Source organism: Microterricola gilva (assembly GCF_004217495.1).
GTDB classification, from domain to species: Bacteria; Actinomycetota; Actinomycetes; order Actinomycetales; family Microbacteriaceae; genus Microterricola; species Microterricola gilva.
Genome location: NZ_SHLC01000001.1, coordinates 2050322 through 2165664, shown reverse-complemented (window position 1 = coordinate 2165664; position 115343 = coordinate 2050322). Strand labels below are relative to the sequence as shown.

Annotated in this window: 99 protein-coding genes, 1 tRNA gene, 3 rRNA genes and 1 pseudogene (2 of these 104 running past the window's edge); 73 read left to right on the top strand and 31 right to left on the bottom strand. The window is 66.9% G+C overall.

The window, feature by feature from the left end:
* From rplT to EV379_RS10005, 15 genes are all read left to right on the top strand, one after another.
* A protein-coding gene (rplT, locus tag EV379_RS10075; protein WP_055842301.1) for a 50S ribosomal protein L20 crosses the window boundary here: on the top strand, nucleotides 1-21 show its end. 372 nt of this gene lie to the left of the window's left edge; 21 of the gene's 393 nt are visible here — the last part of the coding sequence; its start codon lies off the left edge, out of view; its stop codon occupies nucleotides 19-21.
* A gap of 110 nt (nucleotides 22-131) precedes the next feature.
* Nucleotides 132-941, top strand: a complete 810-nt coding sequence (locus tag EV379_RS10070) for a TrmH family RNA methyltransferase (RefSeq protein ID WP_130506022.1) — start codon at nucleotides 132-134, stop codon at nucleotides 939-941.
* 79 nt (nucleotides 942-1020) lie between these two features.
* Nucleotides 1021-1821: an amino acid ABC transporter ATP-binding protein gene (locus EV379_RS10065; RefSeq protein WP_130506021.1), complete on the top strand. Its 801-nt coding sequence runs from the start codon at nucleotides 1021-1023 to the stop codon at nucleotides 1819-1821.
* Nucleotides 1822-1889: 68 nt separating this feature from the next.
* On the top strand, nucleotides 1890-2756 hold the full coding sequence (locus tag EV379_RS10060) for a glutamate ABC transporter substrate-binding protein (protein ID WP_207226228.1): 867 nt from the start codon (nucleotides 1890-1892) through the stop codon (nucleotides 2754-2756).
* Between the two features lie 93 nt (nucleotides 2757-2849).
* A complete protein-coding gene (locus EV379_RS10055) occupies nucleotides 2850-3497 on the top strand; it encodes an amino acid ABC transporter permease (protein ID WP_130506019.1) in 648 nt (215 codons plus the stop codon).
* Complete coding sequence (locus tag EV379_RS10050) at nucleotides 3494-4432, top strand: amino acid ABC transporter permease (protein ID WP_130506018.1); 939 nt, start codon at nucleotides 3494-3496, stop codon at nucleotides 4430-4432. The genes EV379_RS10055 and EV379_RS10050 overlap by 4 nt, the downstream gene beginning before the upstream one ends.
* Nucleotides 4433-4501: 69 nt before the next feature.
* Nucleotides 4502-5557: a phenylalanine--tRNA ligase subunit alpha gene (gene pheS / locus EV379_RS10045; RefSeq protein WP_130506017.1), complete on the top strand. Its 1056-nt coding sequence runs from the start codon at nucleotides 4502-4504 to the stop codon at nucleotides 5555-5557.
* Nucleotides 5558-5559: 2 nt separating this feature from the next.
* Nucleotides 5560-8085, top strand: coding sequence for a phenylalanine--tRNA ligase subunit beta (gene pheT / locus EV379_RS10040; protein ID WP_130506016.1), 2526 nt, complete (start codon nucleotides 5560-5562; stop codon nucleotides 8083-8085).
* 430 nt (nucleotides 8086-8515) lie between these two features.
* Entirely contained in the window at nucleotides 8516-9571 is a 1056-nt protein-coding gene (gene argC / locus EV379_RS10035; protein ID WP_130506015.1) for an N-acetyl-gamma-glutamyl-phosphate reductase, read from the top strand.
* The gene (gene argJ, locus EV379_RS10030; protein ID WP_130506014.1) at nucleotides 9568-10731 is read left to right on the top strand and encodes a bifunctional glutamate N-acetyltransferase/amino-acid acetyltransferase ArgJ; all 1164 of its coding nucleotides are present in this window, start codon (nucleotides 9568-9570) and stop codon (nucleotides 10729-10731) included. The genes argC and argJ overlap by 4 nt, the downstream gene beginning before the upstream one ends.
* 5 nt (nucleotides 10732-10736) lie before the next feature.
* On the top strand, nucleotides 10737-11711 hold the full coding sequence (gene argB, locus EV379_RS10025; RefSeq protein ID WP_130507399.1) for an acetylglutamate kinase: 975 nt from the start codon (nucleotides 10737-10739) through the stop codon (nucleotides 11709-11711).
* A complete protein-coding gene (locus EV379_RS10020) occupies nucleotides 11708-12913 on the top strand; it encodes an acetylornithine transaminase (protein WP_130506013.1) in 1206 nt (401 codons plus the stop codon). Before argB ends, EV379_RS10020 begins: the two co-directional genes overlap by 4 nt.
* Nucleotides 12910-13839, top strand: coding sequence for an ornithine carbamoyltransferase (argF, locus tag EV379_RS10015; RefSeq protein WP_130506012.1), 930 nt, complete (start codon nucleotides 12910-12912; stop codon nucleotides 13837-13839). Before EV379_RS10020 ends, argF begins: the two co-directional genes overlap by 4 nt.
* A 31-nt stretch (nucleotides 13840-13870) precedes the next feature.
* On the top strand, nucleotides 13871-15349 hold the full coding sequence (gene argH, locus EV379_RS10010; RefSeq protein ID WP_130506011.1) for an argininosuccinate lyase: 1479 nt from the start codon (nucleotides 13871-13873) through the stop codon (nucleotides 15347-15349).
* Between the two features lie 9 nt (nucleotides 15350-15358).
* Nucleotides 15359-16000 (top strand): DNA-3-methyladenine glycosylase, encoded by a 642-nt coding sequence (locus tag EV379_RS10005; protein ID WP_423203245.1) that lies wholly within the window; start codon nucleotides 15359-15361, stop codon nucleotides 15998-16000.
* A 57-nt stretch (nucleotides 16001-16057) separates the two neighbouring features.
* Here the strand turns inward: EV379_RS10005 and EV379_RS10000 are convergent, their stop codons facing one another.
* Both EV379_RS10000 and EV379_RS09995 read right to left on the bottom strand, forming a co-directional pair.
* Nucleotides 16058-16789, bottom strand: a complete 732-nt coding sequence (locus EV379_RS10000; RefSeq protein WP_423203261.1) for a hypothetical protein — start codon at nucleotides 16787-16789, stop codon at nucleotides 16058-16060.
* On the bottom strand, nucleotides 16789-17403 hold the full coding sequence (locus tag EV379_RS09995; protein ID WP_130506008.1) for an RNA polymerase sigma factor: 615 nt from the start codon (nucleotides 17401-17403) through the stop codon (nucleotides 16789-16791). The genes EV379_RS10000 and EV379_RS09995 overlap by 1 nt, the downstream gene beginning before the upstream one ends.
* Nucleotides 17404-17534: 131 nt before the next feature.
* Between EV379_RS09995 and tyrS the strand changes: the two genes are divergently transcribed.
* From tyrS to der, 20 genes are all read left to right on the top strand, one after another.
* Entirely contained in the window at nucleotides 17535-18836 is a 1302-nt protein-coding gene (gene tyrS, locus EV379_RS09990) for a tyrosine--tRNA ligase (RefSeq protein WP_242616318.1), read from the top strand.
* Nucleotides 18837-19739: 903 nt separating this feature from the next.
* Nucleotides 19740-21267, top strand: a 16S ribosomal RNA gene (locus EV379_RS09985).
* A 450-nt stretch (nucleotides 21268-21717) separates the two neighbouring features.
* A 23S ribosomal RNA gene (locus EV379_RS09980) occupies nucleotides 21718-24832 on the top strand.
* A 158-nt stretch (nucleotides 24833-24990) separates the two neighbouring features.
* Nucleotides 24991-25107: ribosomal RNA gene (gene rrf / locus EV379_RS09975) — 5S ribosomal RNA — on the top strand.
* Together the 16S, 23S and 5S rRNA genes form the textbook arrangement of a ribosomal RNA operon.
* Before the next feature lie 110 nt (nucleotides 25108-25217).
* Nucleotides 25218-27329, top strand: coding sequence for a primosomal protein (locus EV379_RS17410; RefSeq protein ID WP_242616317.1), 2112 nt, complete (start codon nucleotides 25218-25220; stop codon nucleotides 27327-27329).
* Nucleotides 27304-28404 carry an HAD-IIA family hydrolase gene (locus EV379_RS09960; RefSeq protein ID WP_130506007.1) on the top strand — a complete coding sequence of 367 codons (1101 nt, stop codon included), beginning with the start codon at nucleotides 27304-27306 and terminating at the stop codon, nucleotides 28402-28404. The genes EV379_RS17410 and EV379_RS09960 overlap by 26 nt, the downstream gene beginning before the upstream one ends.
* A complete protein-coding gene (locus EV379_RS09955; protein ID WP_130506006.1) occupies nucleotides 28401-28616 on the top strand; it encodes a hypothetical protein in 216 nt (71 codons plus the stop codon). The genes EV379_RS09960 and EV379_RS09955 overlap by 4 nt, the downstream gene beginning before the upstream one ends.
* Nucleotides 28617-29429 (top strand): TlyA family RNA methyltransferase, encoded by an 813-nt coding sequence (locus EV379_RS09950; protein WP_130506005.1) that lies wholly within the window; start codon nucleotides 28617-28619, stop codon nucleotides 29427-29429. It abuts the gene before it with no gap.
* A 4-nt stretch (nucleotides 29430-29433) separates the two neighbouring features.
* Nucleotides 29434-30354, top strand: a complete 921-nt coding sequence (locus tag EV379_RS09945; RefSeq protein WP_130506004.1) for an NAD kinase — start codon at nucleotides 29434-29436, stop codon at nucleotides 30352-30354.
* Nucleotides 30347-32062: a DNA repair protein RecN gene (recN, locus tag EV379_RS09940; RefSeq protein WP_130506003.1), complete on the top strand. Its 1716-nt coding sequence runs from the start codon at nucleotides 30347-30349 to the stop codon at nucleotides 32060-32062. Before EV379_RS09945 ends, recN begins: the two co-directional genes overlap by 8 nt.
* Before the next feature lie 14 nt (nucleotides 32063-32076).
* Complete coding sequence (locus EV379_RS09935; protein WP_130506002.1) at nucleotides 32077-33768, top strand: CTP synthase; 1692 nt, start codon at nucleotides 32077-32079, stop codon at nucleotides 33766-33768.
* Between the two features lie 18 nt (nucleotides 33769-33786).
* Nucleotides 33787-34485, top strand: a complete 699-nt coding sequence (locus EV379_RS09930) for an NUDIX domain-containing protein (protein ID WP_130506001.1) — start codon at nucleotides 33787-33789, stop codon at nucleotides 34483-34485.
* A gap of 32 nt (nucleotides 34486-34517) precedes the next feature.
* The gene (xerD, locus tag EV379_RS09925; RefSeq protein WP_130507397.1) at nucleotides 34518-35459 is read left to right on the top strand and encodes a site-specific tyrosine recombinase XerD; all 942 of its coding nucleotides are present in this window, start codon (nucleotides 34518-34520) and stop codon (nucleotides 35457-35459) included.
* Between the two features lie 180 nt (nucleotides 35460-35639).
* A complete protein-coding gene (locus EV379_RS09920) occupies nucleotides 35640-36494 on the top strand; it encodes a ParA family protein (protein ID WP_423203244.1) in 855 nt (284 codons plus the stop codon).
* Nucleotides 36478-37317, top strand: coding sequence for a segregation and condensation protein A (locus tag EV379_RS09915; RefSeq protein ID WP_242616316.1), 840 nt, complete (start codon nucleotides 36478-36480; stop codon nucleotides 37315-37317). The genes EV379_RS09920 and EV379_RS09915 overlap by 17 nt, the downstream gene beginning before the upstream one ends.
* Nucleotides 37310-37927 (top strand): SMC-Scp complex subunit ScpB, encoded by a 618-nt coding sequence (scpB, locus tag EV379_RS09910; protein ID WP_207226227.1) that lies wholly within the window; start codon nucleotides 37310-37312, stop codon nucleotides 37925-37927. Before EV379_RS09915 ends, scpB begins: the two co-directional genes overlap by 8 nt.
* Nucleotides 37914-38759: a pseudouridine synthase gene (locus tag EV379_RS09905; protein WP_130505998.1), complete on the top strand. Its 846-nt coding sequence runs from the start codon at nucleotides 37914-37916 to the stop codon at nucleotides 38757-38759. The genes scpB and EV379_RS09905 overlap by 14 nt, the downstream gene beginning before the upstream one ends.
* Nucleotides 38759-39877: a prephenate dehydrogenase gene (locus tag EV379_RS09900; protein ID WP_130505997.1), complete on the top strand. Its 1119-nt coding sequence runs from the start codon at nucleotides 38759-38761 to the stop codon at nucleotides 39875-39877. The genes EV379_RS09905 and EV379_RS09900 overlap by 1 nt, the downstream gene beginning before the upstream one ends.
* A 3-nt stretch (nucleotides 39878-39880) precedes the next feature.
* Nucleotides 39881-40570, top strand: coding sequence for a (d)CMP kinase (cmk, locus tag EV379_RS09895; protein ID WP_130505996.1), 690 nt, complete (start codon nucleotides 39881-39883; stop codon nucleotides 40568-40570).
* Nucleotides 40571-40647: 77 nt separating this feature from the next.
* Entirely contained in the window at nucleotides 40648-42156 is a 1509-nt protein-coding gene (gene der, locus EV379_RS09890) for a ribosome biogenesis GTPase Der (protein ID WP_130505995.1), read from the top strand.
* 176 nt (nucleotides 42157-42332) lie between these two features.
* Here der and crcB read toward each other — a convergent pair whose 3' ends face one another.
* The 5 genes from crcB to EV379_RS09865 all read right to left on the bottom strand — a co-directional run bounded on the left by crcB (nucleotide 42333) and on the right by EV379_RS09865 (nucleotide 44996).
* The gene (gene crcB, locus EV379_RS09885) at nucleotides 42333-42710 is read right to left on the bottom strand and encodes a fluoride efflux transporter CrcB (RefSeq protein ID WP_130505994.1); all 378 of its coding nucleotides are present in this window, start codon (nucleotides 42708-42710) and stop codon (nucleotides 42333-42335) included.
* Entirely contained in the window at nucleotides 42707-43162 is a 456-nt protein-coding gene (locus EV379_RS09880) for a fluoride efflux transporter FluC (protein WP_207226226.1), read from the bottom strand. Before EV379_RS09880 ends, crcB begins: the two co-directional genes overlap by 4 nt.
* Nucleotides 43159-43677: a universal stress protein gene (locus EV379_RS09875; RefSeq protein WP_130505993.1), complete on the bottom strand. Its 519-nt coding sequence runs from the start codon at nucleotides 43675-43677 to the stop codon at nucleotides 43159-43161. Before EV379_RS09875 ends, EV379_RS09880 begins: the two co-directional genes overlap by 4 nt.
* Before the next feature lie 140 nt (nucleotides 43678-43817).
* A complete protein-coding gene (locus EV379_RS09870; RefSeq protein WP_130505992.1) occupies nucleotides 43818-44309 on the bottom strand; it encodes a hypothetical protein in 492 nt (163 codons plus the stop codon).
* 87 nt (nucleotides 44310-44396) lie between these two features.
* A complete protein-coding gene (locus EV379_RS09865) occupies nucleotides 44397-44996 on the bottom strand; it encodes a GNAT family N-acetyltransferase (protein ID WP_130505991.1) in 600 nt (199 codons plus the stop codon).
* A gap of 253 nt (nucleotides 44997-45249) precedes the next feature.
* Here EV379_RS09865 and EV379_RS09860 point away from each other — a divergent pair.
* Nucleotides 45250-45326: transfer RNA gene (locus tag EV379_RS09860), tRNA-Pro, on the top strand.
* Nucleotides 45327-45578: 252 nt separating this feature from the next.
* On the opposite strand, the gene EV379_RS09855 is transcribed toward EV379_RS09860, so the two are convergent.
* Complete coding sequence (locus EV379_RS09855) at nucleotides 45579-46283, bottom strand: hypothetical protein (RefSeq protein ID WP_130505990.1); 705 nt, start codon at nucleotides 46281-46283, stop codon at nucleotides 45579-45581.
* 149 nt (nucleotides 46284-46432) lie between these two features.
* Between EV379_RS09855 and EV379_RS09850 the strand changes: the two genes are divergently transcribed.
* A complete protein-coding gene (locus tag EV379_RS09850; protein WP_130505989.1) occupies nucleotides 46433-47401 on the top strand; it encodes a hypothetical protein in 969 nt (322 codons plus the stop codon).
* Between the two features lie 128 nt (nucleotides 47402-47529).
* On the opposite strand, the gene EV379_RS09845 is transcribed toward EV379_RS09850, so the two are convergent.
* Both EV379_RS09845 and EV379_RS09840 read right to left on the bottom strand, forming a co-directional pair.
* Complete coding sequence (locus tag EV379_RS09845; protein ID WP_130505988.1) at nucleotides 47530-48393, bottom strand: HIRAN domain-containing protein; 864 nt, start codon at nucleotides 48391-48393, stop codon at nucleotides 47530-47532.
* 757 nt (nucleotides 48394-49150) lie between these two features.
* On the bottom strand, nucleotides 49151-49612 hold the full coding sequence (locus EV379_RS09840) for an SRPBCC domain-containing protein (protein ID WP_165397342.1): 462 nt from the start codon (nucleotides 49610-49612) through the stop codon (nucleotides 49151-49153).
* Between the two features lie 324 nt (nucleotides 49613-49936).
* On the opposite strand from EV379_RS09840, the gene EV379_RS09835 reads away from it, so the two are divergent.
* Complete coding sequence (locus EV379_RS09835) at nucleotides 49937-50593, top strand: histidine phosphatase family protein (protein WP_130505986.1); 657 nt, start codon at nucleotides 49937-49939, stop codon at nucleotides 50591-50593.
* Nucleotides 50594-50621: 28 nt separating this feature from the next.
* Here EV379_RS09835 and pdxY read toward each other — a convergent pair whose 3' ends face one another.
* Complete coding sequence (pdxY, locus tag EV379_RS09830; protein ID WP_130505985.1) at nucleotides 50622-51473, bottom strand: pyridoxal kinase PdxY; 852 nt, start codon at nucleotides 51471-51473, stop codon at nucleotides 50622-50624.
* 252 nt (nucleotides 51474-51725) lie between these two features.
* On the opposite strand from pdxY, the gene EV379_RS09825 reads away from it, so the two are divergent.
* On the top strand, nucleotides 51726-54413 hold the full coding sequence (locus EV379_RS09825) for an Ig-like domain-containing protein (RefSeq protein WP_341273532.1): 2688 nt from the start codon (nucleotides 51726-51728) through the stop codon (nucleotides 54411-54413).
* A 182-nt stretch (nucleotides 54414-54595) separates the two neighbouring features.
* Here the strand turns inward: EV379_RS09825 and EV379_RS09820 are convergent, their stop codons facing one another.
* Nucleotides 54596-55552, bottom strand: a complete 957-nt coding sequence (locus tag EV379_RS09820) for a hypothetical protein (protein WP_130505983.1) — start codon at nucleotides 55550-55552, stop codon at nucleotides 54596-54598.
* A 365-nt stretch (nucleotides 55553-55917) separates the two neighbouring features.
* Between EV379_RS09820 and EV379_RS17645 the strand changes: the two genes are divergently transcribed.
* Nucleotides 55918-56127 carry a hypothetical protein gene (locus EV379_RS17645; RefSeq protein WP_242616315.1) on the top strand — a complete coding sequence of 70 codons (210 nt, stop codon included), beginning with the start codon at nucleotides 55918-55920 and terminating at the stop codon, nucleotides 56125-56127.
* A gap of 222 nt (nucleotides 56128-56349) precedes the next feature.
* Here the strand turns inward: EV379_RS17645 and EV379_RS17640 are convergent.
* A pseudogene (locus EV379_RS17640) lies at nucleotides 56350-56487 on the bottom strand (helix-turn-helix domain-containing protein); the annotation flags it as partial.
* Nucleotides 56488-57376: 889 nt separating this feature from the next.
* Between EV379_RS17640 and EV379_RS09810 the strand changes: the two are divergent.
* The 3 genes from EV379_RS09810 to EV379_RS09800 all read left to right on the top strand — a co-directional run bounded on the left by EV379_RS09810 (nucleotide 57377) and on the right by EV379_RS09800 (nucleotide 59743).
* The gene (locus tag EV379_RS09810; RefSeq protein WP_130505981.1) at nucleotides 57377-57850 is read left to right on the top strand and encodes a nitroreductase/quinone reductase family protein; all 474 of its coding nucleotides are present in this window, start codon (nucleotides 57377-57379) and stop codon (nucleotides 57848-57850) included.
* 226 nt (nucleotides 57851-58076) lie between these two features.
* Nucleotides 58077-59519, top strand: coding sequence for a glycosyltransferase family 2 protein (locus tag EV379_RS09805; RefSeq protein ID WP_242616314.1), 1443 nt, complete (start codon nucleotides 58077-58079; stop codon nucleotides 59517-59519).
* Nucleotides 59516-59743 carry a hypothetical protein gene (locus tag EV379_RS09800; RefSeq protein WP_242616313.1) on the top strand — a complete coding sequence of 76 codons (228 nt, stop codon included), beginning with the start codon at nucleotides 59516-59518 and terminating at the stop codon, nucleotides 59741-59743. The genes EV379_RS09805 and EV379_RS09800 overlap by 4 nt, the downstream gene beginning before the upstream one ends.
* Here EV379_RS09800 and EV379_RS09795 read toward each other — a convergent pair.
* From EV379_RS09795 to EV379_RS09785, 3 genes are read right to left on the bottom strand one after another with little or no spacing between them, the layout of a single operon-like run.
* Entirely contained in the window at nucleotides 59735-60730 is a 996-nt protein-coding gene (locus EV379_RS09795) for a WD40/YVTN/BNR-like repeat-containing protein (protein ID WP_130505980.1), read from the bottom strand. The genes EV379_RS09800 and EV379_RS09795 overlap by 9 nt on opposite strands.
* A complete protein-coding gene (locus EV379_RS09790; protein WP_130505979.1) occupies nucleotides 60727-62316 on the bottom strand; it encodes a glycerol-3-phosphate dehydrogenase/oxidase in 1590 nt (529 codons plus the stop codon). The genes EV379_RS09795 and EV379_RS09790 overlap by 4 nt, the downstream gene beginning before the upstream one ends.
* Nucleotides 62313-62945 carry a TetR/AcrR family transcriptional regulator gene (locus EV379_RS09785; RefSeq protein WP_130505978.1) on the bottom strand — a complete coding sequence of 211 codons (633 nt, stop codon included), beginning with the start codon at nucleotides 62943-62945 and terminating at the stop codon, nucleotides 62313-62315. The genes EV379_RS09790 and EV379_RS09785 overlap by 4 nt, the downstream gene beginning before the upstream one ends.
* Before the next feature lie 20 nt (nucleotides 62946-62965).
* On the opposite strand from EV379_RS09785, the gene EV379_RS09780 reads away from it, so the two are divergent.
* The 10 genes from EV379_RS09780 to EV379_RS09735 all read left to right on the top strand — a co-directional run bounded on the left by EV379_RS09780 (nucleotide 62966) and on the right by EV379_RS09735 (nucleotide 78965).
* Nucleotides 62966-64633 (top strand): FAD-binding oxidoreductase, encoded by a 1668-nt coding sequence (locus tag EV379_RS09780; protein ID WP_242616312.1) that lies wholly within the window; start codon nucleotides 62966-62968, stop codon nucleotides 64631-64633.
* Nucleotides 64608-65561, top strand: coding sequence for a YegS/Rv2252/BmrU family lipid kinase (locus EV379_RS09775; protein WP_242616311.1), 954 nt, complete (start codon nucleotides 64608-64610; stop codon nucleotides 65559-65561). The genes EV379_RS09780 and EV379_RS09775 overlap by 26 nt, the downstream gene beginning before the upstream one ends.
* Nucleotides 65558-67216, top strand: a complete 1659-nt coding sequence (locus EV379_RS09770; protein WP_130505977.1) for a GMC family oxidoreductase — start codon at nucleotides 65558-65560, stop codon at nucleotides 67214-67216. Before EV379_RS09775 ends, EV379_RS09770 begins: the two co-directional genes overlap by 4 nt.
* A gap of 166 nt (nucleotides 67217-67382) precedes the next feature.
* Complete coding sequence (locus tag EV379_RS09765) at nucleotides 67383-68393, top strand: LacI family DNA-binding transcriptional regulator (RefSeq protein WP_130505976.1); 1011 nt, start codon at nucleotides 67383-67385, stop codon at nucleotides 68391-68393.
* Between the two features lie 198 nt (nucleotides 68394-68591).
* Complete coding sequence (locus EV379_RS09760) at nucleotides 68592-73694, top strand: DUF7402 domain-containing protein (RefSeq protein WP_130505975.1); 5103 nt, start codon at nucleotides 68592-68594, stop codon at nucleotides 73692-73694.
* A gap of 270 nt (nucleotides 73695-73964) precedes the next feature.
* Nucleotides 73965-75014: an ABC transporter substrate-binding protein gene (locus EV379_RS09755; protein ID WP_242616310.1), complete on the top strand. Its 1050-nt coding sequence runs from the start codon at nucleotides 73965-73967 to the stop codon at nucleotides 75012-75014.
* Nucleotides 75011-75832: an ABC transporter ATP-binding protein gene (locus EV379_RS09750; protein ID WP_242616309.1), complete on the top strand. Its 822-nt coding sequence runs from the start codon at nucleotides 75011-75013 to the stop codon at nucleotides 75830-75832. The genes EV379_RS09755 and EV379_RS09750 overlap by 4 nt, the downstream gene beginning before the upstream one ends.
* Nucleotides 75825-76670, top strand: a complete 846-nt coding sequence (locus EV379_RS09745) for an ABC transporter permease (protein ID WP_130505973.1) — start codon at nucleotides 75825-75827, stop codon at nucleotides 76668-76670. The genes EV379_RS09750 and EV379_RS09745 overlap by 8 nt, the downstream gene beginning before the upstream one ends.
* A 58-nt stretch (nucleotides 76671-76728) precedes the next feature.
* Nucleotides 76729-78084, top strand: a complete 1356-nt coding sequence (locus EV379_RS09740; RefSeq protein ID WP_130505972.1) for an NtaA/DmoA family FMN-dependent monooxygenase — start codon at nucleotides 76729-76731, stop codon at nucleotides 78082-78084.
* On the top strand, nucleotides 78084-78965 hold the full coding sequence (locus EV379_RS09735; RefSeq protein ID WP_130505971.1) for a ribokinase: 882 nt from the start codon (nucleotides 78084-78086) through the stop codon (nucleotides 78963-78965). The genes EV379_RS09740 and EV379_RS09735 overlap by 1 nt, the downstream gene beginning before the upstream one ends.
* Here EV379_RS09735 and EV379_RS09730 read toward each other — a convergent pair.
* Entirely contained in the window at nucleotides 78955-79575 is a 621-nt protein-coding gene (locus EV379_RS09730) for a PadR family transcriptional regulator (protein WP_130505970.1), read from the bottom strand. The two genes, EV379_RS09735 and EV379_RS09730, sit on opposite strands and share 11 nt — an antisense overlap.
* A gap of 104 nt (nucleotides 79576-79679) precedes the next feature.
* On the opposite strand from EV379_RS09730, the gene EV379_RS09725 reads away from it, so the two are divergent.
* Genes EV379_RS09725 through EV379_RS09715 form a run of 3 tightly spaced genes read left to right on the top strand, consistent with a single transcriptional unit; the run spans nucleotide 79680 to nucleotide 81456 of the window.
* On the top strand, nucleotides 79680-80183 hold the full coding sequence (locus tag EV379_RS09725) for a flavin reductase family protein (protein ID WP_130505969.1): 504 nt from the start codon (nucleotides 79680-79682) through the stop codon (nucleotides 80181-80183).
* Nucleotides 80180-80629 (top strand): riboflavin kinase, encoded by a 450-nt coding sequence (locus EV379_RS09720; protein WP_130505968.1) that lies wholly within the window; start codon nucleotides 80180-80182, stop codon nucleotides 80627-80629. The genes EV379_RS09725 and EV379_RS09720 overlap by 4 nt, the downstream gene beginning before the upstream one ends.
* Nucleotides 80630-80643: 14 nt before the next feature.
* Entirely contained in the window at nucleotides 80644-81456 is an 813-nt protein-coding gene (locus EV379_RS09715; protein ID WP_130505967.1) for a Cof-type HAD-IIB family hydrolase, read from the top strand.
* Nucleotides 81457-81568: 112 nt separating this feature from the next.
* On the opposite strand, the gene EV379_RS09710 is transcribed toward EV379_RS09715, so the two are convergent.
* The gene (locus EV379_RS09710; RefSeq protein ID WP_130505966.1) at nucleotides 81569-82945 is read right to left on the bottom strand and encodes an NAD-dependent succinate-semialdehyde dehydrogenase; all 1377 of its coding nucleotides are present in this window, start codon (nucleotides 82943-82945) and stop codon (nucleotides 81569-81571) included.
* Between the two features lie 333 nt (nucleotides 82946-83278).
* Here EV379_RS09710 and EV379_RS09705 point away from each other — a divergent pair, with 333 nt between their 5' ends.
* The 5 genes from EV379_RS09705 to gadC all read left to right on the top strand — a co-directional run bounded on the left by EV379_RS09705 (nucleotide 83279) and on the right by gadC (nucleotide 89364).
* Nucleotides 83279-83908 carry a hypothetical protein gene (locus EV379_RS09705; RefSeq protein WP_130505965.1) on the top strand — a complete coding sequence of 210 codons (630 nt, stop codon included), beginning with the start codon at nucleotides 83279-83281 and terminating at the stop codon, nucleotides 83906-83908.
* Nucleotides 83905-84681, top strand: a complete 777-nt coding sequence (locus tag EV379_RS09700) for a PspA/IM30 family protein (RefSeq protein ID WP_130505964.1) — start codon at nucleotides 83905-83907, stop codon at nucleotides 84679-84681. The genes EV379_RS09705 and EV379_RS09700 overlap by 4 nt, the downstream gene beginning before the upstream one ends.
* Before the next feature lie 117 nt (nucleotides 84682-84798).
* Nucleotides 84799-86109, top strand: a complete 1311-nt coding sequence (locus EV379_RS09695; RefSeq protein ID WP_130505963.1) for an ion channel protein — start codon at nucleotides 84799-84801, stop codon at nucleotides 86107-86109.
* Between the two features lie 209 nt (nucleotides 86110-86318).
* Nucleotides 86319-87731 (top strand): glutamate decarboxylase, encoded by a 1413-nt coding sequence (gene gad / locus EV379_RS09690; RefSeq protein WP_242616472.1) that lies wholly within the window; start codon nucleotides 86319-86321, stop codon nucleotides 87729-87731.
* A 10-nt stretch (nucleotides 87732-87741) separates the two neighbouring features.
* Nucleotides 87742-89364 carry a glutamate/gamma-aminobutyrate antiporter GadC gene (gene gadC / locus EV379_RS09685; RefSeq protein WP_130505961.1) on the top strand — a complete coding sequence of 541 codons (1623 nt, stop codon included), beginning with the start codon at nucleotides 87742-87744 and terminating at the stop codon, nucleotides 89362-89364.
* A gap of 9 nt (nucleotides 89365-89373) precedes the next feature.
* On the opposite strand, the gene EV379_RS09680 is transcribed toward gadC, so the two are convergent.
* Nucleotides 89374-90054, bottom strand: a complete 681-nt coding sequence (locus EV379_RS09680; RefSeq protein WP_165397341.1) for a TetR/AcrR family transcriptional regulator — start codon at nucleotides 90052-90054, stop codon at nucleotides 89374-89376.
* A 107-nt stretch (nucleotides 90055-90161) separates the two neighbouring features.
* Here EV379_RS09680 and EV379_RS09675 point away from each other — a divergent pair, with 107 nt between their 5' ends.
* Nucleotides 90162-91796, top strand: a complete 1635-nt coding sequence (locus EV379_RS09675; RefSeq protein WP_130505959.1) for an amidohydrolase — start codon at nucleotides 90162-90164, stop codon at nucleotides 91794-91796.
* A gap of 72 nt (nucleotides 91797-91868) precedes the next feature.
* Nucleotides 91869-93326 carry a Na+/H+ antiporter NhaC family protein gene (locus EV379_RS09670; RefSeq protein ID WP_130505958.1) on the top strand — a complete coding sequence of 486 codons (1458 nt, stop codon included), beginning with the start codon at nucleotides 91869-91871 and terminating at the stop codon, nucleotides 93324-93326.
* Nucleotides 93327-93414: 88 nt separating this feature from the next.
* On the opposite strand, the gene EV379_RS09665 is transcribed toward EV379_RS09670, so the two are convergent.
* The gene (locus tag EV379_RS09665; protein ID WP_130505957.1) at nucleotides 93415-95154 is read right to left on the bottom strand and encodes an L-aspartate oxidase; all 1740 of its coding nucleotides are present in this window, start codon (nucleotides 95152-95154) and stop codon (nucleotides 93415-93417) included.
* Nucleotides 95155-95230: 76 nt separating this feature from the next.
* On the opposite strand from EV379_RS09665, the gene EV379_RS09660 reads away from it, so the two are divergent.
* Nucleotides 95231-96169: a LysR family transcriptional regulator gene (locus EV379_RS09660; protein ID WP_130505956.1), complete on the top strand. Its 939-nt coding sequence runs from the start codon at nucleotides 95231-95233 to the stop codon at nucleotides 96167-96169.
* Here the strand turns inward: EV379_RS09660 and arr are convergent.
* The 3 genes from arr to EV379_RS09645 form a co-directional block, all read right to left on the bottom strand.
* Entirely contained in the window at nucleotides 96156-96578 is a 423-nt protein-coding gene (arr, locus tag EV379_RS09655) for an NAD(+)--rifampin ADP-ribosyltransferase (protein ID WP_130505955.1), read from the bottom strand. The genes EV379_RS09660 and arr overlap by 14 nt on opposite strands.
* Nucleotides 96579-96627: 49 nt before the next feature.
* Complete coding sequence (locus tag EV379_RS09650) at nucleotides 96628-97164, bottom strand: dihydrofolate reductase family protein (RefSeq protein WP_165397340.1); 537 nt, start codon at nucleotides 97162-97164, stop codon at nucleotides 96628-96630.
* Nucleotides 97165-97296: 132 nt separating this feature from the next.
* The gene (locus tag EV379_RS09645) at nucleotides 97297-98727 is read right to left on the bottom strand and encodes an MFS transporter (protein WP_130505953.1); all 1431 of its coding nucleotides are present in this window, start codon (nucleotides 98725-98727) and stop codon (nucleotides 97297-97299) included.
* A gap of 596 nt (nucleotides 98728-99323) precedes the next feature.
* Between EV379_RS09645 and EV379_RS09640 the strand changes: the two genes are divergently transcribed.
* Together EV379_RS09640 and EV379_RS09635 are read left to right on the top strand one after the other, a co-directional pair.
* Complete coding sequence (locus EV379_RS09640; protein WP_242616308.1) at nucleotides 99324-99968, top strand: hypothetical protein; 645 nt, start codon at nucleotides 99324-99326, stop codon at nucleotides 99966-99968.
* 62 nt (nucleotides 99969-100030) lie between these two features.
* Nucleotides 100031-100267 carry a YHS domain-containing protein gene (locus EV379_RS09635; protein WP_130505951.1) on the top strand — a complete coding sequence of 79 codons (237 nt, stop codon included), beginning with the start codon at nucleotides 100031-100033 and terminating at the stop codon, nucleotides 100265-100267.
* 68 nt (nucleotides 100268-100335) lie between these two features.
* Here EV379_RS09635 and EV379_RS09630 read toward each other — a convergent pair whose 3' ends face one another.
* The 3 genes from EV379_RS09630 to EV379_RS09620 all read right to left on the bottom strand — a co-directional run bounded on the left by EV379_RS09630 (nucleotide 100336) and on the right by EV379_RS09620 (nucleotide 103669).
* Nucleotides 100336-100725 (bottom strand): hypothetical protein, encoded by a 390-nt coding sequence (locus EV379_RS09630; protein ID WP_130505950.1) that lies wholly within the window; start codon nucleotides 100723-100725, stop codon nucleotides 100336-100338.
* Nucleotides 100726-100811: 86 nt separating this feature from the next.
* Entirely contained in the window at nucleotides 100812-103022 is a 2211-nt protein-coding gene (locus EV379_RS09625) for an NADP-dependent isocitrate dehydrogenase (RefSeq protein WP_130505949.1), read from the bottom strand.
* A gap of 122 nt (nucleotides 103023-103144) precedes the next feature.
* Nucleotides 103145-103669, bottom strand: a complete 525-nt coding sequence (locus EV379_RS09620) for an SRPBCC family protein (protein WP_130505948.1) — start codon at nucleotides 103667-103669, stop codon at nucleotides 103145-103147.
* Nucleotides 103670-103771: 102 nt separating this feature from the next.
* Here EV379_RS09620 and EV379_RS09615 point away from each other — a divergent pair, with 102 nt between their 5' ends.
* A complete protein-coding gene (locus EV379_RS09615; RefSeq protein ID WP_130505947.1) occupies nucleotides 103772-104248 on the top strand; it encodes a winged helix-turn-helix transcriptional regulator in 477 nt (158 codons plus the stop codon).
* 9 nt (nucleotides 104249-104257) lie between these two features.
* On the opposite strand, the gene EV379_RS09610 is transcribed toward EV379_RS09615, so the two are convergent.
* Nucleotides 104258-104926 (bottom strand): GAP family protein, encoded by a 669-nt coding sequence (locus EV379_RS09610; protein WP_130505946.1) that lies wholly within the window; start codon nucleotides 104924-104926, stop codon nucleotides 104258-104260.
* A gap of 15 nt (nucleotides 104927-104941) precedes the next feature.
* Complete coding sequence (gene cls / locus EV379_RS09605) at nucleotides 104942-106414, bottom strand: cardiolipin synthase (RefSeq protein WP_130505945.1); 1473 nt, start codon at nucleotides 106412-106414, stop codon at nucleotides 104942-104944.
* A 222-nt stretch (nucleotides 106415-106636) separates the two neighbouring features.
* Here cls and EV379_RS09600 point away from each other — a divergent pair, with 222 nt between their 5' ends.
* The 5 genes from EV379_RS09600 (at nucleotide 106637) to EV379_RS09580 (ending at nucleotide 113000) form a co-directional block, all read left to right on the top strand.
* Nucleotides 106637-108775 carry an MMPL family transporter gene (locus EV379_RS09600; protein ID WP_130505944.1) on the top strand — a complete coding sequence of 713 codons (2139 nt, stop codon included), beginning with the start codon at nucleotides 106637-106639 and terminating at the stop codon, nucleotides 108773-108775.
* On the top strand, nucleotides 108738-110015 hold the full coding sequence (locus tag EV379_RS09595) for a sensor histidine kinase (protein ID WP_130505943.1): 1278 nt from the start codon (nucleotides 108738-108740) through the stop codon (nucleotides 110013-110015). Before EV379_RS09600 ends, EV379_RS09595 begins: the two co-directional genes overlap by 38 nt.
* Nucleotides 110016-110017: 2 nt before the next feature.
* On the top strand, nucleotides 110018-110638 hold the full coding sequence (locus tag EV379_RS09590) for a response regulator (protein WP_130505942.1): 621 nt from the start codon (nucleotides 110018-110020) through the stop codon (nucleotides 110636-110638).
* 89 nt (nucleotides 110639-110727) lie between these two features.
* The gene (locus EV379_RS09585; protein ID WP_130505941.1) at nucleotides 110728-111273 is read left to right on the top strand and encodes a PadR family transcriptional regulator; all 546 of its coding nucleotides are present in this window, start codon (nucleotides 110728-110730) and stop codon (nucleotides 111271-111273) included.
* A gap of 50 nt (nucleotides 111274-111323) precedes the next feature.
* Entirely contained in the window at nucleotides 111324-113000 is a 1677-nt protein-coding gene (locus EV379_RS09580) for an ABC1 kinase family protein (protein ID WP_242616470.1), read from the top strand.
* A gap of 31 nt (nucleotides 113001-113031) precedes the next feature.
* On the opposite strand, the gene EV379_RS09575 is transcribed toward EV379_RS09580, so the two are convergent.
* The 3 genes from EV379_RS09575 to EV379_RS09565 all read right to left on the bottom strand — a co-directional run bounded on the left by EV379_RS09575 (nucleotide 113032) and on the right by EV379_RS09565 (nucleotide 114671).
* Nucleotides 113032-113556, bottom strand: coding sequence for an RNA polymerase sigma factor (locus EV379_RS09575; RefSeq protein ID WP_207226225.1), 525 nt, complete (start codon nucleotides 113554-113556; stop codon nucleotides 113032-113034).
* Nucleotides 113557-113648: 92 nt separating this feature from the next.
* Nucleotides 113649-114296 (bottom strand): DUF2461 domain-containing protein, encoded by a 648-nt coding sequence (locus EV379_RS09570; RefSeq protein ID WP_130505938.1) that lies wholly within the window; start codon nucleotides 114294-114296, stop codon nucleotides 113649-113651.
* A 9-nt stretch (nucleotides 114297-114305) separates the two neighbouring features.
* Nucleotides 114306-114671, bottom strand: coding sequence for a TfoX/Sxy family protein (locus EV379_RS09565; RefSeq protein ID WP_130505937.1), 366 nt, complete (start codon nucleotides 114669-114671; stop codon nucleotides 114306-114308).
* Nucleotides 114672-114784: 113 nt separating this feature from the next.
* On the opposite strand from EV379_RS09565, the gene EV379_RS09560 reads away from it, so the two are divergent.
* Nucleotides 114785-115343 carry the 5' end (the start) of an MFS transporter gene (locus EV379_RS09560; RefSeq protein WP_130505936.1) on the top strand. Its footprint extends 1136 nt past the window's final position, so only the first 559 of its 1695 coding nucleotides appear in the window; the start codon lies at nucleotides 114785-114787; the stop codon falls past the right edge of the window.

Here is a 115343-nt window from a genome sequence, read left to right as displayed (position 1 = left end):
AAGGCGAAGGTCGCTGCGTAAGCATCGAGTTTTCTCGTCGACAGGCCCGACACCCACCGTGGTGTCGGGCCTTTCGCATGCCTGCCCGAGCGGCGGCCGGTGGACGCCGCGCCGATCGGTAGACTTGGGACATGCTTGAAAACCCCCGTTCCCCGCGTGTTCGCTCCGTCGCCAAACTGGCCAAGAAGGCGGCCCGCGTCGAGAGCGGGATGTTCCTGCTCGAAGGCCCGCAGGCCGTCGCCGAAGCGCTGAACTTCCGCCCGGAACTGGTGCAGGAGCTGTTCGGAACCCCGACGGCGCTCGACCGCTACCCGGACATCGCCCAGGCGGCAGAGGACGCGGACGTTCCGTTCGAGTTCGTGACCGAGCAGGTGCTCAACGCCATGGCCGACACCGTGACCCCGCAGGGGTTCATCGCCGTCTGCCGCGTCTTCCCGACGGCACTCAAAGACATCTTCGCCGGTGAGCCGAAGCTCATCGCCATTCTCGAAGAGGTGCGCGACCCCGGCAACGCCGGCACGATCATCCGGGCCGCGGATGCCGCAGGCGCCGATGCCGTGATCCTGACCGGTCGCTCCGTCGATCTCTACAACCCCAAGGTCGTGCGCTCGACCACTGGCTCGCTGTTCCACCTGCCCATCGCGATCGACGTCGAACTCGAAGACGTGCGTCTGCGCGTGCGGGAGGCCGGCATGCAGCTGATCGCCGCCGACGTCAAGGGCGAGGACATGCTCGAGGCGCGTTCCTCCGGCATGCTCGCCGAGCCGACGGCCTGGCTGTTCGGCAACGAGGCGCGCGGCCTCCCTGAGGAGAAGCTCGCGCTGGCCGAGCGTTCCGTGATGGTGCCGCTGTACGGGCAGGCCGAGTCGATGAATCTGGCGACGGCGGCATCCGTCTGCCTGTACGAATCCGCCTTCGCACAGCGCAGCGCCACCGCTTAGCGACAGCGTGCAGTAACGGTTGTATAACCACCCCTGCAAGGGGGACACATTCGACCCATAAGTCCCTATGTTGGGGGGTATGGATTCGAATCCGAAGAAAGCTCGCCTCGAGCCCGCCACGTCGAACATCGCCGTTCGCCGTGGTGAGCCGCTCGTCGTGATCGACACCGTCAACAAGCACTATGGCGAGCTGCATGTTCTGAAGAACATCAACACCGTCGTGACGCGCGGCGAGGTCGTCGTGGTGATCGGTCCGAGCGGATCAGGCAAGTCGACGCTCTGCCGGGCCATCAACCGGCTCGAGACGATCGACTCCGGGTCGATCAGCATTGACGGCCAGCAACTGCCGGAGGAGGGAACCGAGCTGGCCAGGCTGCGCGCCGACGTCGGCATGGTGTTCCAGTCGTTCAATCTGTTCTCGCACAAGACGGTGCTCGAGAACGTGACGATGGCGCCGATCAAGGTGAAGAAGATCCCCAAGGTGCAGGCGGTGAAGACCGCCATGGAGCTTCTGGAGCGCGTTGGTGTCGCCAACCAGGCGAACAAGATGCCTGCCCAGCTCTCTGGTGGCCAACAGCAGCGCGTCGCCATCGCGCGATCGCTTGCTATGAGTCCGAAGTTGATCCTGATGGACGAGCCGACCAGCGCGCTCGACCCGGAGATGATCAACGAGGTCCTCGATGTGATGATCGGTCTGGCCAAAGACGGAATGACCATGATCGTCGTCACCCACGAGATGGGATTCGCGCGCAAGGCGGCCGACCGGGTGCTCTTCATGGCCGACGGCGAGATCGTCGAGGAGGCCAAGCCGGAGGACTTCTTCTCCAACCCGCAATCGCACCGCGCCCAGGACTTCCTCTCCAAGATCCTCGAACACTGAGGTCTCGCCACTGCGCGACAGCACCACGTTTCAGGACCATCGATCGCCCACCAAGAATGAGGTTGACCATGAAGAAGAAACTCTCCATCATCGCGCTGGCGGCGGCCAGTGTGCTCGCCCTCGCGGCCTGTGCCGGCGGTGACAGCGGCACGGGCGACGGCGAGAGCGTCGCACCGGCGCCAGAATTCGAAGCAGGAACCACGATGGCCGACCTGGCGGATGCGGGCACGATCACCGTCGGCACGAAGTTCGACCAGCCGCTGTTCGGCCTGGTGAACCTCGACGGAGTGCCGGAAGGCTTCGACGTCGAGATCGCCAAGATCATCGCAGCCGGCCTCGGCATCGCCCCGGAGAACATCGAGTGGAAGGAAGCCGTCTCGGCCAACCGCGAACCGTTCATCGAGAACGGCGAGGTCGACATCGTCGTCGCCACCTACACGATCAACGACAAGCGCAAGGAAGTCATCTCCTTCGCAGGCCCCTACTACTTGGCGGGACAGTCGATCCTCGTGCTGGCAGACAACGACACGATCAAGAGCGAACAGGACCTCGTCGGGCAGCCCGTCTGTTCGGTCACCGGGTCGACGCCTGCTGCGAAGCTGGCCGAGATCGGAGCGGTGCCCGTGCTCACCGACACCTACACGAATTGCCTGGAGCCACTGCGCTCCGGTGACGTCGTCGCCGTCAGCACCGACAACGTCATCCTCGCTGGCCTGGCCGCGCAGAACGAGGGCGAGTTCAAGATCGTCGGCAAGCCATTCACCGAGGAGCCTTACGGAATCGGTCTGAAGAAGGACGACACCGCGTTCTGCACGTTCATCAACGACACCCTTGAGGCCGCCTACGAGGACGGCAGCTACGAGGAGGCCTGGAACTCGACAGCGGGAACGGTGCTTCCCTACGTCGATCCGCCGGCCGTCGAACCGTGCGCCTGATCGGCTCAGTAGCCGCCCGCTCCTAGCGTGACGCGGTGTGGGCCGGGCAGCCGTCCGGCCCACACCGTCACCGCACTGCCGAAAGGACCCCGCATGGACGCGGTGATCGAGAACCTGCCCCGCTATCTCAGCGGCTTCCTGCTGACGCTCCAGTTGCTCGTCGTCTCCGGCGTCGCTGCGTTCATCATCGGGACCCTGATCGCCGCAATGCGCATCTCGCCCGTCGCGTCGCTGCGGGGCTTCGCCACCGTGTACACCGAGCTGGTGCGCAACACCCCGTTGACCCTCGTCTTGTTCTTCTGCGCGTTCATCCTGCCGTACTTCGGCGTCGACCTGAGCTACCTCGTCTTCGCGATGATCGGGCTGAGCGTGTACACCTCCCCGTTCGTGGCTGAGGCGCTGCGCTCCGGCATCAATGGCGTGCCCATCGGGCAGGCGGAGGCGGCACGCAGCCTCGGCCTCGGCTTCGGTCAGAGCGTGAGCCTCGTCATCCTGCCTCAGGCATTCCGGATGACGATCCCGCCGCTGATCAACGTGCTCATCGCCCTCACCAAGAACACCTCCGTCGCCGGCGGCTTCTTCGTGGCCGAACTGTTCACGATCGGCAAGGAGCTGGCCAACGCGAACGGGGACGCGGTCATCGCGATCCTGTTGGGCGTCGCGACCTTCTACCTGATCATCACCATCCCGCTCGGCCTGTTGGCCGGGCGCATCGAGAAGCGAGTGGCGGTGCGGCGATGAGCGGCTCGAGTGTCCTGTTCGACGCCCAGGGCCCCAAGGGCCGGCGTCTTTCCCTGATCCTCTCGATAGTCGGGCTCCTCCTGCTCGCGGCCGGGGCGGCCTGGGTCTACTCCGTGCTGGCCGCACCCCGCGTCGCAACGAGCGGGGTTGAACTGCCGAGCATGCTCGACGCGAGCCGCTGGGACATCTTCCTCGACCCGCGCGTGTGGAACAGGATCATCTTCGTCGGTGTGGTCGGAACTCTGAAGGCCGCTGCGGTCGCCGCCGTCGGTGCCGTCCTCCTCGGCATCGTCTTCTCGCTGCTCCGCAGCGCGGAGACCGCGTGGATCCGGATTCCAACGACAGTAGTGCTCGAGTTCCTGCGCGGAATGCCGGTGCTGCTGATGATGCTGTTCATCCTCCTGGCCGGCTCGACCGGGGCGTACTGGGCCGTCGTCATCGCGTTGATCCTCTACAACGGCGCACTCATCGGCGAGGCGCTGCGAGCGGGCCTGACCGCGCTGCCGCGAGGGCAGCGCGAGGCCGGCCTCAGCCTGGGCATGCGCCCACTGCAGTCGCGCCTCTTGGTGGAGTTCCCGCAGGCGTTCCGGCAGATGCTGCCGATCATCGTCGCGCAACTCGTGGTGCTGCTCAAGGACACCTCGCTCGGCTACATCGTCGGCTACCCTGAGCTCATCCGTGTCACGATGAACAACATCGCCAGCGCCGTCGGCAATCGCTACCTGTTCTCCCTCTTCTTCGTCACGCTGGTGCTCTACCTGATCATGAACCTCTCGCTGTCGTGGTTCGCCCGCTGGCTCTCGCGCCGCACCGCGAGCGGTGGCGGCAAGGTCGGTCGGGGAAGGAAGGCGCCGGCCGTTGACCCCAATGCCGAGGTGATGATCCTGCAGGGCTCCGTCGAGGCCCAGATGGATGGTCCCGACACCGAACGCTGAGCGCACCCGCGCACGCGGGGCCGCGGCCGCGGCGCGACGGCGGCGCGGGGCTGAGTAAACTTGTGCCTTGTGTCTGAGTCCACTGAGCTCCCAGAAGCTGTAATCACCGAATCCGCCGTCGCCGCGGCCGTCGACGCCGCCCTCGCGGCGATCGAATCCGCCGGCGACTCCGCTGCACTGAAGACCGTGCGCACGGAGCACACCGGCGAGGCCTCGCCGCTGGCCCAGCTGAACGCCACGCTGCGCGACGTGCCCAAAGACCAGAAGGCCGCCCTCGGCAAGCTCGTCGGCCAGGCCCGCGCCCGTGTCGCCCAGGCTTTTGCCGCGCGCGAGGAGGGCATCGTCGCCGCGGAGGCTGCCGCGCAGCTCGAGGCCGAGGCCGTCGACGTCACCGCACTGGCCAGCCGTTACCGCGCCGGCGCGCGGCATCCGCTCACCCTGCTGCAGGACCGCGTCTGCGACGTGTTCACCGGCATGGGGTGGGAGATCGCCGAGGGGCCGGAGGTCGAGAGCGAGTGGTTCAACTTCGACGCACTGAACTTCGACGCCGACCACCCCGCGCGCGCGATGCAGGACACCTTCTTCATCGACCCGCCCGAGTCGCACCTGGTGCTGCGCACCCACACCTCGCCGGTGCAGGTGCGCTCGATGCTCGACCGTGAGCTGCCCGTCTACGTGCTCGCTCCCGGCCGGGTCTACCGCACCGACGAGTTCGACGCGACGCACCTGCCCGTGTTCATGCAGTTCGAGGGCCTGGCCGTCGACAAGGGCCTGACCATGGCGCACCTCAAGGGCACGCTCGACCACTTCGTGAAGTCGATCTTCGGCGATGAGGCCAAGATCCGTCTGCGCCCCAGCTACTTCCCGTTCACCGAGCCGAGCGCCGAGCTCGACTTCTGGCACCCGACGTTCAAGCACGGCGCCCGCTGGATCGAGTGGGGCGGATGCGGCATGATCAACCCCAACGTGCTGCGCGCGGCCGGCATCGACCCCGAGGTGTACTCGGGCTTCGCCTTCGGGATGGGAATCGAGCGCGGCCTGATGCTGCGCAGCGATGTACAAGACATGCGTGAAATGGTCGAGGGCGATGTGCGCTTCTCCCAGCAGTTCGGAATGGTGGTTTAGTCATGCGGGTGCCCCTGAGTTGGCTCGCGGAATTCGTTGATCTCGCACCGGGAACGACCTCGGACGACGTGCACGCAGCACTCGTGAAGGTCGGTCTCGAAGAGGAAGAGGTGCACAGCTTCGAGCTGAGCGGCCCGATCGTCGTCGGCGAGGTGCTCGAGTTCGTCGAGGAGCCGCAGTCCAACGGCAAGACCATCCGCTGGTGCCAGGTGCGTGTCGCGCCAGACGGCCAGACGGCTGCAGACGGCGGCGACGCCGTGCACGGCATCGTCTGCGGTGCCCTCAACTTCTTCGTCGGAGACAAGGTCGTCGTGACCCTGCCCGGCGCCGTGCTGCCCGGGCCGTTCCCGATCGCACCGCGCAAGACCTACGGCCACGTCTCCGACGGCATGATCGCCTCCGTGCGTGAGCTCGGCATCGGCGACGACCACGACGGCATCCTGCGCCTGTCGACGCTCGGACTCGACCCGGAGGTCGGCACCGACGCGATCGCGCTGCTCGGTCTCGACGACGAAGCCGTCGAGATCAACGTCACGCCTGACCGCGGATACGCCTTCTCGATCCGTGGCGTCGCCCGCGAGTACTCGCACGCGACCGGCGCGACCTTCCGCGATCCTGCCGCTCACGGCGCACTGACGCCGAGCGCCAACGAGGGTTTCCCCGTCGCGTTCGCCGACGATGCACCGATCCACGGCCGCGCCGGCGTCTCGGTGTTCTCGACGCGCATCGTGCGCGGCATCGACGCCACCCGGCCGACTCCGCCGTGGATGGTTGCACGGCTGAAGCTCGCCGGGATCCGCTCGATCTCGCTGCCGGTCGACATCACCAACTACGTGATGCTCGAGCTCGGCCAGCCGACCCACGGCTACGACCTCGACAAGCTCAGCGGCGGCATCACCGTGCGCCGCGCGACCCCGGGGGAGAAGATCACCACGCTCGATGAGCAGGTGCGCGCGCTCAACACGGAAGACCTTCTCATCACCGATGAGAGCGGTGCCATCGGCCTGGCCGGCGTCATGGGTGGAGCAGACACCGAGATCAGCGACACGACGAGCAACGTTCTCATCGAGGCCGCCAACTTCGACCCGGTGAGCATCGCCCGCTCAGCCCGCAGGCACAAGCTGCCCAGCGAGGCCGCCAAACGCTTCGAGCGCGGCGTCGACCCGCAGATCGCGCAGGCCGCGACCGCGCGCGTCGCCCAGCTCCTCGTGGATCTGGCCGGTGGAACCGCGGATGCCGCTGGCTCGCTGACCGGTGAGGCCGTAGCGGCCACCGCGATCCTGCTGCCGAACGGCTACGTCTCCGGGCTCATCGGCGTCGACTACAGCGACGACGAGATCCGTGGCTCCCTCGCGGAGGTCGGTGGCACCATCGCCGACGCCGACGGCGGACTGCTCGTCACCCCGCCGAGCTGGCGCCCCGACATCACCGACAAGTCGGATCTGGCCGAAGAGGTTGCCCGCATCGTCGGTTACGAGCGCATCCCCTCCGTGCTGCCCGTCGCTCCGGCCGGGCGTGGCCTCACCCGTGAGCAGCGGATCCGCCGCACCGTGGCCGACACGCTCGCCGCCGCCGGCTCCACCGAGATCATCGCCTTCCCGTTCCTGCCGAAGGCGCAGAACGACCTCTTCGGCGCCGCCGAGGCGCTCGAGGTTCCGCAGATCAAGGTCGCCAACGCCCTCGACGCGAGCGCCCCGTACCTGCGCACGACGCTGCTGCCGGGTCTGATCGAGGCGGCCAAGCGCAACCTTTCCCGCGGTCTGACCGATGTCGCGCTCTACGAGCAGGGCCTCGTCTTCACGCCGGTCGCCGGTGCGCAGTACGGCCAGGCCGAACTGCCCTCCGGCGTGCAGCGCCCGAGCGCGGAGCAGCTGGCGGAGCTGAACGCCGGCATCCCGCCGCAGCCGCGCCACGTTGCCGCGCTCATCGTCGGCAACGTTGTGAGCAAGCAGCCAGGCCAGGGCGCAATCCCCGCCGGCATCGCCGACGCCCTCGCCATCGTGGATCAGATCGCCCTGGCCACGGGTGCCAGGATCGAGATCGCCCAGGGTCGTCACAAGGCGATGCACCCCGGCCGCACCGCCGAGCTGCGCGTCGCGGGCCAGAGCGTCGGCTTCGCCGGCGAACTGCTTCCGCAGATCGCGCTCGACGCCGACCTGCCGCGCGTCGTTGTCGTCGTCGAACTCGACCTCGACGCCGTGATCGCCCTCGCCGAGCCGCTCGTGGAGGCCGCCGTCATCGGCACCTTCCCGGCCGCGACTCAGGACCTCACGCTGCTCGTCGGCACCGAGGTGCCGGCCGCCGCGGTGCTCGCCGCCGTGCGCGACGGCGCGGGGGAGCTGCTCGAAGAGCTGCACCTCGTCGACGACTACCGCGGTGCCGGCCTCGAGCCGGGGCAGAAGAGCCTCACCTTCGCGCTGCGCTTCCGCGCCGCCGATCGTACGCTGACCGCGGCAGAGGCGAGCGAGGCCAAGCTGGCTGGCGCCGCCCGTGCGGCCGAGCTGCTGGGCGCCGCGACCCGCGAATAGCCCCGAGCCCGATTCACCGAGATCCCGGATGCCGCACCACGCGGCATCCGGGATCTCTGCGTTGTGCGCCCCACCCCGCTGGTCGAGTAGGCCGCCCGCGGCCGTATCGAGACCCTCGCACGCGCGAAACTTCGGCTCGTGAGGTCTCGATACGCTCGTTCCTCGCTACTCGACCAGCGTGGTCGGGTGCTCCGTCACCGATGCGACGTCACAGAGCGCCCGTCGGTTTGCCGCTCGCACACCGCGCGCGCTAAGCTCGCGACATGCTTTCCGTTCGGCGCACCCCCCTCGCACTGGCCATCGTTGCCGTGCCTGCGCTGCGTCGACGTCGGGGCGACCGCCGAATCTAGGCGGCGCTTGCGCGACCCTGTGTGGGGTCTGACGTGGCGTCGCCGTCGCAACCTCGTCGTCCACTCACGTAAGGCACAGCATGACATTCGCGGTCGCGGTAGCCGGGGCATCCGGTTACGCAGGCGGAGAACTCCTCCGCATCCTCTCCCAACACCCCGACTTCGAGGTGCGCACGGTCACCGCGCACTCGAACGCCGGCCAGAAACTCGTCGACGTGCAGCCGCATCTGCGCTCGCTCGCCGGCCTCACCCTCGTCGACACGACACCGGAGAACCTCGCCGGCCACGACGTCGTCTTCCTCGCCCTGCCGCACGGCAAGTCCGGTGAGATCACGGCGGCGCTCGACGAGAACACCCTCGTCGTCGACTGCGGCGCAGACCACCGCCTCGAGAGCGAGTCCGACTGGGCCGCGTTCTACGGCGGCGACTTCTACGGTGCCTGGAGCTACGGTGTTCCGGAGCTCTACGTCGGCGGCTCCGAGTCTGCACTGAAGCAGCGCGAGCACCTCGTCGGCACCCGCCGAATCGCAGCCCCCGGCTGCAACGCGAGCACCGTCGCACTCTCACTCGCCCCCGGCATCCAGGCCGGCGTGATCGAGGCAGCCGACATCGTCTCGGTGCTTGCCGTCGGGCCGTCCGGCGCGGGCAAGGCGTTGAAGACCAACCTGCTCGCCGCCGAGATCCTCGGCTCGGCCAGCCCGTACGCCGTCGGCGGCGCACACCGGCACATTCCGGAGATCCAGCAGGCGCTGCGCGGCGCCGGCGCCGTCGACCCGACCATCTCCTTCACCCCGGTGCTCGTGCCTATGTCCCGCGGCATCCTCGCCACCTCGACGGCCCGCATCGTGCCTGGCACGGATGCCGCCAGCGTCCGCGCCGCGTGGGAGAACGCCTACGCCGATGAGCCGTTCGTGCACCTCCTGCCTGCCGGCCAGATGCCGCGCACCGCGGACACCGTCGGCGCGAACACCATCCTGCTCGGCCTCGCCGTCGACGAGGCCGCCGGCCGCGTCGTGATCGTCGCCGCCATCGACAACCTCGTCAAGGGCACCGCCGGCGCCGCCGTCCAGTCCGCCAACATCGCGCTCGGCCTCGCCGAGACCACCGGCCTTTCAGTGAATGGAGTCGCCCCGTGAGCGTCACAGCCCCCCTCGGATTCGAGGCAGCAGGCATCGCAGCCGGCATCAAGAGTTCGGGCGCACCCGACCTCGCGCTCGTCGTCAACCGCGGCCCATCGCAGGCCGCTGCGGCCGTCTTCACGAGCAACCGGGCCCAGGCCAACCCCATCATCTGGTCCAAGCAGGTGATCGGAGACGGCACCGTCGCCGCGATCGTGTTGAACTCCGGCGGCGCCAACTGCTTCACCGGCAGCCAGGGCTTCCAGGTCACGCACCGCACGGCGGAGGCCGTTGCGTCCGCCCTCGAGGTCTCGGCCGGCGATGTGCTGGTGTGCTCGACCGGCCTCATCGGTGACCAGCTCGACGGCGACGTGCTCGCCGCCGGTGTGCTCACGGCGACGGCCGCGCTGAGCGCGGAGGGCGGGGACGACGCGGCGCGCGCGATCATGACCACCGACTCCGTGCCGAAGACGGCCGTGGTCCGTGGGGGAGCGGACGGTGCCGGCTGGAGCATCGGCGGTATCGCCAAGGGCGCAGGCATGCTCGCACCCGGCCTCGCCACGATGCTCGTCGTCATCACGACCGACGCCGTGCTGGAGTCCGCGGCGCTCGACACGGCCCTCCGAGCGGCCACCCGGGTCACCTTCGACCGGCTGGATTCCGACGGCTGCATGTCGACCAACGACCAGGTCACCCTGCTGGCCTCCGGCGCATCCGGCGTCGTGCCGGACACGGCCGAGTTCACCGCCGCCCTCACCGCCGTCTGCGCCGAGCTCGCCCTCAAGCTGCAGGCAGACGCCGAGGGGGCCAGCCACAACATCGCCATCGAGGTCGTCGGGGCCGCGAGCGAGGACGACGCCGTCGAGGTGGGCCGTTCGGTCGCCCGCAACAACCTCTTCAAGGCCGCCATCTTCGGCAACGACCCCAACTGGGGCCGCGTGCTGGCCGCGATCGGAACGACCACGGCCGCCTTCGACCCGTACAACGTCGACGTCTCGATGAACGGCGTGCGCGTCTGCCACGCCGGCGAGCCCGACCAGCCGCGCGACCTCGTCGACCTGAGCCCGCGCGACACGCACGTGCTGATCGACCTGCAGTCCGGGCCGGCATCCGCCACGATCTTCACAAACGACCTCACGCACGACTACGTGCACGAGAACAGCGCGTACGCGAGCTGATGACGATGGGCGAGAACGAGAAGACCCCGGAGCAGCTCGAGCTGATCCAGGCGGATGCCGCCGTCAAGGCCGCGACGCTCATCGAGGCGCTGCCGTGGCTCAAGCGCTTCCACGAACAGATCATCGTCGTGAAGTTCGGCGGCAACGCCATGGTCAGCGAGGAGCTGCAGCGCGCCTTCGCAGAGGACATGGTGTACCTGCGCTACGCGGGAATCCGCCCCGTCGTCGTGCACGGCGGCGGACCGCAGATCTCGGCGATGCTCGAGAAGCTCGGCATCCCGAGCGAGTTCCGCGGCGGCTACCGCGTGACCACGCCGGAGACGATGGAGGTCGTGCGCATGGTGCTCACCGGCCAGGTGAACCGGGAGCTCGTCAGTCACATCAACGAGCACGGCCCGCTCGCCGCCGGTCTCTCCGGTGAGGACGCCGGCCTCTTCGAGGGTCGCCGCCGTGGCGCGATCGTCGACGGCGAGGAGATCGACCTCGGCCTCGTCGGTGACGTGATCGCCGTCGACCCGGCCGCCGTGCTGGCCCAGCTCGACGCCGGCCGCATCCCCGTGATCTCGTCGATCGCTCCGGACAGCGAGGTGCCCGGCCAATCGCTCAACGTCAACGCCGACTCCGCCGCGGCGGCCCTCGCCGTCGCGCTCGGCGCGGCCAAGCTCGTCATCCTCACCGATGTGGCCGGCCTCTACCGGGACTGGCCCGATCGCGACTCGCTGGTCTCGGTCATCGAGGTGCCGGAGCTGCGCACGCTGCTGCCCTCGCTCGAGTCCGGCATGATCCCCAAGATGACCGCCTGCCTCGAGGCCGTTGACGGCGGCGTGCCCAAGGCCGCCATCATCGACGGCCGCGTTCCGCACTCGATCCTGCTCGAGATCTTCACCCAGAGCGGCATCGGCACAGAGGTCGTCGCCGCCGACGTCCAGCAGGCGGATGCCGCACAGAGCACCGCCACGACAACAGGAGAATCCGCATGACCCCCTGGCAGAACCGCTCGGCCACGAGGATGATGCGCACCTTCGGCCCGCCGCTGGCACTGCTGGTGCGCGGCGACGGCTGCCGGGTGTGGGACGCAGAGGGCAACGAGTATCTCGACTTCCTCGCCGGCATCGCCGTGAACGCGCTCGGCCACGCCCACCCGGTGTTCGTCGAGGCCCTCTCGCGCCAGGCCGCGACGATCGCGCACGTGTCGAACTACTTCGCCACGCCAGCGCAGCTCGAACTGGCCGAACGACTCATCCGGCTGAGCGGCGCCGGCGACGATGGCCGGGTGTTCTTCGGCAACTCCGGTGCGGAGGCCAACGAGGCCGCGTTCAAGCTCGCCCGCCTGAACGGCGGCACGTCACGCCCCCGCATCCTCGCGCTCACCGACGCCTTCCACGGTCGCACCCTCGGCAGCCTCGCCCTCACCGGCAAGGCCGCCATGCGTCTGCCATTCGAGCCGATGCCTGGCGGCGTCGAGCACATCGACAGCACGATCGAGGCGCTCGAGGCGGCCATCGACGACACCGTCGCCGCCCTCTTCATCGAGCCGATCAAGGGTGAGGCCGGTGTGCTGCCACTGCCGGACGGCTACCTGCAGGCGGCCCGCGAGATCACGGCCAGCCACGGTGTGCTGCTGATCATCGACGAGATCCAGACCGGCGCAGGGCGCACAGGGGAGTGGTTCGCGTTCCAGCACGCCGGCATCACCCCCGACGCCATCACCGTGGCCAAGGGCATCGGCGGCGGTGTGCCGATCGGTGCGCTGATCACCTTCGGCGCGGCATCCGCCCTCTTCGAACCCGGCCACCACGGCAGCACCTTCGGCGGCAACCCCCTCATGACGGCCACCGCCAACGCCGTGCTCGGCGAGATCGAGCGCGCCGGCCTGGTGCAGAACGCCGCGGAGCGCGGCCTGGAGCTGCAGCACGCCATCCTGGCGCTCGGTTCCCCGCACATCGAGGCGGTGCGCGGGCAGGGCCTCCTGCTCGGCATCGCGCTCCGCGAACCGCGCGCCGGCGAACTCAGCGCCGCCGCCCTCGAGGCCGGGCTCATCGTGAACGCCGCGAATCCGAGCACGATCCGCCTCGCGCCCCCGCTCACCATCGGCAGCGCCGAGATCGCCGAGTTCATCGCGCGATTCGGCCGCGCCCTCGACTCCCTCGCCACACCGACCCCTGAAAGCGACGCATCATGACCCGCCACTTCCTTCGCGACGACGACGTGACACCAGCCGAGCAGGCCGAGATCCTGAACCTCGCCCTCGAGCTCAAGCGCGATCGTTTCGCCCAGAAGCCGCTGGCCGGCCCGCAGACGGTCGCGGTCATCTTCGACAAGTCGTCGACCCGCACCCGCGTCTCCTTCGCCGTCGGCATCGCCGACCTCGGCGGCAGCCCGCTGATCATCTCCACCGCCAACAGCCAGCTCGGCGGCAAGGAGACCCCGTCGGACACCGCGCGGGTGCTCGAGCGCATGGTCTCGGCCATCGTCTGGCGCACCTACGGCCAGGCCGGCCTCGTCGAGATGGCCGCCGGCACGACGGTCCCCGTGATCAACGCCCTCTCCGACGACTTCCACCCCTGCCAGCTGCTGGCCGATCTGCTCACCATCAAAGAGAAGCGCGGCGAGCTCGCCGGCCTCACGCTCACCTTCCTCGGTGACGGTGCATGCAACATGGCCCAGTCCTACCTGCTGGCCGGCGCGACCGCCGGGATGCACGTGCGCATCGCCTCCCCTGAGGGCTACACGCCTGGCGAGCAGGTGGTGGCGGATGCCGCGGCCATCGCCGCACAGACCGGCGGCTCCGTCGCGCTCTTCACCGACCCCGTCGCCGCCGTCACCGGTTCCGACGTCGTCGTCACCGACACCTGGGTGTCGATGGGCAAGGAGGAAGAGAAGGCCGCACGCGTCGCGGAGCTCGGCGCATACCGGGTCGACAGCGCGCTGATGGCGCACGCGGCATCCGAGGCACTGTTCATGCACTGCCTGCCTGCCGACCGCGGCTACGAGGTCACCGCCGATGTGATCGACGGGCCGCAGAGCATCATCTGGGACGAGGCGGAGAACCGCCTGCACGCCCAGAAGGCGCTGATGGTCTGGCTCCTGGCCAAGAACGCCGCCTGAGCCGCGCCCGAATCCGGATAAGGAACACGACATGAGCAACGAGCAGAGCAACGAGCCGAACGGCACCGAGATCGCCGGCGTCGGCGCCACGACGGAGGGAGCCCTCTGGGGTGCCCGCTTCGCCGGTGGCCCGTCACCGGAACTGGCCAGGCTGAGCAAGTCGACGCACTTCGACTGGCAGCTGGCCGAGTACGATATCGCCGGGTCCAAGGCCCACGCCCAGGCCCTCGCGGCGGCCGGCTACCTCGATGAGGCCGAGCTGGCCGGCATGCTGGCCGCGCTGACGACCCTCGAGGAGAAGGTGCGCGACGGGCTCTTCCTCCCCGCCACGAGCGATGAGGATGTCCACGGCGCGCTGGAGCGTGGCCTCATCGAGATCGCCGGCAGCGAGCTCGGAGGCAAGCTGCGCGCCGGACGCAGCCGCAACGATCAGATCGCCACCTTCATTCGGATGCTGCTGCGCGACCACTCGGTCACGCTCTCGCACCTGCTGATTGAGTTGATCGACGCCCTGGCCGCGCAGGCGTCGGCCCACCCATCCGCGATCATGCCCGGCCGCACCCACCTGCAGCACGCCCAGCCGGTGCTGCTCGCGCACCACCTGCTCGCGCACTGCTGGCCGCTCGTGCGCGACCTCGACCGCCTCGCCGACTGGAACCGCCGCGCGGACTTCTCGCCGTACGGCTCCGGAGCACTTGCTGGCAACACGCTCGGCCTGGACGCCGGGCTCGTGGCATCTGTGCTCGGCTTCGGCGGAGTCGTTGAGAACTCGATCGACGGCACGGCCAGCCGCGACCTCGTCGCCGAGTTCAGCTACGTCCTCGCGCAGATCGGCATCGACCTCTCCCGCCTCTCCGAGGAGATCATCCTCTGGAACACGCGCGAGTTCGACTTCGTCACCCTCGACGACGCCTACTCGACGGGATCGTCGATCATGCCGCAGAAGAAGAACCCGGACATCGCCGAGCTCGCGCGCGGCAAGTCGGGCCGCCTGATCGGCAACCACGCCGGCCTGCTCGCGACCCTCAAGGCGCTCCCGCTGGCGTACAACCGCGACCTGCAGGAGGACAAGGAGCCGGTGTTCGACTCGCTCTCCACCCTCGAGGTGCTGCTTCCGGCCTTCACGGGCATGGTCGCGACGCTCCGCTTCAACACGGGGCGCATGGCCGAGCTCGCTCCGCAGGGCTTCTCGCTCGCAACGGATGTCGCGGAGTGGCTGGTCAAGCAGCACGTTCCCTTCCGTGACGCGCACGAAATCACCGGTGCGATGGTCAAGTACTGCGAGGACCACGGCCTCGAGCTCGACGAGGTCGACGACGCCGCGCTGCTCGCGATCGACCCCCGGCTCACCCCGGCCGTGCGCTCGGTGCTCACGATCGAAGGCTCCGTGAACAGTCGCGACGGCCTCGGCGGAACCGCTCCGGTGCGTGTCGCGGAGCAGCTCGCCGCGCTCACCGCACGCGTCCGGGGCCTCGTCCAGGCGTTGCCGAGCGGCAACACCACGGTCTAGGCGATTCCCGTGCAGGCGCCGGCCGGTGTGTCCAGAGAGTTCTTCGCTCGGGACGCCACCGAGCTGGCGCCGTCGCTGCTTGGCGCCGTGCTGCGGCACACCACCGCGGAGGGCACGGTGGCGCTGCGCATCACCGAGCTGGAGGCGTACCGGGGCGACGGCGAGGATCCCGGATCGCACGCCCATCGTGGCGTGACGCCGCGGACGCGCGTGATGTTCGGTCCGCCCGCGCACCTCTACGCCTACCTCAGCTACGGCATGCACGTCTGCGCGAACATCGTGTGCGGGGCGGAGGGTTCGGCCGGTGGGCTGCTGCTGCGCGGCGGCGAGATTGTGGACGGTCTCGCGTTGGCGCGGATGCGGCGGCCGGCGGCATCCGGGGATCACGACCTGGCCCGCGGCCCGGCGAAGCTGGCGATGGCGCTCGGCATCCGGCTCGAGCAGAGCGGCGCCGATCTGCTCGCCCCGCCGTTCGAGCTGGAGCTGCCTGGAGTTCCCGTCTCCGTCGCCAGCAGCCCGCGCACCGGCGTCAGCGGCGACGGTGGGGGAGACGCGTACCCCTGGCGCTTCTACATTCCGGGGGATCCGACGGTGTCGCCGTACAAGCGGCATCCGAAACTGCAGGCACCGGGCCGCTCGAGCACACCCTAGCCGAGGGCCAGTCGCACGAGCACCGCCCTAGCCGAGGGGCAGTCTCACGAGCACGCCCTAGCCGAGGGCCAGTCGCACGAGCACCGCGCAGGCGCTGGCCCAGAGCAGGCTGGCCAGCGTGCCGATGATGAATCTCTCCCGCGCCTCTGCGGCGGCGAGCTCGGTGAACCGTCCGAGCCCCTTGACCGCGACGATGATGGCGAGTGCCTCAGGGAAACCCGCGACGATTCCCAGCACAACACAGAGCCGTTCGAGCACGCCGATCGCGGCCCCGCCACGCAACACCTCGTGGGTACCCGCGGCGGCGGTTTCGGGGGCGGTGGCGTCAGCGGTGTCGGTGGTGGCGGTGATGTCGGAGGCAGCGGCGCCGGAGGCGGCCGCGTTCGCCCGCGCCGAAGCGCCTCTCAGCGGTGCGCCCTGTGCCTCGGCCGCAGCGCTGACGAGGATGCCGCCGTGCGTGCCAGGCGTCACCGAACCGCGGGTCGCGAGGTTCAGCGCGAGTTGGGCGATGGGGCCGCCGCCGAAGACGGCAAGCGCCCCACCCAACACGGCGATGATCGCAGCGGTCGGACCACCAGCCGGATCCCACGCCGCCGACCAGAACGAGGTCGTGGCGCTCAGGGTCAGCATCAGCGCCAGCACGAGAGCCCCACCCGCGACCCAGATGGCGTACGGGAGTTTGCGCCGGGAGGCCAGGAGCGCGAAGGCCACACCCGTGCCGAGCAGGGCGATGAGGAACACCCAGAACAGGATGGGCAGAACGTCGAAGGCGAGGTGGGGCCAAAACATCACTGTGTACTCCGATCGATTCCTGCCAGCAATCCTACGAGTGCAGGCACCGCATCGAACTCAATGCTGAGCTGCGCGGCCTTCGCCCGGGAACTCGCCGCAGGCGCGCTGATGCCGAGGTGCTCGGCGGCCTCCTTGTAGCTCAGGCCGTCGGCCACGAGATCGTAGAGCTCCCAGCCTGGCCCGGTCCGGCGCTGGCGCAGCGCCAACGCCAGGTCGATGAGCGCCTCCTCGGCCGTGGCGATCTCGCTGCCCGCGTCCGCGCTCGCCTGGCGGTGCACCGCGAAGCGGGTGCTGCGCTTCTTCGCGCGGTTCACCGCGTCTCGTGCGGCGTAGAACGCCGGGCCGGAGGCCTCTCGCGTCGCCGCGGGCAGCGGGCGCCCGATCGGCCCGACGCCGAGACCGACGCTCCAGGCATCGCCTCGGGTGAGTTCGAGCACGATGTCGAGCATCGTGGCGGCATCCGTGCCGAGGAGCTGTATCTCGTCGCCGGCGTTCCGGTCGGGTGGCAACGAGAGGCTCGAGCCGTGCCGGCGTTCCAGGGCCTCGAGTGTCTGCGCGGTGATGTCCGCACGCGTGCGGCTCCCGATCTGGTCGGCGGTGATGACGAACATGCTGTACCTCCGAGTTCAGGCTACACACTTAACCACCCATCAATAAAGCCTCAATCCTTATTTCGTGATGACAAAGGCCTGCAGCCTTGTGTGGGCGATCACCCCGCCCGCCCGCTGATACTCTGGACGGCGTGTCTGACCCAGTAATCCTCAATGCCCAGCGCAACGATCCGTCCTTCCCCGATGTTTGGGAGGAGATCCAGTGGCGCGGCCTCGTGCACGTTTCCACCGATGCCGGTGAGCTCAAAGAGCTTCTGGCGGGGGAGCCGATCACGTATTACTGCGGGTTCGACCCGACAGCACCCAGCTTGCATCTCGGCAACCTTGTCCAGCTTCTGCTCATGCGCCGTCTCCAGCTCGCCGGCCACCGGCCGCTCGGCCTCGTCGGCGGTTCCACCGGTCTGATCGGCGACCCGCGCCCGACCGCCGAGCGCACGCTGAACACCAAGGACACCGTGCTCGAGTGGGTCGGTTACCTCCAGGCCCAGGTCAGCCGCTTCCTCAGCCGTGATGGCGAGAACGCGATGACGCTCGTGAACAACCTGGACTGGACGGCGCCGCTGTCCGCCATCGACTTCCTGCGTGAGGTCGGCAAGCACTACCGTGTCGGCACGATGCTCAAGAAGGATGCCGTCGCCGCGCGTCTCAACTCCGACGCCGGCATCAGCTACACCGAGTTCAGCTACCAGATCCTGCAGGGACTCGACTACCTCGAGCTGTACCGCCAGTACGACTGCGTGCTGCAGACCGGCGGAAGCGACCAGTGGGGCAACCTCACCAGTGGCACCGACCTCATCCGTCGCACGGAGGGCACGAGCGTCCACGCCATCGGCACGCCGCTCATCACCAACAGCGATGGCACCAAGTTCGGCAAGAGTGAGGGCAACGCGGTGTGGCTCGACTCCACGCTGACCAGCCCCTACGCCTTCTACCAGTTCTGGCTGAACACCGATGACGCCGATGTGGTCGCCCGTCTCAAGATCTTCACGTTCCTGGAGCGGGCCGAGATCGAGCGCCTCGAGGCGGCCGTCGCGGCCGAACCGTTCCGGCGCGAGGCTCAGCGCACCCTGGCGCTCGAGGTGACCAAGCTCGTCCACGGCGCGGAGGCAACGGCCAACGCGATCGCGGCGACCGAGGCACTCTTCGGCCAGGGCGACCTGACCGCACTGGACGCCGTCACGCTTGAGGCCGCACTGCGCGAGCTGCCCAACACGACGACCGCACCGGATGCCGGCATCGCCCAGCTCCTCGTCGACACCGGTCTCTGCGCCAGCCTGAGTGAGGCCCGCCGCGCGATCGGTCAGGGCGGGGTGTCGGTGAACAACATCAAGATCACCGATGACGCCGCCACGATCTCGGGCTTCGTGCTGGACGCCGGAGTCGCCGTGCTGCGTCGCGGCAAGAAGACGCTCGCCGGCATCTTCGTCGAGTAAGCACCACCGGGGGATCGACCAACTCCCGTTGGTTGAGCTAGTCGAAACCCCCGTACTGATCAAGGCCCCGGTCTGAGCATCTGCTCGGCCGGGGCCTTCGTCGTATGACCGGCTCGCTTTCCTCGTTGGTTGAGCCCGCCCCTCGTTGGTTGAGCCCGCCCTTCGTTGGTTGGGCCCGCCCTTCGTTGGTTGAACCCTGGTTGAGCTTGTCGAAACCGCCTATCTGATCAAGGCCCCGGTCTGAGCATTCGCCCGGCCGGGGTCTCTTGTTGTAACCGGACCAGCATCGGTGGCGGTTCCTGGGTTTGCCTTGGTGGGGGCTGCCGCCTTTCGTGTCGCTTCGCGACACGCCCGGCGTGATTGTCGTTTTGCGAGGTGCGGGGATCCCCGCGTAATGTCATCTCTTGTCACCCCACAGGTGCGGCCAGCTGGTTCAGCTGCCGGCCTCAAGCGGGACATCGATCTTGGCCACACAACCGGCTCTGACGCATTTGCGTCCGGCTGGTTTCATGCCTAAGATTGCTTCTTGCCTGTTCAACTCCTCGTCACCGAGTTTGAGTCGCTCTTGCTGGTTTCACGCCAGCAGTGTATGATTCGCCCGGTTTTGCGGGGGCCGGTTGATCTGGTAAGTTAGAGAAGTTGCCTCGGAGCGGCAGCCGCGAGTAAAGCGGCAAGAATCCGGGTGCATCCGATCCTTGAGAACTCAACAGCGTGCACAATGTCAAATGCCAAAAACCTCGTACCTCTTTGTGAGGTAGGAGATTCCTTTGGAAAACATTTAAACAACAAAGCAAGTCAGTAATGATTTGTTCTGTCAGTTTCAAACTTGCTGAGGTGTCCGCCTATTCCGGTGGTGCCGACGCGCAAAATGTGACGCCAGCTTGCTGGTTAGTCGTATAAACATTTACGGAGAGTTTGATCCTGGCTCAGGACGAACGCTGGCGGCGTGCTTAACACATGCAAGTCGAACGATGAAGCTGGGTGCTTGCACCTGGTGGATTAGTGGCGAACGGGTGAGTAACACGTGAGCAATCTGCCCTTGACTCTGGGATAAGCGTTGGAAACGACGTCTAATACCGGATACGACCCTCGGAGGCATCTCCTGGGGGTGGAAAGAATTTTGGTCAAGGATGAGCTCGCGGCCTATCAGCTTGTTGGTGAGGTAATGGCTCACCAAGGCGACGACGGGTAGCCGGCCTGAGAGGGTGACCGGCCACACTGGGACTGAGACACGGCCCAGACTCCTACGGGAGGCAGCAGTGGGGAATATTGCACAATGGGCGAAAGCCTGATGCAGCAACGCCGCGTGAGGGATGACGGCCTTCGGGTTGTAAACCTCTTTTAGTAGGGAAGAAGCGAAAGTGACGGTACCTGCAGAAAAAGCACCGGCTAACTACGTGCCAGCAGCCGCGGTAATACGTAGGGTGCAAGCGTTGTCCGGAATTATTGGGCGTAAAGAGCTCGTAGGCGGTTTGTCGCGTCTGCTGTGAAATCTGGGGGCTCAACCCCCAGCCTGCAGTGGGTACGGGCAGACTAGAGTGCGGTAGGGGAGATTGGAATTCCTGGTGTAGCGGTGGAATGCGCAGATATCAGGAGGAACACCGATGGCGAAGGCAGATCTCTGGGCCGTAACTGACGCTGAGGAGCGAAAGCATGGGGAGCGAACAGGATTAGATACCCTGGTAGTCCATGCCGTAAACGTTGGGAACTAGATGTGGGGACCATTCCACGGTCTCCGTGTCGCAGCTAACGCATTAAGTTCCCCGCCTGGGGAGTACGGCCGCAAGGCTAAAACTCAAAGGAATTGACGGGGGCCCGCACAAGCGGCGGAGCATGCGGATTAATTCGATGCAACGCGAAGAACCTTACCAAGACTTGACATATACGAGAACGGGCCAGAAATGGTCAACTCTTTGGACACTCGTAAACAGGTGGTGCATGGTTGTCGTCAGCTCGTGTCGTGAGATGTTGGGTTAAGTCCCGCAACGAGCGCAACCCTCGTCCTATGTTGCCAGCACGTAATGGTGGGAACTCATGGGATACTGCCGGGGTCAACTCGGAGGAAGGTGGGGATGACGTCAAATCATCATGCCCCTTATGTCTTGGGCTTCACGCATGCTACAATGGCCGGTACAAAGGGCTGCGATACCGTAAGGTGGAGCGAATCCCAAAAAGCCGGTCTCAGTTCGGATTGAGGTCTGCAACTCGACCTCATGAAGTCGGAGTCGCTAGTAATCGCAGATCAGCAACGCTGCGGTGAATACGTTCCCGGGCCTTGTACACACCGCCCGTCAAGTCATGAAAGTCGGTAACACCCGAAGCCGGTGGCCTAACCCCTTGTGGGAAGGAGCTGTCGAAGGTGGGATCGGTGATTAGGACTAAGTCGTAACAAGGTAGCCGTACCGGAAGGTGCGGCTGGATCACCTCCTTTCTAAGGAGCACGTGCACCTCTCCTCTGTATACAGGGAGATCACATAGGTGCCAGCCATATCCGAGGCGAATGTTCTCGGGTGGCGCTCATGGGTGGAACATTGACATTGCCGCAACACGAATCAGATTTCGGTTAGTACGCCTCACTTGTGGGGAAGGAACGCTGGGGCCTGGGGAGGGTTGCGGATGCACGCTGTTGGGTCCTGAAGGACCGGGTCACGTTTTGACGTGGACGACCTTCTGGACTTCGGTCAACATCCGCACAGGCGCAAGCCGGCAGGTGTTGGGGGAGTACCGCCCGTACTTTGAGAACTACACAGTGGACGCGAGCATCTTAGATTGATGTCTTCGGATGTCAATCACAAAGATTTTTAGGACACCAGCTTCGGTTGGTGTTCGACTAATCATTGGTCAATTTTTCTGAACGAAAGATCGATTCAAACTCATGTGATTTCAAGATTCTAAGAGCAAACGGTGAATGCCTTGGCATGTAGAGCCGAAGAAGGACGTAGTAATCTGCGATAAGCCTCGGGGAGTTGATAAACGAACTGTGATCCGAGGATGTCCGAATGGGGAAACCCCGCTGGGTGCTTTCGGGCAACCTAGTGACTCCCGCCTGAATATATAGGGCGGGTAGAGGGAACGTGGGGAAGTGAAACATCTCAGTACCCACAGGAAGAGAAAACAATAGTGATTCCGTTAGTAGTGGCGAGCGAACCCGGAAGAGGCTAAACCGATCATGTGTGATAGCCGGCAGGTGTTGCATGGTCGGGGTTGCGGGACTTTTCTGCTGCTTCTGCCGAACAGTGAGCGTTACAGAGGAATATAGACGAACAGGTTTGAAAGCCTGGCCATAGACGGTGCCAGCCCGGTAGTCGAAATGTTCCAATGGCGCGAAGAGTATCCCAAGTAGCACGGGGCCCGAGAAATCCCGTGTGAATCTGTCAGGACCACCTGATAAGCCTAAATACTCCTACATGACCGATAGTGAACAAGTACCGTGAGGGAAAGGTGAAAAGTACCCCGGGAGGGGAGTGAAATAGTACCTGAAACCGTTTGCTTACAAACCGTTGGAGCCAGTCTGATTCTGGTGACAGCGTGCCTTTTGAAGAATGAGCCTGCGAGTTAGTGATCAGTGGCGAGCTTAACCCGTGAGGGGAATGCGTAGCGAAAGCGAGTCTTAATAGGGCGATTGAGTCGCTGGTCCTAGACCCGAAGCGAAGTGATCTATCCATGGCCAGGTTGAAGCGACGGTAAGACGTCGTGGAGGACCGAACCCACTTAGGTTGAAAACTGAGGGGATGAGCTGTGGATAGGGGTGAAAGGCCAATCAAACTTCGTGATAGCTGGTTCTCTCCGAAATGCATTTAGGTGCAGCGTTGCGTGTTTCTTGCCGGAGGTAGAGCTACTGGATAGCCGATGGGCCCTACAAGGTTACTGACGTTAGCCAAACTCCGAATGCCGGTAAGTGAGAGCGCAGCAGTGAGACAGTGGGGGATAAGCTTCATTGTCGAGAGGGAAACAACCCAGACCACCAACTAAGGTCCCAAAGCGCGTGCTAAGTGGGAAAGGATGTGGAGTTGCACAGACAACCAGGAGGTTGGCTTAGAAGCAGCCACCCTTGAAAGAGTGCGTAATAGCTCACTGGTCAAGTGATTCCGCGCCGACAATGTAACGGGGCTCAAGCACGCCACCGAAGTTGTGGCATTGATATTTTAGGTAGGCCTTCGTGGTCCAGCCGTATTGATGGGTAGGAGAGCGTCGTGTGGCCAGTGAAGCGGCGGTGTAAACCAGCCGTGGAGGCCACACGAGTGAGAATGCAGGCATGAGTAGCGAAAGACGGGTGAGAAACCCGTCCTCCGGAAGACCAAGGTTTCCAGGGTCAAGCTAATCTTCCCTGGGTAAGTCGGGACCTAAGGCGAGGCCGACAGGCGTAGTCGATGGACAACGGGTAGATATTCCCGTACCGCAGAAGAACCGCCCAAGCTAATCCAGTAATGCTAAGTGTCTGAATCCCCGTGACGGATCCCTTCGGGGTGATGCGTGTGGGCCTAGCACACGACCCTATGCTGGTGCGGTTAGCGTATTAACAGGTGTGACGCAGGAAGGTAGCCGAGCCGGGCGATGGTTGTCCCGGTCTAAGGGTGTAGGCCGAGAGATAGGCAAATCCGTCTCTCATATAAGGCTGAGACCCGATGGGTAGACGTTAGTCGAAATCGGTGATCCTATGCTGCCAAGAAAAGCATCGACGCGAGGTTCAATGTGCCCGTACCCCAAACCGACTCAGGTGGTCAGGTAGAGAATACTAAGGAGATCGAGAGAATCGTGGTTAAGGAACTCGGCAAAATGCCCCCGTAACTTCGGGAGAAGGGGGGCCTGAGGCGTGAAGGGATTTACTCCTGGAGCGTTTGACGGCCGCAGAGACCAGTGGGAAGCGACTGTTTACTAAAAACACAGGTCCGTGCTAAGTCGCAAGACGATGTATACGGACTGACGCCTGCCCGGTGCTGGAAGGTTAAGAGGAACGGTTAGCGTAAGCGAAGCTGAGAATTTAAGCCCCAGTAAACGGCGGTGGTAACTATAACCATCCTAAGGTAGCGAAATTCCTTGTCGGGTAAGTTCCGACCTGCACGAATGGCGTAACGACTTCCCAGCTGTCTCAACCGCGAACTCGGCGAAATTGCACTACGAGTAAAGATGCTCGTTACGCGCAGCAGGACGGAAAGACCCCGTGACCTTTACTACAGCTTGGTATTGGTGTTCGGTGTGACTTGTGTAGGATAGGTGGGAGACTTTGAAGCTTGGACGCTAGTTCAGGTGGAGTCATTGTTGAAATACCACTCTGGTCACTCTGGACATCTAACTTCGAACCGTGATCCGGTTCAGGGACAGTGCCTGGTGGGTAGTTTAACTGGGGCGGTTGCCTCCCAAAAAGTAACGGAGGCGCCCAAAGGTTCCCTCAACCTGGTTGGCAATCAGGTGTCGAGTGTAAGTGCACAAGGGAGCTTGACTGTGAGACTGACAAGTCGAGCAGGGACGAAAGTCGGGACTAGTGATCCGGCAGTGGCTTGTGGAAGCGCTGTCGCTCAACGGATAAAAGGTACCTCGGGGATAACAGGCTGATCTTGCCCAAGAGTCCATATCGACGGCATGGTTTGGCACCTCGATGTCGGCTCGTCGCATCCTGGGGCTGGAGTAGGTCCCAAGGGTTGGGCTGTTCGCCCATTAAAGCGGTACGCGAGCTGGGTTTAGAACGTCGTGAGACAGTTCGGTCCCTATCCGCTGCGCGCGCAGGAAATTTGAAAGGATCTGACCCTAGTACGAGAGGACCGGGTTGGACGAACCTCTGGTGTGTCAGTTGTTCCGCCAGGAGCACCGCTGATTAGCTACGTTCGGAATGGATAACCGCTGAAAGCATCTAAGCGGGAAGCCGGCCTTGAGATGAGATTTCCATACCTTCGGGTGAGAGGCTCCCAGTAGACGACTGGGTTGATAGGCTGGATGTGGAAGCGAGGACTAAAGACTCGTGGAGCTGACCAGTACTAATAAGCCGATATCTTGAAAATCATTACACACACATCGTTGTAAGGCTGGTGTGTGTGGCACGGTGAGAGTCCGTGAGAATGCTTGCGTCCACTATGTGGTTCTCGATGTACGGTCGAGAACCAAACACCAACACTTTTGTGTGTTGGTTGTTTGATTCACTTTGATACATCAATAGTGTTTCGGCGGCCATAGCGAGAGGGAAACGCCCGGTTACATTCCGAACCCGGAAGCTAAGACTCTCTGCGCCGATGGTACTGCAGGGGGGACCCTGTGGGAGAGTAGGACACCGCCGGACTTACTTTGGAAAATGGCCACCCCTCACAGGGTGGCCATTTTTCGTTAAGTCATAATTGCCTAGGGAGGCTGCGATTCGCAGCGCCCATTAACAGAGAACAGGAATGCACCGTGAGTGATTCTTCATCCCAGGGTCAAGGACCCGAGCGCGAGAAGCGTCCTTCGCGGGACACCCGAGGCAATGAGACACGAGGCGGTTCCGCGCGGTCGTCGCAGCGCGATGGTGCGTCGCACAAGCCGTGGGAGAAGCGCGATTCCGCGCCGAGCGGGGACCGTCGACAGGCCCGAGACGGCGGCGACCGTCGCCAGGCCAGCTCTGGCGACCGCAAGCCGTGGGAGAACCGTGGAGGCTCGTCCTCCGGTGGCCGTCCGGCCGGCTCCGGTGAGCGGAAGCCGTGGGAGAACCGCGACGGTGGAGACCGCCGTCCGCCGCGCGATGGTGAGCGCAAGCCCTGGGAGAACCGCGGAGGTTCGTCCTCCGGTGGCCGTCCGCCCCGCGATGGTGAGCGGAAGCCGTGGGAGAACCGCGATGGCGGAGACCGCCGTCCGGCGTCCGGGGACCGCAAGCCGTGGGAGAACCGTGACGGTGGAGACCGCCGCCCGCCGCGTGACGGTGAGCGCAAGCCCTGGGAGAACCGCGGAGGCTCGTCCTCCGGTGGCCGTCCGCCCCGCGATGGCGAGCGGAAGCCGTGGGAGAACCGCGACGGTGGAGACCGCCGTCCGGCGTCCGGGGACCGCAAGCCGTGGGAGAACCGTGACGGTGGAGACCGCCGCCCGCCGCGTGACGGTGAGCGCAAGCCCTGGGAGAACCGCGGAGGCTCGACCTCCGGCGACCGTCGCCCTGCCGGCTCAGGCGACCGCAAGCCGTGGGAGAACCGCGACGGTGGAGACCGCCGCCCGCCGCGCGACGGCGACCGTCGACCCCCGCGTGCCGGTGGCGACAAGCTGTGGACCCGCGATGGTGCTCCGGCCCGCAACGACCGTGAGGCCGAGCGCGAGGCACGTTACAACGAGGAGATGACCGAGGAGCAGCGCCGCCAGCACGAGCTGCGCATGGTGCGCCCGCGTCACGACGACCCGGAGCTCCCCGACGACGTCTCGAGTTCCGACCTCGACCGCCTTGCCCGCAATGAGCTGAAGACGCTCACCAAGGACAACGCCGAGTGGGTTGCCAAGCACCTCGCGATGGCGGCTCGTCTGATCGACGAAGACCCCGAACTGGCGCACCGTCACGTGACGTCGGCCGCGCGCCGTGCCGGACGTATCGCTATCGTGCGGGAGACGCTCGCCGTGACCGCATACGCGACCGGCGACTTCGCCCTTGCCCTCCGCGAGCTGCGCACCTACCGCCGGATCTCAGGCAAGAACGACCAGATCGCACTCATGGTGGACAGTGAGCGCGGCGTCGGGCGCCCCGACCGTGCACTTGAGCTCGGCCGCAGCATCGACCGCAGTACGCTGCCGGACTCTGTGCAGGCCGAACTGGCCATCGCGATGTCCGGTGCACGCCTCGACCTCGAGCAGCCCGAACTCGCACTCGTGGAGCTGGAGATCCCGCAGCTGAACCCGAACACGGCGTTCAGCTACAGCCCTCCGCTCTTCGCCGCATACGCCGAGGTGCTCGAGGAGCTCGGCCGTGCAGCCGACGCCGCCGAGTGGCGCGCCCGCGCCAACCGTGCAGCAGCAGCGCTGGGCGCAGCGTACGGCGAGGACGGCGACGAGACCATCTCGGTGTACGAGGAGGACTACGACTTCATCGACCTCGGTGACGAGAACTTCGCAGAGGGCAACGTGCTCGAGGGCAACGTGCTCGAGAACGACGACAGCAGCGACGTGGCGTCGGATGACGCCGCACCGGCCGCCGAGCCCGCGCCGGCCGACGCCACCGACGTGACTGACACCGTGGCTCCGGCCGAGGAGGCGCCGAAGAAGGCCGCGAAGGCCGTCAAGGTGCCCAAGGCAGAGAAGGCAGAGAAGGCAGAGAAGCCGGCCAAGTCTGCCAAAGCCGACAAGCCCGTGAAGGCCGCCAAGGCCGCCACCGCGGAGAAGCCGGCCAAGGCTGCGAAAGCTGTCAAGGTTGAGAAGGCCGAGAAGCCCGAGAAGCCCGCGAAAGCCGACAAGGCCGCCAAGGCCGAGAAGCCCGCCGCGGCGGTTCCGAAGAAGGCCGTGAAGAAGGCGAAGGCCGAGCTGGTGGACGATGGCGCTGTTCAGCCGGAAGCCTAAGCCGGTGGCATCCGCTACCCCTCTCGACGGCGTCGACGTGCTCCTCGCCGACCTCGACGGTGTCGTCTACGCCGGCCCGCACGCGATTCCGCACGCGGTGGAGAGCCTGAACCGGGCAAGCGGATCCGCGAGGGTCGGCTACATCACGAACAACGCCTCGCGTTCTGACCGCTCCGTCGCGGAGCACCTCAGCGAACTCGGTCTGACCGTGCAGCCGGACGACGTCGTGACCTCGCCGCAGGCGGCCATGCGTCTGCTCTCCGGGCTCATCGAGCCTGGCGCGTTGGTGCTCGTCATCGGCGGCGATGGGCTCATCGTCGAGGTGGAGAAGGCCGGATACCGCGTCACGCGCTCGGCCGACGATCTCCCGGATGCCGTCGTGCAGGGTTTCACCCCCGAGATCGGTTGGGCCCAGCTCGCCGAGGCCGCATTCGCGCTCGCGCCGACCGGTCCGGGGGCCGACATCCCCTGGGTGGCGACCAACACCGACTGGACGATCCCCGTCGCGCGCGGCATCGCACCGGGCAACGGCACGCTCGTCTCCGCCGTGCACACCGCCGTCGGGCGCCTGCCCCTCGTCGCCGGCAAGCCGGAGGTGCCGATCTTCGAGGTCGCCCAGGCGCGTTTCGGCGCGCACAAGGCGCTCTTCATCGGGGATCGCCTCGACACCGACATCCTCGGGGCGAACAGGGCAGGAATCGATTCCGTGCTCGTTCTCACCGGTATCGACAAGGCCAAGCAGGCACTGGCGGCCGGTGCCGACATGCGGCCGCGCTACCTGCTGAACGACCTCCGCCAGCTGCACGAACCGTACCCGGAGACCGTGCTCTCGGCCGATGGCAGCCAGGCGAGCGTCAATGGCGCCGTCGTGCGCCTCCGCGCCAACGACGTGCAGATCGTGAAGTCCGGCGACGGCGGGATCGACCTGCTCCGCGCGGCATGCGCCCTGATCTGGAACTCGGGCCGTGCGATCTACGGGCTCAACGTTCCGGAATCGCTGTACACGGATGCCGCTGCCACCGATGGGAGCGCCTCGGCGCCCGTGTCGGTCGTCGGCGGTAACGTGGCTGTGTGAGCACACACGACGAGCACTCGGGCGAGCACCACGCCGAACGACACGACGCGGCGAACGGAGCGGGCGCTTCAGCCGATGACGCCCTGCTCCCGCGCCTGCGTGTGATCGAAGACCAGCCGCTGGCGCAGCGTGCAGACGCCTATGTGCAGCTGCACGATGAGATGCGCGACCGACTCGAGGGCGGCGACGCCCCGCGAACGCAAGGCCACTAGATGACCGACCACAACGCAGGCATCCGTCTGGATGCCGCACTGGCCGAGCGCGGCCTCGCCCGTTCGCGCACCCACGCGGCGACGCTTGTCGCTGAGGGCCTCGTCACCGTGAACGGCAAGCCCATCATCAAGCCGGCCACCAAGGTCTTCCCCTCGCAGCGCATCGAGGTCGCCGGAGCCGACCACTACGTGAGTCGCGCCGCGCACAAGCTCATCGCGGCACTCGACGCGTTCCCCGTCACGATCGAGGGTGCCACCGTGCTCGACGCCGGAGCCTCGACCGGTGGATTCAGCCAGGTGCTGCTCGAACGCGGAGCGGCGCGGGTTCTGGCAGTCGACGTCGGCCACGGCCAGCTCGCAGCTGAGCTCGCGGAGGAGGAGCGACTGACCCTCGTCGAGGGCTACAACGTGCGCTACATGAACGCAGAGTCGCTCGCCGCCGCCAGCCGCTGGCCGGAGCGGCCGAGCGTCGTCGTCGCCGACCTGTCGTTCATCTCGCTGCTGACCGTGCTGCCCGCTTTCGTCGAGACGGCCGAGCAGGGAGCCGACTTCGTGCTGCTGATCAAGCCGCAGTTCGAGGTCGGGCGCACCGGCATCCGCGAGGGCGTCGTGAAAAACCCCGGTCTGCGCGCGGAAGCAGTCAACGGCGTGCTGTGGGCCGCCCACGATCTCGGGCTCCGCACGGCCGGCCTCGTGGCCTCGCCGATTGCAGGCGGATCGGGAAATCACGAGTATCTCGTCTGGTTGAGCGCCACAGAGGGCGCTGATCCGTCAGAATGGATCGACCGAGTAACAGCCACGACGGGAGCATGACGTTATGACGCCAGTGCAGCGCCCCATCCTCGTCGTCGCGCACACTGGGCGCCGTGACGCGCTCGAGGCAGCCGTGGCCACCTGTGCGCAGCTGCGTGCGGCCGGCGCGACGCCCGTGATTCCAGCGGATCAGGGTGACGATCTGCGCGACTTCTTCCCCGACCACGGTGGCTCACTGCTGCTGCTCGGCGTCGATGTGCAGCCACAAGACCTCGAACTCGTGGTCGTGCTCGGCGGCGACGGCACCATCCTGCGCGCGGCGGAGCTCGTGCGCGGTGCATCGGCACCGCTGCTCGGTGTGAACCTCGGGCACGTCGGCTTCCTCGCCGAGAGCGAGCGCGACAACCTCAGTGAGGCGATCAACCGCGGCCTGCAACGCGACTACCTCGTCGAGGAGCGGATGACGCTCTCCGTGCGCGTCAAGGTCGACGAGACCGTCATCTACGAGACGTGGGCGCTCAACGAGGCCACCGTCGAGAAGGCGAGCCGCGAACGCATGCTCGAGGTCGTCATCGAGGTCGACGGCCGGCCGCTCTCCACCTTCGGCTGCGACGGCGTCGTCATGTCGACCCCGACCGGGTCGACGGCGTACGCCTTCTCGGCCGGCGGTCCGATCGTCTGGCCGACGCTCGACGCCATGCTCCTCGTGCCGCTCAGCGCGCACGCCCTCTTCGCACGCCCCCTCGTCGTCGGCCCGGACTCCTCCCTGGCCGTCGAGGTGCTCGCGCGCACCGACGCCTCCGGCGTGCTCTGGTGCGACGGCCGCCGCGCCCACGATCTGCCGCCAGGTGCACGCGTCGTCGTGCGCCGCAGCCCGGTTCCCGTGCGTCTGGCACGCCTGCACCAGGCGCCGTTCACCGACCGCCTCGTCAACAAGTTCGAACTGCCGGTCACCGGCTGGCGGGGGCCGATCGGCCGTGATTGAAGAACTGACGATTCGTGACCTCGGCGTGATCGCCGAGGCGACCCTGCCGCTCAGCCCCGGCTTCACCGCTGTCACCGGCGAGACCGGCGCAGGCAAGACCATGGTGGTCTCCGCGCTGGGCCTGCTGCTCGGCGAACGGGCGGATGCCGGCGCAGTACGCCAGGGGCAGCCACAGAGTTGGGTAGAGGGCCGTTGGCTCGTTCCGGAGACCGGCGCCGTCGCCGAGCGCGTGCGGGAGGCCGGGGGAGACCTCGACGGCCCCGAACTGCTGCTCGGCCGCTCGGTGTCTGCCGAGGGACGCAGCCGGGCGATCGTCGGTGGGCGTTCGGCGCCGGCCGCCGTGCTCGCCGAGCTCGCCGACCACCTCGTCGTCGTGCACGGGCAGTCGGAGCAGATGCGCTTGCGCTCGTCCACCGCCCAGCGAGAGGCGCTCGACCGCTTCGCCGGCCCGGACTTCGCCGCCATGCTCGCGGACTACGGCCACGCCTACCGCCGCTGGCAGGCCAACTGCGAGCAGCTCGACCAGCTCCTGACCGAGCGTGACCGGCGCGCCCGCGAGGCCGATGACCTGCGCGCGGCCCTCGCCGAGATCGAGACGGTCGCCCCGCTGCCAGGCGAAGACGTCGAGCTGGCCGAACGCGCGGAACGCCTCAGCAACCTCGAGGAGCTGCGTCAGGCCGCCACGATCGCCCGTGAGCACCTCTCAGCAGAGAACGAGAGCGGCAGCGACGACGCGCCGGACGCGGTCGCCCTTCTGAACGCGGCCAGGCGCGCCGTCGAGCGCGTCGCCGCGCACGATGCGGCGCTCGGCCCGATCGCCGAGTCGATCGCGAACATCGAATTCCTGCTGGCGGATGCCGCAGGCGAACTCTCCAGCTACCTGGCCGGCCTCGACTCCGATGGCGCCAGGGAGCTCGAGCTCGTGCAGGAACGGCGTGCGGAGCTCGCCGTGATCGTGCGCAAGTACGGCAGCTCCCTCGACGAGGTGATCGAGGCGCTCGAACTCGGCAGCAACCGGCTGTTCGAGCTCGACGGCGACGCCGAGCGCATCGCAGAGCTCGAGACCGAGGTCTCGGCCGACAGCGATCTGCTGCAGCGGCTGGCATCCGACCTCAGTTCGCGCCGCGAGAGCGCCGCGGAACAGCTCGGCCGCGAAGTCACCACCGAGCTCGGGGCGCTGGCCATGCCGGACGCCGCCCTCGTGGTGGAGGTGAGCCGGCGCGACGCGCTCGGCTCCAGCGGCGGCGACGCCGTCTCGATCCTGCTGAAGCCACACTCCGGCGCCGAGCCCCGCCCGCTCGGGCGCGGAGCCTCAGGCGGCGAACTCTCGCGGGTGATGCTCGCCATCGAGGTCGTCGTGGCCGGAACCGACCCGGTGCCGACCTTCGTCTTCGACGAGGTGGATGCCGGCATCGGCGGAGCGGCCGCCATCGAGATCGGGCGACGACTCGCCCGGCTGGCGGAATCCGCCCAAGTCATCGTCGTCACACATTTGGCCCAGGTCGCCGCCTTCGCCGAGAACCATTTGCGCGTCGTCAAAGACGGCTCTGGCTCGGTCACGGCGAGCAGCGTTCAGCTGCTGCAAGGCCAGGAACGGGAGGCCGAAATGGCCCGCCTGCTCTCTGGACTGCCCGACTCGGAGAGCGGTCTCGCTCACGCCAGAGAACTCATTGAACTCGCCCAGGCTGCACAGCCTGCAAAGCACTGATAGGATGGAAGCCCGTGGTGGATATTAGCGCGGACAACTCGAACGGCACGACTCGGCACATCTTTGTGACCGGTGGTGTCGTTTCTTCTTTGGGCAAGGGCCTCACGGCCGCGAGCCTGGGCAACCTTCTGACGGCGCGCGGTTTGCGCGTCGTGATGCAGAAGCTTGACCCCTATCTCAACGTGGACCCGGGCACGATGAACCCGTTCCAGCACGGCGAGGTCTTCGTGACCGACGACGGGGCTGAGACCGACTTGGACATCGGTCACTACGAGCGATTCCTGGACATCAACCTGAGCCAGGCCGCCAACGTGACGACCGGTCAGATCTACTCGACCGTGATCGCCAAGGAGCGTCGCGGTGAGTACCTCGGTGACACCGTGCAGGTCATCCCGCACATCACCGACGAGATCAAGCGCCGCATGCGCCTGCAGGCCAGCGAAGAGCCGAAGCCCGACGTGATCATCACCGAGGTCGGCGGCACGGTCGGTGACATCGAGTCGCAGCCGTTCCTCGAGGCGGCACGTCAGGTGCGCCATGAGCTCGGCCGCAAGAACGTGTTCTTCGTGCACGTCTCCCTGGTGCCGTTCATGGGCGCCTCCGGCGAGCAGAAGACCAAGCCGACGCAGCACTCCGTCGCGACGCTGCGCTCGATCGGTATCCAGCCGGACGCCCTCGTGCTCCGCAGCGACCGCCCGGTGACCGAGAGCAACAAGCGCAAGATCGCGCTGATGTGTGACGTCGAAGAGGAGGCCGTGATCAACACGCCTGACCTCCGCAGCGTCTACGACATCCCGACCGTTCTGCACGCGCAGGGCCTCGACGCCTACATCATCGAGCAGCTCGGCCTGAAGAAGGCCGGCGACGTGAACTGGGACGGCTGGCAGACGGTGCTCGACGCCGTGCACGAGCCCAAGCACGAGGTGACGATCGGTCTGGTCGGCAAGTACATCGACCTTCCGGATGCCTACCTCTCGGTGACCGAGGCGCTGCGCGCCGGCGGTTTTGCCCAGCAGACCAAGGTCAACATCAACTGGATCCCCTCCGATGAGTGCGAGACCGAGGAGGGCGCAGCCCGCAACCTCGCCGAACTCGACGCCATCTGCGTGCCGGGCGGCTTCGGCGTGCGCGGCATCGAGGGCAAGCTCGGCGCGCTGAAGTTCGCGCGTGAGAACGGCATCCCGACCCTCGGCCTCTGCCTCGGCCTGCAGTGCATGGTCATCGAGTACGCCCGCAACAAGGCGGACCTCGTCGGCGCGTCGTCGACGGAGTTCGACCCGGAGACCGCGTTCCCCGTGATCGCGACGATGGAGGAGCAGGTCGAGATCATCGCCGGGGGAGACCTGGGCGGCACGATGCGCCTCGGCCTCTACCAGGCGGCCCTCGCCGAGGACTCGCTCGTTGCGGAGCTCTACGGCTCGACGCTCATCACCGAGCGCCACCGTCACCGCTACGAGGTGAACAATGGCTACCGTGAGCAGATCGCGGCGGCCGGCCTCTCGTTCTCCGGAACCTCGCCCGACCGCCAGCTCGTCGAGTTCGTCGAGCTGCCGCGCGACCAGCACCCGTTCTACGTGGCCACCCAGGCGCACCCCGAGCTGCGCTCGCGCCCGAACAACGCTCACCCGCTGTTCCGCGGCCTCGTCTCCGCGGCGCTCGACCGCCAGCAGGCCAGCCGCCTGTTCGAGGTCAAGGACGCCGAGTAGGGCGAGGGCGCTCAGCGCATGACGAACAACGATGAGCACCGCGAACCGCCTGCCGGCTCGGCAGCGGCCGCTTCGCCACTGGCCGCGTCGCCATTGGCCGACACGCCGCAGGCGGTCGCGGTGCTCTCGTCCAACACGGTCTTCACCGGCCGAGTCTGGGATGTGCGCCGTGAGCGCTTCGAGTACAACGGTGCGGTCATCGAGCGTGACTTCGTCGACCACACCGGTGCCGTCGCCGTGCTCGCGATCGACGAGACCGAGCGGGTGCTGCTGATCAAGCAGTACCGGCATCCGGTGCGCGCGCGGGAGTGGGAGATCCCGGCCGGGCTGCTCGATGTGCGCGGAGAGAGCCCGCTCCTCGCCGCGCAGCGCGAGCTGGCCGAGGAGGCCGACCTCAAGGCGAGCGAGTGGAGCGTGCTCAGCGAGTTCTACACCTCGCCGGGCGGCAGCGACGAGGCGATCCGGATCTACCTCGCCCGCGGCCTGAGCGCCACCGCCGAGCCGTTCCCGCGCAGCGACGAGGAAGCAGACATCGAGCTGCGCTGGGTCTCGCTGGATGAGGCCGTCGACGCCGTGATGGCCAGGGAACTGCAGAACCCGTCGCTCGTTGTCGGCGTGCTCGCGGCCACGGTGGCCAGGTCCCGCGGATGGCAGGGTCTGGAGGCCGGCGACGTGATCTGGCCGCGGCATCCGAAGAGTGAGGCGTTCGGGGCGTGACGGCCGAGCCGGAACCGGCGACGACCGCCGCGATTGCGGTTCCCCACACGGGCCATGAGGCCCCGTCGAGCGCCGTCGAGCGCGCGGTGCACAACTATCTGCGCCACGTCACCGTCGAACGCGGCCTCTCGGCCAACACCGTCGCGGCCTACCGTCGCGACCTCGCGCTCTACGCGCACTGGCTGGCCGAGGAGGGCATCACCGACCCCGCCGCCGTCACGAGCAACCACGTGAGCGACTTCGTGCGCCACCTCGGCACGCGCGAGGAGGAGCCGCTGAAGGCCTCCTCGATCGCCAGGGTTCTCTCCTCCGTGCGGGGCTGGCACCGTTTCCTGCTCGATGAGGGCACGACAGAGACGGATGCCGCGCACGAGACGAAACCGCCCAAGCTCGGCAGCCGGCTGCCCAAGGCCATCACGATCGAACAGGTCGAGGCGCTGCTGGACGCGACACGCGGCGACGAGGTGCAGCAGCTGCGCGACCACGCGCTGCTCGAGCTGCTCTACGCGACCGGTGCGCGCGTCTCCGAGGCGGTCGACCTCAACGTCGACGACGTGATCGACCGCGAGGTGGTGCGGCTGCTCGGCAAGGGCGGCAAGCAGCGCATCGTGCCCGTCGGCAGCTTCGCCAGGGCGGCCATCGACGCCTACCTGGTGCGGGCCAGGCCCGTGCTCTCGCGGCGCGGAACCGCCACCCCGGCACTCTTCCTCGGCCTGCGCGGTCAACGCGTGTCGCGCCAGAACGCCTGGCTCATCATCCGGGCCGCAGCCGCCCGCGCCGGGCTCGACGTCGAGGTGTCTCCGCACACGCTGCGCCACTCCTTCGCGACCCATCTGCTGGCCGGAGGCGCCGATGTGCGCGTCGTACAGGAGCTGCTCGGCCACTCCTCGGTCGCGACCACCCAGATCTACACATTGGTCACAGCCGATACACTCCGCGATATGTACACGAGTGCCCACCCTCGCGCTCGCTAGAATCGAACACGTGCTCCCGGCTCTTCCGGTGGCACCGTCGGCCCACGATTCACTGGGCACGATGTTGATGGGCAATGTTTGATGGGCGCGAGCCCAGACCAGGAGATCAGCGTGGCGAGTATGCGAGACAACTCGGCGGAACTTCCCCTCGCTGAACTTTCCGCCCTGGGCCGCACTCCGGTGACTGAAGGCGCTGGCACCCTCGGCCCGACCAACCGCCCGCAGACCGACTTCCCCGTCCCGGTCCCGCTCAAGGGACACGGTCCCGCCAGGGTCATCGCCCTGTGCAACCAGAAGGGTGGCGTCGGCAAGACCACGACGACGATCAGCCTCGGAGCCGCCCTCGCCGAGTACGGCCGCCGCGTGCTCGCCATCGACTTCGACCCGCAGGGCGCCCTGTCGGCCGGCCTCGGCGTGCAGACGCACGATGTGCCAACGATCTACGACCTGCTGCTCTCGCGCTCCGTCGACCCGCGTGATGCCATCCAGAAGACCAAGGTGCCGGGGCTCGACGTGATCCCGGCCAACATCGACCTCTCGGCCGCCGAGGTGCACCTCGTCAACGAGGTCGCCCGCGAGCAGATCCTCGCCAGCGTGCTGCGCAAGGTCAGCGACGACTACGACGTCGTGCTGATCGACTGCCAGCCATCGCTCGGCCTGCTGACCGTCAACGCCCTCACCGCCAGCCACGGCGTGCTCATTCCCCTCGAGTGCGAGTTCTTCGCGCTCCGCGGCGTCGCACTGCTGATCGAGACCATCGACAAGGTGCGCGACCGGTTGAACCCGGCCATCGAGCTCGACGGCATCCTGGCCACCATGTACGACTCGCGCACCCTGCACTCGCGCGAGGTACTCGAGCGCGTCGTCGACGCCTTCGGAGACAAGGTGCTCGAGACGGTGATCGGCCGCACCGTGAAGTTCCCGGATGCCAGTGTCGCCGGTGCCCCCATCACCCAGTTTGCGCCGGAGCACGCGGCAGCGCGCGCCTACCGGCAGCTCGCCCGAGAGCTGGTCAGTCGTGGCGCAGTCGCCTAGCGCGGCCGCGCCCGCTCAGCCAACCGACGCCGGTTTCAGCGTCGCCCTCAGCAACTTCTCCGGCCCATTCGACCTGCTGCTCAGCCTCATCTCGAAGCACGAGCTGGACATCACGGAGGTCTCGCTCAGCCGGGTGACCGACGAGTTCATCGCCTACCTGCGCGGCCTCGACTCCGAGAAGGAGCTCGACCAGGCCAGCGAGTTCCTCGTCGTCGCCGCCACCCTGCTCGACCTCAAGGTTGCAGGGCTGCTGCCGCAGGGCGAACTCGTCGACGCCGAGGACGTGGCCCTGCTCGAGGCGCGCGACCTGCTCTTCGCCCGGCTGCTGCAGTACCGCGCCTTCAAGGAGGCCTCCGCCTGGTTCGCGTCGCACCTCGAACACGAGTCCACCAGGCACGCCCGCACGGTGCGGCTCGAGGAGAAGTACCGCCAGCAGACCCCAGAGCTCGTCTGGACGCTCTCCGCAAGCGACTTCGCGGCGATCGCAACGCTCGCGTTCACGCCGCGCGACATCCCCGTCGTCGGCCTCGAGCACCTGCACGCCCCGCTGGTGAGCATCCGGGAGCAGGCCGCCCACATCGTCGCGGTGCTGCGCGGGGGAGAGCCGACCAGCTTCCGCCAGCTGGTCAGCGGCCTCGACCACGATTCCGGCAGTCAGAAGGGCATCGTCATCGCCCGCTTCCTGGCTGTGCTCGAGCTCTACCGGCACGCGGCGATCGCCTTCGAGCAGCTGGAGCCGCTCGGAGAGCTCACGCTGCGCTGGACGGCGGAGTCCTGGACCGATGACAGCCTCGCCAACCTCGGAGCCGATTACGATGAGTGAAACTGAGACCGTGCCAGCAACGGAGACCGTGCCTGCACGTGACGTCGACATCGAGCGGGCCCTCGAGGCCATCCTGCTCGTCGCCGACGAACCGCAGGGCCTCGTGCACCTCGCCACGGCGCTCGGCCGCCCCGTCGCCGAGACCGAGGCGGCCGTCGCCCGACTCGTCAACGACTACGACGGGCTCGACGCGGACGGGCAGCCTGCCGGCATCCGTCGCGGCTTCGAACTGCGCGAGGTCGGCGGCGGCTGGCGCTTCTACGTGCGTGCGGAGTACGACACCGTCGTCGCCGACTTCGTCGTCACCCAGAATCCGAGCAAGCTCTCCCAGGCCGCGCTGGAGACCCTCGCGGTGATCGCGTACAAGCAACCCATCAGCCGCGGCGCCATCGCCTCCATCCGGGCCGTGAACGTCGACTCCGTCGTGCGCACGCTGCTCGGCCGCGGACTCATCACCGAAGCTTTCACCGACGCCGAAACCGGCGCCATCAACTACGCCACGACCGATCTGCTCCTGACGCAGCTCGGCGTGAACTCCCTCGACGAACTGCCGCCGATTTCTCCTCTGCTCGAGGACGGCGCGGAAGGATTCAGCCATGACCTACGATGACGATTTCCCCCCTCTGACCCCGGATGCCGGGCCTGACGGCGTTCGCCTGCAGAAGCTCCTCGCCGCGGCCGGCATCGCCTCCCGCCGCGTCATCGAGCAGTACATCGTCGAGGGCCGCATCGCCGTCAACGGCGTGACGGTGACCGAACTCGGCACCCGCGTGAACCCGGAGACCGACCTCGTGTCGGTGAACGGCCTCGGCGTGCAGCTGGACGCGACCAAGCGCTACATCATGCTGAACAAGCCGACCGGCGTCGTGTCCTCCATGAACGACGAGCAGGGCCGCCCCGACCTCAGCTACTTCACCAAGGACTTCTCCGAGCGCCTCTTCAACGTCGGCCGCCTCGACGCGGAGACGAGCGGTCTGCTCATCCTCACCAACGACGGCGACCTCGCCCACACCCTCGCGCACCCGTCCTTCGGCGTGACGAAGACCTACGTCGCCAAGGTCCGCGGCCGGATGACGGCGCAGACCGTCGCGCTGCTGCAGCGCGGGATCGAGCTCGACGACGGCCCGATCAAGGCAGACAAGGCCCGCATCCTCTCCGACCCGGCCGGATCTCAGACGCACAGTGTCGTCGAGATCACCCTGCACTCCGGGCGCAACCGCATCGTCCGCCGCATGCTGGCCGAGGTCGGCCACCCCGTCGTCGACCTCGTGCGCCGCCAGTTCGGCCCGCTCAGCCTCGGCACGCTGCCGATCGGGCAGATGCGCGAACTCACCAAGGCCGAGCTCGGTCAGGTGCTCACCATCTCGCGCGACGGCGCGGAGGCGCAGCAGAGCCACGCCGTGCGCAGCGCGGACAAGAGCCCCAAGCGGAAGGGACTCTGATGGCGGCAGAACCCAGCGCGCAGGGCACGACACCGGAGCTGGAGAGCCGCCTGAGCGGCCCGGTCCGCATCGTCGGCGTCGGCCTGCTCGGCACCAGCATCGGCCTCGGCCTCCGTGCCCGCGGCATCGAGGTGGTCCTCGCGGACGCCTCACCGACGGTCGTCAGCATCTCCTCCGACCTCGGCGCCGGGCGCCCGGCGGCATCCGGAGACCGGCCCCAGCTGATCGTCGTGGCCGTTCCCCCCGACGTCACGGCCGAGATCGTGGCGCGCGAACTCGCCGACTTCCCCGACGCGATCGTCACCGACGTCGCCAGCGTGAAGTTGCAGATCCTGCAGACCCTGCGCGAGCGCGGTGCCGACATCTCGCGCTACATCGGCTCCCACCCGATGGCCGGCCGGGAACGCGGCGGCCCCCTCTCCGGGCGTGCCGACCTCTTCGTCGGTCGCCCGTGGGTCGTCGCGGCGCACGACGCCATCTCGTACAAGCGGGCCAGCGCGATCGACGACCTGATCCTCGATCTCGGCGCGACGCTCGTCGAGATGAGCCCGGAGGAGCACGACCGCGGGGTCGCGCTGATCTCGCACGTTCCCCAGGTCGTCTCGAGCCTGCTGGCCCGACGCCTCGTCGACGCCCCGAGCGCCGCCGTGAACCTCGCAGGGCAGGGCGTGCGCGACGTCACGAGGCTCGCCGCGAGCGACGCCGAACTCTGGGTGCAGATCCTCGGCGCCAACGCCGCGCCCGTGCGCGAGATCCTCGCCGCGTACCGTGAGGACCTCGACCGCTTCATCGAAGCCCTCGGCGACGTCGACGCACCGGGCGCGCGCCGCCGGGTGGCCGAGGAGATCGCCGGTGGCAACACCGGCGTCGCCCGTCTGCCGGGCAAGCACGGCATCGACAAGCGCTTCGCCACCATGATCGTGATGGTCGACGACAAGCCGGGCCAGCTGGCCAGACTCTTCAACGAGATCGGCGAGATCGGGGTCAACCTCGAAGACGTGCGCCTCGAGCACTCGCCGGGCGTGCAGGTCGGCCTCGCCGAGATCTCCATCGTTCCCGAGGCTGTCGAACGCCTCACCACCGAGCTGGTCGCCCGCGGCTGGCGGATTGCAGGCTGAAGTATGACAGAGACCACCCCGACCCCCGTCCTCGTGGCGATCGATGGCCCGGCCGGCAGCGGCAAGTCCAGCGTGAGCAAGGCCGTCGCCTCCCGGCTCGGCTACGGCTTCCTCGACACCGGCGCCGCCTACCGCGCGCTGGCCTGGCTCGTGCTCGAGAACGGCATCGACCAGAACGATGCGGATGCCGTCATCCGGATTCTCGCTGATTTCGACTACGAGATCGGCACCGACCCGGCCGAGTACCACGTGCGCGTTGGCGCGAACGACGTCACGGACGCGATCCGCGAACCCAGGGTGAGCGCGGCCGTCAGCGCGATCGCCCGCGTTCCCGAGGTGCGCAGCCACCTCGTCGAGCTATTCCGGAGCATCGCCGCCGGCGTCGACAAGCCGGGCATCGTGGTCGAAGGGCGCGACATCACGACCGTCGTCGCACCCGATGCGCCCGTGCGCATCCTACTCACAGCATCCGAAGAGGCTAGAATGGCCAGACGGTCTGCCGAGCTGCAGGATGACGCCGCCGCAACCGCGGGAGCCGAGCTCAAGAAGCGCGACCAGGCCGATTCGCGCGTGGTCGACTTTCTGAATGCTGCAGAGGGCGTGACCACGGTCGATTCGACCGAACTGAACTTTGCCGAAACCGTCGATGCCGTCATCGCGGTGATCGCCGCCACCGACACCACTGCTGATTGATCAGCTACGCAAAAACCGCTGATTGAGGCGAGCTTGAACCGAGCTTGTCGAAGTGACATCAGCACGAGGAGACATTCATGACTGATATCGACACCGACGAGTTCGACGCGAACGACGACCTCGCTGAGCGGATGAACACGCTCGACGAGGACCTCGCGGTCCAGCGCGCGCACTCGCTGCGCGCCGGCCTCGCCGACTACGAGCTCGAAGACGAAGACTTCGACGTCCTCGACGCGGCGACCGAAGACCCCAACGCCATCACCTACCTGCCCGCGCTGCCGGTGATCGCCGTCGTCGGCCGCCCCAACGTGGGCAAGTCGGCGCTGATCAACCGCATCCTCGGCCGCCGCGAGGCCGTCGTCGAAGACACTCCAGGCGTCACGCGTGACCGCGTCTCGTACAAGGGCGAGTGGAACGATCGCCGCTTCACGCTCGTCGACACCGGCGGCTGGGAGCCCGACGCCAAGGGCATCGACGCCTCCGTCGCCGCCCAGGCCGAGGTCGCCATCGACCTCTGCGACGTCGTGCTCTTCGTCGTCGACTCCAAGGTCGGCGCCACGTCGACCGACGAGCAGGTCGTGCGCATGCTCCGCAAGAGCGGCAAGCCCGTCTTCCTCCTCGCCAACAAGGTGGACGACTCCCGCCAGGAGCCGGACGCTGCGGCGCTCTGGAGCCTCGGCCTCGGCGAGCCGTACCCCGTCTCGGCCCTGCACGGCCGCGGCGTCGCCGACATGCTCGACGAGGTCCTCAAGAAGCTCCCGCTGATCTCGGCTGTCGCCAAGGAGGAGGTCGGCGGTCCCCGCCGCGTCGCGATCCTCGGCCGGCCGAACGTCGGCAAGTCCAGCCTCCTGAACAAGGCGGCCGGCGAAGAGCGGGTCGTCGTCAACGAGCTCGCCGGAACCACCCGCGACCCGGTCGACGAGCAGATCGAGCTCGGCGGCAAGATCTGGCGGTTCGTCGACACCGCCGGCATCCGCCGTCGTGTGCACCTGTCACAGGGCGCCGACTTCTACGCGTCGCTCCGCACCAGCACGGCCCTCGAGAAGGCCGAGGTCGCCATCGTCGTCCTCGACGTGAGCGAGAAGCTCAGCGAGCAGGACGTGCGCATCATCGACCTCGTGCTGGAGTCCGGCCGCGCACTCGTGCTGGCCTTCAACAAGTGGGACCTGCTTGACGATGACCGTCGCCGCTACCTCGAGCGCGAGATCGAGCAGGACCTGGCCCACGTGGCGTGGGCCCCGCGCGTGAACATCTCCGCCCGCACCGGCCGCCACCTCGAGAAGCTCGTTCCCGCGCTGGAACTCGCCCTCGAGTCGTGGGACACCCGCATCGCGACCGGCAAGTTCAACGCCTTCCTGGCCGAGCTCACCGCCGCGCACCCGCACCCCGTGCGCGGAGGCAAGCAGCCGCGCATCCTGTTCGGTACCCAGGTCTCCAGCCGTCCGCCGACATTCGTGCTGTTCACGACCGGATTCCTCGACCCGGGCTACCGTCGCTACATCCAGCGCCGCCTGCGCGAGATCTACGGTTTCGCCGGAACGCCGATCTTCGTCAACATGCGCGTGCGCGAGAAGCGCGCCCGCTAGGCGCTCGACCGAGAGACGCTCCCGCACCGCGTCCGGCCCTTCGGCCAGGCGCGGTGCGTCGTTAACCGGCGCGCCGCCCGGCGTGCTGATCGGGCACGACCTCACTCTTCCGCTGGTCGAGGAGCGAGGAACGAGCGTATTGGGACCCCGCGGGCACCCTCGGCAGCGCCCGCTGCCTACACCGAACTCCCGATCCACAGCCCGAGCGCGGCGGCCGCCACGCAGAGCGCGAGCATGAGCAGCCCGCTGAGCAGGGAGGCGCCGTAGCGGCCCTGGCGGATCAGCTGCACGGTCTCGTAGCTCGCCGTGCTGAAGGTGGTGTAGCCGCCGAGGAATCCGGCACCGAGGATGACGCCCAGCTGCTCAGGCAGCAGGTGCACGGCGGTGAGGCCCGTCAGCACGCCGAGCACGAGCGACCCGGACACGTTGATCACCGTCGTCGCCCACGGGAAGGCCGTCCTCAGCCGGGTGCGGATGGCCCCGTCCAGGACGAAGCGCGCCGCGGCCCCGACTCCGCCGGCCAGGGCGAGCAGTGCGAACAGCAGGGGAGTCACGACGTCGCTCCCTGCTGTGCCGACGTCTGCGGCATCCGGGTGGCGATGGCATGGCCGATGGCGATGCCGCCCCAGGTGGCGCAGGCGCCGAGCACGACGGTGCCCAGTGCGTACGCTGCGGCCGTCGCGAGCTCCCCATCGCCCAGCAGCAGAGCGGTGTCGACGGCGAGGGCGCTGTACGTCGTGAAGCCGCCGCAGAAGCCGGTGCCCAGAAGCAGGCGGAGGCTGCGGGCGGTGGAGCGGGTGGGATCGGCACGGGTGAGCGCCTCATAGAGCAAGCCGAGCAGGAAGGCGCCGAACAGATTGACGATCGCGATGGCCAACGGGAGGGCGCCGAGCGTCGGGACGATGAGCGTGAGCACCTCGCGGGCGGCGACGCCGACGGTGCCGCCGAGCGCGACCAGCGCGATGGCCGCCCAGCGCAGGTGCGGCGGCCGGATGCCGGGCGTCACTCGAGCGGCCGGGAGAGCGCTGCGTCTCCGCCGGAGTGGGTGGGGATGACGACGACGGGGCGCGACTGGCGCCGGGTGAGGGCCAGCGCGACCGAGCCGGTGAAGAAGTCCTGAATGTTACCGCCGAGGGTGTGCGCGTGGCCGCCGACGATGATCATCGACGCGTCGACGGTGTCGGCGAGGTGGGCGAGGGCCGTCGGCACATCGCCGGCGAGGGCCAGCGTGCGCCAGGGGATCTCGCTGCCGTCGAGCAGCTCAGCCAGCCCGGCGGCGATGCGGGCGTCGAACGCGGCGTCGTGCTCGTCGGCGAAGTCGGGGTCGAGCGGGGCCGTCAGTACCGAGCCGTCGGGGGATTCCGCCGTGGCGAAGCGCCCGGGGTTCACGTGTGCGCAGACGAGCTCCGTGCCGAAGCGGGCCGCGAACTCCGCGGCTTGTTCCACGACCTGCGGCGGCTGGCCAGCGGAGACGCCGACCACCACCGGGTGAGGCTGCTGGGGTTGTGCGTGCGTGCCCATGCACTGACCATACTCCCGCGGCAATCGCGGCGCCGACAGCGCCGCGAAATGACTCTGGCGCCGAACGGCGAGGCCGATCGGCGCCAGAGCGCGGGTCACAGGGCTGGGCAGCGCCGTGCGGCGCTGTGCTGTGACGGGTGTCAGGAAGCGGGCGTGGCCGGCTTCTTGTCGGCGGCCGGGGCCTCGTCGGCGGCATCCGCCACGACGATGACCTCGTCCTCGACCTCGACGACCTCAACCGGCTCGTCGGTGGCCTGGGTTGCAGTGGCCTCGGCGGCGGCGCCCTCGACCGGGGTGGTCGTGCTGTGCACGATCTCGGTCTCGTCGAACTCGTCGAAGTCGTCGACCATGAGGGCAGCCTGGGCCTGGGCGAGCGCGAAGTTGTGCGCGTGCACGGCGAGGGCCAGCAGCAGGCCAAGCACGCCGACGCCGATGAGCGTCGTGCCGAGCGTGGCGCTGGACTGGCCGGCGAGCATGGCGTGCACGTCCTGCGAGCCGGCGGCGTAGAGCTCGGCCTGCGCGTTGATCGCGTTCGTCATGATGAGGTAGCCGACCGCGGCGGCGGCAAGCGAAGCCACCCAGAGCAGGATGACGGGAAAGTTGGTGGCGCGGGGTGCAGCGGTGCTGGACATGATTTCCTTGGGTTCGGGGTGCCGGAGCGGTCGATTGACACTACCGGCGATTGCTATGAACGAGCTATGAGCTGGCGGGGCGTTGTCTCACTCTCTGATTCGCAGCTGCACCACCGAGCGGTCTGGGCTCGGCCGCGCCACCTCGGCAAAGCCGGCCGCGAGGAACAGCGAGGATGTGCCGTGGTAGAGGTCGGCGGCGCTGGTCTTGCCGCGCACGGCCACGTCGACCGGGTAGCCCTCGATCACGCGGGCGCCGAGCGCGCGCGCCTGCTCGACGGCGCCGCGCAACAATGAGCCGCCGATGCCGCTGCGGCGGTGCCCCACCCGCACGACGAAGCAGGTGACGGCCCACACCCCGTCATCCGCTGGGTCTTCCGGGCTGCCGCCGCCGACCACACGGCTCCGCGCCAGCCGGCTGTAGTTCGGGCGGGGCTCCACGGCGCACCAGCCCACCGCCTCGCCGTCACGGTAGGCGATGACGCCGGGCGGGGGAGCCGCGGCGCGCACCTGCTGCTCGAGCAGTGCCTTGCACTCGGCGGGCTCCGCGTCGGTCCACTCGGCGTTGGACAGCTTGAAGTACTGGCACCAACAACCCGCCGGGTCACCACGCGTGCCGAACACCCGCTCGACGTCGCCCCAGGGCGCGTCGGAGACGGACACGATGCTCACCTGGCCGAGTTCGCTCATGAGAAAACACTAGGTCGCGACACCGACCTGGCGCTACGGGTGCCCCGATCTCGCCGTTGATCCGGGCTTTGCCGCCGGGGCTCTGCACCGCGGTCGCGCGGTTCTTGGCGCGGCGGCATCCGGAACGGGGGCGGAACACGCCCGGCGGATTCAAAGTGGCAAGCGAGGCCCGAAGTTCGCGCTATTATTGACAAGTTGTCTTCGGGCGAAGCGCCAGCTGAGGTTACTCACGCTGGTGGCCAACCAGAGACTACGGGCTGTAGCGCAGCTTGGTAGCGCACCTGACTGGGGGTCAGGGGGTCGCAGGTTCAAATCCTGTCAGCCCGACCAAAAGGGCCGTTCTCGAAACTCTTCGCAGAACTGCCCACAAAGAATCGCTCCGGATGAGAATCCGGAGCGATTTCTTGTTTCCCGAGCCTTTTCCTTGAAGACGGGGCGCGAACTGGGCGCCTCGGCGTTCGAAACGTCGACGTTCGGCGCTCGCTAACGACTTTCGGGCGCACCGAAGTCCTCGGTGCGCCCGAGGTGATTGGCGATCGTCATCGTGCAGTATCGCGTGCTGCCACATGTCGTTCCCAAGGTTCAGCCCCTTCGGCTCGCGGTGATCTGGGATGCCACGTCTTCGGCCGATGTGTGGTCTGTCCCGATGAGGACATGCCCCTGTGGTCGGATCGATTCGTCATGGGCCTCGACGACTGCAGCGGCGACGCTTGCGCTCATGGCGTTCCTGTCAAGCCCAAACCGGTGATCCCCCGCTAGGGGAGGCCCGCCTCCCACGCCCCGAGCTTGATGGCGTGATTCGATGGTCGGGTCAGACGCGTCAAGCCAGAAGACTCTTGCCGGGTGAGCGATCTCGACGAGGAAACGACTAGTCGCGGGATCGGCGGTTATCACGACATGCTCGACCCCGTGTCTCGCCATGACGGCAGCGATCGCGGAGGCGTTGCGCGCCTTCATCGGCGCAATGTCCGTCGAACGCGAGTCAGCGCCGATGAATCCGACTTGATGACAATCGACATATCCAACCCGCTCACCGCCCCACATGCCCTGCAAGAAGGTCAAGAACCCCACTGTCGACAGACCAACACCGCCCGCACCTGTGATCACGGTCACCGCCACATCAATGGAAGGATGCGTCGTGCGCTCTGGACCGGGGATCTTGCCCGCGGACTCCACCACGGCTTCAACCCGCGCCAACAAGATTCCGACAACCGCGGCAGGCGTCAACTCGGTCGTATCGACCGTCACATCCACCCACTCGCGATTGAAGCTCTGCGCGTACTCCACCGAGCTGTCTGCGAGCTCGATGTTCCATCGCCGGCCAACCACGCGCGCAATTTCTCAACAACTTTCAGCACCTTTTCGAGTTCGCAGATCGCCACGTTCTCCTGACGTTCCCGTCCTACCCGGCCCAATTTGGCGTGATGGAGCGAGTGATGGGCCTCACCGGCAATACCGAGTACAAGGTCGGCGTCGCATTTCGAAACGTGGACGCGAGGTCACTGCTTCAGACGCAGATGTACTTGCTCTTCCTGAAATCGCAAGATGTAGAGCTGGAGAAGGTGATCGCCTGGTTCTTCGGGACTTATCTCGTCGAGGAGTTTGGAATGTCGAACTTCTCCTTCGTTCCGTCTGACACTGGTACGTCCTACCTCCAGAGAGTTCGGCACCTTTTCGCGGAGATGGAAAGCGTTGCGAACCAGTTCGGCCTGTTTGTCGAGAATGGTGAACTTGATCGAGAGCTGCTCACCATGGGGTCGGATCAGGTCCGATACAAGGTGATACCGAGCCTGCTCGACGGCAAGTATCTCTACGCCTCAGAGAGCAATGAGATTGCCGGCATCCTCCATCTTCTTTTCTCTGACCAATCGAGGTTGAACTACATCGACGAGCGCCTCCGCGATGAGAATCTGGTTGGGCTCCTCCTGAACAACCCCGTCGCCTACTCGGACTTCCGCGACGACCAGAAGGCTAGCGTCGACCATCTGGTTGGCATCGGAGTTCTCGAGAACACTGGACAGCGCGTCCAATTCGCGGACGTAGAGCAAATGCTCATTCTGTCGGCGTTGTTCAATACTCAAGCGGCGAACTATTTTCACCTCTCCAATGCGGGGCGCGTAGCCGCGGATGGCATGGTCGCGAGAGGCTGGGTGACGCGTAGCTCCACGTTGATGACCGACGCCGAAGCGGACTACTTCAACTACTTTCTGAACAAGGCGGGATTTAGCAACGGGCCGAACTTGCGCAACAGGTACCTACACGGCTCGCAAGCCCACGCAGACAGCGATGAAGTGCATTTCAATACCTATCTCATCGCGGTGCGCCTGATCGTGGCGCTGATTATTAAGATGAACGACGACCTCTCCCTTTCGGCGATCGAGGGTTCGAGTTCGAAGGACTCCTGAAGCAGAATTTTCTGAGGTGGGTGGGAATGGCCCCGATGCGGGTCGCGAATCGCCTCCATGACGGTAACCATGCGGCCGGCGGTGAAACGGTGATCACTCGCCGGAATGACCGGCAGCGTATGGGCGCTTCAGTGCATTTGATTCGGCCCCGTGACAGGGCTGTAAAAATACTGTTCGGCGTTCGAACGATACTTTGAGATGGGCAAATAGAGGGTCACCTGTATCCCTCGATTCGGATCGCGCTCAACGATGCCAATCGCATAGGGTGTGAAGCCCCGACCCAATGCGTGTCTCACCGCACTCATGTATTCGGCCGACTTCCCGACGGTCAGCCGTCCCACTTGATTCTCTCCGTCATAAGCTGCGATTGCAGGCGCACCGATGTTCCTCCCCGTGGGGACGCTTCCAAGGTCGAGTCGGAACGTGTGTTCCACGCTCTTCCGACGGCCAATCAACGCCTTGAGTGCTGGCTGGAAATCTTCCTCGCCGGTCACAACAGTCTCCCGCTCGGCGATGAGGACTAGTCCATCATCAACGGGTGCTTTGCGGGGTAGCGCCCACTCCGGCCCGTTCAGGCGTAGGTAGAGTCGCCAGCCAGCGTCACCTTTCCATGCACGGGCTTTGGCGACTCCGATTACACCGTCCTCGGCGAGAGGGCGGAGCAGCTTGTGGTACTCGCGGGCCTCTCCTCGGCGGAGATATCCCGCCTTGAGTTGCTGGCCATTGACTATGACATCGACACGAACCGCGTACTTGTCATGGGGGTTCGCTGGCTCAGGAACAAGTGCGACGTTGAGCCTGTCGCCGCGTCGAGCTGCGACAGCTTGAACTATGTTCTCCTGGTAGAGGCTGGATCCGACTATGTCGACGTCTTCGCTGATGCCGTACAGATCGAAATACCGTTTGGCGGAAGGGGGCTGCTTTGCACAAGCGCAACTGTAGAGCATCGCAATTGGCCCGCTGGTGGGAAGAATAGATTGAACGTGACTCACGAATGACTCCGGGGTGAAATGCGACGCCCATCTCCGGCGTCGGTCCAAATCTAGTAGGGCATTGACAATGCATTCGCTGACGAGCGTGCCGTGTTCGCCGCTCTGGACACCGAGCCGGGCGGCGTGGTGGCACGTCGAAGGAGCGGCGTCCTCCTGCAGCCGCGGGCTCCTGCAGGCGGTCAACCAGCGCCATCGCCCAGCACTGCTCGTCAGCGTCAGTCACGCAGGAAGTCGTCCGTCTGCCTTCGTCGGGGTGGGCTGGCCCTCGAATCGGGCGGAACGCAGGACGATCATGAACGGACTGTCATCGGTTTCTGACTCTGGCCTGCGGTGGCCTGTCGCCGTTGTAGGTGCTTTCTGTGCGCTGAGCAGATCCTCGACAAATGTGGAGGAAAAGGGAGCTCGACGCGGAGGAAAACCCATCTCATGGTGGCTTGCGATCCGCACCCTGACGGGTTTCGCAAACAGCCCACCAAAAAGTCCCGGAAACTCAAGGGTTCTTACGACTAAGAAATTGATCCACTCACCGAGAACTCACCGGTTTCACCTCTCCGGCACTGCTTCGGCCGGATGGCTCTCGGACACGGCGCTGATGCAGCCGGTCGCTTGCGATCGCAGGGGCAAGGCGTACACACATTCCCGCATGAACGAACACGAGATTCTGCGGTCTACCTCTTCGGCCGTCTCGTCGGCCGCTCCCAGGAGCGGGCCGAACGAGGTTGGCCAAATCGGCGAGCGGCTCCTCCGTGCTGGTGAACTACTGGGTGGAACCCTCGAAGAGGAGCACGAGCTCGTCGAGTTCGACGTCCCAGCCCTCTCGGTTCTGATCAAGACGTTCGCGGCGGTAGCGGGTGCCGCCGGGGAGCGTGTCGAAGCCCGATTCGATCACCGTGACATCTGTCCCGGTGTCGGCATCGGAGAGGGTGAAGCGCACATGCGTCGAGTACTCGTTGAGCTCCTCGGCGGGGATTCCCGACCAACGGAAGCCGAACGAGTCGTCGGGCACCACTTCGGTGATCTCGATCGGGAATCTGCCGTAGCCATCCCAATCGATGCTGCCGGTAGCACCGGGCTCGAGCGCGGTGAACCCCACATGGTCTCCGAACCACTTGACCATCACCGCGGGGTCGGTCAGCGCCTCCCAGACGCGCGCGCGAGAGGCCTCGATGCGCACGGTGCGGGTCACGATGTGGCCTTTGACTCTTGCGTGATCAGACACGGTGTTTCCTTCTCGTTCGAGCTGAGCGCGACGGGACATTGCCCGCCGAACGGCACGTGAAATGCACTGCGCCTCAATGAGCGTACCCGTCATTGCTACTCGCGTTCGGGCGAGAGAACCCGTGAACGCGAGTAGCAACGCATCAGCGGTCGGCCCGCGGGATGTCGGAGCCTAACCGGACCGATTGGCCGACTAAACGCACGTACCCGCGGCAAGAACCAGCCATCCCCATGGGAGATGTGTGGCAGCGGCCCAATCTTGTTCTCCTTGGAAGCGGGCGATCTCTCTCGGTTGGGATCCGGGGAGCGATACTACTGTTGCCGTATGTCCGTAATCGATCCGCTGCCCAACCATCCCGCTCCGGACAACCCGACAGGGAAGCTTGTTCTCTTGCGCCACGGTGAGACGCAGTGGTCGAAGGATGGAAAACACACAGGGCTCACGGACGTCCCGCTCACTGCCCGGGGAGAGGACCTTGCCCGCGGCGCGGGCCGGCTCGTGGCCGGATACGATTTCTCGCTCGTGCTGACGTCGCCCCTGCTGCGTGCGCGGCAAACGGCTGAGCTCGCGGGCCTGGATGCCGAGGTCGACCCGTTTCTCGTAGAGTGGGACTACGGCGGGTACGAGGGCCGGACAACGCGTGATATCCGCAGCGAGCTCGGTTACAACTGGAGCGCGTTCACCCACGGCGTGATTCGTGGTGACACGCCCGGCGAGACAGTCGAGGAGGTCGCTGCCCGCGCGTCGCGAGTGCTCACGCGTGTGCTGCCCGCGATGGAGGAGGGAGATGTCGCCCTGGTCGCACACGGCCATTTCCTGCGTATTTTGACAGCCGTGTACCTGAGATTGGCCCCTCGATTCGGTGCTCAGATCACCCTGGACGCCGGATCGGTCTCCGTGCTCAGCTACTACCGCGAGCAGCCGGCCATCTTGTCCTGGAACTACGGACCCGAACTGCCAATGGTGGCCTCAGAGAGCTAGGGCCCAGCCCAAGGAAAGATCTGGTTCCCTAGCGCACGCGCCGGGCGGAGAACTGCATCCGCGGATGAGCGTAGAAGTCCTGAGCCTGCACGAGCCGCAGTTCCCGCTCTCCTGATTGATACGTCAGTTCAATGAGATCGAACACGCTGGACGCGGTCCGTTCCAGCGCTGCAGCGGCGTCACCGGTCGAGCGGTAGTGCGCCGAGAAGAGCGCCGCGGTGACGTCACCCGATCCGTTCGCTTTGAACGGCAGATGGGGAGTCTGCACGATCCACGCGCCTTCTGCATCCACTGCGAGCATCTCGACTGTGCCGGGCTCGCGGTCGGGGCGCTCCACACTCGTCACGAGAACGGTGCCAGGTCCCATCGCCCGTGCGAGGTCGACGGAGGCGAGCGTCGAGTCCAGCGTCGTCGGCTCGGTTCCCGTGAGGAATCCCAACTCGAACTGGTTCGGCGTGATGATGTCCGCCACGGGGACCACACGATCCCGCAGCAGGTGAGGGATCTCTGGCGCAACGAAGCACCCGGACTTCGCGTTGCCCATCACGGGGTCACACGCGTAGATGGCCGTGGGGTTCGCCGCTTTCACCCGCTGCACCGCATCCACGATGACATCGCCGATCCCGGTGCCGCCTTGGTATCCCGAGAGCACGACGTCGATCTGGGGGAGCACGCCACGTTCCTCGATGCCGAGGATCACATCGTGCACATCCTCGGGGGCGATGAGGGATCCGCGCCACGCGCCATACCCCGTGTGATTGGAGAAGTTCACCGTGTTGACAGGCAGCACCTCGACTCCGATGCGCTGGAGGGGGAACACCGCCGCCGAGTTGCCAACGTAGCCGTGAGCGACGGCCGACTGAATCGAGAGAATCTTCACGACGTCAATCTTCCACTATTCGAGCAGTCCGGGCCGCCAAGCGGCTCCGTGGTCTGCGGCTCGACTGTCAGGGAGTCAGCCGATTTTCCGATTTGTCTGGAGGCCGGGATGCGCCGCGCACCGTGAGCTCTTCCTGCAAGCCGAATCGCCGCGCTCACCCGGCGTGTTGGGCTTGTTCGACCGATAGGATCGGGTTCTCTTTGCGGTGACGATGCTGTCGGTCTCCGTCTCCTCTCCAGACAGGGAAACAACGTGCGTCTTCGCCCCATTGCCACTACCGCTGTTGCTGCGCTCGCTCTGACTCTCGGGTGGCCGAGTGCAGCGTTCGCCGCAGCGCCCACGGTGAGCATTGTCGTGCAGGACGATCGACTCGCCGGTGCTGAGACCACCACCGTTTCGTTTCAGTTCAGCGAGGCCGTAACAGGCTTCGACAACACCGACCTCACCTTCGAGAACGGCGCGCTTTCCTCTGTGACATCCTCCGACGGTGGCCTGACCTGGGCGGCCCAACTCTTCCCGTTGAGTAACTACGAATCTGCCACCAACTTCATCACGCTCGACCTGACAGGAATCACTGACCTGTCCGGAAACCCCGGCGTTGGCACGGCGAGCTCGAACGAGTTCGCCATCGACACGCTGCGCCCGACCTCCTCCATCGTGTTGGCCAAGAGCATGCTCGGGATCGGCGAAACTACCACGGCGACGATTACCTTCTCCGAACCAGTTGTCGGCCTCACCGCGGGTGACCTCGTCACCAGCGGCGGAACCTTCGGGGGCCTGACACAGACAAACCCCATGACCTGGAGGACCACCCTCACACCGACGGCGGGCTATGACGGCCCCGGCTCAGTTTCACTGGGAACCGGCACTTTCGCGGATGGATTCGGCAACACCGGTTTCGGCTCCACTGCGACCTTCACGGTCGACAACACGCGCCCGACCGCAACTATTTCGATGTCGGACAGCGTCCTCACCGCCGGCGAGACCTCGACCGTCACGATCACGTTCTCGGAGGCGGTCACCGGCTTCACCAACGTCGTCCTGTTGTTTCCGAACGGCACGCTGTCGCCGGTGACATCATCCGATGGAGGCGTGACCTGGACGGCCACCTTCACCCCGTACACCAATACCGCTGTCACGACCAACCTCATCGTGCTCAACCTGCCCGGAGTGAGCGACCTCGCCGGCAACGCCGGCACCGGCCTTGCGTTTTCCCTGAACTACACGGTCGACACCGTGCGTCTGACGGGGACCATTGTCGTGTCCGACACGTCGCTCGCCGCCGGTCAGACCTCGCCCGTCACGGTCACCTTCTCCGAGGCCGTCACCGGCTTCGACATCGCCGACCTGACGATTGAGAACGGCACGCTGTCCGCCGTGGCGACTTCCGACGGAGGCGTGACCTGGACGGCCACGCTCACCCCGACGGCCAACGTTACGGCCTCGACCAACGTCATCACGCTCGACCTCACCCGAGTCACCAACGCTTCCGGGAACACCGGTGTCGGCACGCTGGATTCGAACACGTACAGGATCGACACCGCGCGTCCGACGGCGACGATCGTCGTGGCAGACAGCACGCTCGGAATCGGCGAGACCACCATGGTGACGGTTACGTTCTCCGAGGCCGTCACCGGCTTCGACGTATCACAACTCTCCGTGGCCAACGGCACACTGAGCAACCTGACCACGAGCGACAACATCATCTGGACGGCCACCCTCACTCCGACGGCGGGCATCAATGACAACACCAACCTGGTCGTGTTCGACGCCGCCTTCGTCACGGATGCGTTCGGCAATGCCGGCAACAGCATCGCTATTTCTAACAACTACAGGATTGACCACATTCGACCGACCGCAACGATCGACTTGGCGAATCGAGCCTTCGCCGCCGGTGAGACCTCGCCCGTCACGGTCACCTTCTCCGAGGCCGTCGGCGGCTTCGACAACGCCGACCTGACAATCGAGAACGGCACGGTGTCCGCCGTGGCGTCCTCCGACGGAGGCGTGACCTGGACGGCCACCTTCACTCCGGCGGCCGACGTCTCTGACTCGACCAACGTCATCACGCTCGATCTTGCCGGCGTGAGCGATGTGGCGGGCAACGCAGGTGTCGGCGTGGACACCTCCGCGAACTATGCGGTCGACACCGTGCGTCCAACGGTGACCATTGTCGTTTCCGATGCGTCGCTCACCGCCGGTGAGACCTCGCCCGTCACGGTCACCTTCTCCGAGGCCGTCGTCGGCTTCGACAACGCCGACCTGACCGTTGAGAACGGCGCGCTATCCGCCGTCGCTTCCTCTGACGGAGGCGTGACCTGGACGGCAGCGTTCACCCCGGCGCCCGACGTTTCTGACGCGACGAACGTCATCACGCTTGACCTTGCCGGCGTGAGCGATGTGGCCGGCAACGCCGGTGTCGGCTCGGCGGTCTCCAACTCGTACTCCGTGGCCGCGGCGCCGCTGACCCTCGTCGTCACGATGGCGGACACCACGCTTGGCGCGGGGGAGACCTCCCTCGTCACGTTCCGCTTCTCGCGAGCGGTCGTCGGATTCTCGAACGCCAACGTAACCGTGGTGGGTGGCACACTGTCGCCCGTGACATCCGCCGACGGCGGCGTGACCTTCACCGCCACGTTCACGCCCGCCCCGAACACCAGCAGCACGGGCAACGTGATCTCGGTGAACCTGGCCGGGGTGACCGATGCTTTCGGCGCCAGCGCCGGCAGTGCGATTGTCGCGTCCAACACGTTCGAGGTCGCCACGGCACCCGTCCCCGAAGCGACGCCGACGCCGGAAGCGACGCCGACGCTGACTGCCGCTACTCCGGGGCTCGCCTCGACGGGAACCGAGGTCAGTGGCATCCTGGCAGCCGGTGCCCTACTTGTGCTTCTCGGCGCCGCGGCCTCTGTTGCGCGCCGACGCGGCTCACGCGCTTGAGAAGGACAGCGACAGCGAAGGAGGAAAACGCGTTTCGCGGCGTTCGCCGTCTCAGACGTGCGCGCATCAGCTGACGCTCCGCGAGATCGGGGTCGCCCGCTGCGACGAGTTCATCACGATGCTCGGCAGCGTCTGCGGCAAGTCAACCGCTGATGGCGGGCCTGCCTTGCGGAATCTGATCCCTAGAGGGGGTTCGCCTTCCATTGCGAGAACTCGATCGTTGAAAGCGGGGTTACCTGAGCCCAGCCGCCGTACCGAACACGGATGTCTACTCGGACCGTAAGTTCTACCCACAGATCATCCGCTGGCGCGAGCGCTCCGAAGTCGATCTTTGCGGGTGGAAACGTGCGGAATCCAGGCATCGAGAACTTCCGGGAGCCTCCGATGTTCTTGTAGTTGAATGTCCAGTTCGGATCGGCCAACTCAGAGTGCGCTTTGATGACTCGAGAGTCGCCAGAAGGGCCAGCGAGGCCGAATTGGAAGACCGTTTGACTCAACGTGAGACCCCCAAAGGCAATTGAGTCCTTGGCATACCAGTGGCCCTCGAAGGTGCTCACTGACATCCCGCCGTTTATGACGACGTGCGGGACGGAGAGATATTGCCCATTCTTCGGACGGCGATCTGCAGACAAGCCGAATCGTGCCGTGGCTCCGAACTGGGTCCAAATGGCGTTGTCGCGCGCATAGGGTCCGCCGATGAAGCTGGGCAGTCCTTTGTCACGAAAGGCCGCCGAAAAAGCGCCGGCGGGTTCCTCTATCAAACTGGTTTCCGCCCACCAAAAGGTCTGGTCGACTGGCTTCGGAATCTTGCTCGGCCAGTGCAGTTTCGGCAACGGGAAACGGACGGGGTCGAGATGTGCGAGCTTGCCTTGGAAATCATTGAGTTTGCCCGCGCTTTGGTCGAAATGGGCGGCCTCGAGCTTTCCCAGGGCCTCGCCCGTCAAACCATCCCCTGTGAAATGCAGAGTCGACTTGTCGGATCGTTTGAAGCTGTCCAAGGCAGCGGTGAGCGCCTGTTCGTCTTCCACGTCCGCGTGAAGTGACGTCGCCGCGCGGGCATCAAGATCTCGGAAACTCTCGCGCACATGGTCGTCCAATTGGTAATCGCGGTTCTCAACGGCCGCAGGTGACTCTGGCATCGGTATTCCTCTCGTTGGTTGATTCGAGAGCGTATTTCCGGGTGCCCCGCAACTGCGACGTCCGCGTTTCACTCAGTGAGACGCCGTCCATATCTCATCAACCGTCGGCGAGGGAGCGAGCGGCGACAGAGTTCTCACGCACCCCGGAGAGGTTGAGGTCACTGCCCGGAACCCCGTGGGGATTGACGCGGTGGTTGCGGTAATGGCCACTGGAGTTGTAACCGGTCCGCCGTGCGGCGGGCGGCGCGCGCGAACCGGTTGTCGACGAACCGCGGGGTTCGATCTACGATTCCAAGCACAGCCATCGTGCGTTGGCGGGTGAAGTCAAGGATTGGGATCGTCAGGCAAGACCATCCGAGCCAGACGTGACCATGTTCGATGAGCTGGAGTTCGTCGCGCGCCTGCTGAACAGAGGCCAGAACCCGTTTCGGCTCAACTTCGGTGTGGAGAGTGAGCCTGGGTACTCCGCGGAGCAGAAGACCGTCGATGATCTCAGGTCTGCTGGCGAGACCGACCTGGCCGAGGGACGTAGCCAGAATGGCGGGATCTGTCGGGTCGTGCTGCCACTGGTCTGAGTAGTGATTTTGCACCGCTGTGCGGTCGTAAATCTGTGCGATGACAACCCAATCGCGTTCCCGACTGACATCCACCGCCCATACCGCCGCAGCTGTTTGGCGTTGGAGTTCCACAAGCTCCGGCACCACGAATGCCCTGAGAGCAGCCTGGTGCATTGCCCGGTCCCCTCGATCGAGTAGCCCCGCTCCAGCGCTGTACCCGTCGTTCGTCCGCGCGAGAAGGCCCCGCTCGACCAGACTCTCCGCGATTCTCCACGCCGTGGGCTTCGGTAGACCGCTATTTAGCGAGAGACTAGCCAACGAGAGAGGCTGAGCAGAATCCAAGCATCGATCGAGGACCGCGAGGATGCGGCTCACCATCGACTTGTCGTCTGTCAACGCACATTGTCCGTTCGCCTAAGTGCAAATGCGATTCCAAAGGGAACCAGCCCTCAGCCCGCTAAGTGCAAATCATCGGCAGGTTGTCTGAGATACGTGGTGCGAGTCCTTGTCAAATGAACTGCGTTGCGGTGTTTTGCAGGGCAGCGGACCAGCCGGCGATTCGTGGCGAGTGCCCATCGGATCGTGGTGCAGAGCGAACTGAAATCCAGGTGGAGAGCTGCTTCGCCGGCCCCACACGATTGAAGGGCCATTAGAGGAGCTTGGCGCCATCGCTCTCAGTAGGAAATCGGGGCCACCACGGAGATCCGGGATCCGGCCCGGTCGCCGTGACGCCCACCCTTGATCCCCGGCCTGCATGAGTAGGGGGGGGGCAAACCGAGTCAGCGCGGGCGTCGCGTCGCGCTCTTGGCGGCGGCCAGTGCGGGCCCAGGCTTTGACGAATGGGCCCGCGATGCGCTCGGCACGTTCGTTCATCTAGCCGCTGTCCGCTGGCAGGGTGCTTCGCCCGATCGCCGCCGCAGAGTCGATGCTCACCGATGAGGAACTGTGCCCTGCGGTTGTCAGTCGTTTTGGTGAGTAACTGGCCGTGCGAACTTCAGCGATCGATGCCGCAGCTGGGGTGACGAGCTCTGCTGTGCCCACCGAAGCCGAGGATCAGACAGCGTCAGGATTGTTCGCCGCTCGGCCCGACGAGTACCCGGCTTTGCCCACACGAATGCCTGCCTCCGGGATTGCGTGCACGGCGAGGCGGGAGGATTCTGGGAGGGCAAGACAATCCGATCCACGAAAGCCCTGGCCGCAGACAGGGGAACGGGCGGATGTTAGGGATGAAAACGGGGGAACGGACGAGCCTGAGAGGAATGAGGCGATGTCATTCGATACTCCGAACGGCAGTAGGGGAGCACGCCAACCCGGGCACAGCCGGATTGAGCGCTGGGGCAATAAGGGGCAGGTCAATCGCATCCGCCGGAACGGCAGCCCCGAGCGCGCGAAGGTCGTGGTGCTGGTCACCGTCGGCAGCAAGACCGGCGCCGAACGGGCAAACCCAGTGAGGCGGTTCCCCCGTCCGGACGGCAGCACACTCATCGTGGCGTCGGCGTCGGGTGCCGCGCGGAACCCATCGTGGTACTTCAACCTGGCCGCGCACCCCGACCAAGCCCGGATTGAGTTCGCTGGCCAGCGGATCGAGGTGACCGCCGAACAACTCCATGGCCCGGAACGGGATGCGGCCTGGAAGGAGATCACCGCCAAGGCCCACGGCTACGCCCGATACGAGAAGACCACGGATCGCGTGATCCCTGTCATCCGGCTCACGCCGCGGGCGGAGACTTCGAGGGAGTAGCGCGCCGACGCCGATCGAAGGCGAAGGAACTCGGTGCCTCCGGCTGGCCACGCGTGCGCGTGCGGCGACACGCTGGCCGGCAGGGGCCGCTAGGCTACTGAGGTGCGATGCAGAATGGATTGCACCTAGCGGACAAGCCAGCTTTCTCGATCTGATGCGAGGAAATACTGGCCGAAGATGACAACACGCCACGTGAACCCGATCACGATCTGTTGAGGGTTCAATTGTGAAGAAGTGGGACTTTAGTCGCTGGGCCGGCCTCAGCATCGCCGCGATAGTGAGCCTGGCTGGGGGCCTGCTCTGGTTCGCTGTGGCAGCCAAGGTGCAGGACGGTGGCGGGGCGACGACGTCCGAGGGGCTGCTTCTGGGCCTCTGGAGTGTGCTCTACGACACTCAGGCCCCCAGCCTGAGCGCGATGCTCGCGGCCGTCGCGTTGGCCTTGTTGCTTGCGGCCGGTATCGCCATCATCGAGCGGCGCATCACCGCCCGCTATCGGCGCTCAACTGATAAGACGTCGACCCCTCTGGCGCCCAAGATCATCATGGCTGCCACTCGTGGCGTCTTCGCCGGTCCCATCACCATCACGGTGCTGATTCCCGCACACAATGAGGAGGCATCGCTCCCAGACACGCTGGATTCGTTGCTCTCGCAGTCGCAACCACCGGACCGGGTGATCGTCGTGGCAGACAACTGCACCGACGGCACGGAACACATCGCTGCCGCCCGTGGGGTGGAAGTCTTCAGATCCGTTGAAAACGTCAACAAGAAGGCCGGAGCATTGAACCAGGCCTTGGCGATGCTCCTTCCCGGCCAGGGCGACAACGACGTTGTGATGATCATGGATGCCGACACGCAGCTCGACGACGGCTTCCTGGCTGCAGCGGCTTCACGATTCGCGAACGACCGGGCACTGATGGCCGTAGGCGGCCTGTTCTATGGCGAGCCGGGCCATGGGCTGATCGGGCAGTTCCAACGCAATGAGTACATTCGGTACTCGCGCGAACTGAAGCGCCGGCGCGGCCGGGTCTTTGTTCTCACCGGGACCGCGTCGTTGTTCCGCGCGGCCGGGCTTCGCGCCGTGGCCGCCGCGAGGGGTGGGGCGTTGCCGGGAATCCACGGAGACGTGTATGACACCGCTGCACTGACCGAGGACAACGAGCTGACGATCGCCTTGAAATCGCTCGGTGCATTGGTCACCTCACCGTCGGAGTGCACCGTGGTGACGGAGTTGATGCCGACGTGGCGAACCCTGTGGAACCAGCGCCTGCGCTGGCAACGCGGCGCTCTGGAGAACCTCGGGGCCTACGGTGTCAAGCCGCAGACCGTGCGTTATTGGGCGCAGCAGTTGGGCATCGGCTACGGCGTCATCGCGCTGTTCGGTTACCTGTCGCTGCTGCTCGTCATGGCCCTGTCTTTGGACAGCTGGGTGTGGTTCCCGTTCTGGCTGGGGATCGGGGCGGTGTTCACACTCGAGCGCGTCGTCACGGTCTGGAGAGGCGGATGGCGAGCCAGAGGGCTGGCCGTGCTACTCATCCCCGAACTGTGCTTCGACATGTTCTTGGACTTTGTGTATCTCAAGGGCATTTTCGACAGCGCCGTCGGTCGTCGCGCAGCGTGGACACACCTGCAACACGAAGTACAACCTGACGTGGAAGAGGTCGGACGTTGAGTGCTTCCCTGCCCAGTGGCATCCTCCTGCCGGAGGCGGTGCTATACAGTGACTGGTTCGCCGTCTGGGCGACCTTCGTCGCGATCAACACCCTGATGTACGCGGCGCTGTCGGTCGCCAAGATGCTGCCGAAGATCTACCCGTCGGACTGGATCCGCAGGCGAAACCGGCGCACCGAAACCCGCGGCATCTATCCCGATGCGGAGACTGTTCGGTCAGAGTAGCTCGAGGCGGGCGACCCGCCCGTGCTCGCCCGAGGCCCAGAAGCTGCCGTCCGGGGCGACCTCAACGGCATCGAAGCCGTCGCCGAGAGCGTGCCAGCTTGCCCCGCCATCGGTGGTGTACTCGCTGCCGCCGGGGCCGACGACGACAATCGTCTCCGGATCGATCGGGCTGAACGCCGCCGCGGAACGGAATCCGCACGGCAATCCTCTCGACTCGTCTCGGGTCGGGATCGTCCACTCCTGGCCGCCCGTCGTTGTCAACGCCACCGCGGAGCGTGAGGCGCCCTGGTCGTTGTGGTTGCCCCCGACGGCGATTCCTCGCTCCTCGTCCGCAAACGCGAGACCGAAGATACCGGTCATGACGCCGGATGGAAGCCCGGTCTCGTGCGATTGCCACGACGAGCCTCCGTCGGTCGAGCGCAGAACGCGCGCGTGCTCGGCACCGCCCGTGCCGATCCAGAGAGCGCCGTCCACGGCAACGAGGCAGCTGCCGCTCGCCGCGAACAGGCCGTCCCCGGGGAGTGCCGTCGGCGCAGAGGCGCCACCGGTGAGGCTCCACGTTCGTCCGCCATCCAACGTTCGCACAATCGCGAAGGCGCCGTCGATGGGGTCGCCGACGGCGAGCCCGGTGTCGGGGTCGAGGAACGCGACGGTGTTGAGAAAGAGCTCGGGGTCGGTTGCCTGAAAGCTCATGTGCCAGCTGGTTCCGCCGTCGTCGGTGCGATAGATCCGGGCGCCCTCGCCCGGGCCGCACGCCATGGCGTGCGCGGTGAGATCGTCGAGCCCGACGATGCTTCGAAACTGCAGTTCCGCAGTGTTGGGCGGAGACACGTCGACCCAGCTGTGGCCTCCATCGGCGGTGCGGATGACGGTGCCGTCGCATCCGCCCAACCACACCGTGTTCGAATCGACTACGCAGAGTCCGCGGTACCGGTCGGTTGTGCCTGTGTCGATGGAGCGCCAGGCAGGGCGCAGCGTCCCAGTCATCGGGCACTCCGTTCGCTCGCCTCGCCGACGAGCGACTCGACCGCTGCGTGCGCGCTTGCACGGTCGGCGCTGACGAGGCCGATGCGGGTGCGCCGGTCGAGCACGTCGTCGGCGCAGAGCGCACCCTCGGCGAGCACCGCGAACTCGATCTCGGCGCGTGTCACATCGATGCCGAGTGCGACCAGCGCGGTCGGGTCGGCGGAGCGCGCCTGGGCGAGCACGGTGGGCGCCTCGGCGCCGAACCGCGCCAGGAGCGAGGGCGGGAGCGCGGTGGTCGTGGACCCGCCAGCCGTACCCTGCCCCGTCACCGGGACCGGTGACCCGGGTGCGCCGACGAGCGGCAGCGCGCGCGTGCGGCACTCGCCGCCGTCGAGTCCGCCGTGCCGCATGGCCAGGTCCACGGCGTCTTCGGCCATCGCCCGGTAGGTCGTGAGTTTGCCGCCGAGCACGTTCACGATGCCGCGGGGCGACACCGCCACGTGGTGGCGCCGCGAGAGGTCGGCCGTCGCGCCCTCGCCCGAGTCGACGAGCGGGCGCAGACCCGCGAAGGCGCCGAGCACGTCGGCGCGCCCCAGCTCGCGCTCGAGCGCGGTCGAGAGCGTTGCGAGCAGGAAGTCGATCTCGCCGTCGCTCGGCGTGGGCACGTCGGGTGCAGGGCCCGGGGCATCCTCGTCGGTGAGGCCCACGACCACCCGCCCGAGCTGCTGCGGCAGGGCGAAGACGTAACGGCTGATCGAGCCAGGGTGCGGCACGGTGAGTGCGGCGAGCGGGTGCCCCATGGCCGCCGCGTCGAGCACGATGTGCGTGCCGCGGCTCGGGCGCAGCCGGATGCTCGAGTCGATGTCGCCCGCCCAGACCCCGCTCGCGTTCACGACGACCCTGGCTCGCACGCGCAGCGAGCCGCCGCCGAGCGCATCCTGGAGCACGGCGCCGTCGGCCGTCACCGACGTGGCCCGCATCCGCGTGATCACGGTCGCGCCGAGCGCCGCCGCGGTGCGGGCGATGGCGACGACGAGCCGGGCGTCGTCGACGAGTTGCCCGTCGTGCGAGAGCAGACCGCCGCGCAGGCCGTCGCGTCGGGTGGCGGGAGCCAGGCGCAGGGTCTCGTCGCGGCCGATGCGCCGCGGGCGGGGGAGCACCGCGCCTGGAGTGCCTGCGAGCAGGCGCAGGCCGTCGCCGAGGCCGAGCCCGATGCCGCCGAAGACCCGCTGACGGGTCGTCACGGCGGGCACGAGCGGTACGAGCTGGGGGAGCGTGCGCACGAGATGCGGGGCCGTGCTGGTCATCAGGATGTGTCGTTCGACGGCACTCTCGCGGGCGACGCCGACGTCGCCCGTCGCGAGGTAGCGGAGACCCCCGTGCACGAGCTTCGAGCTCCAGCGGCTGGTGCCGAACGCGAGGTCGTGCGCCTCGATGAGCACGACCGAGAGCCCGCGCGCGGCCGCGTCGAGCGCGACGCCGGCGCCCGTGACGCCGCCGCCGATCACGAGCACGTCGACGGGGCGATCGCTCGCGCCGAGTGCGTCGAGCTCGCGCGCCCGGCGTGCCGCATTGAGGGCGGCGGAGCCGGGCGCGAGGTGGCTCATGGGCGAAGGTGCCCGTCGAGTGCGTGCCATAGTTCTGTGCTCCAATGTGACTCGTCGATGAGGGCGGAGACGGTGTTGTGCGAGAGGATCGCGGACTGCGCGATGAGCAGGAGCATGACCGAGATGTCGCCGGCGTTGCCGGCGCGCACGGTGCCGCCGCGCTGGGCGATCTCGACCGATGCGGCGAGCCAGTGCAGGATGATGCGCTGACTCGTGCCGATGCGCTGCAGCGTGTAGCGGGTGAACACTTCGGGTTCGCGCTCGAGCAGGCGGCCGTAGAGCGCATCGTTGCGGAAGAGCTCAGAGAAGCGCAGCACATCGCGCACGAGCTCCGCTCGCGTCGTCGCGAGGGTGCCGAAGTCGTCGAGGATGCCGACGGCGCCACGCAGCAGGGCGGCGCGCACGATGTCGTCGGCGCTCGCCCAGCGGCGGTAGACGGTCGGGCGGCTCACGGCCGCATTGCGGGCGACCTCGGCGACGGTGACGCCGTGCACGCCCCGCGTCGCGATGAGCTCGGCGGCGGCATCGAGCATGCGCTGCTCTGTCTCGTCCCAGACGGGCCGCTCGACGGCCTGCCAGACCGAACCGGGGTCGGCCGTGGCATCCGTCGCTACTTGACGATCTTCCATGATGTGTCACACTGTAACGCATGTTCGATGATGACGCAGCCGCCGACGGCGCAGCCCCAGGACCGATGCGCTGGAACGGCTGGGGCGACCCTGCCAAGGCACGAGAGCTGCCCAGCGCGGTACGAGCGCTGCTGCCCGTCGTGCTCGGTCGCATCCCGCGCCCGGCGCCGGCCGCCTCCTTCGATGAGGTCGAACTCGCGGCATCCGCACTCGACGAGGCCGACCGGCACGCGCTCGCAGCCATCGTCGGCGCCGAGCATGTGCGCACCGACCGTGAGGCGCGCATCCGGCACTCCGGCGGCAAGTCGACGCTCGATCTGCTGCGGCGCCGCGCGGTGCAGCAGCACGCGCCCGACGCCGTCGTCGACCCGGCCGACGATCGCGAGATCGCCGCGGTGCTGCGGCTCGCGAGCGAGCGCGGAATCGCCGTTGTGCCGTTCGGCGGGGGCACGTCTGTCGTCGGCGGGCTCGACCCAGAGGGCGGGATCGACCGTGCCGACGGCGGTCGTCGTCGCGCCGTCATCAGCCTCGAGCTGCACCGCCTCTCCGGGCTCGTCGCCCTCGACGAGCTGAGCGGCGAGGCGACCCTTCGGGCGGGAACAACCGCGCCGGAGGCCGAGGCGCTGCTCGCGGCCCGCGGCTTCGAACTCGGGCACTACCCGCAGAGCTTCCGCTACGCGACGATCGGCGGCTTCGCCGCCACCCGCTCCTCTGGCCAGAACTCCTCGGGGTACGGCCGCTTCGACGCGATGGTCACCGGCCTGCGCGTCGTGACCCCGAGCGGCGACCTCGATCTCGGGCGCGCCCCAGGTTCGGCCGCCGGCCCCGACCTCGTGCAGCTCTTCCTCGGCTCCGAGGGCGCCTTCGGCGTCATCACCGAGGTGCGGCTGCGCGTGCACCCGGTGCCCGAGGTACGTCTGCACGACGCGTGGACCTTCCGCGACTTCAGCGCCGGCGCGAACGCGCTGCGACAGGTCGCGCAGCTCGGCACTGGGCCGACCGTCATCCGCCTCTCCGACGAGGCCGAGACCGGGGTGGGGCTCGCGCAGGTCGGCCGCATCGGCAAGGCGCTCTCGAAGGGGTGCAGCGTCATCACGGTCTTCGAGGGCGAGGCCGCCATCACCGCCGAGCGGCGAGCGCGCACAGCCGCCGTGCTCACGGCGGCGGGCGGGACGCACACCGGCGAGCGGCCGGCCGAGGAGTGGGTGCACGGTAGGTTCAACGCGCCGTACCTGCGCGACGCGCTGCTCGATCACGGCGTGTTCTGCGAGACCCTCGAGACCGCCACGACCTGGTCGAACCTTGAGCGGCTGAAGCGCGACGTCACCGAGGCGATCACCCGCGGGTTCTCCGCGCACCGCGCGAAGTCGCTCGTGCTCTGCCACGTCTCGCACATCTACCCCACGGGCGCTGCGCTCTACTTCACGATCATCGCGGGCGTGAAGGGCGACGCCCTCGAGGTCTGGGGCAAGGTAAAGTCGGGCGTGAACGACGCGATCATGGCCGGCGCCGGCACGATCAGCCACCATCACGCCGTTGGCCGCGACCACGCGCCCTGGCTCGAGCGCGAGATCGGCGAGCTCGGCATGCGCGTGCTCGGTGCCGTGAAGGCCGAGCTCGACCCGGCCGGCATCCTCAACCCGGGCGTGCTGCTGGCGGCGGATGCCGCTGAAACCCGGGGTCGCTGAGGTGGCCGAGCACATCGTGGTGCTCGCGAATCCGACCTCGGGTCGCGGTCGGGGAAGCGCCGCTGCCGCCGCCGCGGTCGCCAGACTCCGTGAGCTCGGCGCCGAGGTGCACGCATTCGCCGGCACATCCGTCGCGGACACGCGGCGCCTCGCCGCCCAGGCGGTCGCCGACCGCCCCCGCGCCCTCGTCGTGGTCGGCGGCGACGGCACCCTGTCGTCGGTGCTCGACGAAGTCGTCGACGCCGGCATCCCCATCGCGCTCGTGCCCGCGGGTACCGGCAACGACCTCGCCCGCGCACTCGGGCTCCCGTACGAGGCCTCCGCCGTCGCTGGCGCTGCCGAGCTCGCGCTCAGCGGGGTGCCGCGTCGCATCGACGTCGGAGTCGTCGAGACGGACGGCGGGGCCCGCCACTTCCTCACGGTCGCCGCGCTCGGCTTCGACGCCAGGGTGAGCGAGCGCACCAATCGCCTGCGCTGGCCGCGCGGCAGAGTGCGCTACTACTTCGCCCTGCTCGTGGAACTCGCGCGCCTGCATCCGGTGTTGTTCTCGATCGGCGTCGACGGTGCACCCAGACAGCACCGACCGGGCACCCTTGTCGCCATCGGCAACACGGCGAGCTACGGCGGCGGCATGCCCGTCTGCCCCGCCGCCGACCCGAGCGACGGGCTGCTCCAGATCACGCACGTCGCACCGCTCGGCCGGGCCAAGCTCATTCGTCTGTTCCCCCTGCTGCTGGGCGGCCGTCACGTTGATCGCAGCGAGGTGACGTCGTCCACGGCCAGCGCGATCGAGGTCGTCTCACCCGGTCTCGTCGTCTACGCCGACGGCGAGCGCCTCGGCGACGGTGCTGTGCGAATCTCGTTGCGGCCCGGTGCACTCACCGTGCTCGTGCCCGACACCACGATGACCCCAGGGAGGCAGGCATGAGCCAGGGACGCTTCGACCACGACGTCGTGGTCATCGGCTCGGGATTCGGCGGCTCGGTCGCCGCGCTTCGGCTGCGCGCCAAGGGCTACGGCGTGCACGTGTACGAGGCCGGCCGCCGATTCGCCGACGAGGACTTCGCGAAGACCTCGTGGGATCTGCGGCGCTACCTCTGGGCCCCAGCGCTCGGATGCTTCGGGGTGCAGCGCGTCCACAAGCTGCCGCACGTCCTCGTGCTCGCGGGAGCCGGCGTCGGCGGTGGCTCGCTGAACTACGCAAACACGCTCTACGTGCCGGGGGAGGTGTTCTTCGCCGACCGGCAGTGGGCGCACATCGCCGACTGGCGGGCCGAGCTCGCGCCGCACTACGCGACCGCGAAGCGCATGCTCGGCGTCGTCGAGCAGTACCCGCACGAGGGTCCCGTGGAGCGCATCATGGCGGGCGCGGCCGACGACCTCGGCGTCGGCCACACCTTCCGGCGTGCCCCGGTCGGTGTCTGGTTCGGCGTGCCGGGGGAGACCGTACCCGACCCGTTCTTCGGCGGCGACGGACCAGAGCGCACCGGGTGCACGCTGTGCGGCAACTGCATGGTCGGCTGCCGGGTCGGGGCGAAAAACACGCTCGTGAAGAACTACCTCGCGCTCGCCGAGCGCCTCGGCGCGGTCATCGAGCCGCTCCGCACCGTGACAGAGGTGCGCGCGCTCGCCGAAGGCGGATACCAGGTCACGACCGAACGCTCTGGCGCGTGGCTGCGCCGCGACCGGCGCTCGGTCACGGCCGAGCAGGTGGTCTTCGCCGCGGGAACCTGGGGCACGCAACAGCTGCTGCACCGCATGAAGGACTCCGGCGCCCTGCCCGGGCTCCCCGACTCGCTCGGCCGGCTGACTCGCACGAACTCCGAAGCGCTCGACGGTGCGGTCGCCGTCGCAGTGCCCGAAGGGCTCGAGCTCGCGAGAGGGATCGCGATCACCACCTCGTTCCACGTCGACGAGACGACGCACGTCGAGAATGTGCGCTACGGGCCCGGCTCGAACCTCATGGGCGGGCTCGCGACCGGGCTCGTGCCTGGCGGGGCCTCACTCGGCGCGCGACTGGCCGCCCTCGTCGGCGGGTTCCTCAGGGCACCCGTCACGGCCCTGCGCCTCGGCTCGCTCCGCCGCTGGAGCGAGCGGGGCATCATCGCTCTCGTCATGCAGACCGCCGACAACTCGCTCACGATCTCGCTGAAGCGGCGCTTCGGCCGCCGCGTGCTCACGAGCGCGCAGGGGCACGGAGAGCCGAACCCGAGCCACCTGCCTGGTGCGCACCGCGCGGCGCAGGCGATCGCCGCACGGGTCGAGCGTGACGGCGTCGTTCCGGCGGCGGCGCGCGGCTCGTGGCCCGAGGTGTTCGGCATCCCGATGACCGCACACTTCCTCGGCGGGGCGGTCGTCTCGGATGCGCCAGAACACGGTGTCGTCGACCCGTTTCACCGGGTGTGGGGCCACCCGGGCCTGCACGTCGTCGACGGCGCGGCGGTGCCGGCCAATCCGGGCGTGAACCCCTCGCTCACGATCACCGCGCTCGCCGAGCGGGCGATGTCGCGCTGGCCGCGCCGCGGGCAGGCCGACGAACGGCCCGAGCAATCCGCCCTGCACGACGCCGAGCACCGCGAGTAGTACGTCGGCCTGGTGTTCCGGTTCCATGTGGAGGGCGGAGAGAGGTGCTCTGGGGGAGGCAGCGAGTTGCTGCGTGGGCGCTCTTCACCGTGTTCGCTGGAGATTCTCTGCGTGACCCTTCAGTGACCCCCTGGCCCCGCCAGTCGATCCACTAGGCTCTGACGCGATGACTCAGCAGGTGAAGGGCAACGCGAAGCGTGTGACGCTTCGGGAGGTCGCGGAGCGCGCCGGCGTGTCTGTGGCGACGGCGTCCTACGTGCTCACCGGCACCGACAAGAGCGGAGCGCGGTACTCGGAAGAGACCGCGGTGCGAGTGCGGGAAGCGGCTGCAGAGCTGCAGTACCACCCGAACCGCATGGCACGGTCGGTTCGCACCGGGCGCACCGGCGTCGTGCAACTCGTCCTGCACATGCTCGGCGACCCGTGGACGCTGAGCATTGCAGAGGAGTTCACAGATCAAGCTCCCAGACATGGCCTGACCACACTGATCGCCCTGGACTCGGATTTCGCGGCGGCACTTGCTCGCAGCGAGTTCGACGCTGCCTTCGTCGCTGCCGCGGGCGTGACGCAGAGCGCTCAATGGCGGAAGGCGCTTGGGCCGCTCGCGCGGAAGGTCGTGGTCTACTCCGCTGAACTTGAGCCGGACGGCTTTGACGTGATCCGATTCGATGAGCGCCTCGCGGCACAGATGGCGGTGGAGCACCTGCTTGAACGTCACCGGGCCGTCGCCTGCCTGTCGGCGACGGACGAGTCGGCATCGGGAAGCCCGAGACGGCAGGTGTATGTCGAGACTCTCAAGCGGGCCGGACTCGATGTGCCCGACGGATACATCGCCGAATACGAGAAGGACCTCCTCGACCCGTATCGTGCGGCGAGGCTGCTACTCAACAGGCCGGATCGCCCGAGTGCGATCTTCGCAGAGGCCGATTTCGCCGCCTTTGCTGCCGTGCACACCGCCCGAGAACTGGGCCTACGCGTGCCGGAGGATGTCGCTGTCATCGGCATCGGCGACTCGCGGCAAGCGGAGAGGGCGGGCATCAGCTCGGTCGGTGCGATCGACATGCGCACGCGCATCATCGATTTCGTTCTGGCGCGTGCCTTGAATGAGACGACCGAGCCGGACAGGCTCCTCGAGCTGGAACCCGTGATCTTCGTCAGGGGTTCGACCTCGTCGTAGCGATGCTTGACGAGAGTGATGCTCGTTTGCTTTAGTTAGCTAATCGTTTAAGCACGTCCCGTGTTCATCGTGGGATCGGACGCTGTCGCGCTGACGCAACCGAGTGGAAAGCGCACCGCAGCGATCGAGTTTTCCCCCACAGAACACTCCGACCCCCTCGTTGGTTCGCTGAAGAACCGACACCGCAAAGGAGCAACAATGAAGTTATTGCGCGATAAACCACTAGCGGTCCTCGGCGCGGCCGCGCTGGTCTCGACCACGATGGTCTTCGGAGCATCCGTCAGCCCTGCGCTTGCGCAGCAGGCCACTGGCACCGCCCCGTTCATCAACTCGTGGCTGGTGTCCGGACCGTTCGACTCGGCAGTCGCCGATGGAATCTATGGCTGCGAGGTTGCTGAGGTCAAGAACCTCGCGCCGACCTCGACGGTGACGGCTTCGTCGTCCATGACCGTGAACCCACCTGCACAGCTCGTCGATGGCAACCTCCGCAAGCAGTGGGTCACCGAGAACGATTCGGCACCGCGGGTCACGCTCACCTGGGCGTCGCCGATCGCGCTCAACGAGGTCCGGCTGGCGCAGTGGGGCGATTCGCGGCACGTGAACGAGTACTACGAGATCACCTTCACGCTCGCAGACGGCTCTGTCGTCACCTCCCCGCGTGTGACCAGCACCTCCGCTGCTCCGAGTTCGCCCACCACCTACATACACGAGAGCACCCTGCGCGATGTCGTGGCAATGTCCATCGACATCGATCCCGGTCTCTCCCCGTACCCCGCCATCACTGGGCTGTCCGAGATCGAGGTCTATCAGCGTGCCGAGCCGGCGGAAGGCAGCGAAGCCATCACGCCGGTCGTCGGCGGTGCGCTCGGCGACGCCGCCGAGTCCAGCACGTGGGAGTACTTCGACGACCGGGTATACAACCGCAACTACGACGACTACCAGGACCTGTCCGGCTACTTCGAGGTGAAGAGGGGCGAGGACACGCGCAACAAGTTCGTCTACGCACACAGCTACGTCTACAGCCCGGAAGCCAAGAAGGCCTTCGTCAACGTCGGTGCCAGCGGCTCGTACCGCCTGTATGTGAACGACAACTGTGTCACCGCCCCCAGCACTCCGGTCGAGGTCCAGAAGGACCTGACCCGGCAAGAGGTGCAGCTGAAGGCGGGATGGAACAAGGTTCTCCTGCAGATCGAGCACACCTACACCGAGGACCTCAACGCGAACGGCGTACCGGTCGCGAAGGACCAGAACGTCGCCTATCTCGGCTTCTACGGCCGCATCAGCGACGCGAGCGGCAACCGGGTCGATGGCATCCTCACCTCGGTGGCCGGACCATCCAAGAAACTGCGCATCGACACTCAGCCCCTGAGTAGCAAGGGTGCCGACAAGGGTGCGTTGCCGAAGGGCGCGCTGCCTACCGGCTACCTCGAGTGGCCATATGTCTGGAACAAGTCGACCACAGGCAATAGCTATGGCGTCTCCGCATCGCCGTTCCAGTTCCTCGCGAGCGGTGGAAAGCCCGGCTACACCTGGGAGCTGATCGACGGAGAACTCCCGAAGGGCCTCGAGCTGAACCCGGACGGCACCATCGCAGACGGGCTCGTCGATGGCGCAGTCGACCTGTCCAGCACGAAGGGGATCATCAGCCCCGACGCCCGCATCGGCGACTACACCTTCACCCTCCGGGTGACCGACGGTGCCGGCGCGACGGCGAAGAAGCAGTTCACGCTCACGGTGCAGGATCGCCCGAACCGAAAGTTCGAGGAAGGGCGGGTCAGCGCGCTCACGCACTCTGCGCCGATCTACAACTACTTCGTCGACCCCAACTACTCCGTCGACCAGTGGGCGGCGCGTGCCAAGGCCCAAGGGCTTGCAATGGTGTCGCTCGAGGCACTGCAACAGAATTACCACTGGCCATCGAAGTTCTCGGATCCAGCCGGCGAGCGCCAGAAGTACCTGCCCAAGGCAGAGGACGGCAACGTTGTCGACGGCCTGAAGCCGATGGTCGACGCCATTCGCCGCTACGGTATGGACGTCGGCATGTACTACGCCACCGAGGGCGGCGGCCTTCAGCACTTCTCCACGGACGTGTTCGTGCAGAACGTCGAGGACCTGCTTGACCGATACGACCCCAGTTACCTCTACTTCGACGGCCCGCAGACGATGCCGGGCGGGAACTACGACGTGATGTACAGCGCGGTGCGCAACCGTAGCGCCGACGTGGTGATCGACTCCAACGCCTGGGGCGAGGAATACGGGGATCCCGACATCCGCACCGACGAGGCATCCCACATCTACGCCAACACGGCGACCAACCACCTTGTGAAGCGGACTCCGATGGAGCCATGGAAGATCCTCGGCACCCGGAACCAGGATTCGCCGTACTATCCGCAGCGTGACGACTTCCGACTCGTGGCGCAAGAGACGATCATGAACGCGGGTCGCGGATACGTCGACAACAACGACCAGACCGTGAACGACGGCCGCGGACCGAACTGGCACTCACCGACGGAGATGGCGACACGCTATCCGAAGGGCGCCCAGGAGTTCATCGAGATCCGTGACGAGTTGGCAGACTGGTACGCGCCGGCTCCGGGAATCAACCTGCTCGAATCGGTCTCAGGAACGACGCCGTTCTTCCTCCCCGGCTATGGATATGAGGATGACGGTCTAGGTAACGCCGAGAAGTTCGCATTCCCTACCGCGAGCACCGGCCCGCAGTGGGGCTACGCCACGCACCGTGACAACAACATCTACCTGCACATCATCGCGGGTCCCGACGGCAAGAAGGGCTTTGACGCCATCCAGGACGGGCAGCTGACGGTCGGCGGGATCACCGACAAGGTGACCTCCGTCACCCTGCTCAACGACGGCTCGAAGATCAGCAGCACGCAGAACGGCGAAGAACTCGCGCTCGACCTCTCGGATGTGAGCGTCGACCCGGTCGACACGATCATCAAGATCGAGACCAGGAACAAGGCGCGGACGTACGCACTGACGGATGTCACCGTCGACGCGCACGCTCTGGACGAGGGTCGGCTTCAGCTCGAGGTCGGTGGCTACATGACCTACCCTGCGCTGCCGGCGGAGCTCGACCAGGTGAAATACAAGAGCTCGGACAAGAAGGTCGTTGCCGTGGGCAAGGACGGCCTGATCGCCCCCGGTGCCGATGGCTCAGCCGAGGTCACGGTCTCGGTCAAGGCTGAGGGCGTCAAGAAGAGCACCACGGTCACGGTGTCGGTTCTCAACGGCATCGCCTACATCGGCGAAGAGCTGAGCAGCGCCGTGCTGCGGATCGAGGGCAAGGAAACGTTCGGCACCTTCACGCAGGGCGTCGATCTGGGCTACACAGTCGACGGCCGCTCGGCGAAGGGGCAGTCGATCCGACTGGATGCGGCCGACGTCACGTGGCACGCGGGCGTCGTCGACCTCGACGGTGGAACGAAGACCGAGCCGATCGCGATCACCGAGGTGAACAGCTTCGGCTTCGCCAAGGGGAAGCTCAGCACGCCACAGGTCACTGAAGCGACGCGCATGGTTGTCTGGGGTGAAGCCGCGCTCGATGGGAAGACCGTCACCACCAACCGTGTGTTCTTCGATCTCCTGCCGACCCGTGACGTCGCACCCTCCGCGACGATCACGACCAGCGACGCATCCGATGCTGCTACGACGTTGAGCGACGGCATCATCATCGACGCCGGGCACCCGCGGGGCTCCGGATGGAGTGCGGCGGCCGATGGTGCGTCCTGGGCGCAGTTCGACCTCGCCGCCCCGACCGAGCTCTCCAGCGTCGATCTGGCTTTCAACGAGGGCGGCCAGCAGTATGTGAACACGCCCAGGACGATCGTCATCCAGACGAGCGTCGACGGCGAGACCTGGACCGACGCGCACTCCGCGTCGGGACCCAGCGGCTCCGTGTTCTGGGGCGCGTTCAATTCCTACCCGCTGACCGGGGTCGCCCAGCACGTGCGGGTCGCGTTCCCCGACGGCTCGGCCGGTGCGGCCGTGGACCTGCTCGAGGTGCGAATCCAGGCCGCGCACGAGATGACCGGGCTGGCCGGCATCGAGGCGGCTCCGCAACTCGGCGACGACGCGCGCACCGCCACGGTGGACATCGCCGGACGGTCCTTCCAGGGCGATGCGGTCTCGGTGCCGCAAAGCGCGGTCTCCATCCTCAGCGACAATGTGGATGTCGCGTCGGTCTCGGCCGACGGGCTGATCACCGGCGCCGCGAAGGGGCAGGCGAAGATCACGGTCAACGCGAACCTCGATGGTTACCGTGCGATGGACTTCTTCTACGTGGAAGTGGATGCGGACGGGCGCCTGTCGTTGCCTGGCTACGCACAGAGCGTGCAGCTCTCGCTGAGTGGCGGCGTCATCCGAGTGGGTGAACCAGTCGTGGCAACGGTGGAGACGACTCTCAACACAGGAGCCGCGGCGAATCCCGCAGAGACGACCACGACGTTCGAGTTCAGCGACCCGAGGCTGGCGCAGGTGGGAAGCAGCAACACCATCGTGTTGACCGAACCGGTGACAGGCGCCGTCCAGTCGACCGTGCGGGTCTCCGTCACCTACGGCGGCCAGACGATCACCTCGGATCCGGTTCAGCTCACCGCGACCGGGGAGAACATCGCGAGCTCGGCGACCGTGACCGTCTCGTCGGTGCGCGACGCGAACGGTGTCCCCAACGGCGACAATCAGGACGCGCGCTACGTCGGATCCAAGGCCGTCGACAGCGACAAGGCGAGCTCCTGGGCGTCGAAGCAGACGGATGTCGCGCCGTGGATCAAGCTGGAATTCTCCGGCCCGGTGCAGATCGATCGGGTCAACCTGGTCGATCGTGGGCATGAGGTCAATCAGATTGCGGAAGGACTGTTGGAGTGGGAGGGCGGCAGCAAGCTCGTCACGGGTATCGCGTGGAACGGCCAGCCTGACAACATCATCAAGCTGGATGCTCCCGTGACCACATCGTGGCTGAAGTTCACCCTCGACCCGAACAACACCTTCGATAACCAGGCGCTGAAGGGGGAGGTCGGGCTTGCGGAGTTCAGCGCATTCGGACCGGCGGGCGTGAAGAGCATCGTCGAGGCCTCCGCCCCGCCGGTGACCACCGCCGTCGGGCAGCAGCCTGAGCTGCCAGCCGAGCTTGACGCGGTGTACAGCGACGGCTCGACCGGCTCGGTGGGCGTCGACTGGGAGAGTGTTCCGGCCGACAAGCTCGCGAAGCCCGGATGGTTCACCTTCACCGGTTCCATCGCCGGCACGGATGTCAACGCGCGCGTGGTGGTGACGGTGCAGTAGTCACCAGCAGGAAGGAGGGAGGTGAGCCATTGGCTTGCCTCCCTTTTTCGTAGCATCCGCGTGCCGCCTGCAAGCGCAGATGGGGTAGTGGATCGCGACGACCTGATCGCCACCGAGAAATCACAGACTCTTGGACTAGTCGTTGTGCAATCAATCAAACTTGACTACTATCGTGAAAACCAAGCCATCAATGACGAAAGGCGAATGATTTTGATCAATCCGAAATCGGGAGGGCGTCGCGCTGCGGCCCTCGTCAGTGTTCTCGTTGGAGTGACCGTACTGGCCGGCTGCAGTGGTGCAACCGTAGGATCGACACCCGACTATGACGAGGCAGCGATCAGCAAGGCGGCCTGTGACCGCAACGCTGAGGCCGGTCCCATCACCTACATTTCCGGGTACGGCTACTCGGCCAGTGCCGGCCAGCTCGACGTGTTCATCGCGGACGAGCTCGGCTACTTCGATGACCTCTGCCTCGACGTGGAGATCAACGCAGCAGGCGGCAACGGCCAGCAGCTCGTGTCGTCCGGCAAGGGGCAGTTCACGGAACTCGGCTCCGCTGAGGACGTGCTCATGGCGGCAGCAAACAGCAAGAACCTGACGGCCGTCGCCACGTACGGAACCACATCGCCGTTCTGCATCTTCGCGAATAAGGACATCAAGAGCCTGAAGGACCTCGAAGGCGGGACCCTCGGCTACTTCATCAACCTGACGCCGACCGCGGGTGCGATGCTCGATGCCGCCGGCGCAGACGTCGACCAGATCGAGTTGATCAAGATGACCAACTACGACCCGACCGTCGTGCTCCGTGGCCAGGTCGACGCCGTCGTCGGCTACGCATCCAACCAGTGCGCGACCCTCGAGGCGATGGGGGAGGAGTTCTCCCAGTTCCTGCCGGCTGACCTGGGCGTGACGGGCACCTACAACGTCATGGAGACCAACACTCAGTTTTTGAAGGACCACCCGGAAGCGGCATCCAGCTTCATGCGTGCAAGTCTCAAGGCGCTCGAGCACTGCCTCGCCGACGAGGACGACTGCGTGGACATCATCACCAGGCTCGCCGAGGAGGGTGGCCAGGGCAAGGCATTCCCGCGTGAGCAGCAGGCACGCACCTGGGCGATCGAATCGCAGTGGGTGCGCGACAGCCAGGCGGGTGCTCCAGGCGTGCAGACAGTTGCGCAGTGGCAGGGCGCTTCCGACATCGTGAAGCAGTTCGGAACCGTCACGGAGATTCCTCCGGTCGAGGACATCATCGACATCGACATCGTCGCGGACCTCTACGGCACGGACGGTGAGCTGATCTGGCCCGGAGACGCCAAGTGACCGCGATCGTCGCCGAGAACGTGACCGCGAACGGGCACGGCGTCGAGATCTCCCATCTCGTGAAGAAGTTCGGCCGGCCCGGGCAGGAGATGCTCGCCCTGGATGACGTCAACCTGACCGTTGCACCTGGAGAGTTCGTCTCGGTCATCGGCCCAAGTGGGTGCGGGAAATCGACTCTGCTGAAGGTGGTCGCCGGCCTCCTGGAGGCAGACGGTGGCTCCGTCACGATCGGGACGGACTCCGTCCTGGAGGCGACGAAGCGCAAGCTCATCGGGCTGGTGCCGCAGGCACCCGCGCTCCTGCCGTGGCGTTCGGTTCGCGACAACGTCAAGCTGCCCCTGCAGATCAACCCGGCCGCAAATGCCGGGCGAACACTGCGCGACCCGGATGAGCTCTTGACCTCGTTCGGCCTCGGTCACGCTCTGGAGAAATTCCCCAAGCAGCTCTCAGGAGGCATGCAGCAGCGGGTCGCGATCGCGCGTGCGTTCGCGTTCGATCCGGCACTGCTGTTGATGGACGAACCGTTCTCCGCGCTCGACGAGATCAACCGCGACCAGCAGCGCCTCGGGCTGCTCGACTTCTGGCAGACCCACCGCAAATCGGTCATGTTCGTCACGCACTCGGTGCCCGAAGCGATCGTGCTCTCTGACCGCATCGTGCTGATGGCGGCGCGCCCAGGGCGGATCGCCGAGATCATCGACGTCAACCTTCCCCGTCCCCGCACGGAAGACGCCTACGCGAGTGACGCCTTCCGCGAGCTCGAGGGCTATGTGCGAAGCCGGCTCGCCGATGTCATGCAGGAGGCAGCACATGTCTAGCACCGAAGTATCAGCAACGCGGGCGATCGCCACCCAGCAGGCTCGGGCGAGCGCGCCGCAGCGAAACGTCGCCCGTTGGCTGAACCCGCGCGTGTGGGGGCCGACCGCGGTCGTGTTCGTGATCGTGGCGGTGCTCTGGCAGATCATCGCCTTCACCAACCCGTACATCCTGCCGTCCCTCGGGGAGGTGGCTGGAAGCCTGCTCGAGGATCCGGACATGTACTGGCAGAACTTCCTGATTACCTTGCAGGAGGTTGTGGTCGGAGCTGGAGCAGCGATTCTGCTCGGCTACCTGCTCGCGGTGATCATGAGTGAGTTCGAGATCGTTGAGCGGGCAATCATGCCGTTGATCATTCTCATCATGGTCACGCCGGTCATCGCCATCGCCCCCGCGCTTGTCGTCGCCTTCGGCTTCGGCATGATGCCGAAGTACATCGTGACCGGAATCGTGGTGTTCTTCCCGGTGCTGGTGAACTCGCTCGCCGGGCTCCGCAGCGTCGACCCGCGGGCGATGGACGTGTTCCGCACGCTGCACGCCACCCGGTGGGAGATCTTCCGCAATCTGCGATTCTCCAGCTCGATGCCGTACTTCTTCGCCGGATTGCGCATCAGCCTGCCGCTCGCCGTCGTCGGCGCGGCCGTCGCCGAGTTCGTTGCCGCGGGCACGGCGGCCGGTCTCGGATCGCTCGTGACCACCTCCGCGGCGCAAGCCAACCTGCCGGTCACCTGGGCAGCCATCTTCATGCTCTGCCTGATGGGAATCCTGCTGATCGTCGTCCTCGCGATCGTGCGCAAGCGCGTCCTGTGGTGGAGCGACGGAGAAGTCACCGCGCGATAGCGCGCGGCCAACAAAGTAGTGCGGCCCTCGGGAAGGGGGCCAGAGAAAGGAAAACACCGTGAAGCAGCTTCACTTCGGACTGTTCGAGAACGCACAGGCCAACGACACCGGCAGGGCAACCTGGCGCCACCCCGACAACGAACGCGTCAACTACGACACGCTCGAGTACTGGACCAAGATCGCCGAGGTCTGCGAGAACGGCGGGCTGGACTTTCTGTTCCTCGCGGACGCTTGGGGATGGGCCGAAGTTGACGGCGTCCGGCCGGACGTGGCCTCGATCGAGGGACTCGATCTGCCGCGCCTCGATCCGTTCATCGTCGCCTCCGCGATCCTGGCGCGCACGAGCTCGCTCGGCGTGGTCATGACCGGCTCGACCCTCCTCGAGCAGCCGTACGCGTTCGCACGGCGCATGGCAACCCTCGACCAGCTCTCGGGCGGCCGAATCGGTTGGAACATCGTGACGACGGGCACGGCGGACACCGCCGTCAAGGCCTTCGGAGTCCCCATGGTCGCGCACGACGAGCGCTATGCGATGGCCGACGACTTCGTCGAGCTCGTGTACAAGCTGTGGGAGGGCGCCTGGGAACCGGACGCCCTGACGAAGGACAAGAACGGCAACTTCGCCGACCCGGCAAAGGTGCACGCCATCTCGCATGACGGCCCCTACTTCAGGAGCGAGGGCTACGGAAACTCCGCGTACTCGCCCCAGGGCACACCCGTGCTGTTCCAGGCCGGGGCATCTCCCGCCGGGCGAACCTTCGGTGGTCGTCACGGCGAGTGCATGTTCGTCGGTGGTGGCTCGGTCGAACAGCTCGCCGAGCACAGCCGCGCCATCCGTGCCGCCGCCGTCGACGCCGGTCGAACCGCGGACTCCGTGAAGGTGATGGCCGAGTTCCGTTGCGTTGTCGGCGAGACGAAGGAGGACGCTCAGCGCCTCTATCAGCGGGTGCTCGACTCGCAGACTCCCGACGTGACGGTCGCGTCCTACGCCTGGTTCACCGGTCTAGACCTCTCGTCCTACGACCCGCAGACCCCGATGACGGATCTGCACACCGAGCTCTCGCAGTCGCAGGTGTCGCGCTTTGCCGGCAAGACCGTCGGCGATGTGCTGAAGGACTGGCACGAGCACGGCGCCGGATCGAAGGCCTTCGTCGGCAGCCCGGAGGAGATCGCCGACCGGATCATCGAGCTTGCCGAGGGCGCCGACCTCGACGGCTTCCTGCTCGCACCGGTGATCCAGCCGGGGTCGACGATCGACTTCGTCGAGCGGGTCCTGCCCATTCTGCGCGAACGCGGGGTTGTCGGTGAGAGCAACGGCGCCTCGTTGCGGGAGCGGCTCGTCGGCTCTGATCGTCCAACGCTGCCAGACAACCACCCGGCTGCACGCTACCGGGCAACGGTGGCCGTCGCGTAATGACTACGGCAACCGTCTGCGTCGTCGGCAGCCTGAACGCGGACCGCTACCTCGGTCTCGCCCGCGTACCTCAACCGGGCGAGACCATGCTCGGCTCGAACCTGGGCCTGTACCCGGGCGGCAAGGGGCTCAACCAGGCGGTTGCTGCGGCGCGATGCGGTGCCAGCGTGCGCTTCTGCGGAGCCGTTGGCTCCGACATTGAGGCGGAGTTCTTGCGCGACGCCCTTGCCAGCGTCGAGATCAGTGGCGAGTATGTCGCGACCGCCGAAGGTCCGAGCGGCGCCGCCTATGTGTTCTCACTGCCGGGCGGCGAGAACAGCATCGTGGTGGCTCAGGGAGCGAACGCACAGCTGGCCGCCTCGGATGTCGCCTCGGCGGTGCGCGGGGCGAGCGTCGTGTTGACCCAGCTCGAGATCAATCTGGACATCGCGGCGACCGCGCTCCGTGAGGCGAGACAGTACAGCGCCATCACGGTGCTGAACGCGGCACCCGCCCACCCGGCCACGTGGGAGATGCTTCCAGACGTTGACATCCTGATCGTCAACGAGACCGAGGCGGCGTCGTTGGGAGGGCTGGACGCACTCCGGCCACATGTGACGGTCGTGTACACGCGCGGTGCTGATGGCGTGACCGTCTATGAGCGTGGCGGGGGAGTGATCGAGGTGCCAGCATTCGCGATCGATCCGGTCGATACGACGGGGGCGGGCGATGCCTTCTGCGGTGGCTTCGTGGCGGCGGTGGCCCGTGGCGCGAGCCTCGAGGCCGCCGCACGCGAGGGGGCGGCCGCCGGGGCGGTTGTTGCCGAGCACCGCGGCGCGCAGACATCCGCGCTCAGCCACGAGGCCGTGCGTCGGCTGGTGGACCAGCCGGTCAGCGCGTAGCCGGGGTCTCCGCGTCTCTGGCGCCGGCATTCCCGCCGGCGCCAGCCTCGCCGGCGAACGCGTACTCGCCGGCCTTGACCCGCGAGACCAGCTGCTGGGCCCAGAGCTGCTCAGCGCGGAGCCTCGCCGAGGCCAGCTCGAAGACCTCGCGCACGTACTTCGGGGTCGTCTCCGAGCGCATCGTGTCCTCAATGTGGAAGCTGTTGCTAGTGACGAGCGCATCGATCTTGCTGATTCGATGCGCCAGGCCGGCAACCACCTCTTCCCTGCTGAGGAAGAACATGAACGAGGTGAGGGCGAGGGCGGCCCTGGTGTCGAAGGTCTCGACCTCCCAGAGCGTGTCACGCAGCATCCTGAGCAACTCCACCTCGCCCGTTGCCGAGATGCTGTACCGGGTGCGCGCCGGATAGCTGCCGTCGGATTCGGTGTCGACCTCGGTGATGTAGCCATCGCGGACGAGCGACTTCAGGGCGTTGTAGATCGAACCGGGGCGCGTGTTGGCCCACTCGTCCGCATGCCAGGTCGCAAGCTCGCGGCGCAGGAAGTAGCCGTGAACGGGCTCGAACTGCTTGACCGCGCCGAGGACCATCAACGTCGTATATGTGCGCATGGCTCCATGCTATGGAATTCGCGGCACTATCTGTTGATGAACCAGTTCGCGGCGTGTTAGTTTTCATCTAGACAAATTTGACTAATCTCGAAGGGGGATCGACGATGATCCGGAACGACTCGATTGAAATCGCAATGGACGTGCGCCTGCGGCGCGCGTTCTCTACCTTCCCAACCGGCGTGGTGGCCGTGTGCGCACTGGATTCCGATGGCGTCACACCCATTGGAATGGCGGTGAACTCCTTCACCTCGATCTCGCTGGAGCCCGCACTCGTGGCAATCAGTGTCGCGAACACCTCGCGCACCTGGCCGGGTCTCTCTCGGTCGGCATCGCTGGGGCTGAGCGTTCTCGGAAGTGGCCACGAACAGGTGAGCCGCTCGCTGTCCGCGCGGGACGGCGACCGCTTCGGTGCACTGTCCTGGGCAGCGGAGGAGGGCGGTGCGATCCACCTCGACGGCGCGGCGCTCTGGCTCAGCTGCCACCTCGAGCAGACCATCGAGGCCGGCGACCACACGATCGTGATTCTGGCGATCGATGATCTGACGCACTTCGACGACGTCGAGCCGCTCGTCTTCCACCAGAGCCGCTACCGCTCAATCAGCGCATGACAACGCACATCGCGTGGCTGTCCGGGATCGTCATTCACGGAGACGGGCGCGGCAACGCGCTCGGGTTTCCGACGGCGAACCTCGACGTGCCCGCGAGTGGCTGCGCAGACGGCGTGTACGCGGCGTGGGCCCGCATCGGAGATGAGCCGCGGTGGCGGCAGGCGACCACCAGCATCGGTGACAACCCGACCTTCGGTGATGTCACGGAGACCAGGGTCGAGGCCCACATCCACGACTTCTCCGGCGACCTGTACGGGATGCGAGTGGAGCTGCAGCTCGTGGCTTTGATTCGCGGGATGACCGCCTTCGACGATGTCGATACGCTGATCTCGCGGACGGCGGACGATCTGATCGTCGCCGAGCGCCTGCTCGCAACGGTCGCACCCCCTGACCACCGCGGATCGCGCGCACACCGTGCCACAACAGTCAGCGACTCTGTGAACTGAGGAGTGATCAACCCGTGACGAAGCTCGTGGCGCCCGTGTTGGTCGCGACCGACCTGGACGGCACGCTGGTGCCCAACGCGAGCATGAGTGTGCCGGAGTTCACCGCGCGGGTGTTGAGGCGGTTGGATGACGCCGGAGTTCCGGTGGTCTTCGTCACCGGCCGGCCGCTGCGCTGGATGAGCCCGTTCTGGCCGCACATCGGCAAGCACGGCCTCGCCATCGTCTCGAACGGCGCCATCACCTTCGACGCGCACGCCCAACGGGTGATCTCGATCGCGGGGATCGACGCGGAGCCCGGGCTGGAGCTCAGCCGCTCCATCGCGGCGGCGATCCCCGGTGCGACCTTCGCGATCGAGTGCGCCGACGGCATCCGCTTCGACCCGGACTATCCGGAGCTCGGCGCAGCACGTGCGAGTGTGCGGCGCGGGGCGCTGGCCGAGATCTGGGATCAGCCGGCGGCGAAGCTGCTCGTTCGCCACTCCGCGTTGGACTCCGACGACTTTCAGGCGCAGGTAGCGGCCGTTGTCGGCGATAGGGCGACGGTGACGTGGTCGGTTCCAGGGCTCGCCGAGATCAGCGCGGCGGGAGTCACCAAGGCCTCGGCGCTGGCTCGGCTCTGCGAGCGTCTCGGCATCCCTGCACGCGACGTCATCGCTTTCGGCGACATGCCGAACGATATTGCGATGCTCGGCTGGGCGGGCACGGCGTACGCGGTGGCGAACGCGCACGAGAGCGTTCGTGCGATCGCCCACGACGTTGTGCTCTCGTGTGCCGAGGAGGGCGTCGCTCACGCCCTCGACCGTCTGGTGCCCGCCCTCGAGGCGTGATCGGGGTCGATTCTTATTGTCGGTTGCGGCGAGCGACCACGACGACGGGGCGAAGAATCGAACGAGGGCCGCAGGAAATCCTGCGGCCCTCGAGCGTCCTTGTCTTCCGGGTTTACGCGGAGACGAAGAACAGTCGCTTGTTAGCGAACTCGCCGATGCCGATCGGCCCCATCTCACGACCGAAGCCGGACTGCTTCACGCCGCCGAACGGCAGCTCGGCCGACTCCGCTGCGATGGTGTTCACGTGCGACATGCCGACCTCCAGCTGCGACGCAACGCGCGCCGCGCGCGCCTCATCGGTCGAGAAGACGGAACCGCCAAGGCCCAGCGCACAGTCGTTCGCGAGCTCCAGGGCCTCCTCGTCACTCGACACCTTGTAGACGGTCGCAACCGGCCCGAAGATCTCCACGCCGTACGACTCAGAGTCGCGGGGCACGTCGGTCAGCACGGCAGGCGAGTAGTACGCGCTCGGTCCGTCGGACAGAACACCGCCGGCCACGAGCGTCGCTCCCTCCGACACAGCCTTCTGCACCTGAGCGTGAACGGTCTCTGCCGCGGCACGCGACGACAGGGCCACGAACTCGCCCTCTGCGAGGTTGAACTGGTCGCCAGGCACCAGGCCGGTCGCGAGCTTCTTCAGCTCAGCGACGAACTCGTCGTAGATGTCGTCCATCACGATCAGGCGCTTGTTCGAGTTGCACACCTGGCCGACGTTGTAGACGCGGAAGTCCCATGCCTGCTTGGCCACCGCAGCGATGTCGTCGGAGTCGAGTACCACCATCGGGTCGATACCGCCGAGTTCGAGTACGCACTTCTTGAGGTTGCGGCCGGCCTGCGCGCCGATGATCGCACCGGCACGCTCGGAGCCGGTGAGCGAGACGCCCTGCACGCGCGGGTCCGCGATGATCGTGGCGATCTGATCGTGCGACGCGAAGACGTTCTGGTACCCACCGACGGGTACTCCTGCCTCCTCCATGATCGCCTGGATGGCGAGGGCGGAGCCTGCGCAGATGTCTGCGTGCTTGAGCAGGATCGTGTTGCCGAGCACGAGGTTCGGCGCCGCGAAGCGGGCGACCTGGTAGTACGGGAAGTTCCATGGCATGACGCCGAGCAGCGCGCCGACCGGGCGGTGTTCGATGTAGGCCTTGCCCGGGATGGTGCTCGGGATTTCGTAGTCGGTGATCAGGCTCGGGCCGTGCACTGCGTAGTAGTCGATGATGGATGTCGCGAACTCGACCTCGTCGATCGACTCGGTGATGGACTTGCCCATCTCGAGCGCGATGAGACGCGCAAGTTCTTCCTTGCGTTCCTCGAAGAGCTCGGCAACTCGTTTGACGACGGCGGCGCGCTCCTGCACGCTGCGCTCGCGCCACTCTAGGTACACGGCGTTGGCGCTGGAGAGCGCCTCTTCGATCTGCGCATCGGTCGCGTTCTCGAACGTTTCGAGAACTTCGCCCGTGGCAGGATTCTGCACCCGGTACTTGGACATGCTCTATCTTTCCTCCAGTTAGGGGCACGCTTCACAGGCGACGCACCGTGACTGTCACCGATCGCGGCCGCTTCTCTGCGGCTGCGCATGCTGGGCGTGCCGGTAGCTCAGGCTAGCGCGGAGAACGCCCTCTGACCCGCAAACACCGCCGGTTTCATGGCCGGTTTCTGTGGGGGACATGATCAACCGTCGCTGAGGATCTGTCGAGACTTCTTTCCTTGGCGCGCATGCGAGCGTAACTTGAGTTATATCGCGTTTGCGGCGCTGGTGCCGCGGCGGAGACATCACGGAGGTGCAGCTCATGGATTCGACGCTCACGACGAGGTGCAGGAGGTGGCAGACATGGACATCCTGTTCGGGGTGCTGATCTCACTCGCCGCCATCGCCGCCCTCTCGGTGATCACGTTCTTCCTGATCGTGAGGATGCTGTACCGCCGCATCCGGCGCAGCCGCACCGTGAACGGGGCGGTTCTGAAGAGTCGCGCCCAGTTGAGCCGGGGGCCACGACGCCAGGTCTTCGCGCTGCAGGCGCAACTCGACGAGGCGATCGACAGCGGACGGGCCGCGATCGAGCTCGCCATCCGCAGCAACGGCCGCCGCGGCGACCTTCCGCGGTTGTTCCGCCGCATCGAGTCGGAGGCGACCGTCCTGCGCGCGCAGTTGCACCTGATGGAGAGCGAGACGGATTCCGGCGCGCTGAGCGATGCACTGCCGGCGGCCGGCCTGGCGGTCGACCAGATCTCCGACATGGTCCGCGACATGCGGGCATCCGTCGCCGCCGGGCTCGGTGACCCCACCGGGGCAGCGCTCTCGTCCCTCCGTGCCGAGGTCGATCTGGAGGTGGCGGCCCTTCACGCGGGACTGGTGGAACTGGCGCAGCTGAATGGCGGCGACCGCCGGGGCGTGACCACAACCCGATACGAGTCAGATGATCGCTTCCCGAGCAGAGGAGTCCAGTCATGAGCGACAACACCGCACGAATCCGCACCATCTTCCGCACCAAGACGTCCAAGGCGCTCAATCGCATGGAGGACCCGCGCGACGCCCTCGACGACAGTTACGAGCAGCAGGTGAAGCTGCTCCACCAGGTGCGTGACGCCGTCGCCGAGGTCGCAACGGCGAAGAAGCGCATCGAGCTGCAGGGCGAGGAGATGGGCGCGCGCTATGCGCGCCTGGGAGCCCAGGCCCGCGAAGCGATGGAGCAGGGGCGCGAGGATCTCGCTCGCGCCGCGCTCGAGCGCCGCGCCGCGCTGGAGAGCCAGGTGGGGAAGCTGCAGGCGCAGCACGACTCACTGCAGAAGCAGATGTCGCAGCTGCAGGAGCGGGAGCGTCGACTGGCCGAGCAGATTGCCGCCTTCCGCATCGAGAAGGAGACGATGAAGGCCACCTACAGTGCCTCCGAGGCGCAGGTTCGGGCGAATGAGGCCGTTGCCGGGATCGGCGCGAACATGAACGATATCGGCGTCAGCCTCGACCGGGCGCGTGATCGTGTCGCCCAGATGCAGGCGCGCGCGCAGGCCACCGACGAACTGCTGTCCAGCGGCGCCCTCCAGGACCTGACTGCAGCACCGGACGCCGACATCGAGCGCCAGCTGGCCGAGTTGGCATCACGGGCCGACATCGAGCGCCAGCTGCAGGCGATGAAGTCGGATGGGACCGACGGTTCCGGTACCGGCGGGCCGGGCGATTCCTCAAGCGGCTGGCTCAGCATCGGGCAGGCGCCGCCGACGCCGTAGCGAATCGCGCTGCCGCCGCACTGGTCTGGGGCTGAGCTCAGGCGATACGATCATCGAGGATGACGGGCGGACCGGGGCCCCACGGGCGCACTGCTTCGCCTCCGGGAGGAGCCCACGATGAGTCTTGCGCGAACGCCGACCGACGGCCAGGCGTCACCCCGCCAGATGTTGCTCCTCGCGATTCCCGCGATCCTGCTCGGCGCCTTCGCCGCGCTGCTGCTCTGGGCCGTCGAGGAGCTGGCCGATCTGCTGAGCGGCGTGCTCTGGGACACGCTCCCCGGCGCGCTCGGGGTCGACCCCGACGGGTGGTGGATCGTGCTGATCCTCACCCTGACGGGGCTCGCGGTTGGCCTTGGCCTCCGCTACTTCCCCGGCCATGGCGGGCCCGATTCGGCGACCACCGAGCTGATCTCCCCGCCACTGCCTCTGCGAACACTCCCCGGCCTGGCCGCGGTGACGGTGTTCAGCCTCGCTGGCGGCGTCAGTCTCGGCCCCGAGAACCCGATCATCGCGATCAACGTCGGCATCGCGGTCGCCCTGTTCGCGCGCCTGCTCCCGAACATCTCACCGCAGATCGCTGTTCTGATCGCCGGCGCAGCGACGGTGGGCGCGCTGTTCGGCACCCCGGTCGCCGCCGCCCTGCTCTTCACCGGAATCCTCGCTGCCGCGAAGGGCGGCGGTTCGCTGTGGGACCGCCTCTTCCTCCCGATCGCCGCCGCGGGCTCCGGCGCGATCACGATGCGCCTGCTGGGGGCGCCGTCGATGGACTTCAACCTGCCGACCTACGGCAGTCCGCAGGCGATCGATCTGCTCACCGGTTCGCTCGTCGCCTGCGGCGCCGTGGCCATCAGCCTCATCGCGCTCGTCGCATTCCCCGTTCTCTGGCGCACACTGCATGCGCTGCGAAACCCGATCCTCATCGCGCTCACCGGTGGATTCCTGCTCGGCATCCTCGGCCTCATCGGCGGCCCGATCACGATGTTCAAGGGGCTGGAGCAGATTGGCGAACTGCTGCAGGACCCGAGCGGCTACGACGCCGCGCAGCTCGCCGGGATCGCGGGCATCAAGATCCTGGCGCTCCTCGTGGCGGCCAGTGCCCTCTTCCGCGGAGGTCGCATCTTCCCGGCCGCGTTCATCGGTGTTGCCCTGGGCATGCTCGGGCACGTGTTGATCCCGAGTCTGCCGCTCGGACTCGCCGTGGCATGCGGCATCCTCGGCGTTGTGCTGGTCATCGGGCGCGACGGATGGCTCGCCATCTTCGTCGCGGTCGCCGTCCCGGCCGACGTCACGCTGCTCCCGATGCTCTGCCTGATCATCCTCCCGGCCTGGCTGCTCGTCTCGAGGGTCCCGGAATTCCGCATCATTCCGCCCACCGGCGAGGCGGAACTCGCCTCGCCCGCGAGCACTCCCGATGGGACGTCTCGGTAGCCCCTCGGCAGCACAATCGGAGCTGACGGATTGTGGACGCTATCCACGGCTTCTCCGATTTCACTTGCCACCACCCCGCAAGGGGGGACACACTGGACTCGTTGACGTGCCCGATGACTGGAATTTCTCGGCTTCACTCATTCCGCTTCGTGCACTCCAGTGCTTAATCAGGGGTAGGAGCAGGACCGATGACCGTTTCGCAGCCGAAGATGAAGAAGATCAAGCCCGGCGAATCGCCGAATGCATTCACAGGGACAAGTGACCGGAATCAACTCAATCCGATCTTCGCCAGAGCAGGGGAGGCAACGGACTTCCCGATGGACCGGATGCCGGACCAAGAGTCCCTCGCCGAGACCGCGTATCAGATCGTGCACGACGAGGCGATGCTCGACGGCAACGCCCGGCTGAACCTGGCGACATTCGTGAGCACGTGGATGGACCCGCACGCCGCGAAGCTCTACTCCGAGACCGCCGACAAGAACATGATCGACAAGGACGAGTACCCGCAGACCGCGGCGATCGAGACGCGGTGCTGGGTCATGCTGGCCAGCCTCTGGAACGCCCCGGACGCAAAGAAGGCCATCGGCACATCGACGATCGGTTCCTCCGAGGCCTGCATGCTCGGCGGTCTCGCGCTGAAGCGGCGCTGGCAGCTCGCACGCAAGGCCGCGGGCAAGTCGACGGACAAACCGAACCTCGTGCTCTCCAGTGCAGTGCAGGTGTGCTGGGAGAAGTTCTGCAACTACTGGGATGTCGAGGCGCGCTACGTTCCGATCAGCGACGACCACAAGGTGCTCGACGGCTTCGAGCTGGAGAAGTACGTCGACGAGAACACGATCGGTGTCGTCGCGATCATGGGTGTGACCTACACGGGCATGTATGAGCCGGTCGCGCAGATCGCCGCCGCGCTCGACAAGATCGAGGCCGACACCGGCCTCGACGTCAAGATCCACGTCGACGGCGCCTCCGGCGGCATGATCGCCCCGTTCCTGCAGCCCGATCTGGACTGGGACTTCCGTGTCGAACGCGTCGTCTCGATCAGCACCTCGGCCCACAAGTACGGTCTCGTCTACCCGGGTCTCGGCTGGGTTGTCTGGCGCACGGTCGGCGACCTGCCGAGTGACCTCGTCTTCGACGTCACCTACCTCGGCGGCCACATGCCGACGTTCGCCCTCAACTTCTCCCGCCCGGGCGCGCAGGTGCTCCTGCAGTACTACCTCTTCCTCCGCCTCGGGTGGGACGGCTACTACAAGGTCCAGAAGACCTCGCAGGATGTCGCGGTCTTCCTCTCGAGTGAGATCGCCAAGATGCCGGCATTCGAGCTGTGGAACGACGGGACGGACATCCCGGTGTTCGCCTGGCAACTGAAACCGGGTCACACCGACAAATGGAACCTGTACCACCTCTCCGAGCGGCTGCGCCTCAAGGGCTGGCTCGTGCCCGCCTACCCGATGCCAGACAACCTCTCGAACATCACCGTGCAGCGGGTCGTCGTGCGCAACGGGCTCAGCCGCAACCTCGCGGAGTCGCTGATTGAGGACATCAAGGAGGCCGTCGAGTACCTGGACCGCCTCGAGTCTCCGATGCCCACCGAGGGCCTCAAGGCCTCCTTCACGCACTGAGGAGGGCGCGATGACCTCCATCGATGACAAGGCGGCAGCCTCGGCATCCGCTCCGAAGCGGGCTGACGGAACCCTCGCACCGGCACCGGAACACGTGAAGCCACACCCGTTCGGCGCGGTGCCGCACAAACCGGCGATCGGATCGCCGGGCACGACGGCCAACAAGTTCATGAGTCTCACACAGCTGGCGATCCTCACCGTCGTCGCCGTCGCATCGCTCCGCAGCCTGCCGGCCATGGCCGGCTTCGGCCTCGGCGCGATCACGCTGTTCATCATTCCCGCGATCCTGTTTCTCGTGCCGACGGCACTCGTCGCGGCCGAACTCGCCACCGGATGGAAGGGCGGCGTCTTCACCTGGGTGCGCGAGGCCTTCGGCGAACGGTGGGGATTCCAGGCGATCTGGCTGCAGTGGGTGCAGAACGTCGTCTGGTACCCGACGCAGATCGCCTTCATCGCCGCATCGCTCGCCTTCGTGTTCCTCGACCCGAATCTGGCGAACTCCGGCCTCTACACGGCGGTCATCATCCTCGTGCTGTACTGGTTCTCGACCTTCATCACGCTGAAGGGCGGCAATCTGTTCGCCAAGGTGGGATCCTGGAGCGGCCTCGCTGGCACGATCTTCCCCGGCCTGCTGCTGATCATCTTCGGCATCTTCTGGGTCGCGAGCGGTCAGCCGAGCCAGATCCCGCTCACCGCCGCATCGGTCATCCCGCCGTTCACGGGGCTGGCGTCGATCGTGCTCATCGTGTCCAACGTGCTCGCGTACGCGGGCATGGAGGTCAACGCGGTGCACGCCAACGATCTGAAGAATCCGGGGAAGCAATACCCGAAGACCATCCTCATCGCGTCGATCCTGATTCTCGGCATCTTCATCGTGCCCACGATTGCGATCGGACTCGTCGTCCCGTCCGATCAACTCGGGCTCACCACCGGCATCAATCTCGCGTTCAAGGCGTATTTCGATGCCTTCGGTGTGTCCTGGCTGACGCCCGTCCTGTCGCTGCTCATCGCACTCGGAGCCTTCGCCTCGGTCGTGACCTGGATCGCCGGCCCGTCACGCGGGCTCCTCGCCGCCGCGCGCAGCGGATATCTGCCGGTGTTCCTGCAGCGGAGGAACAAGGCGGGCGTGCAGGTCGGCATCCTCACCGTGCAGGGCATCGTGGTGACGCTGCTCGCGTCGTTGTTCCTCTTCGTGCCGAACATCAACACGGCGTTCATCCTGCTCGTCGACATGGCCGCAGCGCTCTACCTGGTCATGTACATGATGATGTTCGCCGCGGCCATCAGGCTCCGTGCGAAACAGCCCCACGTGGTGCGCTCCTACCGGGTCCCGGCGATGAGCCTGATCGCTGGCATCGGGTTCCTCGCCTGCCTCGCCGCGTTCGGCCTGGGATTCATCCCGCCCGACGGCTTCGGCGGAGGTGCACCGGGCTGGGTGTACCCGGTGCTGGTCGGGGGCGTGGTGATCGTGCTCGGCGTGCCGCCGCTCATCTTCTATGCGTTGCGCCGGCCAGCATGGGACCAGCGCACGGCGGAGGAGAAGGCGACGTTCGACGACGTGCTGGTGAACCCGCAGACGGACGCCGGAACGCCGGCCGTCCCACCCGGAGCACCGCCGACCGCCGTGTCCTGACGGTCGGCCCTACGCCAGTCCGGCCGTTGAACGAAGGCCGGTCAGCAACGCGCCGATTCCGAGCGAGAAGGCCTGGTCGCTCGTGCGGATGCCGCGCTCCGCGGCATTGCGGGTGCGGAGACCTTCCGCCCGCGCGAAGTGCGGCGCACCGGCTGCGCTGGCCCCGGGGGACATGATGTCCTCGGGGGCCAGCGCGTCGAGGGCCGAGCCCAGGATGTATGACTCCATGACCACGATGGCGTCGACGATCATCGCCTCCGGCCACCCGTCCCCGAGGAAGGCGACGGTCATCGCCTCGTAGTTCGCCACTGACCGCTCCTGGCCGTCGATCGCCGTCGTCGCGAGCAGTGCGATGCCGGCCGGGTAGGAGAGGAATGCCTCTCGGTAGGAGTGCGCCCATCGGAGCACGGCGTCGCTGAATGCACCGGGGGAACGCTCGGCCGGCCCGGCGGTGAATCCGCTGACGTCGATCATGTCTGCGATTCGTCCGCGCATCGCACGCACGACCTCGTCCTTGCCGGCGAAGTAGTGGTACAGGGCAGGCGGCTGCACGGAGAGCGCCCTCGCGAGGCCGGCCATCGTGAAGCCGCTTGGACCGGCGGTTCGCACCAGGTCGAAGGCTGCGTCGATGATCTGCTCCGCGCTCAGTACGCTGATGCGCGGTCGTCCGGCGCTGCGGGGGGAACTCACCATGTTCGCCTCTCGGGATTGTGCACGATTCGTCTCGGGTGTAGCTTAGGCCCAGCTTATTTAATGGCATTAAATAAATGCCGTTCCATCCCGAAAGGTCACCGCGTATGGATCGCGTATTCGCCGACACCATTCTCTTCAATGCGCGCGTCATCACGCTCAACCCACGCCAGCCGTTCGCCGAAGCCATCGCCGTCCGTGGCGGCCGGATCATCGCTGTCGGAGACGCGTCCTCACTGACGGAGTACCGCGGTGCATCGACGCGCATCCTCGATGCCCGGGGCGGAACCGCGACCCCCGGCATCATCGACGCCCACATGCACCCGATTCAGGGCACAGAACTCGCCGTCGGCGTGGATGCCGGGGGAGTGACGGCTCCGGAGGCGTTCCTCGCGCTCCTGCGCGCCGAGGCCGCGCGGGTCCGCTCCGAGGAGTCCAGCGACTGGGTGCGGGTCTGGAACATCGACTACGACGTGTTCACCACGCTGCCGATGACGGCGGCGGCCATCGATGACGCCGTCGGCGGGCTCCCCGCCTTCCTGATGTTCTTCGACGGTCACACCGCCCTCGCCAGCACCGCCGCCCTCGCCCGTGCCGGCATCACCGGCGCGCGCCGCTTCACCGACACCTCCGAGATCATCGTCGACGGCTCCGGCCGCCCGACGGGCGAGCTCCGCGAGGACTCCGCCTTCGACATCGTGCTGAAGACTGCGCCCCAGCTCACCACCGCCCAGACGGTCGCCGAGGTGCAGCGCATTCTCGGCGGCCTCGCGGCCACCGGCATCACCGGCGGTTGCATCATGGACGGCAAGCTCGCCTCACTCGACCTCCTCGACGAGATCGACGCCACGCGGGACGGGCTTCCGGTGCGCATCGTGTCGGCCCTCGCCCACAACCCCGGCTTCGACGAGGAGATCACGCAGTCCTACCTCGCCCAGCTGGGACGGCACGGCAGACGGTGGCGCGGCGATCTCATCAAGCTCTTCAACGACGGCGTCATCGACACCGGAACCGGCTGGCTGTACGAGCCCGATCTGCAGGGCGACGGCCTGGTCTCGTTCTGGCAGGATGCCGACGAGTTCGAACGGGTCGTGCAGCGCTACAGCGCCGCCGGCTTCCAGATCGCCACCCATGCGATCGGCGACCGGGCGGTCGGCACCACCATCGACGCGTACGTCAAGGCGGGCGTGCACTCGCGGCGCGGTGCCCCGCACCGCATCGAGCATCTGGAGCTCGTCACGGACCGCGACGTCGCCAGGCTGGGCGAGGCGGGCATCACGGCATCCGTGCAGCCCGTGCACCTGCAGTGGCGCAAGGCCGACGCCAGCGACTTCTGGGCGGCCCGACTCGGGCCGGAACGCGCGTCACGCGGCTGGCGGGTGCGCGACATGATCGACGCCGCCGCCCCGATCGCGCTCGGCTCCGACTGGCCGGTCGCGCAACTCGACTCCCGCATCGGCATGGCCTGGGCGCGTCTGCGGCGCGAACCGGGCAACCCCGATGCCCCCGTCTTCGATCCCGGCCAGGTTCTCACCCCCCTCGAGGCCCTGCTCGGATACACGCGCTGGGCCGCCGAGGCCCAGGGCGACCGCGATCTCGGGGTCATCGCCCCCGGTTTCCGCGCCGACTTCGTCGTCTGGGAGGACAACCCTCTCGACGTCGGGGCCGACGAACTGCTCCACCTGCCCATCCGCACGACGGTCATGGACGGAAATCCCGTGTACGAGGCTGCGAACTCCTGACCCCGGAGCGCCGCGCACGCGAACCTTCCGCGCCCGTCGGGCCGGGATTCCCCTTCATCCCCTGAGGACAACATGCAAGACGTAGGCGCTTGGGCGCTCCTTCCCGTCGTCACAATCCTGGTCGTCGCCGTCGCGACGCGCCGCACCCTGTTCGCCATGCTCTGCGGAACCATCGTCGGTGCCGTGCTGCTGGGCGGCTGGGCCTTCTTCGATTCGTGGGTCGAATACCTTGGCACGGCGATGGCCGATGCGACGCTGCAGTGGCTCGTGCTGGTCGTCGTGCTCTTCGGCATCCTGATCACGCTGTTCGAGCGCTCTGGCGCGGTCAGTGAGTTCGCGGCCTGGACCGAGCGATTCGTGAACTCCCGGCGCAAGTCGCTGGTGCTCTCCTTCGTGCTCTCGGTCGTGCTGTTCGTCGACGACTACCTGAACGTGCTCACCGTCGGCACCTCGATGAAGGGCGTGACCGACCGCTACCGGGTTCCGCGCAGCCAGCTCGGCACGATCATGAAGCTCACCGCGGCCCCGATCGCCGTCATCGTGCCGTTCTCGACCTGGGCGCTGTTCTTCTCCGGCCTCCTCGAGGCGCAGGGTGTGACCGTCGACGGTTCGGGCTTCGGTGCCTACCTGCAGGCCATCCCGTACATCTTCTTCGGCTGGATCGCGCTCGCCATCGCGATCCTGCTCTCCCTCGGTGTCTTCCCGAAGCTCGGCTCGCTGAAGAAGGACATCCGGCGCGCCGACGAGACCGGCGACGTGTTCCCGCTCGGCACGACGGATGAGGAGCGTGAGGCCGAGGGCGGCCTGCCGGCGCAGATCGAGGTTGCCGAGATCGGCATCCAGGGTGATGGTGGCACGCTCGCCGTGGCCTCCCCGGTGGCCGTGGCGACGCGCGCGCCGAGCATCGCCAAGCCGCGTCCGTACAACTTCCTCGTGCCGATCCTCGTCATGATCGCGGTCACGATTCTCACCGAGGTCGATGTGCTCAAGGGCACCGTGGCCGCGCTGATCGTCGCGATCATCCTGTACGTCGCGCAGCGACGGATGCGCGTCCGCGATGTCTTCGACGCCGCATTCGCCGGGGTGGGGAGCATGATGTTCGTCATCGTGCTCACCGCGCTCGCCTTCATGGTGCAGCACATGAACATCGACCTCACGCTGGCCGATTTCGTGATCGCCTCGACGCAGCCCTACATGAGCGGTGCGCTGCTCCCCGCCGTCGTGTTCCTCGTCTGCGGCATCTACGCCTACGCGACGGGCTCGTTCTGGGATCTGGCCGCCGTGATCACACCGATCGTCATCCCGCTCGCCTTCGCGATGGACGTCGACCCGATCATCGCCGCTGCCGCGGTGTTCTCCGGGGCGGCGCTCGGCTCCACGACCTGCCTCTACGGTGACGGCATCATCCTGGCGTCGCGCTCAACGGGCATCAAGCCGCTCACGTTGATGAGCGCGATTCTGCCGTACGCGGGCATCGCAGCCGGCCTGTCGTTCGTGCTGTACCTGATCGTCGGCTTCGTGACGCAGTAACCACCGGCGAGCGCGCCGCCCTGAGCCGGGCGGCGCGCTCGTGGTTGGCCGTGCCGGGACCGCGCCGACCGGGGTGCCGCCGGCGCGACTACTCGACGAGCTTGCCGAGCGAGGACACCTCGGTGATCAGCTCGGCGATCTCCTCCGGGATCTCGGGGATCTGTTCGCGAACAATGCCGGCGCTCGGTGACCAGACGAGGTTCACCTGGAGCGCCGGATCGAGCTCGGGGAAGTCGCTGCGGTTGTGGCATCCGCGCGTCTCGCGGCGTTCGACGGCCGTCTCCAGCGTTGCGCGGGCGGCCAGGGCCGAGGCCTTGAGATCGAAGGCATGGGCGAGGTCGTGGTAGCCGGCGATGTCGGGGTGGATGCCGACGTGGAGCATCCGCTCCTCGATCGCGTCGAGCTTCGCCAGGCCGGCCATCAGCCCGTCTTCGTCGCGCACGACTCCGGCATGCTCGGTCATCATGTTGCGGATGGCGCGCTGCAGCGCGCGCACATTCTCGTGACCGTCGGCGGCGAGGAGCTCGTCGATCTCCGCCCGCGCGTGCTCCAGCGCTTCCGCCGAACGCGGCTGCGCATCGAGCGATGCCGAGTACGCGGCCGCCGCGTGGGCAACGATGCGGCCGAACACCATCAGCTCGATCAGCGAGTTGCCGCCGAGGCGATTGGCGCCGTGCAGTCCGCTGGATGCCTCGCCGATGGCGTAGAGGCCATCGACATCCGTGCTGTGATCGTCTGGACGCACCCAGACGCCGCCCATCGAGTAGTGCGCGGTCGGCGCGATCTCGATCGGCTCGGTGGTGATGTCGAGCATCTGCGCCTCCATCATGGTCTGGTAGACGCGCGGCAGCCGATCCATGATGACCTCGCGCGGCAGGTGCGAGACGTCGAGCCAGATGCCGCCGTTCGGGGTGCCGCGACCTTCCTTGATCTCGGTGTACGCGGCGAGCGCCACCCGGTCGCGCGTGGAGAGCTCCTTGCGCACCGGGTCGTAGCGCTCCATGAAGCGCTCACCGAGGTTGTTGCGCAGCACCCCGCCCTCGCCGCGCGCGGCCTCGGAGATGAGGGTGCCGGCGGCGTTCTCCGGCTCGATGATGCCGGACGGGTGGAACTGCACGAGCTCGGGGTCGCGCAGGCGGGCACCGGCGTCCACGGCCAGGCGGAAGGAGTCTCCCGTGTTCTCGTCGCGACGGGACGAGGTGCGCCGCCAGATGCGGTTGTGGCCGCCGGCCGCCAGCACAACGGCATCCGCATGAATCAGGTACCGGGTTCCGCTGTTGAGGTCGAAGCCGTACGCGCCGAAGACCTGGTTGTCCTTCACCAGCAGGCGGGTGATGTAAACCTCGTCGAGGATCGGCACGTTCAGCTGCCTGGCACGCCCGACCAGGCTCCGCTGGATCTCCAGACCGGTGTAGTCGCCGGCGAATGCGGTGCGGCGAAAGGTGTGTGCGCCGAAGAAGCGCTGTGAGATGCGCCCGTCCGCCTCGCGGGCGAAGTCCATTCCGTAGCGTTCGAGATCGTGGATGCCCTGGGCCGCACCGCGGGCGACGATCTCCACGGTGTGGGGATTGGCCAGGAAGTAACTCTCCTTGATCGTGTCGGCCGCGTGCTGCTGCCAACTGTCGCGCTCGTCCATGGTTCCCAGCGCCGCGTTGATGCCGCCCGCGGCGAGGGAGGTGTGTGCGTCGTTGCGCGGTCTCTTTCCCACCGCGAGCACATCGACGCCCATCTCGGAGAGTTCGATGGCTGCCCGCAACCCTGAGCCACCGGTGCCGATGACGAGGACGGTCGTGGAAATCTGCTTCTCAAGTGCTCGCGAAGTGCTCATTCCTCCACGCTAGGAACAGCTCCACGATTAGTCCAATGCATCATCCGAGTGATGTCGATGCGCCTACGCTATAGATATGAATCTGGAACAGCTCCGCAGTTTCGTCGAGGTCGCCCGAAGCGGCCACTTCACGCGCGCAGCCGCGCAGTTGCATTTGGCGCAGCCGTCCCTCAGCCGGCAGATCTCGGCTCTCGAATCCGATCTCGGCGCCACGCTGTTCCACCGCGCGCGGGGCAACATCACCCTCACCGCTGCCGGAGAGTCACTGCTGCCGCTCGCCATGCGCATGCTCGCGGACGCCGAGACCGTGCGGTTCGAGATGCAGGAGCTGGCGGGCCTGCGCACGGGGAGAGTCCGTCTCGGCGCGACGCCGACGCTCTGCATCAGCCTGGTTGCAGAGGTCCTGACGGCGTTCCACGCCGCTCACCCCGGAATCGAGTTGCACCTCACCGAGAGCGGTTCGCGTGGGCTGTTGGACGAGTTGGCTGGCGGAACGCTCGACCTCGCGTTGATCACGACCGCTGAGGACGGAGCGGCGCCGACGGCCAGCCTCAGGAGAGTCCCGCTGCTCAGCGAGGAGCTCGTTGTCGTCGCCTCAGCCTCGAGCGATCTCCTCGACGGTGTCGAGTCGCTCTCGCTCGCCCAGCTGGCCGAGCTGCCCCAGCTCACCTTCCATGAGAGCTACGAGCTGCGGGCAACGACCATGCAGGCGTTCCAGGCCGCCGGGCTCGTCCCACACATCGTGCTCGAGGGTGCCGAGATGGATGCGGTGCTGCGCTGCGTCGAGCGCGGGCTGGGGGTCGCCGTCGTGCCGGCCATGGTGATGGTGGACCGCCCGGGGCTCCGCTCGGTCCGGCTCACCGCGCCGCGGCTCGCCCGCTCCATCAGTCTCGCCCATCGCAACGACGTCGCACTGACGCGCGCCGCCCACGCCATGCAGAGCCTGATCATCGAGACGGCAGACATCCTGTCATCCGTGAATGTCGGAACGGACAGCCTCATCAGTCGTCGATGACGTCGAGCCCCTGCCGTGCGAGCTCGTCCAGAGAGTGCCGCATGGCCTGGATCTGTTCGGCCGAGTGACCCTCCCACTCAAGCAGCTCGCCAACGACCCGTACGGGATGCCCGGTCCGATATGACATGGTCGGGTTTCCGGAGAACCGCTTGTCGGTGACGTTGGGATCGTCTTCGATCGGACCGGTCGGCTCGACCAGGTAGATGTGGCCGCGCCCATCGCCTGCGGCGAGTTCGGCGCCCCACGCCGCCGCATCGAGCGTCTTCGTCACATAGATGTGGTTGGCGGTGCGGCCCTCCCCGTAGTTCGATCGCCGGCCGGGCTCCAGCATGTCGCCGCTGTGCAGCACCGCCTTGGTGCCGTGGAGGAGGGCACCGGATTCGTGGGCCTCGAACGGGATGGGCCTCATCCATGCCCCCTGCCCGCGCCATCGTGCGGCCGGATGCCGTCGCCGCCGATCATCGGATCGGCGCGTATCTGGCCGCGATCACGCCCGACTCATATCTCTGCACGCCGAGGAGGTGGAGGCCGACGAGATGCGGTGTGCGCAGCCGGATCTCGGCGTCGCCGACCATGAACGGGTGGATGCCGACGTGGATCGCATCGACCAGGCCGGCGTCCATGAGCGCGGCGGCCAGCTCACCGTAGCCGTGCGAGATGATCGAGTCGTGGCGGTCGCGGAGCCCCCGCACAGCCTCCGCAACGTCTCCCTCGATCAGCGTCGCATTCCAATCGAGCGGACCGGACAGCGTGCGGGATGCGACGTACTTGGGGAGGGCGTTGTAGTGTGCGGCGAACCCCCGGTCGTCGCTCTGCGCCGGCCAGTACTCGCGGAAGAACTCGTAACTCTCCCGGCCGAGGAGCACGGCGTCCGCGCCGAACACGAGTTCATCGGAGGCGCGCTGCACGCCCGGATCGTCCGGGTCGAACCACTGCTCCATGTGGTCGAACACCCCGTCGAGCGTCATTTCGAACGAGATCGTGACTGTGCCCATGCGGCCAGTATGCGCCGCCGTGCTCCGGATGTCACTCGGCCGGCGCCGCTGAGCCCGACGGCGGCGCATGAGCGGTGGCGGTCGATGAGCCGGCGGCCGTGCGGCTCGCCGATTCATCGACCGTGCAGCCGGCTACGCCGAGATCGACTCCTGCGGTGTGGTTGCCGGCACCGGTGGTTTCGTCATTGCGACGGCCGTGATCAGCGCACCGGCCAGGGCGAGGATTGCCGCGCCGACGAACGCCGCGGAGTACCCGGCGGTCAGCTCGACGGGCGACGCATCGGCGCCGGAGATGCCGTAGACGATTGCCGTGAGCAGCGCGAGGCCGAGAGCGGATCCGATCTGGTAGCTGGTGCTCACGAGCCCAGAGGCGACTCCGGTCTCGGCGGGCGGCGCCGCGTTGATGGCGGTGCCGAGAGAGGGGACGAAGGCGAGCGACATCCCGAGCGCAGCCAGGAGCGATGCGGGCAGCACGTCGACCAGGTAGCTGCCGTCGGGGCGAATGAGAGACAGCCAGCCGAGCCCGGCCGACAGCACGAGCAGGCCGGAGACGATCAGCGACTTCGCGCCGAATCTCGCCTGCAGCCGCGGCGCCAGTGCGATCATGACGAGAACCACGAGACCGGTCATCGGGAGGAGCGCGGCGCCGGCGGCAAAGGCGCTCGCGCCGAGCACCTGCTGCAGGTAGAGGTTCAGGAAGAACCACATCGACACCCAGGCACCGCCGAGCAGGAGCTGCGCGCCGTTGGCGGCTCCGAGCTGCGGTTCCCGCAGCATGCCGAGGCGCAGCAGGGGGTTGCGGCTCCGTGCCTGGATGAGGAAGAAGAGCCCAAGCAGAACGATTCCGGCGGCCAGCACGCTGAGCGTCTGCATCGTGAGCCATCCGACCTCTGGAGCGTTGACGACCCCGTAGACGATGGCGGCGAGCCCGACGGTCACCGTGACGGCACCGCCGATGTCGATCGAGCCGGACGCGTTGCGGACGGTCCGGGGGAGCGCTGTCGCCGTGAAGGCGAGCACGATCACGGCGATCGGAATGGTCACGTAGAACACCCACGGCCAACTCGCGTACTCGGTCAGCACACCGCCCAGGAACACCCCGGCCGTTCCGCCGATGGGGGCGGCCGCGCCGTAGACGGCGAAGGCCTTGGGGAGGTCGGATGTGCCTCCGAACATCAACATCAGCAGGGTCAGCGCCGCCGGAGCGATCAGCGCGGAACCTGCGCCTTGAACCGCGCGCCCGGTGAGCTCGAGGCCGACGCTGTCCGCGGCTCCGGCCAACAGTGATCCGGCGATCAGGATGATCCAGCCCAGCGCGAAGATCTTGCGGGCGCCGAACGCGTCCGACAACCGCCCACCCAGCAGGAGCAGACCGCCGAAGGCGACAACGTAAGCGTTGAACACCCACGAGAGCGACTCAGGCGTGAAGCCGAGATCGCGCTGGATGTCGGGGAGGGCAACGCCGATGATCGAGGTGTCCATGATGACGACGAACTGTGCCGTAGCGATCAGCGCTAGGCCGAGCCACCGCTTCGCGGGCGAGAGTGGCGGATGGATAGACATGTGATTTCCTCCTGAGAACGCAGCCGGAGATACCCGGGCGGGGCTCAGCGTATACCCCTGGGGGGTATTGCTGTCAAACGTGACATCCGCCGCTCGGCCGGCGAGGGCCACGCGACTTTCGGCAAACTTGCGGTATACCCCAGTGGGGTATACCGTGAAATCGCTTGGATACCCACAGGGGGTATTCATCGGTGGAAGGTGTTGGCGATGAACGCGGACGAGAATCTGTTGACTGGGACGACCTGCGAGCCATGCGCGGGAGCGCCGCGCCCTGCGGCGTGGGCGGCATGAACACCGGCGCACGGCTTGCCCTCTATGGGCTCGGGCTCGTGGTCGTCTTCGGCGGCGCGTTCGGCATCGCTGGGGCAATCGTGCCCGACGGCGCAGTAGCGGGGTGGGAGAAAGGAACAGAGATGAACGGTCATGATGAGGGCCACAGCTCCGCTGGCACCGCTCCGGCGACCGCGGCGGCGAGCGCAGTGAGGGGCCTCGCCTCGGAGAGTGGCGGGTATCTGCTGTCGCCGGTATCGGCGCCACGCTCCGTTGGTGAGTCCGGGATACTGAGCTTCCAGATCTACGATTCGCATGGAGCTCCCGTGACCGAGTACACGAACTCACACGAGCGTGACCTGCACCTCATTGTCGTGCGGGCGGATGGAAGCCAGTTCCGTCACGTCCACCCGGTGCTCGAGAGCTCCACCGGAACCTGGTCCATCCCATGGGAATGGGCGGATGCCGGGAGCTACCGCGTCTTCACAGACTTCACGCCGGCTGGCGCCGATGCATCCGCGCTCACGCTCACGAGTACTGTGCACGTGTCGGGGCCGTTCACCGCCATGACGCCGCAGCCGACGCGGACCCACCTCGTCGACGGCTTCACGGTCTCCGTCGCCGGCGAGCTGATGGCGGGCTCGTCGAGCGAGCTCACGATCTCCGTCGCCCGGGACGGAGAACCGGTCCGTCAGCTGGAGCCCTACCTGGGGGCCTTCGGGCACCTGGTCGCGTTGCGCGAGGGTGACCTCGCCTTCTTGCACGTGCACGCCGATGGCGATGACCCAGCGGTCGATGAGACGGCCGGTCCGACGATCGTGTTCGCCGCGGATGCGCCAACGGCAGGCCGATACCTCCTGTACCTGGACTTCAAAGTCGACGGGGCAGTTCACACCGCCGAGTTCGTGCTCGACGCGGCCAGCAGCGCGGTGCCGGCGGATGCCGGGAATGCACCACGCTCCGGGCACTGAGCGTCAGTTCGCACCACCCATGAGAACCAACCCACGAGAACCAACGAAAGGAATCACCTGACATGACCAACGACTGTGAGGCACCCGTCAACTCATGCAGCTCCGGCGCACACAGCGCCGGCACGAGCGCCGATATGACCACCTGCCCGGTCATGGCCGGCAGCCCGGTCAACAAGACGGCCGCTGAAGCGGTCGGTCTCTATCGTGACTATGAGGGCGAGCGGTACCACTTCTGCTGTGCGGGATGTGGGCCGGCCTTTGACGCGGACCCCGCCAGGTACGCAGCCAGTACGGCCTGACCGCCGCGTTGTGGGTCCGCGGCGCTCGCCAGCGACGTGGACCCCGCCGACGGCACGGTCGCCCGATCTCAGGCGTCGAAGAACTCCAGCGGAAGCACGCCGGCATCCGCCGCCCTCATCACTCGCAGCGACGTCGGAGCGGGAAACGGCAGCGAGAAGCAACGCTGCGGCGCGCCGATGTCGCCGAAGTCGTCCTTCTTCACGGTGATACCGGCCGAGCTCACCTCGGCGATGCGGACCCGGAGCTCGGTGCCGCTCTCCAGGGTGAGCAGGTAGATGTCCGCGAGGTAGCCGATGCCGAGCTCTTCGAGAGCGTCCTCGGCGCTGAGCCAGTCGACCGGGACTCCGCGCTCGCGGCCGAGCAGGTCGACGACGACGAAATCGTCACCACGTGGGATGATCCATCCCACAAGCTCGCCATCGCCGCGTCGGTGTTCGATCCAGTCGTTCCCCACCATGGGCACAGGGTAGCAGCAGGCTCGGGAGCATGGGAAAGCAGAGGGTCCCGCACGGCAGTGCCGTCCGGGACCCTCTGCGTGTCGCGTTACAGCGAGGCGAGCGCCTCGGCGAACGTGGCCGACGGGCGCATGACAGCGTCGGTCTTGGCCGTGTCGACCTTGAAGTAGCCGCCGATGTCGACGGGCGAACCCTGCACGGCGATCAGCTCGTCGACGATGGTCTGCTCGTTCGCACGCAGCGTCGCGGCCAGCGGCGCGAATGCGGCGGCGAGCGCGGCGTCATCCGTCTGCTTCGCGAGCTCCTCGGCCCAGAACAGGGTGAGGAAGAAGTGCGAGCCGCGGTTGTCGATCGTGCCGAGGGCGCGACCCGGCGACTTGTTCTCGAGCAGGAAGGTTCCGGTGGCGCGGTCGAGGGTCGCACCGAGCACGCGGGCCTGGGCGTTGTCGTTGGCGTCGGCGAAGTGCTCGAAGCTGGCGGCCAGCGCGAGGAACTCGCCGAGGCTGTCCCAGCGGAGGTAGTTCTCTTCAACGAGCTGCTGCACGTGCTTCGGGGCCGAGCCGCCCGCACCGGTCTCGAACAGGCCGCCACCGTTCAGGAGCGGCACGATCGAGAGCATCTTGGCGCTGGTGCCGAGCTCCAGAATCGGGAACAGGTCGGTGTTGTAGTCGCGCAACACGTTGCCGGTGACCGAGATCGTGTCCTCGCCGCGGCGGATGCGCTCGACCGAGAACGTGGTGGCCTCGGCGGGGGCGAGCACGCGGATGTCGAGGCCGGTGGTGTCGTACTCGGGCAGGTAGGTGTTGACCTTGGCGATGAGGTTGGCGTCGTGGGCGCGGTTCTCGTCGAGCCAGAACACGGCGGGGGTCGCCGAGGCGCGGGCGCGGTTGACAGCGAGCTTCACCCAGTCGCGAATGGCGACATCCTTGGTCTGGCAGGCGCGCCAGATGTCACCGGCCGCCACCTCGTGCTGCATGAGCGCCTCGCCGGCCTGGTTCACGACGCGCACGGTGCCGGCCTCGGCGATCTCGAACGTCTTGTCGTGCGAGCCGTACTCCTCGGCCTTCTGAGCCATCAGGCCCACGTTAGGCACGGTGCCCATCGTGGTGGGGTCGTAGGCACCGTTGGCGCGGCAGTCGTCGATCACGGCCTGGTAGATGCCGGCGTAGCTCGAGTCGGGGATGACGGCGATGGTGTCGTGCTCGGCGCCGTCTGCGCCCCACATGTGGCCGGAGCTGCGGATCATGGCCGGCATCGAGGCGTCGACGATCACGTCGCTCGGCACGTGCAGGTTCGTGATGCCCTTGTCGGAGTTGACCATCGCCAGGCGCGGGCCGTCCTTCAGGCCCTGCTCGAAGGCGGCGCGGATCGCGGCGCCGTTCTCGAGAGCGTCGAGGCCGTCGAGGATGCCGCCGAGGCCGTTGTTCGGGCTGAGACCGGCGGCCTGGAGCTCGGCGCCGTACTGCTCGAACACGGCGGGGAAGAAGGCGCGCACGACGTGGCCGAAGATGATCGGGTCGGAGACCTTCATCATGGTGGCCTTCAGGTGCACGGAGAACAGCACGTCTTCGGCCTTGGCGCGCTCGATCGCCGCGGCGAGGAACTCGTGCAGCTGGGCGACGTTGAGGAACGTGGCGTCGACGACCTCACCGGGCAGAACCTTGACGCCGGGGTGCAGCGTGGTCACCTCGCCGGCGGCGTTCACGTGCTCGATGCGCAGCACGTCGTCGGCGCCGATCACGACCGACTTCTCGTTCGAGAAGAAGTCATCGTGTCCCATGGTGGCGACGTTGGTCTTCGAGTCTGCCGTCCACGCACCCATGCGGTGCGGGTTCTTGCGCACGTACTCCTTGACGGAGAGCGGCGCACGGCGATCCGAGTTGCCCTCACGGAGGACCGGGTTCACCGCGGAGCCCTTGATCTTGTCGTAACGGGCGCGGGTGTCCTTCTCGGCGTCGCTCGTCGGGGCGTCGGGGTGGTCGGGGATGTCGTATCCCTTGGCCTGCAGCTCCGCGATGGCGGCCTTCAGCTGCGGCACCGAGGCGGAGATGTTCGGAAGCTTGATGATGTTGGCCTCTGGCGTGGTCGCGAGGGCCCCCAGCTCGGCGAGAGCGTCGCCGACGCGCTGCTCGTCGCTCAGCTTCTCGGGGAACGCGGCAAGGATGCGGCCGGCGAGGGAGATGTCGCGCGTCTCGAGCTGGACGCCAGCGGTGCCGGCGAACGCACTGATGACGGGGAAGAACGAGTGGGTCGCCAGCATGGGCGCCTCGTCGGTGTATGTGTAGATGATTGTGGTCATCGTGGGCAGCTCCTTGGCGTTGCGTATGGCGAACCTATCTCGATATCAAGATATCAGGGAAAGGCTGGGAGCCGTTGCGGATGCCGCTGCGGCCGGCGCCCCGCGGTTCACGCCCCGGGCGGTCAGCCGGCGTCGCCTGCACGCCCGGCCGCCTGGGCAACCTGCTCGTGCAGGCGGGAATGGTCGGCGGCGCTGAGCTCTTCGTCTCCACCGAAGCGATACGGCTCACCGTGACCCGTCTCGATGAAGCGCCTGAGACTCCCGTTCACGAACATGCCCCACGCATTCGAGCACACCTCGTAGCACTCGTCCTCCGGTGCGAGCCCCTCGTGGGTGAACGTGATCCGGGTCTGGTCGCCGGCTCGCTCGATATCGAATCGGACGGTCGTGCCCGTCCACTCCTGCTTGTCGGCAACGAAGTCGAGGTAGCTGCCCGTCACGAGCCAGGCGATGCGCCGTGCCGGCTCGACGGCGGCGACCCGGAATCCGCTGTAGTGCAAGCCGGGGACGACGTAGACGAACTCATCGCCGACGGCGGTGGTCGAGCCGGTGATGCGCCCCCACCAGCCGGGAACGTCGTTGATCGCATCGAACGCCCGCTGCGGGGTGGCATCCACCGTGATCGTCGTGGTGAAGTTCTCGGTCATTGTCTGCTCCTTTGCACGCCTCCCGCGGGAGACTTCTCCACTTGCGTGATGAGGGTGAGCGTAGACCGCGCGCTTGCATCATGCAAGTGGTAGGGTCAATCCATGTTGGGAAAGGCCTATGACACGCAGGTGTGCTCGATCGCTCGGTCGCTCGAGCTTGTCGGCGAGCGGTGGAGTCTGCTCATCCTCCGGGACGCCCTGTTCGCTCGGGTGACGCGGTTCGGCGACTTCCAGCACAACCTCGGGATCGCGAGCAATGTGCTCAGCTCCCGACTGGATTCGTTCGTTGCCAGCGGCATCATGGAGCGCGACGATTCCGCTGACTATCGCCTCAGCGAGAAGGGGCACGCGCTCGCGGTGGCGCTCGTCGCGCTCACCGAGTGGGGCGATGCCTGGGCGTCCCCGATCGAGCCGCCGATTCTCTACCGGCACACCGTCTGCGGAGCGGGCGCGGTGCACGCGGTCGCGAGCTGCACGACGTGCGGCATCGTGCCCGCCGAGGAGATCGCCGTGCGCATCGGACCGGGCATGCCGCCCGAGTACCTCGCCGGACGACGTGGCGGATCTCGCGCGACTTGATTGCCCGCGTCAGAACCGTGCCAGGCCGCTGCCGACCACGGCGAACGCGACGACGAGCAGGATCAGGCTTGTCACCGCACTGCCGTTTGCGATGAGCCAGGTCTGCGTGGCGCGGAGCCGGGGCTCCATCCGCGCGGGATCCGCCAACGTCAGGACGATCGGCACGACAACGGTTGATGCGGCTATCGCGGTGTAGACCCCGATGGTCAGGGCGGACTGCCCGACGGAGAGATCCTCGGCCGCGACCGCGAGTCCGGCGGCGATCGCCAGCAGGATGGCCTTCGGTCGGACGTTCATCAGCATTCCGAGACCGAACACGGCCCGCGGGTGGAGTGACTCGACCTTGTTCAGCCACTTCGGCATCGCTGCCTCCGGGTGCTTGCGGCTGCGCCGCCAGGACACGACCGCCGTCACGCCGAGCGCCAGCCCTGCCACGATCTCGGCCACCCCGACCGCGTCGTCCTGCTTGCGTGGTCCCGTTGGCGTCGGCACGAGGTGCGCGCCGATGGTGCAGACCGACACGACGACGATGATCCCGATCACCCAGGCGATGAGGAACGGGATCGCGGTCCGGGAGCGTTCGGGCGATAGCAGGATGACGACGGTCGCCAGGATCGGCACCGAGCTGATCGCGACGGCGAGCGCGATGGGGAGGATGTGTCCGATCGCCTGCAGCATCCGTCGCCCCGCCTTCTACTCGAGCGCCGAGGTGAGTCGGGCGACGCCGTCCAGGAACGTCGCGGACGCCGGCTGGCGCTCCCATTCCTCGAGCGTGAGCTCGCGACCCGCCGTGCGGTACGCCTCCTCGACCTCCCGCATCGCCGCGACGAACGTCTTGCCGTAGACCAGGAGCGAGATCTCGAAGTTGAGGTTGAAGGAGCGGATGTCCATGTTGCTCGAGCCGATCACCGCGACCTCGTCGTCGATCGACAGGTGCTTGGAGTGCAGGATGTACGGCGCCGGGTACATCCAGATGCGCACGCCCGCCCGAAGCAGCTGCCCGTAGTAGGAGCGCTGCGCGTGCCAGACCATGCCCTGGTCGCCGATCTCGGACACGAACAACTGCACGTCCAGACCGCGGAAGCGCGCGGATGTGATGGCGTAGAGCATCGCCTCGTCCGGCACGAAGTACGGGCTGGTGATGATCACCTTCTCCTGCGCGGCGTTCACGAGGCCGAGGAAGAGCCGGAGATTGTTCTCGAGCTCGTACGCCGGCCCGCTCGGCACGACCTGGCACACCAGGGCATCGGAAGAGGAGTCCCGAGGAACATCGGCGACGGGCAGGTGCTCTGCGGTGAGGAGATTCTCGTCGGTCTCCGAGTACCAGTCGGAGAGGAAGACCGCGTTGATCGCCGCGACGGCGGAGCCGGTCACGCGGGTCACCAGCTCCTGCCACATGAGGCCGCGCTTGAGGTTCTTCGGCGAGTCGTAGCTGCGGTGGATCAGGTTCTGCGATCCGGTGTAGCCGACGAGTCCGTCGACCACGACGAGCTTCCGGTGATTGCGGAGGTCGGGGCGCTGATACCGCCCCTTCAGCGGCTGCACCGGCAGCAGGTAGTTCCAGGCGACGCCGATCCGATCCAGCTCGGCGATGGTCTCCTTGTGGATCGGGACCTTGGCAGAGGAGATGTGGTCCATGAGCAGGCGCACCGTGACCCCGCGCTGCACCGCCCGTTCCATGGCGGCGAAGAACCCGCGCGTGGTCTCGTCGAACGCGACGATGAAGTACTCGACGTGCACGAAGTGGCGCGCCGTGTCGATGTCCTCGGCGATCCGGTCGATCGACAACTGGTAGTCACCGATGAGTTCGGCACGGTTGCCGCCGCTGGCCGGCAGCGCGCCGAGCACCCGGTTCTGCTCGGTGAGGGTGCGGAACCAGCTCGGCCAGGCCGCGGTGTCTGTGCCGAGGTCGACGGTCGCCGCGCGCTGTTCGATCATCCCGTTGATCTCGCGCTGCCGTTCCATCCGCTTCTTCGGCAGCTTCACGTTGCCGATGATCAGGTACAGCAGGATGCCGACGAAGGGAATGAGGAAGATCGCGAGCAGCCACGCCATCGCGGCGGTGGGCTTCCGCTCCCGCGGGATGATGATGAGGGCCACGATCCGGATCGTCAGATCCACCAGGATCACGATGACCCCGATCAGGCCAGCCAGCTCGGCGCTCACAGTGCGTCACCGTTGCGTTGCCACATGTTGTCTCCTGACTACGAGCGACGTTCGGGGATCCGGCCGATGCCCCCGTCATCTGAAGATAGGGGCAGCCGGGTGGAGTGCACCAGATTCTGTGCAGGATTCGTCCGAACTCGCTCGCTCCTCAACCAAAGGGTTGAGTTGAAGTTCAACCGCCCGCGCGATCCCCAGACGGGGCCGCGCTGCTGAAGTGGAATCATGTCTGATTCTCGGCTCCGCCCCTCCCTGCCAGAGCGCCTGACCTCGCGTCGAGGCGCCTGGGTTTCGCTGCTCCTCGTCCTGCTCGCCATCGTCGCCGCATTCGGCATGCTCCGCGCCGCAGAGGCGCCGGGGGGCAACGCGATCGCGCCGCCCTCCTCCGAGTCTGCCCAGGTCAAGGCGCTTGCCGATGAGTTCGCCGGCAGCGATGAGGGCTCGGTGCTGATCATCGCCACCCGCGATGACGGGGGAGAGCTGACGGATGCCGACCTGGCATCCGTGTCGGCGCTCGTGCCAGAGATCGACGCCACGACGGGCCACACCGCCTCGCAGCCATTTGCAAGCGAGGACGAGCAGGCCGCCGTCATTCAGACCTCGATCGCGCTCGGCGAGGACAACACGGCCACCGCGGAGGAGGTGAAGGCGCTCCGCTCCACGCTGGCTGAGAACCCGATCGACGGAATGACCGTGCTCGTCACCGGCGGCTCGGCGTTCGGCGCCGACATCGCCGGCGCCTTCGAGGGCGCTGACTTCACCCTGCTCATGGTGACGATCGGCATCGTCGCGCTGCTGCTGATCCTGACCTACCGCTCGCCGATCCTCTGGATCATCCCGCTCACCGTCGTCGCCATCGCCGACCGTCTCGCCAGCCTCGCCACGAACGCGGTCGGCGGCGTGCTCGGCCTGCAGTTCGACGCCGGCATCATCAGCGTGCTGGTGTTCGGCGCCGGCACGAACTACGCGCTGCTGCTGATCTCGCGCTACCGCGAGGAACTGCTGAAGACCGAGGACCACCGCCTGGCACTGTCGACGGCGTGGCGTGGCACGGCCCCGGCCATCCTCGCCTCGAACGTGACCGTCGTGCTCTCGCTGCTGACCCTCGTCTTCGCCGTCATCCCCGGCACCCGCGGCCTCGGCATTTCCTCGGCCATCGGCCTGATCATCGCCCTCGTCGCCGTGCTCTTCGCCCTGCCCCCGCTTCTCGCGGTGTGCGGGCGCGGCATCTTCTGGCCCTTCGTTCCCCGCCCCGGCCAGGCCACCAGTGACCGACGCGTGTGGGGCGCGGTCGCCAGCCGCGTCGTGCGCCGCCCCGTCGTCGCGCTCGTCGCAGGCGGCACCCTGCTTGCGATCATGGCCCTCGGCCTGTTCGGAACCTCGATCGGCCTGACCCAGACCGAGAAGTTCCGCGTCGCCTCCGAGTCGGCTGCCGGCCTCGAGACGCTCTCTGAGCACTTCCCGGCTGGCGAATCGCAGCCCATGATCGTCATCGCCGACAGCGACTCCGTCGACGAGGTCAGCGCCGCGGCCGCGGACGTTCCCGGTGTCGTGCGGGTAACGCCGCTCGGCGAGTCCGAGAACGGCGAGCTCGGCAAGCTGATGGTGACCGGAGAGCCCGGCCCGGGAACGCCGGAGAGCCTGGACCTCGTCGAGGAGCTCCGCACCGTCGTGCACGGCGTCGACGCGGACGCTCTGGTCGGCGGCGCCGTCGCCGAAGATCTCGATGCCCGTGCCGGCAACGTGCAGGATCTGCTGCTGATCGTGCCGCTCGTGCTGTCCGTGAGCTTCATCGTGCTGCTTGTGCTCCTGCGCTCCTTCGTCGCTCCCGCCCTGCTGCTCGTGGTGAACGTCGTCAGCGCCGTCGCCGCGATCGGCGCCGGTTCGTGGCTCAGCCGCGTGCTGTTCGGCCAGGACGCGCTCGACCTGCAGGTGCCGCTGCTCTCCTTCCTGTTCCTCGTCGCCCTCGGCATCGACTACACGATCTTCCTGGTGCACCGCGCCAGGAGCGAGGCCGCAACGCACGGAACGAGGCAGGGCATGGTGCGTGCCGTCGCCAACACCGGTGGCGTGATCACGAGTGCCGGCATCGTGTTGGCCGCGGTCTTCGCCGCCCTCGGCATGCTGCCGCTCGTGACCCTTGGCCAGCTCGGTCTGATCGTCGGTCTCGGCGTCATCGTCGACACGCTCGTCGTGCGCACGGTGATCGTTCCCGCGATCTTCAGCCTGCTCGGCGACCGCATCTGGTGGCCGTCGAAGGCACCGAAGGCCCCGGCGCCCAGCGATGCGCCGCACGAAGACAGTCGGCAGGGGAGAGAATCGGAGCATGACGCGCCTCACTCCGACCCCGTCCTCGCCGGTTAGCGCGGGGGACAAGGGTGCGCGGCGCACGCCGCGCACCCTCAGCGCGACCATCCGCTCGATGCAGATCGGGCTGCACATCATCACCGCGGCGCTCGTCGTGGTCGCCGCGGCCCGCGCCATCATCGACGAGGTGCCGCCGGCGCTGGTGCTCGGCAGCGCCGTCGTCTTCTCGGCCTGGTACCTCGGCGGGGTGATCCTGAGCGGGCGCGTGCAGAGCCGTCAGCTCTCTGGCTGGTGGCTGGCCGGGCTCGCCGTGATCTGGGTCGGGGCGGTCGCGGCATCCGCAGAGTTCGTCTGGCTCGCCTTCTCGCTCTGGCTGCTCGCCGGCTACATTCTGCGGCTGCGCTGGGCGGTGTTGTTCTCGCTCGCCGTGTTCGCGGTGGTCATCGCCGCCCCGATCATGCAGCACGGCACCACGAGCTACGCCAATGTGATCGGCCCGCTGATCGGTGGCGCATTCGCCCTCAGCATCGCGCGCGGCTACGTGCAATTGGTCCGCGATCTGCAGGAACGCCAGCGCCTCGTCGCCTCCCTCGTGCAGACCCAGGCCGAGATGGCCGAGCTGCAGGACGAGCTCGCCAACACGCAGCGGCTCTCGGGTGCAGAGGAGGAGCGCACCCGGATCTCGCGCGACATCCACGACACCATCGCCCAGGGCTTCTCGTCGATCTCGCTGCTCGCGACGGCGGCCATTGAGCACGGGCAGGTCGAGCGGATGCCGCGCACACTGCAGCAGATCGATGCCCTGGCCAGGGAGAGCCTCGTCGACGTGCGCCGGATCGTTGCTGCCCTTGCACCGTCAGAGCTCGAGGAGGGGGCGCTCGCCGGAGCGCTCCGCCGCATGCTCGAACGGCTGACCGAGGAGAGCGGCATCGACACGGAGTTCCGCGTCGATGAGAGCCTGCCGGCGCTCGCGACGACCGTCGAGGTCGCCCTGCTGCGCACCGCGCAGTCTGCGCTCGCGAACGTGCGGCAGCACGCCGGGGCCAGCCGGGTCGTGGTGAATCTGGTGGATGCCGGTGACTCGGTGCGGCTGGACATCGTCGACAACGGCAGCGGCTTCGACGCCGGCGCGTGGGACGCGGGTTTCGGGGCTGCCGGCGGCGGCTACGGACTGCATTCGATGCGAGCCAGACTCCGCGAGCTCGGGGGCGGGCTCGACGTGGAGAGCGCAGCGGGTGATGGCGTCGCGCTGTCGGCGCACGTTCCACTCGCGCGACAGTTGAGAGAGGGCAACTAGACATGCCGATCACCGTGCTTCTGGTGGACGACCACCCGGTCGTGCGCACCGGCCTGCGGGCACTGTTCGACAGCAACGACGACGTTCTCGTCGTGGGGGAGGCCGCCTCGGGTGAGGAGGCGATCGCGCTGGCCGAGCACCTGCATCCGGATGTCGTGCTCTGCGATCTGCGGCTCGGCGGGGGCATCGACGGTGTCGAGACGACGGCGGCGCTCCGCGCCCAGCAGCCGGCCCCGGCCGTGATCATCCTCACCACCTTCGACCGCGACGTCGAGATCTTGCGCGCCATCGAGGCTGGCGCGGCCGGCTACCTGCTGAAGGACGTCTCGCCGGCGACCATCGTCTCGTCGCTGAAGGAGGCGGCGCGGGGCGGCATGGTGCTGGCCCCCGAGATGGCGCAGCGCGTCGTCGACGGCATGCGCCAGCCCCGTCCCAAGCTCACCGACCGCGAGCTGGAGGTGCTGCGCCTGCTCGACACCGGGGCCTCGAACCGCGAGATCGCCCGCGAACTCGTCGTCACCGAGGCCACCGTCAAGACGCACCTCGTGCACATCTTCAGCAAGCTCAACGTCGAGAGCCGCGCCAAGGCCGTGACGCTGGCCCGCGAGACCGGCATGCTCTAGGGTGCCGAGCAGGATGGATTTCTCGCGAACGCCCCTATCGTTCGCGGCTATCGCGATATATCGTTGAGTATCGTTCGGAGGAGGTCATCATGGGTGGTTCATTTCCGGCTGGCGGGTTCGGCGCCGGCAATCATGCCGAGGGCATGTGGCAGATGATGGAGCAGTTGCGCTCCGGGTTCGAGAAGCGCGCCGGTAGCCGCGTGAGCCGCGGTGATGTGCGCGCAGCCGTGCTCGCACTGCTCGCGGAACAGCCGATGCACGGCTACCAGATCATCCGCGAAATCGAGGAGCGCAGCGGCGGAAGCTGGAAGCCCAGCGCCGGATCGGTCTATCCGACACTGCAGCTGCTCGCCGACGAGGGGCTCATCTCTGCGGAGGAATCGAACGGTCGCAAGACCTACGCCCTCACCGACGACGGCCGCGAGGAGGCTGCCAGGGCGGCTGCATCGGCGCCGTGGTCGACCGCCGGCCAGGGCGAGAGCAGCGCATTCACCGCGCTGCCCAAGGCGGGCATCGAGCTCGCCCAGGTGGCGGCGCAGGTGGCCAGAACGGGAACGCCGGAGCAGGTCCAGCGGGCCGCGACCGTGCTCGACGAAGCGCGTCGCCGGCTGTACTCGATCCTCGCCCAGGACTGACGAGGGTGACGTCGCCCGAGGAGCGTCGTGGAAGCGACGGGCGATCGTCGGTGCCCGGCGCCGGTGACACCCGAGCCCGTTACCGCCGCATCCTGCGTTTTGCCGCATGGCATCTCACGGTGACGTGGTGGTTTGAGCTGTTCCTGCCGCGCATCGGACTCGCCCGGCTCGCCGCCCGGTCGCGGTCGAAACGGATGCTGCAGTTCGCGCAGCGCTTCCACCGGCTTGCCGTTGAGCTCGGCGGGCTGATGATCAAGGTCGGTCAGTTCATGTCGTCGCGGCTCGACGTGCTGCCGCCCGAGATCACGACAGAGCTCGCGGGGTTGCAGGACGAGGTGCCGCCCGTGTCGTTCGCGGCCATCCGAGTTCTCGCCGAGTCTGAGCTGGGCGTGCCACTCGAGCGGGCGTTCGCCACCGTCGACGAGTCGGCGGTCGCTGCGGCATCGCTGGGTCAGGCGCACCAGGCCACCCTCGCCCCGCTCGACGCGGCAGACACCGGTCTGCACGCTGTCGTGGTCAAGGTGCAGCGGCCTGGCATCGACGAGATCGTCGATGTCGACCTGGCGGCACTGCGCAAAGTGGGCGGCTGGCTCAGCCGGGTGCGTCTGGTGTCTGACCGGGTCGACATGCCCGCCCTCGTCGAGGAGTTCGCGCACACGAGCATGGAGGAGATCGACTACCTCCACGAGGCCGCCAGCGCCGAGCGGTTCGCGGAGGACGTCGCCGGTGATGAGCGGGTGGCGGTGCCCGCCGTCGTGTGGGAGCGCACGACGCGGCGCGTGCTCACACTCGAAGACGTGACGGCGATCAAGATCACGGATGTCGACGCTCTCCGCGCGGCGGGTATCGACCCGACCGAGGTGGCTCCGGTCTTCGCCGCGGTCATGTTCGACCAGCTGTTCACGCGGGGCTTCTTCCACGCCGATCCCCATCCTGGCAACATCTTCGTCACCCCGGTCACCAAGCCAGGGGGGCGGGCGTGGAGGCTGACCTTCATCGATTTCGGCATGATGGGCGAGATCTCCACCAGCACGCGCAGCGGCCTGCGCAAGCTGCTCATCGCCGCGGCCTCCCGCGACGGCAAGGGACTCGTGGACGCGATGCGCGACATCGGCGTGCTGCTGCCATCGGCCGAGACCCAGGAGCTCGAACGGGCGATGGTACAGCTGTTCGCCCGCTTCGGTGGCATGGGTTTCGCCGAGCTGCGCGAGGTGGACCCGCGCGAGTTCCGCGACTTCGCCGTGCAGTTCGGTGAGGTGCTGCGTTCGCTGCCGTTCCAGCTGCCGGAGAACTTTCTGCTCGTCATCCGAGCGATGTCGCTCACCTCCGGCGTCTGCAGTGCGCTCGACCCCGAGTTCAACGTCTGGGACTCCATCGAACCCTACGCGGCGCAGCTGTTGCGCGAGGAGGGCGGCAACGCGGTGCAGGACGTCGCGCGCGAGGCGCTCGACGTTGCCGCGGTCGCCTGGCGCCTGCCGAAGCGTGTTGATGCCGTCGTCACCCGGCTCGAGGACGGCGAGATCGCGGTGCGGAGCCCCGAGCTGGAGCGGCGGGTCGGCCGGCTGGAGCGGATCGCGCGGCGTCTGGTCTCCGCCCTGCTCTTCGGTGCGCTCCTCATCGCCGGTGCCGTGCTCAGGGCCGACGATGAGGTGCTCGGAACGGTGCTGATGCTCGGGTCCGTCCTGCCGCTCGTGCACGCGCTGTTCTCGGGTGGCCGCGGCCGCTGAGGGGCGCCGGACACTCCTGCCGGCCGGCTCGTCAGGCGTGCTCAGACATGCCCGACTCTTTGCACGCAGCCAGTGACTTGCGGGCGCGGGCGATGCGCTGCCGAACGGCGGCCGGAGTGGTGTCGAGCCTCTGCGCGATCTCGATCGCGGAGAGCCCGTCGACAACGCTCAGCAACAGCGGGTCTCGAAGGCTCACGGGGAGCGCGTGGATGGCGCGCAGTGCGCCGTCGAGGAGCTGCCGCGTCACCGTCTCGTCGGCGACATCCGAGACATCGGGGATGTCGCCATCCAGCTCGTCGGCGGGACGTCTGACGGTGAGGCGAGCGAGGTCGGACGCGGCGTTGCGGGCGATCACATCCAGCCACGAACACATCTGGCCCGGCTCGGGGGACTCGAGTTGCTCGATGGACCGCCACGCACGCAGGAGCGCGTTCTGCGCCACGTCGTCGGCATCGCTGAACGGCACGCCGAGCGACAGGCTGCGCCGCCGCAAACGCTGCGGGTCGGCTGCGACCATCTGCTGCAGCGTGGCACGCCGTCCATCGTCGGGTGTCATGTCTCTCGCCCCACGGACGCTCGCTTCACAGATCGCACGATAGCGGGGAACTGCCTGCGCCCCCACTTCATTCCCAGCCCGGTGATCAGGGCTCAGCGCCGCCGCTCCAAGGTCGACTCGCCCACGTTCGCGTCGAGCCATGCGACCAGCGGCTGCGAGCCGCGCAGGGCCCCGACGATGTGCTCCTTGGCTGCCGCGCTGTGCACCCACGGCTCGGTCGCCGGCCACTGCTTCCACGCGGCCAGATCCTTGTTGCGGAGCAGCTCGACCCTCGGGTGCTCCTTGGAGTAGCCGCGGGGTGCGCTCTTCAGGTGGTCGTGCGTGGCGATCCCGATGCCGGCATCCGCAAGCCCGGCGATCACGCGCAGCAGCTCCTCGCCGCGCGCGTCATCGGCGACGGCGATCCGGTAACGCTCGAGCTGGTCAGGCGCCATCGTGTGGCAGCCGGCGCCGACGCCGATTCCTTCCGCGGAGAATTGTACGTAGCCGCGGTCGAGCAGCGCGCCAATCGCCGTCTTGTACGGTGACTTGTCTGCGCTGAAGCGGATGTCGCGATTCGGCCGGAAGATCTTGCCTTCACCGAATTCGTCGCCGAGCTCGCCGAGCAGTGCCTGCATCGGTGCGAGCACGGCCTCCTCGTAGACGTGCTTGTTCTCTGTCCAGTAGGCCTTCGAGTTGTCGGCTTCCAGGCCGCGGTAGAACGCCACCGCCGCCTCTGGCCATCCGGTGAATGTCGACATGGCTGCTCGCTACTCCTTCTTCCGTGGCTTGGGCTGTTTGGGCGGGAGCCGGCCGACCTGGCTCAGCGCGATCTGCATCCACTCCGTCACACGCTCCGGGCTCGATGCCCACGCCTCGGGGAGCGCGATGTAGCCGCCCATCGGTCGCTCTGGTGGTCCGTATGGTCCCGTGCCCTCAACGGCCTGAAGCTCTGCCATCGCGGCCGCATCCGGGAGGCGGACGCCGATCGAGGACCCGAACAGCCCTGCAAACATGTTGCCGTTCACGAAGGCGCCGAGATTGCCGAACGTCGGCTTGATCACGACGCCCGGCGCCTCGGGAACGACCGAACGGAAGAACTCCTTGACCTCGTCCGTCGGTCTGGGGATCTGCATGTGTGTCCTGGCCTTTGCTCTCGATCCAGTGGTTGACCCTGGACCCGTGTTGCCCATGGCGCCACAGTACGCCTCTCTGTCCGTCGGTCGCATCCGCCACCTAGAATCCCCTCATGGAAGGCGACGGACGCCGGAACAGGCTCGGCCAGGCGGTCGCCGCCTTCACGAGCAACGCGCGCAACCCGAACCTGCGGCGGGCCCAGCTCAGCTTCCTCGGCGCCTGGACGGCGGAGTGGGCCTTCACGGTCGCCCTCGGGATCGTCGCCTACCGGGATGGCGGCGCGGCCGCCCTCGGTCTGGTCGGGCTGCTGCGCATGGTGCCGTCCGCGATCCTTGCCCCTCTGCTGTCTCCCATCGCCGACCGGGGGCGACGGGAACGGGTGCTCATCCTGGTGTCGTGCATCCGGGGGATCGCAACCGCCTGCGCGGCCCTGGTCGCCGCGGTGGCCGGCCCCCCGATGCTCATCTATGTGCTCGCCATTCTGTCGACGATCGCAGCGACGCTCTACCGCCCGGCGCACTCCGCGCTGCTGCCGTCGCTCTGCCGTTCCGGCTACGAGCTCGCCAGCGCCAATGTCGTGCGCGGTCTGCTCGACTCGGCTGCGACACTCGTCGGCCCGCTGCTCGCTGCGATTCTGCTGCAGTTCACCGGGGTGTCGGTCGTGTTCGCGG

Coding starts and splice junctions, on each gene's coding strand:
- EV379_RS10070 (WP_130506022.1), top strand. CDS start 132: ATGCTTGAAAACCCCCGTTCCCCGCGTGTTCGCTCCGTCGCCAAACTG.
- EV379_RS10065 (WP_130506021.1), top strand. CDS start 1,021: ATGGATTCGAATCCGAAGAAAGCTCGCCTCGAGCCCGCCACGTCGAAC.
- EV379_RS10060 (WP_207226228.1), top strand. CDS start 1,890: ATGAAGAAGAAACTCTCCATCATCGCGCTGGCGGCGGCCAGTGTGCTC.
- EV379_RS10055 (WP_130506019.1), top strand. CDS start 2,850: ATGGACGCGGTGATCGAGAACCTGCCCCGCTATCTCAGCGGCTTCCTG.
- EV379_RS10050 (WP_130506018.1), top strand. CDS start 3,494: ATGAGCGGCTCGAGTGTCCTGTTCGACGCCCAGGGCCCCAAGGGCCGG.
- pheT (WP_130506016.1), top strand. CDS start 5,560: ATGCGGGTGCCCCTGAGTTGGCTCGCGGAATTCGTTGATCTCGCACCG.
- argC (WP_130506015.1), top strand. CDS start 8,516: ATGACATTCGCGGTCGCGGTAGCCGGGGCATCCGGTTACGCAGGCGGA.
- argB (WP_130507399.1), top strand. CDS start 10,737: ATGGGCGAGAACGAGAAGACCCCGGAGCAGCTCGAGCTGATCCAGGCG.
- EV379_RS10020 (WP_130506013.1), top strand. CDS start 11,708: ATGACCCCCTGGCAGAACCGCTCGGCCACGAGGATGATGCGCACCTTC.
- argF (WP_130506012.1), top strand. CDS start 12,910: ATGACCCGCCACTTCCTTCGCGACGACGACGTGACACCAGCCGAGCAG.
- argH (WP_130506011.1), top strand. CDS start 13,871: ATGAGCAACGAGCAGAGCAACGAGCCGAACGGCACCGAGATCGCCGGC.
- EV379_RS10000 (WP_423203261.1), bottom strand. CDS start 16,789: ATGTTTTGGCCCCACCTCGCCTTCGACGTTCTGCCCATCCTGTTCTGG.
- EV379_RS09995 (WP_130506008.1), bottom strand. CDS start 17,403: ATGTTCGTCATCACCGCCGACCAGATCGGGAGCCGCACGCGTGCGGAC.
- EV379_RS09960 (WP_130506007.1), top strand. CDS start 27,304: ATGGCGCTGTTCAGCCGGAAGCCTAAGCCGGTGGCATCCGCTACCCCT.
- EV379_RS09950 (WP_130506005.1), top strand. CDS start 28,617: ATGACCGACCACAACGCAGGCATCCGTCTGGATGCCGCACTGGCCGAG.
- EV379_RS09945 (WP_130506004.1), top strand. CDS start 29,434: ATGACGCCAGTGCAGCGCCCCATCCTCGTCGTCGCGCACACTGGGCGC.
- EV379_RS09930 (WP_130506001.1), top strand. CDS start 33,787: ATGACGAACAACGATGAGCACCGCGAACCGCCTGCCGGCTCGGCAGCG.
- scpB (WP_207226227.1), top strand. CDS start 37,310: ATGAGTGAAACTGAGACCGTGCCAGCAACGGAGACCGTGCCTGCACGT.
- EV379_RS09905 (WP_130505998.1), top strand. CDS start 37,914: ATGACCTACGATGACGATTTCCCCCCTCTGACCCCGGATGCCGGGCCT.
- EV379_RS09900 (WP_130505997.1), top strand. CDS start 38,759: ATGGCGGCAGAACCCAGCGCGCAGGGCACGACACCGGAGCTGGAGAGC.
- cmk (WP_130505996.1), top strand. CDS start 39,881: ATGACAGAGACCACCCCGACCCCCGTCCTCGTGGCGATCGATGGCCCG.
- der (WP_130505995.1), top strand. CDS start 40,648: ATGACTGATATCGACACCGACGAGTTCGACGCGAACGACGACCTCGCT.
- EV379_RS09875 (WP_130505993.1), bottom strand. CDS start 43,677: ATGGGCACGCACGCACAACCCCAGCAGCCTCACCCGGTGGTGGTCGGC.
- EV379_RS09870 (WP_130505992.1), bottom strand. CDS start 44,309: ATGTCCAGCACCGCTGCACCCCGCGCCACCAACTTTCCCGTCATCCTG.
- EV379_RS09865 (WP_130505991.1), bottom strand. CDS start 44,996: ATGAGCGAACTCGGCCAGGTGAGCATCGTGTCCGTCTCCGACGCGCCC.
- EV379_RS09850 (WP_130505989.1), top strand. CDS start 46,433: ATGGGCCTCACCGGCAATACCGAGTACAAGGTCGGCGTCGCATTTCGA.
- EV379_RS09835 (WP_130505986.1), top strand. CDS start 49,937: ATGTCCGTAATCGATCCGCTGCCCAACCATCCCGCTCCGGACAACCCG.
- EV379_RS09820 (WP_130505983.1), bottom strand. CDS start 55,552: ATGCCAGAGTCACCTGCGGCCGTTGAGAACCGCGATTACCAATTGGAC.
- EV379_RS09810 (WP_130505981.1), top strand. CDS start 57,377: ATGTCATTCGATACTCCGAACGGCAGTAGGGGAGCACGCCAACCCGGG.
- EV379_RS09795 (WP_130505980.1), bottom strand. CDS start 60,730: ATGACTGGGACGCTGCGCCCTGCCTGGCGCTCCATCGACACAGGCACA.
- EV379_RS09790 (WP_130505979.1), bottom strand. CDS start 62,316: ATGAGCCACCTCGCGCCCGGCTCCGCCGCCCTCAATGCGGCACGCCGG.
- EV379_RS09785 (WP_130505978.1), bottom strand. CDS start 62,945: ATGGAAGATCGTCAAGTAGCGACGGATGCCACGGCCGACCCCGGTTCG.
- EV379_RS09780 (WP_242616312.1), top strand. CDS start 62,966: ATGTTCGATGATGACGCAGCCGCCGACGGCGCAGCCCCAGGACCGATG.
- EV379_RS09775 (WP_242616311.1), top strand. CDS start 64,608: ATGCCGCTGAAACCCGGGGTCGCTGAGGTGGCCGAGCACATCGTGGTG.
- EV379_RS09770 (WP_130505977.1), top strand. CDS start 65,558: ATGAGCCAGGGACGCTTCGACCACGACGTCGTGGTCATCGGCTCGGGA.
- EV379_RS09765 (WP_130505976.1), top strand. CDS start 67,383: ATGACTCAGCAGGTGAAGGGCAACGCGAAGCGTGTGACGCTTCGGGAG.
- EV379_RS09760 (WP_130505975.1), top strand. CDS start 68,592: ATGAAGTTATTGCGCGATAAACCACTAGCGGTCCTCGGCGCGGCCGCG.
- EV379_RS09745 (WP_130505973.1), top strand. CDS start 75,825: ATGTCTAGCACCGAAGTATCAGCAACGCGGGCGATCGCCACCCAGCAG.
- EV379_RS09735 (WP_130505971.1), top strand. CDS start 78,084: ATGACTACGGCAACCGTCTGCGTCGTCGGCAGCCTGAACGCGGACCGC.
- EV379_RS09730 (WP_130505970.1), bottom strand. CDS start 79,575: ATGCGCACATATACGACGTTGATGGTCCTCGGCGCGGTCAAGCAGTTC.
- EV379_RS09725 (WP_130505969.1), top strand. CDS start 79,680: ATGATCCGGAACGACTCGATTGAAATCGCAATGGACGTGCGCCTGCGG.
- EV379_RS09720 (WP_130505968.1), top strand. CDS start 80,180: ATGACAACGCACATCGCGTGGCTGTCCGGGATCGTCATTCACGGAGAC.
- EV379_RS09710 (WP_130505966.1), bottom strand. CDS start 82,945: ATGTCCAAGTACCGGGTGCAGAATCCTGCCACGGGCGAAGTTCTCGAA.
- EV379_RS09700 (WP_130505964.1), top strand. CDS start 83,905: ATGAGCGACAACACCGCACGAATCCGCACCATCTTCCGCACCAAGACG.
- EV379_RS09695 (WP_130505963.1), top strand. CDS start 84,799: ATGAGTCTTGCGCGAACGCCGACCGACGGCCAGGCGTCACCCCGCCAG.
- gad (WP_242616472.1), top strand. CDS start 86,319: ATGAAGAAGATCAAGCCCGGCGAATCGCCGAATGCATTCACAGGGACA.
- gadC (WP_130505961.1), top strand. CDS start 87,742: ATGACCTCCATCGATGACAAGGCGGCAGCCTCGGCATCCGCTCCGAAG.
- EV379_RS09675 (WP_130505959.1), top strand. CDS start 90,162: ATGGATCGCGTATTCGCCGACACCATTCTCTTCAATGCGCGCGTCATC.
- EV379_RS09670 (WP_130505958.1), top strand. CDS start 91,869: ATGCAAGACGTAGGCGCTTGGGCGCTCCTTCCCGTCGTCACAATCCTG.
- EV379_RS09665 (WP_130505957.1), bottom strand. CDS start 95,154: ATGAGCACTTCGCGAGCACTTGAGAAGCAGATTTCCACGACCGTCCTC.
- EV379_RS09660 (WP_130505956.1), top strand. CDS start 95,231: ATGAATCTGGAACAGCTCCGCAGTTTCGTCGAGGTCGCCCGAAGCGGC.
- arr (WP_130505955.1), bottom strand. CDS start 96,578: ATGAGGCCCATCCCGTTCGAGGCCCACGAATCCGGTGCCCTCCTCCAC.
- EV379_RS09650 (WP_165397340.1), bottom strand. CDS start 97,164: ATGGGCACAGTCACGATCTCGTTCGAAATGACGCTCGACGGGGTGTTC.
- EV379_RS09645 (WP_130505953.1), bottom strand. CDS start 98,727: ATGTCTATCCATCCGCCACTCTCGCCCGCGAAGCGGTGGCTCGGCCTA.
- EV379_RS09635 (WP_130505951.1), top strand. CDS start 100,031: ATGACCAACGACTGTGAGGCACCCGTCAACTCATGCAGCTCCGGCGCA.
- EV379_RS09630 (WP_130505950.1), bottom strand. CDS start 100,725: ATGGTGGGGAACGACTGGATCGAACACCGACGCGGCGATGGCGAGCTT.
- EV379_RS09625 (WP_130505949.1), bottom strand. CDS start 103,022: ATGACCACAATCATCTACACATACACCGACGAGGCGCCCATGCTGGCG.
- EV379_RS09620 (WP_130505948.1), bottom strand. CDS start 103,669: ATGACCGAGAACTTCACCACGACGATCACGGTGGATGCCACCCCGCAG.
- EV379_RS09615 (WP_130505947.1), top strand. CDS start 103,772: ATGTTGGGAAAGGCCTATGACACGCAGGTGTGCTCGATCGCTCGGTCG.
- EV379_RS09610 (WP_130505946.1), bottom strand. CDS start 104,926: ATGCTGCAGGCGATCGGACACATCCTCCCCATCGCGCTCGCCGTCGCG.
- EV379_RS09600 (WP_130505944.1), top strand. CDS start 106,637: ATGTCTGATTCTCGGCTCCGCCCCTCCCTGCCAGAGCGCCTGACCTCG.
- EV379_RS09595 (WP_130505943.1), top strand. CDS start 108,738: ATGACGCGCCTCACTCCGACCCCGTCCTCGCCGGTTAGCGCGGGGGAC.
- EV379_RS09590 (WP_130505942.1), top strand. CDS start 110,018: ATGCCGATCACCGTGCTTCTGGTGGACGACCACCCGGTCGTGCGCACC.
- EV379_RS09585 (WP_130505941.1), top strand. CDS start 110,728: ATGGGTGGTTCATTTCCGGCTGGCGGGTTCGGCGCCGGCAATCATGCC.
- EV379_RS09575 (WP_207226225.1), bottom strand. CDS start 113,556: ATGACACCCGACGATGGACGGCGTGCCACGCTGCAGCAGATGGTCGCA.
- EV379_RS09570 (WP_130505938.1), bottom strand. CDS start 114,296: ATGTCGACATTCACCGGATGGCCAGAGGCGGCGGTGGCGTTCTACCGC.
- EV379_RS09565 (WP_130505937.1), bottom strand. CDS start 114,671: ATGCAGATCCCCAGACCGACGGACGAGGTCAAGGAGTTCTTCCGTTCG.